98 protein-coding genes (2 of these 98 cut by a window edge) are annotated in these 115,343 nt (G+C 49.5%); 58 read left to right on the forward strand and 40 right to left on the reverse strand.

Translation table 11 applies throughout. The features are described from left to right. Positions 1–115 carry the final stretch of a hypothetical protein gene (locus tag L2713_RS09785; RefSeq protein ID WP_086903543.1) on the forward strand. It extends 221 nt beyond the left edge of the window, so 115 of the gene's 336 nt are visible here — the last part of the coding sequence; its start codon lies beyond the left edge, outside the window; it ends in the stop codon at positions 113–115. Positions 116–397: 282 nt separating this feature from the next. On the opposite strand, the gene L2713_RS09790 is transcribed toward L2713_RS09785, so the two are convergent. Together L2713_RS09790 and L2713_RS09795 are read right to left on the reverse strand one after the other, a co-directional pair. After that, positions 398–1,855: a DUF4145 domain-containing protein gene (locus L2713_RS09790; protein WP_248967747.1), complete on the reverse strand. Its 1,458-nt coding sequence runs from the start codon at positions 1,853–1,855 to the stop codon at positions 398–400. A gap of 36 nt (positions 1,856–1,891) precedes the next feature. Beyond that, positions 1,892–2,605, reverse strand: a complete 714-nt coding sequence (locus tag L2713_RS09795) for a hypothetical protein (protein ID WP_248967748.1) — start codon at positions 2,603–2,605, stop codon at positions 1,892–1,894. A 190-nt stretch (positions 2,606–2,795) separates the two neighbouring features. Between L2713_RS09795 and L2713_RS09800 the strand changes: the two genes are divergently transcribed. Further along, positions 2,796–3,323 carry a DUF2780 domain-containing protein gene (locus tag L2713_RS09800; protein WP_011624477.1) on the forward strand — a complete coding sequence of 176 codons (528 nt, stop codon included), beginning with the start codon at positions 2,796–2,798 and terminating at the stop codon, positions 3,321–3,323. 96 nt (positions 3,324–3,419) lie between these two features. Then, a complete protein-coding gene (locus L2713_RS09805; protein ID WP_248967749.1) occupies positions 3,420–3,881 on the forward strand; it encodes a tellurite resistance TerB family protein in 462 nt (153 codons plus the stop codon). Positions 3,882–3,970: 89 nt separating this feature from the next. On the opposite strand, the gene L2713_RS09810 is transcribed toward L2713_RS09805, so the two are convergent. After that, positions 3,971–4,795, reverse strand: coding sequence for an HDOD domain-containing protein (locus tag L2713_RS09810; protein ID WP_011624479.1), 825 nt, complete (start codon positions 4,793–4,795; stop codon positions 3,971–3,973). 294 nt (positions 4,796–5,089) lie between these two features. On the opposite strand from L2713_RS09810, the gene L2713_RS09815 reads away from it, so the two are divergent. Next, complete coding sequence (locus L2713_RS09815; RefSeq protein WP_248967750.1) at positions 5,090–5,701, forward strand: energy transducer TonB; 612 nt, start codon at positions 5,090–5,092, stop codon at positions 5,699–5,701. A 72-nt stretch (positions 5,702–5,773) separates the two neighbouring features. On the opposite strand, the gene yjeH is transcribed toward L2713_RS09815, so the two are convergent. Then, complete coding sequence (gene yjeH, locus L2713_RS09820; protein ID WP_248967751.1) at positions 5,774–7,042, reverse strand: L-methionine/branched-chain amino acid transporter; 1,269 nt, start codon at positions 7,040–7,042, stop codon at positions 5,774–5,776. Between the two features lie 227 nt (positions 7,043–7,269). Between yjeH and L2713_RS09825 the strand changes: the two genes are divergently transcribed. Next, complete coding sequence (locus L2713_RS09825) at positions 7,270–7,701, forward strand: Lrp/AsnC family transcriptional regulator (RefSeq protein WP_011624482.1); 432 nt, start codon at positions 7,270–7,272, stop codon at positions 7,699–7,701. Between the two features lie 264 nt (positions 7,702–7,965). Here the strand turns inward: L2713_RS09825 and nrfD are convergent, their stop codons facing one another. The 4 genes from nrfD to L2713_RS09845 form a co-directional block, all read right to left on the reverse strand. Next, positions 7,966–8,907, reverse strand: a complete 942-nt coding sequence (gene nrfD, locus L2713_RS09830) for a cytochrome c nitrite reductase subunit NrfD (protein WP_089068760.1) — start codon at positions 8,905–8,907, stop codon at positions 7,966–7,968. Next, entirely contained in the window at positions 8,904–9,590 is a 687-nt protein-coding gene (locus L2713_RS09835; RefSeq protein WP_248967752.1) for a 4Fe-4S dicluster domain-containing protein, read from the reverse strand. The genes nrfD and L2713_RS09835 overlap by 4 nt, the downstream gene beginning before the upstream one ends. Before the next feature lie 4 nt (positions 9,591–9,594). Next, entirely contained in the window at positions 9,595–10,059 is a 465-nt protein-coding gene (locus L2713_RS09840) for a nitrite reductase (protein ID WP_248967753.1), read from the reverse strand. 77 nt (positions 10,060–10,136) lie between these two features. Then, on the reverse strand, positions 10,137–10,610 hold the full coding sequence (locus L2713_RS09845) for a DUF2726 domain-containing protein (protein ID WP_011624486.1): 474 nt from the start codon (positions 10,608–10,610) through the stop codon (positions 10,137–10,139). Between the two features lie 414 nt (positions 10,611–11,024). Between L2713_RS09845 and L2713_RS09850 the strand changes: the two genes are divergently transcribed. The 5 genes from L2713_RS09850 to menE all read left to right on the forward strand — a co-directional run bounded on the left by L2713_RS09850 (position 11,025) and on the right by menE (position 17,246). After that, positions 11,025–11,993 (forward strand): LysR family transcriptional regulator, encoded by a 969-nt coding sequence (locus L2713_RS09850; RefSeq protein ID WP_011718683.1) that lies wholly within the window; start codon positions 11,025–11,027, stop codon positions 11,991–11,993. A 174-nt stretch (positions 11,994–12,167) separates the two neighbouring features. Next, positions 12,168–13,889 carry a 2-succinyl-5-enolpyruvyl-6-hydroxy-3-cyclohexene-1-carboxylic-acid synthase gene (gene menD, locus L2713_RS09855; protein ID WP_248967754.1) on the forward strand — a complete coding sequence of 574 codons (1,722 nt, stop codon included), beginning with the start codon at positions 12,168–12,170 and terminating at the stop codon, positions 13,887–13,889. After that, positions 13,889–14,692 carry a 2-succinyl-6-hydroxy-2,4-cyclohexadiene-1-carboxylate synthase gene (menH, locus tag L2713_RS09860; RefSeq protein WP_248967755.1) on the forward strand — a complete coding sequence of 268 codons (804 nt, stop codon included), beginning with the start codon at positions 13,889–13,891 and terminating at the stop codon, positions 14,690–14,692. Before menD ends, menH begins: the two co-directional genes overlap by 1 nt. A gap of 22 nt (positions 14,693–14,714) precedes the next feature. Next, on the forward strand, positions 14,715–15,764 hold the full coding sequence (gene menC, locus L2713_RS09865; protein ID WP_248967756.1) for an o-succinylbenzoate synthase: 1,050 nt from the start codon (positions 14,715–14,717) through the stop codon (positions 15,762–15,764). A gap of 6 nt (positions 15,765–15,770) precedes the next feature. Then, complete coding sequence (menE, locus tag L2713_RS09870) at positions 15,771–17,246, forward strand: o-succinylbenzoate--CoA ligase (RefSeq protein ID WP_248967757.1); 1,476 nt, start codon at positions 15,771–15,773, stop codon at positions 17,244–17,246. Positions 17,247–17,317: 71 nt separating this feature from the next. Here menE and rpoH read toward each other — a convergent pair whose 3' ends face one another. The 4 genes from rpoH to ftsY all read right to left on the reverse strand — a co-directional run bounded on the left by rpoH (position 17,318) and on the right by ftsY (position 21,797). Further along, on the reverse strand, positions 17,318–18,175 hold the full coding sequence (gene rpoH, locus L2713_RS09875) for an RNA polymerase sigma factor RpoH (protein WP_248967758.1): 858 nt from the start codon (positions 18,173–18,175) through the stop codon (positions 17,318–17,320). Between the two features lie 230 nt (positions 18,176–18,405). Further along, a complete protein-coding gene (gene ftsX, locus L2713_RS09880; protein WP_011624493.1) occupies positions 18,406–19,371 on the reverse strand; it encodes a permease-like cell division protein FtsX in 966 nt (321 codons plus the stop codon). Next, the gene (ftsE, locus tag L2713_RS09885) at positions 19,368–20,069 is read right to left on the reverse strand and encodes a cell division ATP-binding protein FtsE (RefSeq protein ID WP_011624494.1); all 702 of its coding nucleotides are present in this window, start codon (positions 20,067–20,069) and stop codon (positions 19,368–19,370) included. Before ftsE ends, ftsX begins: the two co-directional genes overlap by 4 nt. 3 nt (positions 20,070–20,072) lie before the next feature. Beyond that, positions 20,073–21,797 carry a signal recognition particle-docking protein FtsY gene (gene ftsY / locus L2713_RS09890; RefSeq protein WP_248967759.1) on the reverse strand — a complete coding sequence of 575 codons (1,725 nt, stop codon included), beginning with the start codon at positions 21,795–21,797 and terminating at the stop codon, positions 20,073–20,075. A gap of 213 nt (positions 21,798–22,010) precedes the next feature. On the opposite strand from ftsY, the gene rsmD reads away from it, so the two are divergent. Together rsmD and L2713_RS09900 are read left to right on the forward strand one after the other, a co-directional pair. Further along, complete coding sequence (gene rsmD / locus L2713_RS09895) at positions 22,011–22,658, forward strand: 16S rRNA (guanine(966)-N(2))-methyltransferase RsmD (RefSeq protein ID WP_089068778.1); 648 nt, start codon at positions 22,011–22,013, stop codon at positions 22,656–22,658. A gap of 1 nt (position 22,659) precedes the next feature. Further along, the gene (locus L2713_RS09900) at positions 22,660–22,935 is read left to right on the forward strand and encodes a DUF1145 domain-containing protein (RefSeq protein WP_109286735.1); all 276 of its coding nucleotides are present in this window, start codon (positions 22,660–22,662) and stop codon (positions 22,933–22,935) included. Between the two features lie 70 nt (positions 22,936–23,005). Here L2713_RS09900 and cymA read toward each other — a convergent pair whose 3' ends face one another. Beyond that, entirely contained in the window at positions 23,006–23,569 is a 564-nt protein-coding gene (gene cymA, locus L2713_RS09905; protein ID WP_086902435.1) for a NapC/NirT family cytochrome c CymA, read from the reverse strand. A gap of 413 nt (positions 23,570–23,982) precedes the next feature. Between cymA and L2713_RS09910 the strand changes: the two genes are divergently transcribed. The 8 genes from L2713_RS09910 to L2713_RS09945 all read left to right on the forward strand — a co-directional run bounded on the left by L2713_RS09910 (position 23,983) and on the right by L2713_RS09945 (position 34,133). After that, positions 23,983–24,345, forward strand: a complete 363-nt coding sequence (locus L2713_RS09910) for a hypothetical protein (RefSeq protein WP_248967760.1) — start codon at positions 23,983–23,985, stop codon at positions 24,343–24,345. Positions 24,346–24,447: 102 nt separating this feature from the next. After that, entirely contained in the window at positions 24,448–24,903 is a 456-nt protein-coding gene (locus tag L2713_RS09915; RefSeq protein ID WP_248967761.1) for a DUF2057 family protein, read from the forward strand. Between the two features lie 72 nt (positions 24,904–24,975). Further along, positions 24,976–25,452, forward strand: a complete 477-nt coding sequence (locus L2713_RS09920) for a hypothetical protein (protein ID WP_011624501.1) — start codon at positions 24,976–24,978, stop codon at positions 25,450–25,452. A gap of 219 nt (positions 25,453–25,671) precedes the next feature. Beyond that, positions 25,672–25,932, forward strand: a complete 261-nt coding sequence (locus L2713_RS09925) for a heavy metal-binding domain-containing protein (protein ID WP_023266436.1) — start codon at positions 25,672–25,674, stop codon at positions 25,930–25,932. 21 nt (positions 25,933–25,953) lie between these two features. Further along, entirely contained in the window at positions 25,954–27,462 is a 1,509-nt protein-coding gene (locus L2713_RS09930; protein ID WP_248967762.1) for an efflux RND transporter periplasmic adaptor subunit, read from the forward strand. Between the two features lie 9 nt (positions 27,463–27,471). Continuing rightward, positions 27,472–30,609, forward strand: coding sequence for an efflux RND transporter permease subunit (locus L2713_RS09935; protein WP_248967763.1), 3,138 nt, complete (start codon positions 27,472–27,474; stop codon positions 30,607–30,609). Positions 30,610–30,787: 178 nt separating this feature from the next. Further along, complete coding sequence (locus L2713_RS09940; protein WP_248967764.1) at positions 30,788–31,945, forward strand: ribonuclease T2; 1,158 nt, start codon at positions 30,788–30,790, stop codon at positions 31,943–31,945. A gap of 226 nt (positions 31,946–32,171) precedes the next feature. Beyond that, a complete protein-coding gene (locus tag L2713_RS09945; protein ID WP_248967765.1) occupies positions 32,172–34,133 on the forward strand; it encodes a methyl-accepting chemotaxis protein in 1,962 nt (653 codons plus the stop codon). A 112-nt stretch (positions 34,134–34,245) separates the two neighbouring features. On the opposite strand, the gene L2713_RS09950 is transcribed toward L2713_RS09945, so the two are convergent. The 3 genes from L2713_RS09950 to plsB all read right to left on the reverse strand — a co-directional run bounded on the left by L2713_RS09950 (position 34,246) and on the right by plsB (position 38,834). Further along, positions 34,246–35,022: a VOC family protein gene (locus tag L2713_RS09950; RefSeq protein ID WP_248967766.1), complete on the reverse strand. Its 777-nt coding sequence runs from the start codon at positions 35,020–35,022 to the stop codon at positions 34,246–34,248. A 132-nt stretch (positions 35,023–35,154) separates the two neighbouring features. Then, positions 35,155–36,411, reverse strand: coding sequence for a tryptophan permease (gene mtr, locus L2713_RS09955; RefSeq protein ID WP_248967767.1), 1,257 nt, complete (start codon positions 36,409–36,411; stop codon positions 35,155–35,157). Beyond that, a complete protein-coding gene (gene plsB, locus L2713_RS09960; protein ID WP_086902444.1) occupies positions 36,411–38,834 on the reverse strand; it encodes a glycerol-3-phosphate 1-O-acyltransferase PlsB in 2,424 nt (807 codons plus the stop codon). The genes mtr and plsB overlap by 1 nt, the downstream gene beginning before the upstream one ends. Positions 38,835–38,995: 161 nt before the next feature. Between plsB and lexA the strand changes: the two genes are divergently transcribed. From lexA to L2713_RS09990, 6 genes are all read left to right on the forward strand, one after another. Further along, positions 38,996–39,616 (forward strand): transcriptional repressor LexA, encoded by a 621-nt coding sequence (gene lexA / locus L2713_RS09965; protein ID WP_011624510.1) that lies wholly within the window; start codon positions 38,996–38,998, stop codon positions 39,614–39,616. Then, the gene (locus L2713_RS09970) at positions 39,613–40,125 is read left to right on the forward strand and encodes a cell division inhibitor SulA (protein ID WP_248967768.1); all 513 of its coding nucleotides are present in this window, start codon (positions 39,613–39,615) and stop codon (positions 40,123–40,125) included. Before lexA ends, L2713_RS09970 begins: the two co-directional genes overlap by 4 nt. A 406-nt stretch (positions 40,126–40,531) precedes the next feature. Continuing rightward, complete coding sequence (gene coxB / locus L2713_RS09975; protein WP_248967769.1) at positions 40,532–42,073, forward strand: cytochrome c oxidase subunit II; 1,542 nt, start codon at positions 40,532–40,534, stop codon at positions 42,071–42,073. A gap of 9 nt (positions 42,074–42,082) precedes the next feature. Beyond that, positions 42,083–43,675, forward strand: coding sequence for a cytochrome c oxidase subunit I (gene ctaD, locus L2713_RS09980; RefSeq protein WP_011624513.1), 1,593 nt, complete (start codon positions 42,083–42,085; stop codon positions 43,673–43,675). A gap of 1 nt (position 43,676) precedes the next feature. Beyond that, entirely contained in the window at positions 43,677–44,258 is a 582-nt protein-coding gene (locus L2713_RS09985; protein WP_011624514.1) for a cytochrome c oxidase assembly protein, read from the forward strand. After that, positions 44,255–45,130, forward strand: a complete 876-nt coding sequence (locus L2713_RS09990) for a cytochrome c oxidase subunit 3 (protein WP_248967770.1) — start codon at positions 44,255–44,257, stop codon at positions 45,128–45,130. The genes L2713_RS09985 and L2713_RS09990 overlap by 4 nt, the downstream gene beginning before the upstream one ends. A 28-nt stretch (positions 45,131–45,158) precedes the next feature. On the opposite strand, the gene L2713_RS09995 is transcribed toward L2713_RS09990, so the two are convergent. Next, positions 45,159–45,389, reverse strand: coding sequence for a DUF2909 family protein (locus L2713_RS09995; protein WP_041412864.1), 231 nt, complete (start codon positions 45,387–45,389; stop codon positions 45,159–45,161). Between L2713_RS09995 and L2713_RS10000 the strand changes: the two genes are divergently transcribed. The 5 genes from L2713_RS10000 to L2713_RS10020 all read left to right on the forward strand — a co-directional run bounded on the left by L2713_RS10000 (position 45,334) and on the right by L2713_RS10020 (position 49,508). Beyond that, on the forward strand, positions 45,334–46,245 hold the full coding sequence (locus L2713_RS10000) for an SURF1 family protein (RefSeq protein WP_248967771.1): 912 nt from the start codon (positions 45,334–45,336) through the stop codon (positions 46,243–46,245). The genes L2713_RS09995 and L2713_RS10000 overlap by 56 nt on opposite strands. Positions 46,246–46,312: 67 nt before the next feature. Further along, positions 46,313–46,858 carry a redox-active disulfide-containing membrane protein gene (locus tag L2713_RS10005; protein ID WP_089068793.1) on the forward strand — a complete coding sequence of 182 codons (546 nt, stop codon included), beginning with the start codon at positions 46,313–46,315 and terminating at the stop codon, positions 46,856–46,858. Beyond that, positions 46,858–47,904 (forward strand): COX15/CtaA family protein, encoded by a 1,047-nt coding sequence (locus L2713_RS10010; RefSeq protein WP_248967772.1) that lies wholly within the window; start codon positions 46,858–46,860, stop codon positions 47,902–47,904. Before L2713_RS10005 ends, L2713_RS10010 begins: the two co-directional genes overlap by 1 nt. 17 nt (positions 47,905–47,921) lie before the next feature. After that, positions 47,922–48,824: a heme o synthase gene (gene cyoE / locus L2713_RS10015; RefSeq protein ID WP_089068794.1), complete on the forward strand. Its 903-nt coding sequence runs from the start codon at positions 47,922–47,924 to the stop codon at positions 48,822–48,824. Between the two features lie 54 nt (positions 48,825–48,878). Continuing rightward, positions 48,879–49,508: an SCO family protein gene (locus L2713_RS10020; RefSeq protein ID WP_161629207.1), complete on the forward strand. Its 630-nt coding sequence runs from the start codon at positions 48,879–48,881 to the stop codon at positions 49,506–49,508. Between the two features lie 14 nt (positions 49,509–49,522). Here L2713_RS10020 and L2713_RS10025 read toward each other — a convergent pair whose 3' ends face one another. Then, entirely contained in the window at positions 49,523–50,569 is a 1,047-nt protein-coding gene (locus L2713_RS10025; protein WP_248967773.1) for a polysaccharide deacetylase family protein, read from the reverse strand. A 22-nt stretch (positions 50,570–50,591) separates the two neighbouring features. Here L2713_RS10025 and L2713_RS10030 point away from each other — a divergent pair, with 22 nt between their 5' ends. Both L2713_RS10030 and L2713_RS10035 read left to right on the forward strand, forming a co-directional pair. Beyond that, positions 50,592–51,959, forward strand: a complete 1,368-nt coding sequence (locus L2713_RS10030; protein WP_248967774.1) for an MATE family efflux transporter — start codon at positions 50,592–50,594, stop codon at positions 51,957–51,959. 77 nt (positions 51,960–52,036) lie between these two features. After that, complete coding sequence (locus tag L2713_RS10035) at positions 52,037–53,974, forward strand: alpha/beta hydrolase family protein (RefSeq protein WP_249556485.1); 1,938 nt, start codon at positions 52,037–52,039, stop codon at positions 53,972–53,974. A gap of 65 nt (positions 53,975–54,039) precedes the next feature. On the opposite strand, the gene nfuA is transcribed toward L2713_RS10035, so the two are convergent. Together nfuA and L2713_RS10045 are read right to left on the reverse strand one after the other, a co-directional pair. Continuing rightward, the gene (gene nfuA / locus L2713_RS10040; RefSeq protein WP_248967776.1) at positions 54,040–54,618 is read right to left on the reverse strand and encodes a Fe-S biogenesis protein NfuA; all 579 of its coding nucleotides are present in this window, start codon (positions 54,616–54,618) and stop codon (positions 54,040–54,042) included. Between the two features lie 156 nt (positions 54,619–54,774). After that, on the reverse strand, positions 54,775–55,581 hold the full coding sequence (locus L2713_RS10045) for a ComFC family protein (protein ID WP_248967777.1): 807 nt from the start codon (positions 55,579–55,581) through the stop codon (positions 54,775–54,777). Between the two features lie 25 nt (positions 55,582–55,606). Between L2713_RS10045 and bioH the strand changes: the two genes are divergently transcribed. Both bioH and L2713_RS10055 read left to right on the forward strand, forming a co-directional pair. Next, positions 55,607–56,401, forward strand: a complete 795-nt coding sequence (bioH, locus tag L2713_RS10050) for a pimeloyl-ACP methyl ester esterase BioH (protein WP_248967778.1) — start codon at positions 55,607–55,609, stop codon at positions 56,399–56,401. Positions 56,402–56,462: 61 nt separating this feature from the next. Beyond that, on the forward strand, positions 56,463–57,017 hold the full coding sequence (locus L2713_RS10055; protein ID WP_248967779.1) for a hypothetical protein: 555 nt from the start codon (positions 56,463–56,465) through the stop codon (positions 57,015–57,017). A 66-nt stretch (positions 57,018–57,083) separates the two neighbouring features. On the opposite strand, the gene L2713_RS10060 is transcribed toward L2713_RS10055, so the two are convergent. The 5 genes from L2713_RS10060 to L2713_RS10080 form a co-directional block, all read right to left on the reverse strand. After that, positions 57,084–59,048, reverse strand: coding sequence for an LTA synthase family protein (locus L2713_RS10060; RefSeq protein WP_248967780.1), 1,965 nt, complete (start codon positions 59,046–59,048; stop codon positions 57,084–57,086). Positions 59,049–59,265: 217 nt separating this feature from the next. Continuing rightward, positions 59,266–61,605, reverse strand: coding sequence for a Tex family protein (locus L2713_RS10065; protein ID WP_248967782.1), 2,340 nt, complete (start codon positions 61,603–61,605; stop codon positions 59,266–59,268). A 129-nt stretch (positions 61,606–61,734) separates the two neighbouring features. Beyond that, complete coding sequence (gene greB, locus L2713_RS10070; RefSeq protein ID WP_248967783.1) at positions 61,735–62,238, reverse strand: transcription elongation factor GreB; 504 nt, start codon at positions 62,236–62,238, stop codon at positions 61,735–61,737. Positions 62,239–62,296: 58 nt separating this feature from the next. Continuing rightward, positions 62,297–63,241: a diguanylate cyclase gene (locus L2713_RS10075; RefSeq protein WP_248967784.1), complete on the reverse strand. Its 945-nt coding sequence runs from the start codon at positions 63,239–63,241 to the stop codon at positions 62,297–62,299. Then, the gene (locus L2713_RS10080) at positions 63,241–68,124 is read right to left on the reverse strand and encodes a PAS domain S-box protein (protein WP_346347594.1); all 4,884 of its coding nucleotides are present in this window, start codon (positions 68,122–68,124) and stop codon (positions 63,241–63,243) included. The genes L2713_RS10075 and L2713_RS10080 overlap by 1 nt, the downstream gene beginning before the upstream one ends. Before the next feature lie 368 nt (positions 68,125–68,492). On the opposite strand from L2713_RS10080, the gene ompR reads away from it, so the two are divergent. From ompR to L2713_RS10095, 3 genes are all read left to right on the forward strand, one after another. Further along, a complete protein-coding gene (gene ompR / locus L2713_RS10085; RefSeq protein WP_011718733.1) occupies positions 68,493–69,218 on the forward strand; it encodes an osmolarity response regulator transcription factor OmpR in 726 nt (241 codons plus the stop codon). Positions 69,219–69,257: 39 nt separating this feature from the next. Continuing rightward, positions 69,258–70,574, forward strand: coding sequence for a two-component system sensor histidine kinase EnvZ (envZ, locus tag L2713_RS10090; protein ID WP_248967787.1), 1,317 nt, complete (start codon positions 69,258–69,260; stop codon positions 70,572–70,574). Positions 70,575–70,690: 116 nt separating this feature from the next. Beyond that, positions 70,691–72,667: a methyl-accepting chemotaxis protein gene (locus L2713_RS10095; RefSeq protein WP_248967788.1), complete on the forward strand. Its 1,977-nt coding sequence runs from the start codon at positions 70,691–70,693 to the stop codon at positions 72,665–72,667. 56 nt (positions 72,668–72,723) lie between these two features. Here the strand turns inward: L2713_RS10095 and L2713_RS10100 are convergent, their stop codons facing one another. After that, on the reverse strand, positions 72,724–73,197 hold the full coding sequence (locus tag L2713_RS10100) for a peroxiredoxin (RefSeq protein ID WP_011624535.1): 474 nt from the start codon (positions 73,195–73,197) through the stop codon (positions 72,724–72,726). Positions 73,198–73,458: 261 nt separating this feature from the next. Beyond that, entirely contained in the window at positions 73,459–74,391 is a 933-nt protein-coding gene (locus L2713_RS10105; RefSeq protein WP_248967789.1) for a choice-of-anchor H family protein, read from the reverse strand. A gap of 359 nt (positions 74,392–74,750) precedes the next feature. On the opposite strand from L2713_RS10105, the gene L2713_RS10110 reads away from it, so the two are divergent. The 4 genes from L2713_RS10110 to L2713_RS10125 all read left to right on the forward strand — a co-directional run bounded on the left by L2713_RS10110 (position 74,751) and on the right by L2713_RS10125 (position 79,030). Continuing rightward, the gene (locus L2713_RS10110) at positions 74,751–75,053 is read left to right on the forward strand and encodes a PepSY domain-containing protein (protein ID WP_011624537.1); all 303 of its coding nucleotides are present in this window, start codon (positions 74,751–74,753) and stop codon (positions 75,051–75,053) included. A 1-nt stretch (position 75,054) separates the two neighbouring features. Further along, positions 75,055–75,738, forward strand: coding sequence for a response regulator transcription factor (locus L2713_RS10115; RefSeq protein WP_011627620.1), 684 nt, complete (start codon positions 75,055–75,057; stop codon positions 75,736–75,738). Then, the gene (locus L2713_RS10120) at positions 75,731–77,095 is read left to right on the forward strand and encodes an ATP-binding protein (protein WP_248967790.1); all 1,365 of its coding nucleotides are present in this window, start codon (positions 75,731–75,733) and stop codon (positions 77,093–77,095) included. Before L2713_RS10115 ends, L2713_RS10120 begins: the two co-directional genes overlap by 8 nt. 429 nt (positions 77,096–77,524) lie before the next feature. Next, a complete protein-coding gene (locus L2713_RS10125; protein WP_248967791.1) occupies positions 77,525–79,030 on the forward strand; it encodes a DUF3300 domain-containing protein in 1,506 nt (501 codons plus the stop codon). A 55-nt stretch (positions 79,031–79,085) separates the two neighbouring features. Here the strand turns inward: L2713_RS10125 and L2713_RS10130 are convergent, their stop codons facing one another. Continuing rightward, complete coding sequence (locus tag L2713_RS10130) at positions 79,086–79,562, reverse strand: cytoplasmic protein (protein ID WP_248967792.1); 477 nt, start codon at positions 79,560–79,562, stop codon at positions 79,086–79,088. 75 nt (positions 79,563–79,637) lie between these two features. Next, a complete protein-coding gene (locus L2713_RS10135) occupies positions 79,638–83,267 on the reverse strand; it encodes an EAL domain-containing protein (protein WP_248967793.1) in 3,630 nt (1,209 codons plus the stop codon). Between the two features lie 632 nt (positions 83,268–83,899). Between L2713_RS10135 and L2713_RS10140 the strand changes: the two genes are divergently transcribed. The 7 genes from L2713_RS10140 (at position 83,900) to L2713_RS10170 (ending at position 91,339) form a co-directional block, all read left to right on the forward strand. Further along, positions 83,900–84,220, forward strand: a complete 321-nt coding sequence (locus L2713_RS10140) for a hypothetical protein (protein ID WP_109286705.1) — start codon at positions 83,900–83,902, stop codon at positions 84,218–84,220. A gap of 189 nt (positions 84,221–84,409) precedes the next feature. Then, entirely contained in the window at positions 84,410–85,447 is a 1,038-nt protein-coding gene (gene cyoA / locus L2713_RS10145) for a ubiquinol oxidase subunit II (RefSeq protein ID WP_248967796.1), read from the forward strand. Between the two features lie 2 nt (positions 85,448–85,449). Further along, complete coding sequence (gene cyoB, locus L2713_RS10150) at positions 85,450–87,429, forward strand: cytochrome o ubiquinol oxidase subunit I (protein ID WP_023266129.1); 1,980 nt, start codon at positions 85,450–85,452, stop codon at positions 87,427–87,429. A 1-nt stretch (position 87,430) separates the two neighbouring features. Next, a complete protein-coding gene (gene cyoC / locus L2713_RS10155; RefSeq protein ID WP_011718747.1) occupies positions 87,431–88,051 on the forward strand; it encodes a cytochrome o ubiquinol oxidase subunit III in 621 nt (206 codons plus the stop codon). After that, the gene (gene cyoD, locus L2713_RS10160) at positions 88,051–88,392 is read left to right on the forward strand and encodes a cytochrome o ubiquinol oxidase subunit IV (RefSeq protein ID WP_023266130.1); all 342 of its coding nucleotides are present in this window, start codon (positions 88,051–88,053) and stop codon (positions 88,390–88,392) included. The genes cyoC and cyoD overlap by 1 nt, the downstream gene beginning before the upstream one ends. A 13-nt stretch (positions 88,393–88,405) precedes the next feature. Beyond that, positions 88,406–89,338 (forward strand): heme o synthase, encoded by a 933-nt coding sequence (gene cyoE, locus L2713_RS10165; RefSeq protein ID WP_248967797.1) that lies wholly within the window; start codon positions 88,406–88,408, stop codon positions 89,336–89,338. Positions 89,339–89,533: 195 nt separating this feature from the next. Further along, positions 89,534–91,339: an amidohydrolase gene (locus L2713_RS10170; protein ID WP_248967798.1), complete on the forward strand. Its 1,806-nt coding sequence runs from the start codon at positions 89,534–89,536 to the stop codon at positions 91,337–91,339. Positions 91,340–91,428: 89 nt separating this feature from the next. On the opposite strand, the gene L2713_RS10175 is transcribed toward L2713_RS10170, so the two are convergent. Continuing rightward, entirely contained in the window at positions 91,429–92,175 is a 747-nt protein-coding gene (locus L2713_RS10175) for a class I SAM-dependent methyltransferase (RefSeq protein ID WP_248967799.1), read from the reverse strand. Positions 92,176–92,440: 265 nt separating this feature from the next. Between L2713_RS10175 and L2713_RS10180 the strand changes: the two genes are divergently transcribed. Beyond that, a complete protein-coding gene (locus L2713_RS10180) occupies positions 92,441–94,705 on the forward strand; it encodes an EAL domain-containing protein (RefSeq protein WP_248967800.1) in 2,265 nt (754 codons plus the stop codon). 92 nt (positions 94,706–94,797) lie between these two features. Beyond that, positions 94,798–95,643 (forward strand): 23S rRNA (adenine(2030)-N(6))-methyltransferase RlmJ, encoded by an 846-nt coding sequence (locus L2713_RS10185; protein ID WP_109286699.1) that lies wholly within the window; start codon positions 94,798–94,800, stop codon positions 95,641–95,643. A gap of 39 nt (positions 95,644–95,682) precedes the next feature. Here the strand turns inward: L2713_RS10185 and L2713_RS10190 are convergent, their stop codons facing one another. Genes L2713_RS10190 through L2713_RS10200 form a run of 3 tightly spaced genes read right to left on the reverse strand, consistent with a single transcriptional unit; the run spans position 95,683 to position 98,047 of the window. Further along, the gene (locus L2713_RS10190; RefSeq protein WP_248967801.1) at positions 95,683–96,402 is read right to left on the reverse strand and encodes a lytic transglycosylase domain-containing protein; all 720 of its coding nucleotides are present in this window, start codon (positions 96,400–96,402) and stop codon (positions 95,683–95,685) included. Continuing rightward, positions 96,402–97,430: a DUF3137 domain-containing protein gene (locus L2713_RS10195; protein ID WP_248967802.1), complete on the reverse strand. Its 1,029-nt coding sequence runs from the start codon at positions 97,428–97,430 to the stop codon at positions 96,402–96,404. The genes L2713_RS10190 and L2713_RS10195 overlap by 1 nt, the downstream gene beginning before the upstream one ends. 50 nt (positions 97,431–97,480) lie before the next feature. Beyond that, the gene (locus tag L2713_RS10200) at positions 97,481–98,047 is read right to left on the reverse strand and encodes a LemA family protein (RefSeq protein WP_011624553.1); all 567 of its coding nucleotides are present in this window, start codon (positions 98,045–98,047) and stop codon (positions 97,481–97,483) included. A gap of 466 nt (positions 98,048–98,513) precedes the next feature. Between L2713_RS10200 and L2713_RS10205 the strand changes: the two genes are divergently transcribed. Further along, positions 98,514–100,121: an AbgT family transporter gene (locus L2713_RS10205; protein ID WP_086902472.1), complete on the forward strand. Its 1,608-nt coding sequence runs from the start codon at positions 98,514–98,516 to the stop codon at positions 100,119–100,121. A gap of 92 nt (positions 100,122–100,213) precedes the next feature. On the opposite strand, the gene L2713_RS10210 is transcribed toward L2713_RS10205, so the two are convergent. From L2713_RS10210 to L2713_RS10225, 4 genes are all read right to left on the reverse strand, one after another. Further along, the gene (locus L2713_RS10210) at positions 100,214–100,513 is read right to left on the reverse strand and encodes a hypothetical protein (protein WP_086902473.1); all 300 of its coding nucleotides are present in this window, start codon (positions 100,511–100,513) and stop codon (positions 100,214–100,216) included. A 48-nt stretch (positions 100,514–100,561) separates the two neighbouring features. Beyond that, positions 100,562–100,858 (reverse strand): hypothetical protein, encoded by a 297-nt coding sequence (locus tag L2713_RS10215; RefSeq protein WP_248967804.1) that lies wholly within the window; start codon positions 100,856–100,858, stop codon positions 100,562–100,564. Positions 100,859–100,967: 109 nt separating this feature from the next. After that, positions 100,968–104,102 carry an efflux RND transporter permease subunit gene (locus tag L2713_RS10220; RefSeq protein ID WP_248967805.1) on the reverse strand — a complete coding sequence of 1,045 codons (3,135 nt, stop codon included), beginning with the start codon at positions 104,100–104,102 and terminating at the stop codon, positions 100,968–100,970. Between the two features lie 9 nt (positions 104,103–104,111). After that, entirely contained in the window at positions 104,112–105,260 is a 1,149-nt protein-coding gene (locus L2713_RS10225) for an efflux RND transporter periplasmic adaptor subunit (RefSeq protein WP_248967806.1), read from the reverse strand. An 822-nt stretch (positions 105,261–106,082) separates the two neighbouring features. Between L2713_RS10225 and L2713_RS10230 the strand changes: the two genes are divergently transcribed. Then, on the forward strand, positions 106,083–106,829 hold the full coding sequence (locus L2713_RS10230) for a TorF family putative porin (RefSeq protein ID WP_248967807.1): 747 nt from the start codon (positions 106,083–106,085) through the stop codon (positions 106,827–106,829). 102 nt (positions 106,830–106,931) lie between these two features. Here the strand turns inward: L2713_RS10230 and L2713_RS10235 are convergent, their stop codons facing one another. Beyond that, positions 106,932–107,621, reverse strand: a complete 690-nt coding sequence (locus L2713_RS10235) for a DNA-3-methyladenine glycosylase I (RefSeq protein ID WP_248967808.1) — start codon at positions 107,619–107,621, stop codon at positions 106,932–106,934. 204 nt (positions 107,622–107,825) lie between these two features. Between L2713_RS10235 and L2713_RS10240 the strand changes: the two genes are divergently transcribed. After that, the gene (locus L2713_RS10240) at positions 107,826–108,473 is read left to right on the forward strand and encodes a glutathione S-transferase family protein (protein WP_248967862.1); all 648 of its coding nucleotides are present in this window, start codon (positions 107,826–107,828) and stop codon (positions 108,471–108,473) included. Positions 108,474–108,485: 12 nt separating this feature from the next. Here the strand turns inward: L2713_RS10240 and L2713_RS10245 are convergent, their stop codons facing one another. Both L2713_RS10245 and prlC read right to left on the reverse strand, forming a co-directional pair. Further along, a complete protein-coding gene (locus L2713_RS10245; protein WP_248967809.1) occupies positions 108,486–109,016 on the reverse strand; it encodes a thioesterase family protein in 531 nt (176 codons plus the stop codon). Between the two features lie 128 nt (positions 109,017–109,144). Next, a complete protein-coding gene (gene prlC / locus L2713_RS10250) occupies positions 109,145–111,184 on the reverse strand; it encodes an oligopeptidase A (RefSeq protein ID WP_248967810.1) in 2,040 nt (679 codons plus the stop codon). 263 nt (positions 111,185–111,447) lie between these two features. On the opposite strand from prlC, the gene L2713_RS10255 reads away from it, so the two are divergent. From L2713_RS10255 to L2713_RS10270, 4 genes are all read left to right on the forward strand, one after another. After that, a complete protein-coding gene (locus tag L2713_RS10255) occupies positions 111,448–112,230 on the forward strand; it encodes a hypothetical protein (RefSeq protein ID WP_248967811.1) in 783 nt (260 codons plus the stop codon). 109 nt (positions 112,231–112,339) lie between these two features. Then, complete coding sequence (locus L2713_RS10260; RefSeq protein WP_248967812.1) at positions 112,340–112,870, forward strand: hypothetical protein; 531 nt, start codon at positions 112,340–112,342, stop codon at positions 112,868–112,870. 167 nt (positions 112,871–113,037) lie between these two features. Beyond that, positions 113,038–114,393 carry a glutathione-disulfide reductase gene (gene gorA / locus L2713_RS10265; protein WP_109286687.1) on the forward strand — a complete coding sequence of 452 codons (1,356 nt, stop codon included), beginning with the start codon at positions 113,038–113,040 and terminating at the stop codon, positions 114,391–114,393. 369 nt (positions 114,394–114,762) lie between these two features. Then, positions 114,763–115,343 carry the 5' portion of a hypothetical protein gene (locus L2713_RS10270; RefSeq protein ID WP_248967813.1) on the forward strand. 241 nt of this gene lie beyond the right edge of the window, so only the first 581 of its 822 coding nucleotides appear in the window; its start codon is at positions 114,763–114,765; its stop codon lies off the right edge, out of view.

Raw genomic sequence — 115,343 nt, forward strand, 5'->3', positions numbered from 1 at the left:
ACAGGAGGCGGCAAGCCAAGCATCGGACTTTTATCGCTCGGCGAATGTGGTACGTGAACCCCATGCAGAACATTATCGTGGCCGCACCTTCGAGCATCAACAGGATGAGAAATAATACTAGGGCGTGTTGACGTTTCAGGGTTATTTTGCAGCAATTTGGCTGGCTTTTATGCAAGGCAAAGTCCGTGCAGTGTAGTCATTCTACATAAACGGACGATAACGCAGCAGAAATGCCAGCCAAATGCTGCCCGAAGGGTTCGTCTAGCAAGCCCTTGCTCTTACTTTCTGCCATAAGAGCCGCTCGTCATTTGAGTAGAATAACTACACATCATTCCTCGTTTTGCGAGCACATACTTGTCAGAACGAACAAAATCTAATTTCGAAACGTCAACACGCCCTAGGCGCTTAGTAATGTCTTTGCGCGCTTAAGGGTTTGAATCTCGCCGGGATCTTGGGTCATCTCCAGCACAGTATCAATTTGCAGCACGAGTGATTGCCAGAGAGGCTCGATGATTTCGGCCTCTTTGGCATTAGCATGACGGCGCGCCAGGTTGAGCAGCGCCGCAGAGCCCACCACATCGATGCGCCCTAAAATACCGTCTGCGAGTGCCATGCTCAACTCAATCATGGCTGGCACGCTGTGACCGTATTTAATCACTTCACGCAGGTAACGCTCCGCCTGACTCACATCGCCACCCAAACCACTTTCATCGTTTAGCATGTGTTGTGCGCGGGTAAGCATGGCATCGAGTTGGCCCTGTTCCGCCGCTTCGGCCATCCAATATTCACTCACAATAGGATCGCGCTGACAACCATCGCCATTAGCGAGCATTAAGGCTAAATGGTACTGGGCATGGGGATAACCCGCTTGCGCCGCTTTATTAATAAAATGATAGGCTTGGGTCAGATCTTTCGCCTGATAGTAAAGCACGCCTAAATTCGCCATGGCTTCGGTCTGCTCGCCCTCGGCTGCCAATTGTAAATAGTGCTTCGCCTGCACTAAATCCGGCTTAAATGTCTCGCTGCCCACCAGATAAAAATACCCGAGTAACGCCATCGCATTGACGACACCCGCCTGAGCGGCCTTGGCAATTGCCGCTTCGCCCTGAATGGCATCAGCCTGGCCTTGATAGCCATGGATAAGCCCAACCCCATGTTCATAGAGAGCATCGGAATGTTTTGGCGCCGCAAGGGCAAACCAATAGGCAGCTTTGGCAAAGGTATCACTGGCTTTTTGCGCCACTTCCTTTACCGCTGGACCATTTTCATCTTCATTACCATAGGATTGGTCAGCCAAGGCAAGCTCTTGCTCTTTCAGCATTAATGCTTTGGTTTTAAAAGAAATCCCTACTAGATATTGGGCCTTAGGGTCGTCTTCCATCACCGCGCGGTAACAAAGATCTTTGATGGTAACTGTATCGCTTGCTTGGTAATGGTACGCGGGAGCAGCACGCCCAGTCACCTTAGGATACAAGTGCTCAATTAAGGCCAACACATCCTTGATGGCCTTTTGAGCCAAGGCGAGCAATTGTTCTTGGGTTAAATGGTATTTTTCAGGGTGGGCGCCACGGTTGCCATAGCCACGCAGGCGATGCAAGGCTCTGGTCGTCTTCACATCGATCAGCCGCTTTTGGTTTAACAGCTCGATACGATCATAGAGGTTGGGACTGGTGAAGGAGACGGCTTTATCCTGACCGAGTAGTTCGGTCAGCCTGTGGGTAAAACTGCGGATATGCAGCAGTGACTGAGTGGGCACATCCTGCACATAGTTTTTGGCGTTGAGGTAATCATCGAGGAGAGAGGCCGAAAACCCTTGGATAAATTCGCTATCCAGTAACTCAGCCCCTGTCCCCATAAATCCTTACCTCAGTTCAAATGTACTCAGTTGATATTATTCCGCGGTAGGCTTTTTCGTCACCATATACAGGCGGAACAGCGCTAAGTTCACGAATAGACCAATAAATGCCATCAAGGTATCCGCCAACATTTGCACTGGCAGGCCGCCAAGAGAAGCCGCACCAGAGAGCTGAGCCCCCACGACAGAAAGCGGCAAATAAAGCATCAATAAGGCGATGGTTTTCAGTACGATTGGACCGCTAAAGCTAAAGCTTGCCTTAATAGCTTCCAGCGGTGTGAGACGCTCAACCACCACCATAAAGTTCACATAGGCTAGGCGGGCAAACAGGTAAAAACTGATCACAAAACCAACTACAACCCCCAAAGGGCCTAAGATAGCGAATAAAATCATAAATGGAGCAAAAATCGCGAGTCCCGAAAATACCCCTGCCAGCAATAACGGTGGCACGAAAGCTAGGCTCGCCTTCAACACTAAACCAACTGAAGGGGTGTGGCCTTGAGAGCGCAGTTCGAGGTATAGCGTTAAAGCAGCGATTAATACCGAAACATTCAATAACATCAGCATAACAACGATCATATGCTGCATATCAAACTGTGGATTCTCCAGATCAATCTTACCAATCTCGGCTCCGAACCATAACTGAAGGCCAAACTGAATTAACAGCAATGGTACCGTCAGCATGGCAAGCTGAGTGAGATGATTACGGAAAAAGTTATAAGCTTCGGTCAAAATTGCGGATAGTGACATGCGCCTTTCCAAAATAATTGAAGTAAATTAACACCGTGAATTGCCGCTAAGGATACCCAAAATCCCACGCCAATGCACAACACAAATCACTTGAGTGAACCGTAAATCACAGAAAAGGACTGCAACAAAAGTCGCAAAGCCGTTACACTGTGGGCCTTTATTGCGCGCAAACCCTCAAAGGATGCCACTCATGAAACACACTCTCACTCTCTCAATCCTGATCAGCGCCACGCTTTTAGCGGCTCCCGCCAGTGCAGGCTGGTTAGATAACCTCGCAGGAACACAAGCAAAAACAGAAAAAGTAGCCACAGGTACCGCGACTCAATCCAACGAGTTAGTCGGTAGTGTGATGTCGCAACTCGGTTTAAGCCAAAACCAAGCAGAAGGCGGTTTAGGCAGCCTGTTAGGCCTAGCCCAGTCTAGCCTAGGTTCGAATGATTACACCAAATTAGCCGCCAGCATTCCTAATGCCGACAGCCTATTAGCCGCAGCGCCAAAGCTTGACGCTAACTCTGGCGTTTCAGGCCTTTTGTCTAAGGCGGGTAATATTGGATCTTCCCTCCAAGGTAGCGCAATGGTGTTAGATGCTTTTGAAAAATTAGGTATTTCTAAAGATCTCGCTATGCCGATGATCAATATCGCTAAGTCTTACCTTGAAACAAATGGCGCCGAAGGCAGCTCAGATCTTCTGATGAAGGGCCTAAACTCTCTGCTGTAATCTTCGCTTTCACCCTAAGCACACGGCTTAGGGTGAACTTTAGCGCCGTAAATCACTCTATTTAGTTATCCCTTCTTGCCAGAGCAGTGCCCTTTTATGATTGCTAAGCTGAAACGATTCCTTCAATCCCACACCCAGGCCATCTCCCCCGAGGAGAAAGCCCACCAGCTCAAGTTGGCGGCCGCGAGCATGTTGCTCGAAGTGGTATTTGCCGATGAAACCCTCGCGGCAGAAGAAATGGCATTACTGCCGACCTTGCTGACGGAAACATTGTCGATGCCAGCGCAGGAAGCCTATGAACTGATTGAAGAAGCGAAGAAAGCCCAAGGTAATGCTACCTCGCTGTTTGAGTTTACCAATACCATCAATGCCGAATTTAGCTTGGAGCAAAAACAACAATTGCTGTTAGCTATGTGGCAATTAGCCTATGCCGATGGACAACTCTCCCAATACGAAGATCAAATCATTCGCCGCACCGCCGATTTGCTGTACCTCAAACACAGTGAACTGATCCAGATGCGTAATCAGGCTATCGAAGCGACCCAAGCGGCACACTAAAAGCGCCCAATAAAAAAGCATGAATCGCAGTGCTGCCATTCATGCTTTGAGTTTAACGTTTTAAATTGCCGTTTGCGGGTCAAACAGTCTTAAGCAAGGGCCTTACCTATTTCAAATCCAGCGCCTCTCAGTTCTGTTAACTTGACTCGCAATCCCCCCATTTCCATCTTTAAGCCCTTCTTGGTCGCTAATTGCGATAACCAACTGGTTTTATCGTCATCATCTATGCTGTCCCACTCCTCCAGCACTTTATAGGCGAGGCACAACAAGGCGGCCAATTTAGAAAACGGATTCGAATCCTTGGGGTGATCCTGATACAGAATCCCCTGCACCAGCGCGGGGGTAAATTTCCAGTTTTGGGCCAACAAGGCGCCTATATCGGGCGAATCATAGCCGAGCAGCTCGCGCTCAAACGTATGCTTATCTTTGCCCTGAGCGACGGCTTCGGTAATCTTCTCGGCATCTTCGGGGGAAATCGCCGCAATCAGTAAGTCACCAATCCGGTGGAGGATCCCACAGGTAAAGGCCTCATCGGGCTGCACCCCACAACGTTTAGCCATCTCTTGGCAATAGAGTGCAATTTCAAAGGTCTGCCCCCAAAACTGCGCGAGATCGACCCCTTGGCATTTAGGCACTGATCCCATCACCGCCGACGCTAGGACTAACGTCCGCAGCGTCTGCATGCCAAGGCGCACAACGGCTTCGTCAATACTGCCCACCTCGCGGCTGTGACCATAGTGGGCGCAATTGGCCAGCCTCAGCACCTTAGCGCTGATCAAGGGATCGTGGGACACCTTAGTCGCAATATTTTTGACCGTGGCATTATCATCGTTAACTACTTCAAGCAGCTCACTAATGGCTTTAGGTAAACGGGGTAAGTCATCGACTCGACTCAGTAGCGCAGCAGAATCCATATTTATTCTCCTTCGACATGAATGATCAAAATATAGAACACAGAATTTAGCCTCGCTTGCAAAGATATCGCCGTATATCAATGGCGTCTGGTACTTTTGTCTTGCTTCAAACGATATTTAAAGCGGGCTGTAATTGCCACAAATCCGCTCGGCAAGCGCGATTGGCTCGTGCTTTATGCCATTCCAGCCCGTCAAAATCGCTCAACAATTATGCTTATTTGTAAATAAATGTTTCTACATTTTAGTGATGAGTGATATAGATTAAATCTTGTTCATCCATTGTAAGGAAACACTATGGGCCAAAATGCACTCGTTAATCGCACAGGTATTATCCTTGTTAGCGCACTGATCACCTTAGGTTTGTTCGTGTTTATGGCGCAACTTATCCATAATCCGCAGCCCTTGAGCGGACAAGCGAGCGATGCGCCGCAAATTAATATTTTGATGAGCGAGCGAACACCCATTCCGCCTAAGGAAAGCCGTAAACCCGAACCACCTAAACCTATTCCAGCGAGGGAGCGGGTGACGACTCCGGGTGAGAGCAATCAACTCGTCGATTTCAACACTCAGACTTTTACCCCCGAAATGCCAACCCAAACCACACTCTTTACCCAATCAGCAATGACGGCCGAAGCCTTACCTATGGTGCAAGTGTCACCTCGCTATCCCATTGATGCGGCGCAAAATGGCAAGGAAGGTTATGTGGTCGTGGGATTTGATATCACGGCGGACGGTAGTGTCAGCAATGTGCGCGTGCTCGATGCCAATCCGAAACGGGTGTTTGATAAGGCGGCACTGTCAGCGGTGCAAAACTGGAAATACAAACCTAAGTTTGATGCGGGCAAGGCCGTGCCACAGCTGAATCAACAGGTGCAGCTCGACTTTAAACTGGATCAGAAGATTTAAGACCAAGAGACCAGAACGCATGATGGTTGGCGTTCTGGTCCGTCATTCAGTGGTACCTCAGCACTTCGGCCACTAAGACGCTTTATTTACCGCTAAGCTCTGTTTGCGACTGATATGCGTCTTCTGCCACCACAGGAATGGTGCCACGAACAAAATCAACACCAACACGTAGGCCATGCTTGCACCAAGCGCGATACCTAAGGCCAAACAGAAGCCACAACCTAATACCACTAAGGGTAAGTTGCTGCGGGGCAATAGCTTAGCCGCGGCTAACATCGCCATTAAATAAATCACCACGAACACCCCATTACTCCATGCAATCAAATGTTCGAGCTCTTGGCCCGTGGTGTGGGTCAACACTATCACACTCGCCATCACGCTGAGTAACGCCGCCAAGGCGCGGATAGGCACTCCGTGACGATTTTTTACCGCAAAGCAGCGTGGCAAAATGCCTTCGTTACTAAAGCTCCAGATAAGGCGTGCGGCACTGGCGGCATACACGTTAACCGTAGCAAGACCACTGGCAATCCCCAATACACCTATCACTTGTGCGCCATAGCCACCCAAAAGCGCATCGAACACGCCAATCATGGCCACGCTTTTATCGGTCGGCACTAACAGTAAAATCAAGGTACAGGCCACATAAATAATGCCCACCAGCACAGTGCCCATCATCATCGCTGGGATCATATCCTGCTGCGGGCGGCGGAAATCATCGGCGAGGTGAGTCATGGCCTCAATCCCAAGGAAACTCCAAAAGGCGATACCTGCGGCAATCATAATAGTGGGGATTTCTGGCGTGCCATAGCTCGCTAATGAGGTTAAGTGCCCAGGTTGCACACTACTCGCCCCGAATAACAGCACCACAATCGCCACAATACAAAGAGTTAAGCCAAATTGCAGTTTGGCCGAGACTTGAATGCCACGCAGATTAAGTAGGAATAAGCCGAAAATCACTAATACCTCAGCGCCCACCTTAGACCAGCCATCGAGGGGGATGAGTGCATTAACAAATTGGAAGGTCATCAAAATCGCAGCTGGCGCGCCCATGGGCACCACCAGTAAAAAAATCAGCCCTATAGTACGGCCCGCAGTGCGGCCAAAGGCCTTTTCGACAAAATAAGCGGGACCCGCAGCATGGGGAAAGACACTCGCCAATCGACCAAAGATCAGTGCCACCGGAATAATGGCTAAGGTCAGGAGTGACCAAGCGATAAGCGCGCCAGCCTGGGCTTTGTCGATTGTCATTTGCGGGAGAATAAACACCCCTGTGCCCAGCAAAGTGGTGGCCATCAAGCCTGCGCCTTGCCAACGTCCTATAGTTCCGCTATGTGAGTTCATCTGTTAAAATTCAGTGGTTTTGAAGCCGTCAGTATAGTGAGATTTTACGCCGCAATCTGCCGTCAATCTCAGTGTTCTTCATGGCAAATACCGGCAAAATGACGGCAAAAATGCATATTTCCGGCAAAATGACGGCGCAGCCCCAGCGCAGGGTGCTTAACTGATATTAGCCTGCCTTGGCGATTTGCCTCGCGCTTTTTTACAACCCGTTTTTATCGGAGCTCAAGTTGGATAAGTTTGATACCGCCATCATCCACAGCCTACGCCAAGATGCTCGCCAGAGTGTCTCCAGTATCGCTGAGCAGGTTAACCTTTCCCGTAGTGCGGTTGCCGAGCGGATTAAAAAACTCGAGCAAACTGGGGTGATCCGCGGCTATCAGGTTTTGCTGAGCGAATCGCAAAAGGAAGGAGTGTCGGCCTATTTCGAAATCCAACATAAATGCCCGCGCTGCGCCGATGTGGTGCATGTGTTCCATGCCATCCCCGAGGTGATCACTTGCCGCGGTATCTCTGGCGATATGGATTTGTTGGTGTATGTGCACGCCCCGTCGATGCGCCGCTTGCACGAAATTCGTGAATATATCGATACCCACACGGACATCATCAAAATCAAAACCCATGTGGTGATGAGCGAGTGGATAAATAACGCGGGTGAATAGGCGTGCTTTGCCCCCAAACAAGAAACGCCACCCCTAAGGAATAAAGGTGGCGAGGCCCTTGTGGAGGCAGGGCAAACAATATCAAAAATATGGCTTCCCTTCCCAATAACCTCCCTGTGACAGCAAATCGCGACAAGGCAACCCACCTTTAACTACTTCAGCCAGTGTAATCAAAGGAGGTTAACTCACAGTGCATTCCTTAAGCACCGCTTCGCCATCCGCCGTTATTCCTTCTTATCTTTAACTTGGGCAAACCGTGCCCCATTAAACGACCGTCATTTGCCCCGTGTAGAGAATAAAGTTACGCAGCAGTAGTACACCAATAAGACTCAAACATGCGGTGCCTGCCACATAGGCCCACTTACGTTTGGAAGTAGCCGTCATAAACAGGTTCATCGCCAATGGTCCCGATAATCCCAGCCCAACTATGCCAATCCAGAAGACCCATCCCCAGAAGCCATAACCTATCGCATTGAAGGCGGCAAACTTACTCTGGCCTCCCGATAAGACGAGCCCCATAAAAAAGGTGAAAATCAGCACTATCTCCACCAAAATCAATGGGATCTCAACTTTATGGATAAAGTGTACTTCCTTGGCATTGGGGTTGGCGTTAAGCAACACGCCACCCAAGAGAGAAGATGCTGCGCCCGATGAAAGCCCCGAAGCCAAAAACAGCAGCGGCAACACGGGGTTTTTCAACATCGGATAGCCGGGTAAGGCCGACAGTAAAAAGCCGGTATAAGCCCCAAGCGCGAGGGAGAAGATCACCAACAAACCGGTAATTGTCGCCTCGAAGCGGCTCAGCCAGGCGGTGAACTTCAGCACCATGGGGAAGCGACTCTCACACCAAGCATCGATAGGTTTACGGAATAACAAGCCAATCCACATAAACATAAAGACTTGGTAAATCAGCAGAATCAACACCCCCATCGACATCACGGACTTGGGATTATAGAAGACTAAGATCTTCCAAAAATCGAAGGGCTTAGTTAAGTCCAAGACTAAGATGCCCAAACCCGCCATCACAGCCACGGGCGCCACAATACAGGCCGCTTGTACAAAGCCAGACTGGTAGGCGTTATGCTTTAACACAAAATGTTTGAGTAACACCGCAAAGAACATGGCGCCGGCCGATGCGCCCGCTAAAAACAGGTAAATCGCGATCGGCCAATGCCACACTAGCGTATCAAAATGTAGGGCGCTCATATTGCTACCTCCCCTGATTTGGCCACAATGCGGAACAGTTTTGGCCGCGTTCCTAGGTCAACCTTAGCCCTTTGGGTCGGGTTAGCCTTCAACACTTGTACCACCTGTGAACTCGGATCCTTTAAGTTGCCAAACACTAAGGCCTTAGTTGGACAAGCCACGACGCAGGCGGGCTGTTTACCTTGGGCCAGATTAGTCTCACGGCAAAAATCACATTTGTCCGCGGCATGGGTAACGGGATTGATAAAGCGAATTTTGTAGGGACAAGCCGCGATACAATACTGACAGCCCACACACTTCCACGCATCCACCGACACGATTCCCGTCTCTTTATCGATAAAAGCGGCACCAGTCGGGCAGACATTGACACAGGGCGCGTCTTCACAGTGCTGGCAAGACTTACGGCTAAAGTGATAAAACTGGTTTGGATATTCTCCGTAAGGTCCGGTTTGTTCTATCTTCAGCCGCGCCACGCCTTCGGGCACCTGGTTGGTTTCACGGCATGCAACCTCACAGGCCTTGCAACCTATGCACTTAGTCTCATCGTGGATCAGCGCATACTTCACGCTGGGTTCGGCCTTCGCCTCATTCGAAGCACTGACAGTCGCGAGTAGGGTCGCTCCCGAAGCGCCGGCCAACAGGGCGCATGTCCCTTTGAGAAATCTTCTTTTTGAATTTTCCATAACCTTACTCCTGCTGGCCTGTATGACAGTTACGGCACAGCTCACTGCGAACCTTAGGCGTCATGTCGGCCATAGGTTCAGTTGGGCTATGTAATTTATGGCAAGCGGCGCACGCCACTTTTTGCGCATGCACATTATGCGTCCACTCTTGGGAACTGAGTTTGGCGGGCCTGTGGCATTTTTGGCATGCCTGTAATTGCACAGTGGTTTCGGATGCCTCATTTAATCCAAAAACCACTAAATCATTTGGTTTTTTAGGGTGATCACCCTTTTCACCGTGACAACTGGAACAGGTCATTTTCATGGCATCCTGGCTGTGATGCCCTAACATTTGACCATTACGCTTATGACACTTCATGCAAGCATCACTGTTAATTTGCCTAGCAGGTTCAGCACTCATCGCAGAAAAACTGAGCAATACAGCAACGACACCCAAGCGTAATGACCACAGCCATTGTCGTGTAGACATAGCGAGTCCTCATATTGATAGATGGGGAAATACAGAGGAAGTCAGGGTTCGGAAGGCTCCGAACCCGACAGTCGTGGTCAGACGGCTAAAGCTTGCTTAAGGCTTTGGGTATCCCACTGTTTATGCTGGTTCATTTCAATAAAGCCAATATTGAATTTACTGAACAGCTTTTTCATGGGTGAGTTAATTTGCTTACCAGCGTCGCTGATCACCATTTTGACTTCAGAAGAGTCATGGTCAATCAACACATAGTCGAGACGGCATTCGTGATTTAAATCAGCATCATGCTGGTCCATATCAAATACAGTGTCTAACGGCACATTGCAGCAGACATCATATTTACCTTCTACGACAGTTTTGAGTGATTTAAAAAAGCTGAAGCTTTCTTCATCAAATAACACTGGTTTGAGTTTCATTTCATGATGAGCGTCATCAGGATCTGCTCTAAAAAACTTAATGCAAGTCATGACAAACATTACAAACACGAATGGAACTGCGACGAATAGTACAAAGTACATAAACGCATAGCTGAGAATGACTGAAGTGTTCATATACGCCTCCAATAACACAATTATATTTTTGTTTTCTCCTTTAAAGCAGCTTCAGTATTATTGTTAATCCCATTTATTTTTTTGACATAGATCACATTTAAAAATACAAAATTACACATAAACAACAAGTTAAGATACAGAACACATTACCGTTTAACGTAAATCTAAAATGCACATATTGATAATGATTAATTAATAAATTGAAATTCAAATAGTCAAATATCACAAACTAAAATTTCAAATTAAATTAAAGATGTTTTTTGAAAAATAAAAAATTCAAATCTAAATTTCCTGTTACACATAGATAGAAAAAAGGTGCTAGACTTGAGACTGGTTTCACATTAATTTTAATTACCAACACCATAATAATTCCTTGCTTATCTAGTGCTTGCCCAATATTAAGGAATATAAAAAATGCATATTAATAACATGGACAACCTCGATATTTTGAGTTTAAAAATATTGGTTTCATTATATGAGAACAAATCTGCAACCTATGTATCAAAGGCGTTAGATATCCCTGCCCCCAAAATAAGTCGCAGCCTAAAAAATCTGCGGGAAACATTTGGCGATGAACTTTTCATTCGTAAAAAATACGGTTTATTTCCAAATGAGTTTGTAACTCATTTATATCCTATTGCGAAACAAACCATAGAATGCTCGGATAAATTTCAAAAAGTGCGCGCGGCAAATGCAAGCCAAGTCAAAACCCATGTTGAAATTGCTGCGCCGGGCCTCATTGCCTATGCGTTTCCTAAAGCCTTAATGCAGGCCATTAAGGAAGAACAAAAGCCGATGCAGATTAATATCACCCCTTGGTCGCTGCACACGACACAGGACATCATCAATGGCGATGTGGCCTTAGGCATTTGCTGTAATAAGAGCACCGCCGATGTGGCGGCCTTTGGTGATAAGTTGCAAACCACGACGCTACAACGCATGGACAAGGTTTACCTCATCGCCAGCCGTAACCATCCGATTTTTAAACGCGAAATCACGCTTGAGAGCATCGCCGAGTATCCCTATGTCAATACAGATCTTGGCAATCCCAGCACTCGCCTCAGCCCATATCAGGAGTTCTGCATTAAAAATGGCATAAAACTCAATACTGAAATTACCATTACCAGTATTTCTAGCCTGTTTGAATATCTCGGCGAGAGCCAGACAATTTCATTACTGCCCTATCGAGTGGTTTACGAGATGGTGAGCGATATTCCCGAGTTACACACTTGTCAGCTGTCGCAACTGGAGGCCGAACGTTTGTACGCCCATACCGAAGCGCCAACGATTTTCCTCGTGCAAAAAAACCAACCGAATAAGGTGAATGAGGACTTGCTCTGGCTAAGCGGACAGATAAAGAAAATTGTCGACCATATTATTTAGCGGCTCCTTATCCTGTATTTTCATCTTGTAATACGAGGTGATAGGCATACTCTGCCTTAGCTTAGGCTCCACCTCATCCCCCACAGTGTCGACCCAAGTTTTGTTAAGCCAGGCATACATCTTGCCCGCCAAACACGTTACACTAAGCCCATCTTTATCCTGATAGATCTTGCTATGCGAACCGAAAACACAGCCACACTGAACCTGATGTGGGGCGCACTTATTCTGGAAGAATTAGCACGTCTTGGTGTGCAGCATGTCTGCATGGCGCCGGGCTCACGCTCGACACCGCTAACCTTAGCCGCGGCTCAGCAAACCAAGCTTAAACGTCACTTGCATTTCGATGAGCGTGGCTTAGGTTTTATGGCCCTCGGATTAGCCAAAGCCAGCTGCGCCCCCGTGGCGATTATCACCACCTCAGGCACGGCCGTCGCCAACCTTTATCCTGCGATAGTCGAAGCTTGGTTGACCCATGTGCCCTTGATTGTCTTAAGCGGTGACAGGCCGCCAGAATTACTCGGTTGCGGCGCCAACCAAGCCATAGTGCAACCAGCGATTTTTGCCAATTATGCCCAGCAGGTAAACCTGCCCACGCCAGATGCGCACATTGCGCCGCAGATGTTACTCACAACCCTCGATGAAGCGGTGGCAAACCAAACACGCCCAGTGCACATCAACTGCATGTACCGCGAACCCTTATATCCGAGTGAGATGAGTGGCACCATTCTCGATAGCGAATCGCCTTATCTGAAGCCACTGCAAACTTGGTTGCAACACGCCAGACCCTACACTCAATACGGTAAGAGTGAACAACTCAGCAGCCCGAGCGATGATGCCATTATGCGTTTCGTCCACGGTAAGGGCGTCATCATCGCCGGTACACTCACGCCGGAGCAAGATCCTGCGCAGCTTATCGCCCTCTCACAAAAAATTGGTTGGCCATTGCTGACCGATGCGCAGTCACAACTGCGGCAACATCCCGCGGCGATCGGCAATATTGACCAACTACTGCAACATCCAAAGGCGCGCAATCTGTTGCAAGAGGCGGACCGCGTGCTGGTGTTTGGTGGGCGCTTATTGTCTAAGCGTTTGATTGCTTACCTTGCCGAGCAAAACTGGCACAGTTACTGGCAAGTGCTGCCACAGCAAGACAGGCTCGACCCAAGCCATAATGCCAAACACATTTGGCACGCCAACGCCGCGCAATTTGCTCAGCTTAATTGGTATCGCTCCTCTTCGGCTAATTGGGCCAACACCTTAGTCACCTACAACGATGAATTACATAGTTTATTTGTACGTAATATCGATCAAGGTGAGTTTGGTGAAGCGCAGGTTATCCGCGCCATTGCCAATACGCGGCCGTTAGAGCAGCAATTGTTTATCGGCAATAGTCTGCCCGTGCGGTTATACGATATGTACGCCCCAGTGAGTTGTTGCACGGCCAGCACTTATACCAACCGCGGCGCATCGGGGATCGACGGCTTACTGGCCACCGCCTGCGGCATTGCCGCGCATCAAGGTAAACCCACGAGCTTGATTATTGGGGACTTATCCCAGCTGCATGATCTCAACTCTTTTGCCATTGCCCGCAGCTTAACCAGCCCGCTGGTGATCATTATTCTCAACAACGACGGCGGCAATATCTTTAATCTCTTGCCCGTTCCCAACGAGGAACTGCGCAGTGATTACTACCGCTTAAGCCATGGTTTAGAGTTTGGTTACGCCGCTGCCATGTTTAATCTGCCATATAATCAAGTGGATAATTTAGCCGACTTCCAAAGCTGTTATCACGAAGCGCTGGATTATCAGGGCGCCTCAGTGATCGAAGTCAGTGTAAGCCAACACCAAGCCAGCGAGCAGATCGCCGCGCTGAATTTATGGGTGAAACAAAGCTAATGCCAACCGTGGCCCGTTACGGGGAAGTCTCGCAGCCAAACTTAGTCCTGCTTCACGGCTTTTTAGGGACTAAGGCCGATTGGCTGCCGCTTATCCCCGAACTGAGCCAGCATTTTCATTGTATCTGCCTCGATTTACCCGGACACGGCGATAATCAGAACGAGCGGCCATCGACGCTCGCCAATGGTTTCGAGCATTGTGTTCAAGACATTATCAGCCGCCTCGATCGCCTTGATATTGAATCCTTTTATCTCTACGGTTATTCCCTCGGCGGCCGCATCGCCCTGCATCTTGCCAAGGCGTATCCGCAGCGCGTTTTGAGCTTATGGCTAGAGTCCTGTCATCCCGGGCTAACCGATACCGCAGAGCAAGCCGCACGCAGTAAAAACGACAACCTGTGGGCCAAACGCTTACTCAGCTTAAGCAGTCGGGATTTTTTACAGCTTTGGTATCAACAGGCAGTATTTGCCGATATGTCGGATAAAGCGCGGTATGCCTTGATTGCCAAGCGCGCGGCGCTGCTCGACCAACATCCCAAGCAGACACTAAAACAGATCTTTTTGGCCACATCGTTGGCTCGCCAAGCCTCTCTCTGGGATGTACCTGAAAGCCTTGGCTGTGAATGCCATTTTTTTGCGGGCAGCCAAGATGCGAAATTCACCGCAATAGCAAAAGCTTGGCAAGCACAACAGCCCATCATCTTGCATCAGATTGAACAGGCTGGGCATAACATACATCAGGCCAATCCCGCGGCATTAATCGCCCGCTTAAGCGCACTAAAGCTTAAAAAATCGATGACTTGATACAGATAAATTTAGGGAAAATATGATCTTAACTTCGCTCAGCTTGTACTTATATCGCCTGCCCTTAGACCGCTTTTTACCCGTGGGGAAACAACGCATCGACCACAGAACCGGCTTAGTGTTGCAGGCAAAGGCACAAACTGAGGGCGAAGAAAGTGAGCAACTGGTTGAAATCGCGCCACTCTCAGGGTTTGATATCGAGCAGCAGCCATTGTCCGGTTTTAGCCGCGAGAGCCTAGACGAAGTACAACAGGCCTTAGTGGCGCTATTGCCCGAGCTACAAAATCAGCCTATCGATTACTTGCTCGAGCAGGCCGAAGCGAGCTCTTATCCGTCCATTGCCTTTGGCTTGAGTCTATTGCATGCCAAACTCAGCGGAAAACTCAATACGCTGCGCCCAGTTACCGCCACTGTGCCGTTGATTTATCAGCCGGTGGATGCGCCCAAAACCGAATTGTTCGCTAACATTGCGAGTCTTGATAGCGGGGTGCACTCACTCAAAGTGAAGGTTGCGCAAACCTCAATGGAAGATGAATTGAGCTTGGTTTATGGCATCTTAGGCCAGAGACCTGCTCTAAAGCTGCGCTTAGATGCCAACCGTGGCTTTAGCTTAGAACAGGCCCTCGATTTTGCCGCCTGTTTACCGCTAGAGAGCATTGAATATATTGAGGAGCCTTGCCAACATCCGCAGGATAATCAAACCCTGTATCGCGCTATTCCTCTGCCCTACGCCTTAGATGAATCCCTCAATGACCCGGATTATCAATTTGTGATGCACGAGGGACTCACGGCACTCATCATCAAACCCATGCTACTTGGCAGTATTGAAAAACTTCAGCGCCTTATCGACGAGGCCCACAGCCATGGCGTGCGCTGTATCTTAAGCTCAAGCCTTGAGGCCAGCTTAGGTATCAATGACTTGGCCCATTTAGCCGCCATACTGACGCCCGATGAAATCCCAGGGCTCGATACGTTAGCCGCCTTTAGCCAAGACTTAATCGCGCCAAGCGGCAAGTCTCAATGCTTGAAGCTTCATCAACTTAAACTTGTCGCCAGTACGCAGCAGGATTAATCGCCAATGTCCGAATCTCAAACATTGGCACCATCCCAATCCATTGCACAGCAAGGTATCTCGCCATTACATAGCGCGGCGCTCACCTCACCCACACAAACGGCGGTTAAGTGTAATGGGCAAGACATCAGCTACACCCGCTTAAGCCATATGGTGCAGGCCTTGGGTGAACAGCTCACGCGCATCGGCGTAGGCCCAGGGCAACCACTGGCATGTATCAGCCGCAATAATCTAGAGATGATTTGCCTGTATTGGGCCTGTGTGGATATTGGCGCAATCTTCTTTCCTATCTCGCCACGTTTTCCGCTGGCGCAAGTTCAAGGGCTTATCGATAGCCACCACATTCCTTTTTATTGGAGCGAAGCGGCGCTGGCCTTGTCAGGCAGTCATCAACTCACGCTGGATTTTAGTCTCGATGCAGCACCTAGCGCCGACCTCGCCGCGACAGCTTTTGATATTTATCGTCCAAGTAATGTGATTTTAACCTCTGGCTCCAGCGGTTTTCCAAAGGCGGCCGTGCACAATCTTGCAAATCACATTGCCAATGCCGAGGGCGCTCGCAGTCTTATCCCGCTAGTCGCAGGTGATGCTTGGTTGTTGTCGTTACCCCTGTATCATATTGGCGGCCTCGCCATTCTCAACCGCTGCGCCCTAGTGGCGGCGACGGTAGTGCTGCCGGATCCGACTCTCCCGCTGCAGGCGCAAATCGAGCGCGATGGCTTAACCCATGCTTCCCTCGTGCCGACACAGTTATTCAATCTACTCGCCGATAAACAGGCTTCACTCAAGAGCATTAAAGCCCTGCTGCTCGGCGGCGGTGCAATTTCTATCGATTTGCTTAAACAGCTCGAACAGCGGCATATTGCCAGCTTTACCAGTTACGGCATGACTGAGATGGGCTCGCAAATCACCACAGGCCCAGCGCTAAGCGATGGCACCAGTGGTAAATTACTCCCAGGGCGTGAGCTCAAAATTGTCGATGGGGTGATTTGGGTGCGGGGAGATTGCTTGTTTATGGGCTATCTCACGGATAAGGGAATAGAAAAACCACTCGATGCCGAGGGTTGGTTTTATACCAAAGACAGGGGCGAATGGGATGCTAACGGCAATCTTAAGATCTTGGGCCGCGTCGATAATATGTTTATCAGTGGTGGCGAAAACATTCAGCCAGAGGAAATTGAAGCGGCGCTTAAACTGCATCCACTAATAGATGAGGCGATCGTCTTTCCTCAGCCTGACGTCACCTTCAGCCAACTCCCTGCCGCCATTATTCGTGGTGACATTGTCCGCAGCGGAACTGTCGGCAACAACACAAGCCAAGAAATGAGTAAAATAGAGGCTGAACTTGAAGTCTTTCTCGCCGACAAAATCGCTCGCTTTAAACGACCGCGCCGCTATTACCCTTGGCCAGAGCATGCCGAGCAAACCGGTTTAAAAGTGAATCGCAAGCAACTTATTGCCGCTATTCAATCCGAATCTTGATAACTCTTGATAAATTCAGCCACAAAAAAACCTGCCGTAGCAGGTTTTTTATGTTCTCACGCCGAGCCTAATTAGGCTTCCATACAAGCCTTAAGCTTGTTCATCGCGTTTTTCTCTAACTGGCGAATGCGCTCAGCCGAGACTTGATAGGTTTCTGCCAATTCCTGCAGTGTGGTTTTATCATCGTCTAACCAACGGGCACGCAGGATATGCTGGCTACGCTCGTCTAAGGTTTTGATGGCCGATAATAAACGACCTTGGGCATTGGATTCCCAGTTATCGTTTTCGATGTTTTCGGCTAAATCCGATGAATGATCTTCAAGATAATGTACAGGGGCAAAATCCTGCTCATCATCGTTATCACTGCTGAGGTCAAACGCAGGATCCTGCGCCGCCATACGTGATTCCATCTCAGTCACATCGGCCTTAGATACACCTAAGTTTTCTGCCACCATTGTGACTTCATCATCGCTAAACCAACCGAGGCGAGTTTTCGCTTTACGGATATTAAAGAACAACTTGCGTTGCGCTTTAGTGGTTGCGACTTTAACAATGCGCCAGTTTTTCAGCACATATTCATGAATTTCAGCTTTAATCCAATGCACAGCAAAAGACACTAGACGGACGCCCACATCGGGATCGAAGCGCTTAACCGCTTTCATCAGACCGATGTTGCCTTCTTGGATCAAATCCGCCTGTGGCAGACCGTAACCTGAGTAGCCCTTAGCAACGTGCACCACAAAACGTAAGTGCGACATAATCAGTTGCTTCGCCGCTTGCAGATCACCCGTTTCCTGCAAACGCTTGGCTAACTCATACTCAGTCTCAGCGTCTAACATTGTCATGCTAGTCACTGAATGGATATAAGCTTCTAAACTACTGCTGCCCTGAGGGACTGTTAGTGCCATTGATTGCGTTTGAAAGGTCATTCGCGCTCCTACTCTCTTACTACTTATCAAATATAAGTCGATTTCATCCTGTGGTTTAACTCAAAACACCTTGAGGATGAGCTGACGAACTATCGGCTAATTGACAGAGTATGTCAACCTTCGCTCGTCTGGGGTGTTACTTTTAACCCCGTTGAATAGACATTGCAAGTGAACAAAAGTTCATCGCTTGCCTTATCTACTCGTATTTTTAAACGATAAGCGATTGATCATTAAGAGGGTTCAATCGCTCTTAAATGTTGCCTTACCGAAAGGTAAGAACCCAGCCAACCTAAGAAGGAGGCTAAGCCCACTAATTGTAGCAGTTCGGTAAAGGTCAAAGACTTCATCTCTAACTGACTGCCGTACAAACCGAGCAGCTCAGCGAGGGCAGAATCTAGATACCAAACCAATAAGTTAATGATAAGCCAAGCCAATACACCGCCAATGACGCCGTACCAAATGCCCGTATAAAGGAAGGGGCGTTGAATAAAGGACTCAGTGGCGCCAACCAGCTTCATCACTTCAATTTCGGTGCGACGGTTCATAATCGCTAAGCGAATGGTGTTACCTATCACCAACACCACGGCGAGTACCAGTAGGGCTGCAATCGCCATCACGGTACGTTCGAGTAAGCGCACCACGGCTTGCAGACGCTCTAGCCATTCGATATCTAAGCGGCCAAAACTGATTTCAGGCTCGCGCTCCAGCTTAGACAACAACTCACGGGCACCCACTGGGGTGGAATAACGCTGAGTGGGCGTCACGGTAATCACCGCTGGCAGCGGGTTCTTATCGAGATAGGCTAACGCCTCACCAAACCCCGACAGGCGCTGAAACTCTTCGAGCGCTTGGTTGCGGTCAATATACTGCACCTTTTCCACTTCGGCATAGGCTCGGATGCGGGTCAGTAAACTTTGAATCGTCTGCTCGCTGCGATTTTCATCGATAAACAGTGAAATCTCCGCCGCGCTGTTCCAAGAGCTGGTAATGGTCTCGGCATTTTTCACTAACACTTGCAGCGCCGCAGGTAAGCTTAAACTCACTCCGAGAACCGCCATCGTCATCAGAGAAGAGACTGGGCTGCGCCACAACTCACCCATACTCGCCATGGCTTGCTGCACATGACGAATAAAAAACATCACGATACGCCCCGAAATGGGCAACTTGCTGCGCGTTAATTTAGCGTTGTCACTCATTGCGCATCACCTCGAGCAGTCGCGTGTCCATGGTGTAATTCCTGTGCGCCGAGCATACGCCCTTGTTTCAGGGTAAAAGTGCGGTACTTCATCCGCGCGATCAGTCCCAGATCGTGGGTAGCGATAAGCACGCTAGTGCCTGCATCGTTAAAGGTTTCGAATAAGCGCAAGATATCCATCGACAACTTAGGATCTAAGTTGCCCGTCGGTTCGTCGGCCAGCAATAGTGGCGGTTTATTCACAATGGCGCGGGCGATACCGACACGTTGCTGCTCACCACCGGATAACATGATGGGGTTATGGCGCTCTTTGCCATACAACCCCACCATATCCAACGCGCCAGCGACACGTTTGCGGATCTCACCGTGGGAGAAACCTTCAATCACTAACGGTAAGGCCACGTTGTCGAATACGCTTCTGTCCATCAATAGATGGTGGTTTTGAAAAATCATCCCAATATTGCGGCGCAAATAGGGCACGTGTTTAGGGCTGATTTTGGCAATATCGTGACCATTAATCGCCACCCGGCCGGTAGTTGCACGCTCGATCACTGTGATTAATTTCAACAGGGTACTCTTACCCGCGCCCGAATGGCCGGTTAAGAATGCCATTTCACCTTTTTGTAGATGAAAATTCACCTCTTCCAGTGCCATTTGGCCACCAGGATAAATCTTACTGACCTGCTGAAAATCAATCATAAATTAGCTATCCGCTTTCTCTTGAGTGAACAAGGCATCAATAAATTCTTTAGAATTAAAGGTACGCAAATCATCAATTTGCTCACCCACGCCAATATAACGTAGCGGGATTTTAAATTTGTCGGCAATCGCAAATACCACGCCGCCCTTGGCGGTACCGTCGAGCTTGCTGATGGTCATGCCGGTGACGCCTACAGCCTCTTGAAATAGCTGCGCTTGGCTAATGGCATTTTGGCCCGTGTTCGCATCTAAGGTCAGCATCACTTCGTGTGGCGCCTCTGGATCGAGCTTCTTCATCACCCGCACCACTTTCTTTAACTCTTCCATCAGATGCGACTTGTTTTGCAGACGACCCGCGGTGTCGGCAATCAAGATATCAATCTTACGGGCCTTAGCCGCTTGCAGCGCATCGAAGAGTACCGAGGCACTGTCTGCGCCCGTATGCTGAGCCACCACGGGAATATTATTACGTTGACCCCAAACCTGTAATTGCTCAACCGCTGCAGCGCGGAAGGTATCGCCCGCCGCTAACATCACAGACTTGCCCTGACGCTGATATTGCTTCGCCAGTTTACCGATAGTGGTGGTTTTACCCACACCGTTAACGCCAACCATTAGAATCACATAGGGACCGTTAGCATTTTCAGGTACCAAAGGGATAGCGACAGGATCGAGCGTCTTCTGCATTTCATCACGCAGCAAATCATAGAGTGCTTCGGCATCCTTTAGTTGCTTGCGAGACGCATGTTCAGTCAGGCTCTGGATAAGGCGTGAAGTGGTTTCGACACCCACGTCGGCGATTAATAGCTGTTCTTCCAGCTCTTCAAACAGATCATCATCAATTTTTTTACCACGGAATAACCCGATGAAACCGCTACCAATATTTTCGCTAGTGCGCATCAAGCCGCGTTTTAGTCGCGCGAAAAAGCTTTCTTTGGCGGGTTTTGCTTGAGGTTCGGGTTGTTGTTCAAGGGGTTGTTCAGCTTGGATCTGTGCAGCGGCAACTCGCTCTGCTTCTGCTTGGGCTTGGGCTTGGGCTTGGGCTTCTGCAGCCTGCTGCGCAGCGACTCTTTCCGCTTCTGCTTTTTCTGCGGCTAACAGCTCAGCTTGCTCTTCGGCAATGCGCTGGGCTTCCGCTTCTGCTTGAGCTTTTGCAACTTGTTCTGCGGCAACTCTTTCCGCTTGCGCTTGGGCTTGCTCAGCGGCTAACTGCTCAGCCTGCGCTTGCTCCGCCGCTAGGCGAGCGGCTTCGGCCGCCTGTTGTTCGGCTAAACGTGCAGCTTGTTCTTCGGCAACACGCTGGGCTTCCGCTTCTGCTTGAGCTTTTGCGGCTTGTTCTGCTGCAACTTTTTCCGCTTGGGCATTTTCAGCGGCTAACTGCTCTGCCTGCGCTTGCTCCGCTGCTAAGCGCGCGGCTTCAGCCGCCTGTTGTTCGGCTAAACGTGCAGCTTGCTCTTCGGCAATGCGCAGGGCTTCCGCTTCTGCTTGAGCTTTTGCTGCTTGTTCTGCTGCAACTCTTTCCGCTTCTGCTTTTTCGGCTGCTAATTTGTCGGCTAGAGCCTGTTCGGCGGCTGCCTGTTCAGCCGCGAGACGGGCTTCTTCAGCTTGCTGCTTTGCTAATGCTTCGGCTTGCTCGGTTTGCGATGGAGTAGAGACTGGGGTTTGCTCGACAACCTCATCTTGTGATTTATCTTTACGAAACCAGGAGAAAAAACCTTTCTTTGCCATGTGTAATTCCAGCGCTCTACTTCAGTGTTGAATTTAAAATAAGACCCTGCCGTTATACCAGATTACCGCGGCAATTACGCCCAAAAAGTCGGCAATTAGTTCTGCTCTATCAGCCTTCTCACCTTTTACTAGGAGTTTGATATAAAATAGTGGCCTTTATAAAGGTGGCATAGTCTACCACTTTCTTTCTTCAGGCAAAATCACGGGGGCACTTTGGCTAATAATCGTGCAAACAACAAGCAAGTGACCAAGAGTCAAACGGCCAACAAGAAAGCCGGTAGTGGGCAAGTGCGGATCATTGCCGGGCAATGGCGTTCGCGCAAACTGCCCATCCATGATTTAGACGGCCTGCGGCCGACCACAGATAGAGTCCGCGAAACCCTCTTTAACTGGCTTGCCAATGATATTGCCCACGCAAGGGTGCTCGATTGCTTTGGTGGCAGCGGCGCCTTGGCGCTTGAGTCTCTCTCACGCTATGCCAGTTACGCCAAGATTATCGAGTTGCAACGTCCTGCCGCCATGCAACTTAAAGCGAATCTCAATACCCTCAAGTGCGACAATGCCGAGGTACTCAACGCCGATACTTTAGTCGTGCTGCAAAATGGCTGCGAGCAAGGGTTTGACGTGGTGTTTATCGATCCGCCTTTCCGCAAAGGCTTGGCAGAAAAAACCATTCAACTATTGGACAGCCAAGGTTGGCTTAATGATGGCGCGCTAATTTATGTGGAGATTGAGTCGGAATTAACTCAAATGGCAGTCCCTGCAACTTGGCAACCGCTCAAGGATAAGACCGCAGGACAAGTCAGCTATCGCTTATATCAATACCAAGCCGAAGACTCTCAGGCTAACACCGAGGAATAGCATGTCGTTTCTGATCAATATGGGCAAAGCCATTACCTTAATCGCGTGGCTGATGATGGCTTATAACCTTGTTATGCCTTTTGCAGGCAATATCGGCATTATTCTCAATATCTTGCTCGGCATTACTTGCTTGATGCATTGCTTCCAAGTTGCCATCTTCCATATGCTGTTTAAAAACCTGCTGACGCTACGCAAGCAAGATTATCTGCAAGTATTTATCTTCGGCGTATTTAGCCTTTTGGCTTTTCGCAAACAGGTTTTATCCCAATCCAATTAATGCTCGGCAAGCAAAAAGCCCTCTTTCGAGGGCTTTTAATTTTCATATCAAGCTATTGAAGCGCTAAACCTTATCCTTTTGGATAGGGGTGAGCGACACCTTTGTGACAATCCACACAGGTCTTTCTTGCTTCAGGATCTTTCTTGAAGTTGTTGCTGTGCATTCTCACAGCCATTGGCTTCATAGTGTCAGGCTGGTTCTCATAAATACGAGTATGGCAGTGTTGGCAGTTTGCAGAGTCATTACCACGGAAGTAAGCCAATGCTTTGTCTGCTTGCTCTTTGCGGTTTTCATCTAACCAAGCTTGAGTGTTAAAGCCATCGATCGTTAAGAAACCGTATAAGTCTTTAGATACGATGATCTTCTTAATTAAGTAATCCACTGGACCGTGTGGTAAGTGGCAGTCTTGACACTGTACTGTCACACCCGCACGACCACCGCCGTGGGCAGAAGCTAACACTTCATCTTTCAATGAGTGGTTGCTATGGCAGCTCATACAGAATGCGTCTTCGCTTGTCGCATGTAAGGTTTGCTGGGTTGCAAAGTAGCCCACAACACCGACAACAATACCGACGACGATCAGCGCCAGGATGGAATATTTTGCGCTTGGTTTAAATAGTGCACGCCAGTTCATCACTCTATCTCCAAAAAATATTGTCAAAATTAGTTTTTATAAGACTATTTTATATTTTTTCATTTATTAGAAATTTGATTTTAAGCCTAAAAATGCCCATTAATTTAAACTTAAAAGTGCAAAATGAGACTTAGGTCTAACTCTTAATACATAACTCACTCAACCCAGCTTAGCAGAGCTTGAGGGTACTTCAACTCACGCTAATACATTAATCATTATGCTAAGCGACCAATGATTAAGTACTACCTTATGAAGCTAAGGCAATGAAATCATTTTTAGAATACAAAAATGTGATCAAGACGACATTTAACCTGCGAAGCCACAGTGTGATACATAAAAAAACAAAATGAGTACGAAACTTTTCACCAACTTTAAAGGTCATTAGAGGTAGACATTATTTTATGTGAGTTTTTATGGCTAAGTTTTGGATCACCATAGCACTGTTATTTTCACTTATCGCCCAATCGGCGATGGTGAATGCTATGCCAACTTCAGCGATGAATGACTCCCACGATACGCCCAGCATGCAAATGGTCGATGGCAAGATGAAGTGTACTATGCCCGATTGTCCTTCGGACGAATGCATGCTGCATTGCCAAGACTCCCTCACCAACCACTGTAAAACCCATTGTCTCGCACAACTTTATCTCTCTACGTCACAACCCCAAATCGCACTGATGAATCATGCGAGTAAGCGTATTGCAGTCCAAAGCTGGGCGATTCAAACGGCCGATCTCGGGTTAACCACACCCCCTCCCAACTCCAATTTGCTGTAACCGATCTGTTTTAAGTTTTAGCAATTAAATCGATTCAATATTTCGCGATGATGACGCCACGATTGCGCACTCACGCGATATAGCAAATTTTTGGAGTTTATTATGAAAACCACTTTAATCAACAAAACCTTAGTTGGCGCGACTTTAATCATGAGCTCTCTGGCGATTAGCATGACGGCTAACGCAGCAACCCTAAAAGGTACAGAAACACTCAATGTTGTCAGCATTAATGGTCAAGCCACTAAAGCGTTTAAACCCGTTGAACTGCCCGAAGGTAAAGTACTGGTTGAAGTTAAATATCAAGATGTATTCAACTACCGTGCGGACGACAGCGGCACTTGGGTGAAGTCGGAACCTTTATTCTTTACCTTAGATGTTGCATCTCAGTCTAATTACCAAATTAGCACGCCTAAATTAATCAGTGAGGCGGATGCGAGACGTTTTATTAAAAATCCCAGCATTCAATTAAGTGTGGATGATGCGTCACCACAGCCACAGCCATTGCAAAACCACAGCCAATTAATGGCGGATATGTTGGAAAACCATCCCTCAAAATAATTAAACCGTAGGAGTTTATAAACAGGGGCATTAACTGAAATGTGAGTTAACTCATTGCAGGATAATGCCTCTATGCTAAAATCGAGCCGTTCATTATTTGGAATATTTATGCATCACACACTAGGTCGTTCACTATTAGTCATATTCACTTTACTCGCACTCGTCGGGCAAAGTGTTGCGTCTAATGGTCACGCGATGGTGATGCGCTCTATGGAAATGAGCGCTATGGTTCATAACCCTTCCAGCCAAGGAATGGACCATGCCGCCATGATGCAGATGAACACAGAGAACCGAGCTGATTCAGGTGCAATGGCCAGTACAGATTGCTGTAACGATCAAATGCTTCCCGGCGCGAAGCAGCACTGCTGTGATGGCACCACATCTTGTCTTAATGACTGTGGACATTGTTTAACGATTTCAGTTGCCGGCACTCTTTTCAGCCCACACCTTTGGCCCAGTGTTGGACTGAGTGATACCCCAGTGGCCACTCCTATGCCTCATTTCCACTCTATCTCCCTGTCTTCGGCCTTTAAACCGCCGATAGCCTAGCCTCATTGTGCCCTTTTTTCAGGGCGAACAACGCTAACAATTTATTTCGCCGTTTATTGTGGTGCACTAATAACTCAGCACCCAGAGTAAAGCAAAAGCGTAGTACTGATCCCGCTGACCGCTATGGCAGCCCTATTCGCGCAGGTTATCGGCGCAGAATAATGCCAGTCACGTTTTATGCACTCATATTCGGCTACCAAACCCGATGGAGTGAACAATATGAAAACCTTAACTAATCTTGCCTTAGTTGCATTTTTAATGACCAGCACCAGTGTGTTTGCTACGGCAACGCCCCATGAGCACCACCATGACAATGCCGCGCCACAGGAACAAGCTCAAACCTATGTTTGCCCTATGCACCCAGAAGTGACAGGTAACAAAGGTGACACTTGCCCTAAATGTGGCATGAATTTAGAGCCAAAAGCGACTGAAGAGAAAATGGCTGACGGTGCAATGCACAAAGACCACGCGCACCACTAAGCTAGGCTGGAGATGAGGCATATGAAGCAATTTAATAAAGTAAAAAAGCCGGGCCCTAAGGCTGTATTGATACTCAGCAGCCTACTGATGGGGACGCCTTGGTTAACCCAAGCGCAGCTCGTTAATGCCGCAACACAAGCTGAAGCGGGCCACGAACATGCGCACGATACTAATAGCGTAAATCAAGTCAAAACCTACACTTGCCCAATGCACCCCGAGGTCGAAAGTCACGAACCCGGCCGTTGCCCTAAGTGCAATATGTTCCTCGTTGAGAAGGAAGAAGAGGAAGAGGCAAGCACTGCTGGCCAACATGCGGATCATCAAGCCAGTGGCGCAAGCCAAAATGCGGCGCAAGTCTTTGATACGCCAATGCCTAAAGCCAATAGCTTAGTCAAGAATCAAAGTTCAGGGGCAACCATTAAATACGTCTGCCCTATGCACGCCCACATTATTAGTGATGTGCCAGGCACTTGCCCTATCTGCGGCATGAATTTAGAAAAGGTTGAAACTGGCGGTAATACCCAAGAAATCAACCTCAATGTCTCGGGCAGCATGCAGCAAGCACTCGCCCTGAAAGTGGCCGAGGTTAAACGCGATACCCTATGGAAATTTGTCGAAACAGTGGGCCAAATTGACTACGACGAGAGCCAAATCAACCATGTGCACGCCCGTGTTACTGGCTGGATTGAGACGTTGATGATCAAATCCGTTGGCGACTCAGTCAAAAAAGGCCAGCTGTTATACGAGATCTATTCACCCGATCTGATTAACGCCCAGGATGACTATCTGTTAGCGCTCGATACCGCCAAGTCTGCGGGTAATGGTAGCCGTTATCAGGATTTGGTCCGTAAAGCGGGATTACGCTTGTCACTACTTGGGATGAATGAAAAGCAAATTCAACAACTTGCAGACTCACGTCAGACCCAGTACCGCGTGCCTTTCTATGCCCTGCAAGATGGCATTGTCAAAGCACTCGATGTACGCGATGGCATGTATATCCAACCGTCTACTGAGGTGATGTCGGTTGTCGACCTTTCCAAAGTGTGGGTGATCGCCGATGTGTTTGAAAACGAACAAAGCTGGATTGCCCTAGGGCAAAAAGCCGAAGTCTCTGTTCCCGCCATGAATATCAGCGGTATCGAAGGCACCATTGACTATATCTACCCAGAACTTGACCCCATCACCCGCAGCTTAAGAGTGCGTGTGGTGCTGAATAATACCGATGTCTCCCTCAGACCTAAGACGCTTGCCAAGGTCTCGCTCTTCGGCGGGCCCAATAAAGATGTGTTAGTGATCCCGCAGGAAGCCCTGATCCAAACGGGTAAAGAAAACCGCGTGATAGTGAAACAGGCCGATGACAGCTTTACCGCTAAGGCCGTGACGGTCGGCATGATGAGCCAAGGTAAGGCCGAGATTGTCTCGGGTCTCAGTGAAGGTGAACGCGTGGTGACATCGGGACAATTCCTACTCGACTCCGAGGCCAGCCTCAAGGGCAGCTTAATGCGTTTAAGCAGCGGCCATCAGCACTAGGAGCGGATTATGTTGAAATATATTATCGAGTCCTCGATCAGACAAAGGCTCATGGTGTTGATTATCGCCATGATGATCACTGTCTGGGGGATACAGGAGCTGCGTAAAACGCCGCTCGATGCCCTGCCGGACTTATCCGATGTGCAGGTGATTATTAAGACTCCTTATCCGGGCCAAGCGCCAAAATTGGTTGAAGAACAAGTAACTTACCCTCTCTCAACCGCCATGTTAGCCGTGCCCGGTGCAAAAACCGTGCGGGGTTTTTCGATGTTTGGTGACTCTTATGTGTATGTGATCTTCGAAGATGGCACTGACATCTATTGGGCGCGCTCGCGGGTGTTGGAGTATTTAAGCCAGATCAGCAGTCGCTTACCTCAAGGGGTACAACCCTCACTCGGCCCCGATGCCTCAGGCGTGGGTTGGGTATTTGAGTACGCACTGGTCGATCGCTCCGGCAACTTAGACCTGTCTCAGCTCAAGAGCTTGCAAGATTGGTATCTCAAACTCGAGCTACAAAGTGTTGCCGGCGTCTCCGAAGTTGCGACCGTCGGCGGCATGGAACAAACCTATCAGATAGTGCTTGAGCCGGACAAAATGGCGATTTACAAGCTCGATATCGCCGCCGTTAAGCAAGCGATCGATAAAGCCAACAGCGAGGCAGGTGGTTCTGTGGTCGAAATGGCCGAAGCCGAATACATGGTGCGCGCTAAGGGTTATCGCCAAACCTTAGAGGATTTCCGTGAAATTCCTTTAGGGATCACTAGCCCATCCGGCACAGGCTTGTTGCTTAAGGATGTTGCGACCGTCCGTAAAGGCCCTGCTTCTCGCCGTGGTATTGCCGAGCTAGATGGTGAAGGCGAAGTCGTAGGCGGCATTGTGGTCATGCGTTACGGTGAAAACGCCCTCGCAACTATCGATGCGGTCAAAGCTAAACTTGAAGAGTTAAAAACCGGTCTGCCTGACGGCGTGGAAATCATTCCAACCTATGACCGTTCGCAACTGATCCAAAAGTCCGTCGACAACCTGTTCAGCAAAGTAGTCGAAGAAATGCTGGTCGTAGGCTTAGTGTGTCTGCTGTTTTTGCTGCATGCGCGCTCAACCTTAGTGGCTGTGATCACCTTGCCGCTGTCGATTCTCATCGCCTTTATCGTGATGAACAAAATGGGCGTGAATGCCAACATCATGAGTCTTGGCGGTATCGCTATTGCTATCGGTGCGGTCGTTGACGGTGCCATCGTTATGATCGAAAACCTGCACAAACATTTGGAGCATTTTAAAGCCGAGCACGACCGTGAACCTTCGGTAAAAGAGCACTGGCGCATTGTGACCGAGGCTTCGATTGAAGTCGGCCCAGCGCTATTTTTCTCGCTGATTATCATCACCTTAAGCTTTGTGCCCGTCTTCGCGCTAGAGGCGCAGGAAGGACGCTTATTCGCACCGCTCGCCTACACCAAAACCTTTGCTATGGCCGCGGCCGCATTTTTATCTATTACCTTAGTGCCGATTCTCATGGGTTACTTTATCCGTGGGAAAATCCCAAGCGAGCGCAGTAACCCCATCAGTCGCGTGCTGATTGCCCTGTATCAACCGGCATTAAAACTGGTGCTTAAGTTCCCTAAAATCACCATAGTGCTTGCCTTAGTGGCATTGGCGAGCGCTTGGTATCCTATGACGCGTATGGGCAGTGAATTTATGCCCGCCCTCGAAGAGGGGGATTTACTCTATATGCCAACGGCACTACCAGGGATCAGCGCCAGTAAAGCCGCCGAAGTGCTGCAACAGACCGACCGTTTGATTAAAACCGTCCCTGAAGTGGCCCGCGTATTCGGTAAAGTCGGCCGCGCCGAAACTGCAACCGATCCCGCGCCGCTGACCATGCTCGAAACCACGATTATGCTCAACCCCCATGATGAATGGCGTGAGGGCATGACCTTAGACGGCATCATTAATCAGTTGCAGCAAACGGTGAAAGTGCCCGGGCTAACCAACGCTTGGGTGCAACCAATTAAAACCCGTATCGATATGCTGTCGACGGGGATTAAAACCCCCGTGGGGATTAAGATCACTGGCGCCGATGTCAATGAGCTACAAACCCTAGGCGCTAAGATTGAGGCTATCTTAAGTAAAGTGCCGCACACCAAATCGGCCTACGCCGAACGCAGTGGTGGCGGTCGCTATATTGATATCAGCCCCAAACTCGATGTAGCCGCCCGCTATGGCATGACACTACAGGATATCCAAGATGTAGTACGTTACGCGATTGGCGGTATGGATATTGGTGAGTCGGTGCAGGGCTCAGAGCGCTACCCCATCAACCTGCGTTACCCACGCGAACTGCGTGACAATATCGAGAAACTGCGCGAACTGCCGGTGATCACTAAATCGGGTCATTATTTGCCACTGCGTAATTTGGCCGATATCGAAATTACCGATGGCGCGCCTATGCTTAAGAGTGAAAACGGCCGGTTAATTTCGTGGGTGTTTATCGATATCGAAGGCACTTCGATTGGTGAATATATCGCGGCCGCCAAAACAGCCTTGGATGAGGAACTCGTGGTCCCAGCTCGTTACAGCTACAGCTTTGCGGGTCAGTACGAGTACATGCAGCGGGTCGACGCTAAACTCAAGCAAGTGATCCCTATGGCACTCGGGGTAATCTTTATCCTACTGATGATGACCTTTGGCTCGACCATGCAGGCCAGCATTATTATGCTCAGCCTTCCCTTCGCCCTCGTGGGTAGCACTTGGTTGTTGTATCTGCTCGACTACAACATCTCGGTCGCCGTCGCCGTGGGGATGATCGCCCTTGCGGGGGTCGCCGCCGAATTCGGGGTGGTGATGTTGGTGTACCTCAATAACGCCATTAAACATCGGCAGGAGAAAAACACCTACCACACCGTCGAGGACTTAAAAGAAGCCTTGATTGAAGGTGCGGTCATGCGTATTCGACCTAAAGCAATGACGGTAGCAACCATCTTCTTCGGCCTCTTGCCCATCATGTGGGGCGCAGGTTCGGGTAACGATGTGATGCAAAAAATCGCCGCTCCTATGGTCGGCGGTATGGTCACGGCACCGATATTGTCGCTGTTTGTTCTGCCTGCACTGTATCTGTTGATCTACGCTCGCCAAATCAATAAAGCAGAATAACCCTTTGCTTTAACTGACCATAACCCCTAGCGAGATTAACGCTAGGGGTTATGTTTTTTGAATTCGAAGTAGCTTTTCAGTCCATATCCTATTCGCGTATTCGGTAATTTCACTGCACAATAGCAGCTTGCAACATCATGTGTTTGTACCACCGCCTTAGCAGAAAGGACGCCAGCGAATGACAGCTTTATTTTCTCTTCCCATCCACAACCGCGCAGGTATTTATCGCCATAGCTTTGGCTTGCTGGGGCTGTTGTTGATAGGTTTTACGCCCATCGCACTTCAGGCGGCCCCTGCCTCGGGAGAGTTTGTCGCCAACAAGCGCTGTGAACTGTTTCAGTCTAAAAATAAACAAACCAATCCCGATGATTGGCAGAGCAATATTGGCGAGCGTTATCCCGTTGCCGAAATTTTAGGCAATAGCAGTAATCCCGATTGGCTTAGGGTGCGAACTAATGCCAACAGCTCGCCACTGCGTTGGATAAAAGGTGATTGCGGACAATACAATGCCGCAGCTACAGCGCCCGCCGAATCCATAGCGACCGCTCAACCAGCCGCTAATGTCGAGCCCGCGCAAACAAACCTCACTAGCGAGAGCATGGCGGTTAAGAGTGAAAACCCGCAAGAACGTGGCACGCCAGAGAAGCGCCAAGGCAATGTGTGTCAAATCGAAGATAACTACGACTCCAATGTGCTCGCCCTGAGTTGGCAGAGCACCTTTTGCGAACTCTATGGCAGCCGTAAACCTGAGTGCCGCGCCTTAAGCCAGAACAGTGATGCGCCTCAGTGGCAACACTTTAGCCTGCATGGCCTCTGGCCGAATCGCCAGCAATGTGGCACCCGTTACGGCTTTTGCAGCAGCGTGAAACAACAACCGAGTGATTTTTGTGATTATCCCGAGGTGACGCTCAATGCCTCCGTCCAAAAAAATCTCGAGGAAGTGATGCCAAGCGCCCGCTACGGCAGCTGTTTAGAGCGTCATGAATGGTGGAAACATGGCACCTGTCGCAACCAAGACCCTAATGACTACTTCTTACTGGCGACTCAGCTGACACAGGAAGTGAATGCCTCTGCATGGGTACAACAATTTATCCATGAAAGAATCGGTAAAAAAGTGACTCAACAGGAGCTAAATCAGAGCTTTGATGCCAGCTTTGGCCAAGGTGCGCACACTAAAGTCACCCTAGACTGCGCCAAAGGACTCTTGAGTGAAATTCGCATTAACCTGCCTCAAGTCATCAACAACTCCGACTCTTTGCCGAGTCTGCTCGCTAAGGCGCCGAAGGCGAAAAAAACCAATTGCCCGGCCACACTGTTTATCGACAATCCAAACTAACCGCATACAGCCAGTGGCGAGGTATATCGCCACTGGCAACCGCTTATAAACCAAGAGGCTAAAAACGGTTATCCCTCCCAAACGCCCTCGCCCAATATTAACGAAACTTCATTTAAGCTGTCCCTTTACCTCAGGATATGTCTCCTATACTCAAACAAGCCGTGCCTAGTACAGGAGCTAGCGCTTTAATCCAAGCCATGGAAGACAAGTTTATTCTGAGGTAACTATGTTTTCTATCAATCAGTTAACGCTCACTAAAAAGCTTGCTATCGTTCCTGTCTTTCTCGTTGCCATGCTTATCACTTTAGGGGTATTAAGCTACTTTGCCCTGACCGACATTGATAATCGGATGCGCGCTGTTACTGAAGATCTTGCCCCAGAAAGCGATCTCACCAGTAGCCTGCTACAGGAAATTTATCGCCTGCGCCTCACGGTAAAAACCTATGTCAAAACCGGCTCCAGCGAGACGGCAGCCGAATTTAGCGCCCAAGACAGCAAAACCCGTGACATATTGGCAAAGGCCAAAGCCCATATAGATAATCCTGAACGAACTCAAATGCTTGAGCAGATCATTGCCCATGAAAAAGAGTATGTGGATATTTTTAATCGCCATGTCGTGACTAATCAGCAGCAAAGGGCCAAGCTAGTCACCGGCATACTCGATGTCAAAGGGCCCGAAATCGAGAAAATTATCTCCCAGATCATGCAGTCTTCTTTTACCGATGGCGATGTTCAGGGCGCCTTCTTCGCCGGTAAAAATCTGCGTGAACTGCTGTTGGCTTGCCTCTATGTCAGCAAGTTTCTCCTCGATAACCAAGCCGATCAGGCGCAGCGTTTTCGGGACGAAATCGTCAACACTCATACCACTATGGATGAGCTTGCCGCCGCGCTCGATAATTTGAGCTATCAATCACAAGTCAAGCAAGCCGCCGGACTACTTAGTGAATATGAACAAGCGGCCAACGGGGTCTTTGAGGCGATTAACAACCGCAATCAAGCCATAGTGCAGCTCGATAATATCGGCATCGAAATGGCGCAGATAACCTCAGATCTGCAAGACAATACCATGAAGTCTCTCTCCGAAGCGGGCGATATCGCCGCCAAGGAAGTCAGCCAAAAAATCATCTTTATCAACATTATCCTGCTGATCGCGATTCTGCTTTCCGCCTTTATTACCGTGATAGTGACCCAAAGCCTGCTGCGCACCATACGTGAAGTGGTGGCGCTACTGAATGAAATCGCCGATGGCGAGGCCGATCTCACCCAGCGCCTCCCCGTAAACGGCCATGACGAACTGACCCAGCTGGCCAAAAACTTTAACCGCTTTGTGCTGCGGATCCAGCAGTTAGTGGCCGAAGTCAAAGACACGACTGTTCAAATGGTTAGCGCATCAACCCAGTTAAACAGTGTGACTCACAGTGCAACTCAAGACATGAGTTCACAGCAGAATGAAACCCAACTCGTCGCCTCGGCCATCACCGAAATGGCCGCCAGTGCCGTCGAAGTCGCAGCCAGTGCCGATACTGCCAATAAGCTCTCAGAAGATGCCAAAGCACAAGCCCTCCTCGGCCGCGAGACAGTCACCCGCGCCACCCATTCGATGAGGGAACTGGCGAGCAAAGTCGAAGCCTCGGCCACCACCATAGAGCAGTTACGTAACGACAGCGATAAGATTGGTGCCGTGTTAGATGTGATCCGCGCCATTGCCGAGCAAACCAATCTGTTGGCGCTCAACGCGGCCATCGAAGCGGCGCGGGCAGGCGAGCAAGGACGAGGCTTTGCCGTGGTGGCCGATGAAGTACGTTCACTTGCCAGCAGAACGCAAGAATCGACCAAGCAAATCCAGCAAATCATCCAAACACTGCAGGATAGATCGGGCTCAGCGGCGACCATGATGGGACAAAGCCGAGAAGCCACCAACAGCACGGTCGAGCAAGTAACCCAAGTGGAATCAGCCCTCTCGACTATCACCGAAATGGTCATGTCGATCACCCACTCGGTCTCGCAAATGGCCCACGCTGCCGAGCAGCAGTCGACCGTGGTGGAAGAAATTAATATGTCGATCAACAGCGTGAATGACAGCGCCAACCGTACTCTGACGGGGGTTAAACAGGCTGCCAGCTCTGCCAATGGCTTGCTGGGGATAGGTCAACAGCTGGATGGTTTAGTGAGTGAGTTTAAGGTGTAGCCAGTAGCGGATAAAGGAATAAGCGCATCGACATAAGACCATATAAAACCTAGGTATGACTCAATAAACCTAGGTTTTATTGTCGTTTATGCTGAAATCTCTCCTCGCCAGCTTAAGATAGCGCATTTAACTTGATGACCGCAAAAGTTGCCCCTTGCGCGTCGGCAATCACCGCAAAACGTCCCACATCGGGGATATCGCTTGGCGGCACGCATAGCTGTGCGCCCAGCCCCTGCGCCTTAGCGGCAAAAGCATCACAATCCGCCACCACAAAATAAGGCATCCAATGGGCGGGGATCTCGCCCCATTCTGGCATCATTTTCATCATGCCCCCCATAGACTGACCGTCGATTTGCCACTCGGTGTAATCGATGCCGGGCACATGGCTAGGAAGTGCGGTCCAAGGATACACTTGAGTGTAAAAACTGGCTTCGGCGCTAGGTTCGCGGCAGGCCAGCTCCACCCAACATAGAGTATTTTCTTCACCTTGGCGACGCGAGCCAGAGTGATTTTTCGCTTGCCACAGGGCAAAACGTGCGCCTTCGGGGTCGCTCACCTGCGCCATCACGCCCGCATCCCCCACCACGTGCGGTCCCATGTGTAATTGCCCACCCGCAGCTAGGATGGCGGCAACCGTTGCTTCGATATCCTTAACCGCAAAATAGATCCGCCAATGGCTAGGGATCTGTGGTTCCGACTCAGGGATTTGATACATGGCCCCTAAATCGTCTCCCTCCAGATTGAACAGCGAGAAATGACCATTAGGAATCGCCATTTCCACCGCATTCCAACCAAACAGTGCATGGTAAAACGCCTGTGCGCCCTGCCAGTCATGGCTCGCCAGTTCGACCCAACAGGCCTGTCCCTGTGCATACTGAGTAATCCTCATTGCAGACTCCAATCAAACAGATAATGTGTTCGAGTTAAGCTGGAGTTTGTGCAACTGTCCAGTTTTGGCGATAAAAAGATGAATATAAAGAAAAAGCCCTCAATTTGAGGGCTTGATTCGTAGGCGAAATACTTAGGAGAACTGCGGCAATAAATTCGCCATCGCGAGTAGATGACAAGCCCCTGTCACCACGCCATATAGCACCACAAGGATAATTAACGGCGTGCCACCAAAGACTCTAAAACCTTGATGGTTAGGGAACTGCTGTCTCGATTTATAGGCCATCAGTGCTGGCACTATGACGGCCCAAACGGTTGCCGCTAAGGCTGCGAAACCAATGGCAACCAAAAAGCCATCGGGGAACAGCAAACCTAATATGGTCGGCGGCACAAAGGTGACGATTGCCGTTTTCATCCGCCCCGAGCGCGTATCGTCGAACCCAAATAAATCGGCCAAATAATCGAATAAGCCTAAGGTCACGCCAAGGAAAGAAGACGCCACAGCCAAGTTAGCAAACAGGGTTAACATGCTGTTTAACCAGCTACTTTCCATCACTTTCGACAAGGCGCCGACTAACACACCCATATTACCACCCTGGGCAATAATCTCACTAAATTGGCTGCGGGGAATGTTGCCCATAGTGGCGACTAACCAGCAGGCATAAATGATCAGTGCGATGAAAGTGCCGACGAAAATCGCTTTGATGATGGTCGATGAATCTTTGCCATAGTACTTCACCAGACTCGGCACGTTGCCATGGTAGCCAAAACTTGCCAAGCCAAAAGGCAAAGCAGCCCACAGATAAGGCATATAGCTTTGATTGCCATCCGGTTCGAGCAACTTAGTCACATCAATCTCGATCAGTAAATTACCAATCGCGAGGAAGAAAGTGATGATCATCCCGCCGAGCATTATGGTCGTAATACGGTCCACCGCCTTGGTGCTGATCAACACGATACAGGCCAGCACAACCGCAAATACTAATCCAGCAACACTTTGGGGTAACTCAATACCCATACCCTGTAGGCTATGGTTAACAATCGAGCCGCCGCCACTGATGTAGGCGTAGGTTAAGATGTAAAGCACGAAGGCAATCGATACCCCATTCACGATCCGCCAAAACTGGCCTAGGGTTTCCTTGGTCAGGGTATCGAAACTCGCTCCCGGCTCGAAATGCAAGTTGGTTTCGAGCAGTAACAATCCCGACATCAACATGCAGAACCAAATACCGAGTAACATTAGTACCGAGTAGCCAAACCACATGCCAGCGCCCACAACGGGCAAAGAAAACATCCCCGCCCCGACTGTGGTGCCGGCAATAATCATGGCACCACCGAGCAAAGACTTGCCCACCGGCTTATTCTTCGCCGCATTCATATGGTTAGCCATTAAACGATATGCTCCGCGGTCACGCTCGCAACTATGGTTTGTCTCACTGAGGCTCTGAGTAAGCTATTGGCTTGATCGCGAATGCGCTCAACGTCGGATTTATCTTCCTTCTCGGAGAAATAACCCAACTCTTTAAGCTTAACACTCAAGGTGTTATAGAGTTTCTTGTCGTAGAATTCTGGCGCGGTAATTCCATGCAGCGCCCCTAAACGTTGGGCCAGCAGATGGCTTTCAGACTCCAGCTCCGAACGCTCCATCTTAGGTCTGTGGGCCAGCAGATTGAAGATAATCGCATAGCGTTGCAAGGTTTCGCTAACGCTTCCGGCCAGCAACAACATTTGACTGGTGTGCTCGGTCACCACCGACAGCGTATCGCTTTCCTGCACCAGCCCCTGCTCAATAAACAGATCCAGCACTTGATTCACATAACTTGGGAGGTCCTTGATACCCATGAATAACTCCGCCTTCAGTAGCGGATAGAAGTCACTCACAATCCCTAGAATATGGGCTCGTGAAATCTGCTTATTGTTGGTTAAGCAGCTGGCAATCAACGACGGGATGATAAATAAGTGGATGATATTGTTACGATAGTAAGTCATTGAAATCGCTTGATTCGCGTCAATAGATACTATCTCACCCAGAGGATCGGCATTGATGGAGAACTTATTCAGCTCTAATCCTTGTTGCACTAAGTGCTTGCCATCACCTTCGGCCACCGACGTAAACGAAGTGTAAGGCACACGCTTAAGCAGTGTCAGGTACAAATCTAACTGACGCTCGAGCAAGCAACGCTCTAGGGCATTTTGCTCCGACGCCAACAGCACTAAGCTGGTCAAGGTGATAGAACTGGCCGCGGCAGCATCGTTAATGCGGGTCATTACACGATTCGCTAACACGTTGACCGCTGGGGTTAACCAAGTCGGTTTTTGCTCGGGATCGTCGGCCACTTCAGTTCGCCAGTTAGGCGCAGTTTCATTCAAGAAGTTTTGCAGTGTAATCGGCTCACCAAAGTTGACATAACCTTGGCCAAAATTACCTAATTTACGAATAGCACCAAAGACTTGCCATACAGATTCTTTCTGTTTTTTCTTACCGCTCAGCTCTTTATGATAAGTCGCCACTTCCATCACGTGATCGTAGCCTAAATACACAGGCACTAAGGTGACAGGGCGTTCGATACCACGCAGCACACTGTTGATCGTCATGGCGATCATGCCCGTTTTCGGCGCCAATAGACGACCGGTGCGAGAACGGCCACCCTCAGAGAAATACTCAACCGAATATCCCTTAGCAAACAGCTGATCGAGGTATTCACGGAACACGGCAGTATAGAGTTTATTGCCGTTAAAACTACGGCGAATAAAGAAAGCGCCGCCACGGCGGAATAGCGGCCCCGCAGGCCAGAAGTTTAGGTTAATCCCCGCCGCAATATGCGGTGGCACCATGCCTTGGTAATACAGAATGTAGGATAACAGCAGGTAATCCATATGGCTGCGATGGCAAGGTACATAAACAATTTCGTGACCATCATGGTGCAGTTGACGGATTTGCTCGGCACCTTTGATATTGATACCGCTGTAGAGCTTGTTCCATAACCAAGTTAAGAAACGCTCGGCAATACGCACTAGGCTGTCGGAATAATTCGCTGCAATTTCATCAAGATATTCAATTGCAGTTTCACGGGCTTGGGTTTCAGAAATCTTCTTACTCGCCGCCTCTTCCTGAATCGCCTTGCGTAAGGATTCGGATTTCAGCAGGGAGTGGAACATTGCCTGACGATTCGGCAGCACAGGCCCTGTCATCACTTTACGTTGGCGGCGGAAATGCACTCTGGCCACCCGCGCCAGTTTATGGGCAATCCCCATATCGGTGCCGTGTTCGTCGGCCATGTAACGCAGCGATACCGCATTCGAAAACTGCACAAAGTTGTGACGGCCCAAAAAGAGGATCATCAAGCACTTACGTAACCAAGTTGGATTCTCGCGCTCAAGCACAGCCGCCTTCATGGTGTCGTCTTCTTTACCCGGAGTACGGCCCCAATACAGACTCACAGGCACCAGCTGAATATCTAACTCTGGCTTTTCCTTATGGACGGCCAACAGGCGCATAAAACATTCTAGGAATGGCTCATTACTGGCACGCTCGCCAAACAAAGGCTTACGGCCTTCGAGGCAAACGACGCGGGGCGCGACAACGCCATTTACCACAAGCGGCTCGTAGGGGCTTGGCAAACCCAGCTTAGTGGTGATCTCGCTTAACGCAGCAATATCACTCAGGGATTCTGTTTTCATTACATAAGCAAGCGGTCTGGACGCGTCCAGATTCAGATCGGCAAAAGGATCCTGCGGCACAACAATAGTGTGCACTAAGTGTTTTTGGATCCAGCGTAATGATTTCAACCAAAGAGAGTCTTGTTTAGGCATTATTCTTATGCAATGTAAGTACGTTCATTAGCCCCATAGAATACCAGATTCTAGGGAATATTCGCTAATACTCTCCAATCGCGTTAAAAAGTGGTTAATACTTGCACTACGAATAATACTGTATATACTAACAGTAACTGTATAGAAAAACAGGAAAGAACATGAGACCGTTGACGCCACGCCAAGCCGAAATTTTAGAGCTGATTAAACGTAATATTGCCGAGACTGGCATGCCACCCACCCGGGCCGAAATCGCCACCCGTTTGGGTTTTAAAAGTGCAAATGCCGCCGAGGAACACCTTAAGGCATTGGCAAAAAAAGGCTGCATCGAGATCATGCCTGGCACTTCCCGCGGGATCCGCCTCCCAGTTGAGGAAGAAGATAACAGCGAATCTGGCTTACCACTGATTGGTCAAGTGGCTGCGGGCGAACCTATCCTCGCCCAAGAGCATGTCGAACAGTATTACCAAGTCGACCCCAGCATGTTCCACCCAGCCGCCGATTTCTTGCTGCGCGTCAGAGGCGACAGTATGAAGAACATCGGTATCCTCGAGGGAGATCTGCTCGCCGTTCATAAAGTACAGCAAGCGCGCAATGGCCAAGTAGTTGTTGCTCGCGTTGATGATGATGTAACAGTTAAACGCTTTGAAAAGAAAGGGAATCTTGTTTATCTACATGCTGAAAATGAAGATTACTCCCCGATTAAAGTCGATTTAAGTTTCCAAAGTCTAACAATTGAAGGGCTCGCCGTAGGGGTGATCCGCAATGGAGATTGGCTATGAACAAACTACTAGGTAATGCCCCGCGTCACCCCGGTTTATGGCTTGATGCGGTACGCGAAACCGATACAGACTGGCAGCATACGCCTATCATTACTATGCCCACCGAGAGCCAAGGGCGCCAAGAGCTAATGCAGCTTAGTAAGCAATTGGCACAACTGAGCCAACAAGGCCGCTGGGTCGTGCTCATCAATCCACCCAGTATCGGCTACAAGCAGTTACTGGCCAACGCTGGCGTGCGTATGGATCGTGTACTCTTAGTCCATGCGAAAGATGAAGTCGAAACACTTTGGGCCATGGAAAAAGCGTTAACCAGTGGCACTTCCAGCGCAGTAATTACTTGGATCCACTCACTCGATGCCCGCGACAATCGTCGTTTGCAAATTGTGGCCAAGAGCGCCCGCGCCATGGGAATCGTGCTCGAAGGTGTCGTAAATCACTCACCTACAGACGCGACACTCAAGCAACCAGCTCACTTTGCCCAAGGTAGTTTTTTTAGCTCTGTTCATTAAAATTTTTGCACTGCGTATTTAGCCTTGAAAGCCGCCTCACCTGTGAATGTGGGGCTTTTTTTTGGCAATTTTTCAGACAATTAGAAAAAGAAGTGATCTTGATCAATTTTTAAACAGCAAGTATGTTTGATTCAGGCGAGCATAATATATCGCCCGTTTAGGCAAAAAATATCGACGATTTATCGAATATCTCTTGCCCACAAAAATCGAGAATAATGGGTTTATTCAGCAGTATGTGCCAGTGTGGCTAATACCAGCAGTAACAATACTTAATCAAAAGTAAGCCGCCAACGCACGTTGAAGTCAGAGAAGCTTTTTTGGGAACTGAAGAGTTTGCATAGAGTTGAGACTTACTGTGTTGCTCTTCTTTGTAGTTGCTATTCGCAATTGGCAGAGGAGAAGTCTTGTGAAGCAATGGTTGTATTGTTTACTCGTGGTGCTATTCGCCCCACCGTTGGCCGCAGCGGACATGCGGTTCAACATGACCCCCGGCGTAACAGAAATCAGTGGCAAGGTTTATCACTTACACATGACGATTCTGTATATCTGCTGCGCAATAGGCCTAGTGGTTTTTGGCGTTATGATTTATGCCATGATCAACCACAGAAAATCCAAGGGCGCGGTCGCGTCTCACTTCCATGAGAGCACAAAAGTCGAAATCGCGTGGACGATTATTCCTTTTGTCATTCTGATCTTAATGGCGATTCCCGCCACGAAAACTCTGATTGCCATGGAAGATCCCAGCAATGCCGATCTCACGGTAAAAGTAACAGGTTCTCAATGGAAATGGCATTATAGCTACTTCGATCAAGATATTGATTTTTACAGCATTCTAGCAACACCAAGACCTCAAATCGAAGGTAGTGAAGCCAAGGGTGAGCACTACTTACTCGAGGTAGATAAACCCCTAGTATTACCCATCAATCGTAAAATCCGCTTCTTGATGACCTCAGAGGATGTCATTCACTCATGGTGGATGCCCGCCTTTGCGGTTAAAAAAGACGCTAATCCAGGTTTTATTAACGAGGCATGGACCCGTATCGACAAACCCGGCATTTACCGTGGCCAATGTGCCGAGCTTTGCGGTAAAGACCATGGCTTTATGCCGATAGTGGTACAGGCATTGCCCGAAGCCGAGTTCGATGCTTGGGTTGTAGAACAAAAACAAGCCGCCAATGCCACAGCGCAAGCCGCACAAGCCGCGTTATCGCAAACACTGACTAAAGAAGAGCTGATGGCTCAGGGTGAGCAAGTTTACCTCGGTCACTGCGCGGCCTGTCACCAACCAAATGGTGAAGGGCTACAGGGGGTATTCCCGCACCTCAAAGGCAGCCCCATTGCGACCGGACCATTAAGTGGCCATCTTGAAATCGTGCTCAATGGTAAAGCAGGTACGGCCATGCAAGCCTTTGGCAAACAATTAACGACCCAAGAGATTGCTGCAGTGATTACCTATGAGCGTAATGCGTGGGGCAATAACACGGGGGATGCGGTGCAAGCCAAAGACGTTGATGCCCATAAATCCGGTGGCACCAATAGCGAACCAGTAGCAACGACTCCGCCCCCAGCAACCACCGATGCGCCAAAGCCTGCGACAGAACCCGCCGCCAGTGTCGACCCCGCGACTCTTCCTACGCTTAGCCATGATGAACTGATGGCCGAAGGGGAAAAGACCTATGCCACGATTTGCGCCGCCTGCCACCAGCTAACGGGTGCAGGTATGCCACCTGCCTTCCCCGCCCTTGCTGGCAGCGCTATTGCTACGGGTCCAGTCGCCAATCACATCGACATTGTGATGCACGGTAAACCGGGCACGGCGATGCAGGCATTTGGCACACAACTCACGCCACAACAGCTTGCCGCCATCATTACCTATGAGCGCAATGCATGGGGCAACAATACTGGCGATACAGTGCAACCCGCTGATATTGCTCGCCATGGACAGTAGGGGATTAAGATGAGCACACTGACTCAAGATCAAATTGCCGCCCATGATGAACACCATCACGGTGCACCTAAAGGCATCATGCGCTGGTTACTCACCACTAACCACAAGGACATTGGCACCCTGTACCTATGGTTTAGTTTCATTATGTTTTTAACCGGTGGTGCGATGGCCATGGTGATCCGCGCCGAACTCTTTCAGCCCGGATTACAACTCGTTGAGCCTAACTTCTTTAACCAGATGACCACAGTTCATGGGTTAATCATGGTATTCGGCGCCGTGATGCCGGCCTTTACAGGGCTGGCTAACTGGCTGATCCCGATGATGATTGGTGCGCCAGATATGGCACTTCCTCGGATGAACAACTGGAGTTTTTGGATCCTGCCCTTCGCCTTTACTATTTTACTGAGCTCACTGTTTATGGAAGGCGGCGGCCCTAATTTCGGTTGGACCTTCTACGCACCACTCTCGACCACTTATAGCCCTGACAGCACAGCATTATTTGTTTTCTCTATTCATATCATGGGGATAAGTTCGATCATGGGCGCCATCAACGTGATCGTCACCATAGTCAACCTACGCGCTCCCGGCATGACCTGGATGAAGTTACCGTTGTTTGTCTGGACTTGGCTGATTACCGCCTTCTTGCTGATCGCCGTGATGCCCGTACTCGCGGGCGCCGTTACTATGGTGTTAACCGATAAGTTTTTCGGTACTAGCTTCTTCGAGGCTGCAGGTGGTGGTGATCCTGTGATGTTCCAGCATATCTTCTGGTTCTTCGGTCACCCCGAAGTCTACATCATGATTCTGCCTTCCTTCGGCATTATCTCCGCCATAGTTCCAGCTTTCAGCCGTAAACCATTATTCGGCTATTCATCCATGGTGTATGCCACGGCGAGTATTGCGATTTTGTCCTTCCTCGTGTGGGCGCACCATATGTTCACCACCGGTATGCCTGTGTTTGCTGAGTTGTTTTTTATGTACTGCACTATGCTGATTGCTGTGCCTACTGGGGTAAAAGTGTTTAACTGGGTAGCGACCATGTGGCGCGGCTCATTGAGTTTTGAAACCCCAATGTTGTTCGCGGTGGCCTTTATTATCCTGTTCACTATTGGCGGCTTCTCTGGCCTGATGCTCGCCATCACGCCAGCCGACTTCCAATACCACGATACTTACTTTGTGGTGGCTCACTTTCACTATGTGTTAGTCACCGGTGCGATTTTCTCCATCATGGCGGCGGCCTATTACTGGTTGCCAAAATGGACCGGCCATATGTACAGCGAAAAGCTCGGCCAGTGGCATTTTTGGTGCTCGGTGATTTCGGTCAACGTGTTGTTTTTCCCGATGCATTTCTTAGGTCTTGCGGGTATGCCAAGGCGTATCCCCGATTACTCGATTCAATTTGCCGATGTAAACCAAATCGTGTCGATTGGGGGTTTTGCCTTTGGTCTTTCTCAGCTGATTTTCCTCGTGCTGGTGATTAAGTGCATTCGGGGCGGTGAAAAGGCGCCCGCCAAACCTTGGGAAGGCAGCGAAGGCTTAGAGTGGACCCTACCCAGCCCTGCCCCCTACCACTCTTTCACCACTCCACCCGAGGTGAAATAACATGCAAGGCCAACCCCATCAGCCCAACATCAAGTCCAACCGTAAGCTCATCAGCCTGCTGGTGCTGGGCTGCCTTGGGATGTTTGGCTTTGGGTTCGCCTTAGTGCCGCTCTACGATGTGTTGTGCGAAAAACTGGGGATTAATGGCAAAACCTCTAATACTGCCAGCAGTTATCAAGCGATCACTGTGGACAAGAACCGGGTGGTAACGGTGGAGTTTATCTCGCAGGTGCAGACGGGCATGCCCTGGAAATTTGAGCCACAAACGAAACGGCTCGAAGTGCATCCAGGAGAACTTATTCACACGGCATTTCTGGCGCAAAATGTCTCTAACAGAGCGATCGTGGGCCAGGCGATTCCCTCTATTTCGCCCGGACAAGGCGCGGCTTATTTCAATAAAACCGAATGTTTTTGTTTTAACCAACAACACTTAGCCGCCGCGAGTCGCGCCGAGCTGCCGTTGATCTTCTTCGTGGATCCTCAATTACCCGAGTCTATCCACACCTTAACCCTCTCTTACACCCTCTACGACATTACCGACAAGCAGTTAGCGTCTGCCATAGAGCAAGGAGCTGCAAAATGACCACTAAACATGAGACTTACTACGTCCCCGCCCAGAGTGCTTGGCCGATTATTGGTGCTATCGGCTTGTTTTTAATTGCCTTTGGGGCAGGACATTTTGTACATCAACTCAAATCTGGCACTTCGGGTGGCGGCTATATCCTTCTGGCAGGCATAGCCGTCATCCTGTTTATGCTGGTTGGTTGGTTTAGAACCGTGATCAAAGAATCGATGACAGGCCTCTATTCCCATCAAATGGATAGATCGTTTCGCCAAGGCATGAGCTGGTTTATCTTCTCCGAGGTGATGTTCTTTGCCGCCTTCTTCGGCGCCTTATTTTACGCCCGCATGGTCGCAGTGCCTTGGCTCGGCGGTGCATCCAACAATGCCATGACCCACGAAGTCCTGTGGCCACACTTCGAAGCCGTTTGGCCACTCGTCACCACGCCTGATGGCACCAAAACCGAAGCCATGCCATGGAATGGACTACCGCTAGTCAACACCATAGTGCTGCTAACCTCCTCAGTCACGTTGCATTTTGCCCATATCAGCTTAGAAAAAGGTAAGCGTTCGGCCATCACCCTCTGGCTTGGGCTCACGATTTTGTTGGGGATTAGCTTCCTTGCTTTGCAGGCGGAGGAATATAGCCATGCCTACCATGAGATGGGACTAACGCTCACCTCGGGCGTGTATGGCAACACCTTTTTCCTGCTGACGGGTTTCCACGGCATGCATGTCACCTTGGGCACTATCTTTCTATTAGTCTTGTTTTTCAGAGTGTTAAAAGGCCACTTTAGTGCGGATAAGCATTTTGCCTTCCAAGCGGGCAGTTGGTACTGGCACTTTGTCGACGTAGTTTGGCTCTGCCTGTTTATCTTTGTTTATGTGCTTTAAATATTCATCGAAACAATATGTTGAAAGCTTAAGGCGTGGGATTGAGACCAAGCAGTCCAGTCCCTAAAGCCACCAGCAAGAGCAGGATCACTAGTACAGAAAACATCACCCTCCGGCCCAAATAGCGACTCATAGGCACAGGGTGATCAGCGGTTTGATCGTCACCTTTAACCATAATGATTAAGGCTCTGCCTAGGTTAAAAATGATAAACAGTAACAGCAGTACTAAAACACACTTAAAAATGAACGGGATGTTCATACGCTATCCTTATGTTTTGCTGACCAAATTAATGAGGTTGCCAAGATATATTTGGCTGCATAGGGCAATGTTGTTACTGCTGATATTGACTGTGGTGGTATTCGTGATTTTGGTCAAGCTGGGTTTGTGGCAAATGGATAGGGCTGCGGAAAAAACCGAACTACTCGCACAAATGGAGGCCAGACAATCCGCTGCCGCACTCAATCCTGAGCAGCTCATCGCTGAATTGGCTAAAGGTAGCGTTACAGGCTATCGCCTTGAGGTTCAAGCCAGCCCCGTTAATCCACAAATCTGGTTACTCGACAATCAGGTCTATCAAGGGCAAGTGGGTTATCTCGCCTTTCAATTACTGCAAATAGCGTCAGAAAATCATACAAATCATCGCGAGCAACCTTGGCTGTTACTCGAACTCGGCTTTATCGCCGCTAAACCCCACCGAGATGCCTTGCCCGAAGTCAGCCCCATAGTCGGTGAACTGGCTCTTACAGGCCGCCTCTATCAAAAACAGATTAATCCCTTAAGCCATCACTTATTGGCAGAACCCTTCACCACGGAACAAGGTGAACGGATTCGGTTTCAAAATCTTAATCTACCCGAGATGGCTCAAATGTTAGGACATCCTACCCTGCCCGCGGTGTTACAACCCGATGCCTTGCCCCAATTACAACCCGCGCAGGCCTTGCCTCACCCTTGGCAGCCTTTCCCGCTCTCGGCCCAAAAGCATTGGGGTTATGCATTGCAATGGTTTGCCATGGCAACTGTGTTTGCGGGGCTGATGGGTTGGCAAGCAATGAAATACCTCAAAAAATCACGACAACGGCATCAAGCCGATAAGGAAGTGACTAAGACCGAGTAACAGATACCTAAAAATTATTAAAAGAACACAATAAAACAAAGCATTAGGGACAATAAGAGGAGCAAATATGGACTCCCAACAAACAGCCAAATACCGCGCATTGGGGTTATTGCTACTGGCCTTTATCGCGCCTGTGGTCATCGCTAAGTTAGTGCTGAGCATGCATTGGTATCAAGGCGGCTCCACCAACCACGGTGAGCTCATCAGCCCAGAAACCAGTTATACCAGTCTTGGCCTTAACAATCCTCAGCCTAAGGAATGGCAACTGTTGTATTTATTGCCCGCAAAGTGCGATGAAGCTTGCCGCGAGCGCTTATATATCCTGCGTCAGAGCCATACCGCCTTAGGGCCAGATCAGGCTCGTGTCGAACCGCTTATTCTTGTGAATCCAGACAGTGACTTAAGTGCATTAAGCAGCTTTAACTTCAACACTCAGCCCGCCAGTCAAAGCCTAAGCCAATGGCTTGACCAACAGCAGTTGATTATTGTCGATCCACTCGGCGCACTCGTGCTGCGTTACCCCCAAGTGCAAGGCAAGGCGGCACATTTAGCTCAGGGTAAGGCCTTGGTCGCGGATCTGCGTAAGTTATTGAAACTATCGAGGGTAGACTAATGCAACTGACTTGGCTCCTACGCGTCACCATAGTCTTTACCCTGTTAGTGATTTTAATGGGGGCTTACACTCGGCTCTCGGACGCAGGACTTGGCTGCCCTGATTGGCCCGGTTGCTACGGCCATATCAAAGTGCCCACCCACGACCATGAGATCTCCCATGCCCAAACCCTATTTCCTGACCACGATATCCATCCCGAAAAAGCTTGGCTCGAGATGATCCACAGGTATATCGCGGGTGCCTTGGGCATACTAGTGTTACTGATTTTGATCCTTTGCTTAAAAACATCCCAAGCCCCCAAGAAACTGCCCTTTGCCATAGTGCTACTCATCATCTTTCAGGCGGCGTTGGGGATGTGGACTGTGACGATGAAACTAATGCCGATTGTCGTGATGTCCCATTTAATTGGCGGCTTTAGCTTGCTCTCGCTCCTACTCTTACTTTATCTGCGAACACGTCCGAGGCGAATTTTCGAAACCGCTGATATTCACAGTCAGCGTGGTGCGAATGGCGCCCATGGTTCGCGGATTGGCACGAGCCTTAAATTTCTAGGCCAGAGTAAACACCTGCCGAAGCTGGCGCTGCTGAGTCTGCTGGTGCTAATAGGTCAGATCATGCTCGGCGCCTGGACCTCCTCCAACTATGCAGCACTCGCTTGCACGGCTTTGCCGATTTGTGAAGGTAATTGGATGGATAATCTCGCCATTGCCGATGCGTTTTCCCCTTTCCAAGGGCAACATCCAAGCTTTGAATTTGGCGTATTGGATTACCATGCCCGCATGACCATTCATATCGCCCACCGCGTTGGCGCCATCATTACCGCCAGTCTATTGTTGTTGCTCGCCTATCGGTTATTTTTCAGCACCCAGCTCAAGGCACTAAGCCTATTGCTGGTCGCCTTAGTGATACTGCAGGTCAGTTTAGGGATTTCAAACGTGGTGATGCATTTACCACTGGGGATTGCCGTTTCCCACAATGGCGGCGCGGCGCTGTTACTACTCACCTTAGTCGCGATTAACTATTTCCTTTGGCGCAGGGCACCTTAATCATCGGGGGATTTATCATGGCAAAACCACTCTCTATCAGCAGTCACCCCAGTGTCCATTTGGCTTGGCGTGCCTATTTCGAGATGACCAAACCTAAGGTTGTGGCTTTAATGCTGCTCACCGTCTTAGTCGGCATGTGTTTAGCCATGCCCACCATACTGCCAGTCAAACCCTTAGTGGCAGGCTTGCTCGGCATCGCCATGATGGCGGGGTCGGCCGCCGCCTTAAACCATCTGATTGATAGGCGAATCGACGGCATGATGGCACGCACTTATAACCGTCCGCTGCCCAAGGGCCGAGTCTCAGCAACGAGGGCATTGTTGTTCGCGGCACTCTTAGGCAGTCTAGGTTTTGTGATCCTCTATGTTTTTACTAATCCGCTCACCGCTTGGCTGACCTTTGCCAGCTTGATTGGTTATGCCTTGATTTATACCGCCTATTTAAAACGGGCCACACCACAAAACATTGTCATTGGCGGTTTAGCGGGCGCGATGCCGCCGCTCTTGGGCTGGACGGCGGTAACGAATCAATTCCATGGTCATGCGCTATTGCTCGTCATCATCATATTCCTGTGGACGCCGCCGCATTTTTGGGCACTGGCGATTCACAGACGCGCAGAATATGCCAAAGTGGATATTCCCATGCTGCCCGTGACCCATGGGGTAGAATTTACTAAGACCTGTATCTTGCTCTACACGATTTTGCTGGCGATAGCTTGTCTATTGCCCGTGTTAGTCGGGATGAGTGGACCGCTCTACTTTGTGTGCTCAAGTTTGCTCAGCACGGGATTTATTTATAAAGCGTGGCAGTTAAAGTATCAGGATTGCGAAGGGCTGGCGATGCAGGTGTTTCGTTTTTCGATTTATCATTTAATGTTGTTATTCATGGCATTACTGCTCGACCACTATCTTTGGGCTTAATGTGCAACGAGCAATAGGGCGAGCATGGTCAAAGGACAAAATATGCAAGCAAGAATCTCCAACAAGATCTTAGTGATAGCGATTCTGTTAATAGGATTGGGTGGACTATTTGCAGTGAAGTTCAATCCACCTAAGCCCGTTGAATTAGAGAGTGGTTTTTTGTTTCCCGAGGCGTTCGAGCTAGCGCCCTTTGAGCTTGTAGATCAACAGCAGAAACCCTTTACTAATGCCAATTTGAAGGATCAATGGAGCCTATTCTTTATCGGCTTTACCTATTGTCCCGATGTCTGTCCGACCACCTTAAACAAGCTCGCCGCCGCCTATCCTGAGCTGAAAAAAATTGCCCCCATTCAAATCGTGTTTTTATCCGTAGATCCGAAGCGGGACACCCCAGAGAAACTCCTCACCTATGTGAATTTCTTTAATCCTGAGTTTAAGGCGGTGACGGGTGAGCAAACCCAAATATTCCCCCTCACCCGCAGCCTAGGGCTCACCTATGCCATGGTCGGCGAAGGGGATAATTATCAAGTCGATCATAGTGCTGGCTATGTACTGGTTTCTCCCCAAGGCACGCGGGTCGCGGTGTTTAAACCCACGGCAGCCTTAGGTAAAGCCCCTCAAGTACTCAACCAGGCCTTGATTAGCGACTTCGATAAAATCGTTAAAAGCTACAAACCTAAATAGCCGCCGCTGACGTGTTACTCTTTAACCCAAGTGCCGTCGTCTTTGGGTCTCACCCATGCCTGCGAAAACCAGTAATAGCCGTTGCGCGTCTTGCTTGGCGCCGTGCAATTGTAGCGCGAGCGACCCGCTGGCAGGGCTAAATCGGCTTGAATGCTAAATTCATTGTCACTGATCCAAGTTGGTGTTTTAGCGCCTTGCCCTTGGATATAACACATGACTTGCTTGGCCGAAATATCGCTCATATCCAGCTTAACCTTAAGCTCTGGGCGCCAATGCCCGCCCTTCAGCTCAGGATCGCTAGGCGTTTGCTCAAGCACTGGCATATTGAGGCTGTATAACTTGGCTTTTAGGCTCTTTAGATCCGCATATTGCCCCGCTACAGGGAAGCGCGGCAGCGCCGTGAGTGGCGAGTACGGCCCCGCCGCCCCTGACTGCTGGCCAAAGGCAACGAAGCCATTTTCGGTCAACATATCTTGAATCGCCTGATTGTATTCGCCATAGGGATAGGCCAGCATTTTAAAGTTCTGCCCCGTCGCCTCACGAATCGCGTTTTCGGTGTCCTGAATATTGGCTTTAATTCGTGCCAGCCATTGGCTTTGGGATTCATTGTCAAGTTTACGGATCAAATGCTCATGGGCCCAACTGTGGTTCGCAATGTCGGCCCCTTCCTTGGAGAGCTTAATCAGATCTTCCCAGGTCATCATCTCGGTAAACTTTTGTTTAATCGGCTCAATTGCCACAAATAGGGTGTAGGGGAAACCAAATTCCTTTAGGATAGGATGCGCTGTGGTCGCAATGCTGCGATAACCATCATCGAAGGTGATCGCCACCGTTTTGGCGGGTAAATCTTGCTTGTTTTTGATCGCCTCAACCACTTGGGATAAGGGAATAACCTTAAAACCATCGTCCGCCAGAAACTGCATTTGCTCACGAAATTGTGCAGGCGTGACGCTCGTCGCCGCCGGCGTGGTTTCTGACACATGGTGATACTGTAAAATGACCACAGCATGGGCCGAGAAAGTCATCAGCCCTAAGAGTGCCCATAACGCACGTTTAACCATAATGTGAATACCTCTGAAATCAATGACTACCGCAAAATCCACCGCACTCGCGCTCCTGTTGAATGGCACCAAGAATCGCCAGCTGCTCGCGCTTGCCCTGCCGATGATCCTCTCCAATATCACGGTTCCGCTGTTGGGATTGGTCGATACGGCCGTCATCGGGCATTTAAGTGACGCCTATTATTTAGGGGGCGTCGCACTCGGGTCAACGATTATCACATTAATCATTTGGTTATTAGGCTTTTTACGGATGGCGACCACGGGATTAGTCGCACAGGCCTATGGCGCAAACGATACCGCGCGCCAATTAAAGTTGCTGGTCCAAGGCGCCATACTGGCGACTGGGCTGGGTATCGCGGTGATCCTATTACAGATCCCGATACTGAATTTAGCGCTCGGCCTCTCCGAGGCGAGTGTGGAAGTGGAGCGTTATTGCCGAGAATATTTTCAAGTCCGAGTCTGGTCGACACCATTCGCCCTGCTCAATTTAGTGATGCTCGGCTGGCTCCTTGGCAGACAACAACCCAAGGCGGCCATGTGGCAGCTCATCTTCGCCAACTTAGCCAATATTATCCTCGATGTGTTGTTCGTCTTAGGTTTAGGCTGGGGAGTCAAAGGAGCAGCACTTGCCTCAGTATGTGCGGATATCACCGCCTTTAGCGTTGCGCTCTACATGGTATTACAACAGCTTAAGTTAATACCTCGATTCCAATTTGCCGACATTAGAGTTCACCTGAACTTGTCGGGTTACGGCCAGCTGCTAAGGCTCAATACCGATATTTTTATCCGCAGCCTATGCCTGCAAGCCGCCTTCGCCTTTATGACTTTTCACGGTGCAGGCCTTGGGGATAATACGGTCGCAGCCAATGCTGTCTTGTTGAATTTACTGTTATTAATCGCTTACGCCCTCGATGGTATTGCCTATTATGCCGAGGCGGAAGTGGGCAAAGCCTACGGACAAAAACGCACACAGCCACTGCGTGAAGCAGTGCTCCTCGCTTGGTGTTGGTCAGCCATTACAGCCCTAGGTTTTAGCCTGCTATTTTATCTTTTTGGAGACCATATCATCGGGCTGCTAACCAATATTGATGAGGTGAGAACCACAGCGCAAATTTATCTGCCTTGGCTGATATTGCTGCCGCTTTGGTCTTTTAGTTCCTATCTGTTTGATGGGGTTTATATTGGCGCCGCTAAGGGCAAAGTCATGCGTAATAGCATGATTATCGCCACTTTTGGCGCCTTCTTCCCAACATGGTATTTGCTGCAATCGCTGTTGCCTTCCGAACAGGCTAACCATGCACTGTGGGCGGCCATGACGGCCTTTATGCTAACGCGCAGCCTCACCCTAGCGGCACATTACCGCTTTAGCAAGGCATTTATTCTTAATTAGTTCTGTAAAGACAGTAGCTTACTTAAGGTTATCCCATTAAGATACGCGGCATTATTGTAATGAAATTGTGATGCGCCATGAAAAGGATTTTACCTTTGTTACTTCTGTGGCTAAGTCTGCCACTGCTTGCCCAAACGGTACCACAGCTTCCGGTCGAGGCCTTTGCCAGTATTCCCGATGTCAGCTCAGTCCAACTGTCGCCCGATGGCAAAAAAATTGCCTCTATCGTTCGAGTCGATCAGCCCAAACTTAAGGGCACTGTGGTCAGTATTCTCGATTTAGAAACGGGCAACAAAGACTACGCGATTCACACCGATAACCAGAAGTTTGTCCTGCTGTCATTACAGTGGGCAAATGACACCACCTTGCTGATCAGCGCTAAGTTTCCGGCAAACCGCTACGGTACACCGACCACCGAAACTCGCTTGGTGAAGTACGATTTAACTACGCGAAAAACCACGAGCGTACTCGCCCGTAGCGTCATCGACCGACTCAGTTGGATCCCCCAACATCAGGGACAGATTATCGATATGATGCCGGATGACCCCGATAATATCTTGCTCTCCCTCGATGGTATGGGCGAAGAAGTGGGCGAAGACAGCGTGCTGAGAGTCAATCTCTCGCAGGGAAAATCCGCATTTATTCAAAACTCTAAACGTAAAATCATCGGCTGGATTACCGACAGGCAACATAAGGTCCGTATCTCCATCTATAACGATGACACTGAATATAGGATCTACGAGCAACCAGAACAAAAGGCAGAGCCACGCTTACTCTGGACCTTTAAAGCCTTCTCCGACGAGAGCGTCTGGCCACTGGGCTTCGATGCCGACCCCAACATCTTATTCGTACGCGCCTACCACCAAGGCTTTGAAGCTATCTTCAAGGTGAATTTAACCGATCCTAAGCTCACCAAGGAGCTGGTGTACGCCAACGAAGATACCGATGTTGAAGGCAATCTCATCTATTCAGAACTCAAGAAAAAAGTCATTGGGATCAGTGAGGGCGACGGCGAAGAATATACCTTCTGGGATCCTGAGTATGCGGGTCTGCAAAATGGGTTGAAAGCAGTATTGCCCAATGCCCATAACTACATCACCCAATTTAGCGCGGATGAACGCCGCTATATCGTCTACTCCACCAGTTCGACTCAACCTGGCACCTATTACTTCGGCGATAGGGATGAAAAGGCACTGTTTCCGATTGCCGATAGATATAGCCAGCTAAGCAGCGAGCAACTCGCCGACACTCAATATCTGAGCTACGAAGCGCGGGATAAACTTAAAATCGATGCTTACCTGACAGTGCCAAAGGGCCTCGAAGCCAAGCAACTCCCCACCATTATCTTCCCCCACGGCGGGCCGATTAGTTACGACAGTAACGACTTCGATTATTGGTCGCAGTTTTTCGCCAACCGTGGTTACGCGGTATTTCGAATGAACTTTAGGGGCTCGGCGGGCTACGGCTATGAGTTTATGAAGGCCGGCCTCAAAAGCTGGGGACTCGAAATGCAAAACGATGTGGAAGATGGTACACGTTACTTAATCAATCAAGGGATTAGCGATCCACAGCGTATCTGTATCGTCGGCGCGAGTTATGGTGGTTATGCCGCCTTAATGGGCGCGGCGATGACACCTGATCTGTACCGCTGCGCGGTCAGTGTGGCTGGTGTAACAGATGTGGCTTACCTAGTAAAATCCAGTCGCCGTTTCACCAATTATGAAGTTGTTAAAGAACAAATTGGTGATGATTTTAGCGCCCTCTATGAACGCTCACCCGTTAGTAAAGCCGATAAGATCACTATCCCGGTATTACTACTGCATGGCGATAAGGATCGAGTGGTTAAGGTGCAACATAGTCGCGAAATGTTCGACGAACTGAAATCACGTAAGAAAAACGTCGAATATATTGAGCTCGAAAATGGTGACCATTATTTAAGTAACAATGACCATAGGCTAACCACCTTTAAGGCGCTCGATAAGTTTTTAGCCGACAATCTGAAAACCCAGCTATAGCCACAAAACGCCATAAAAAAACGCGACTCACAGGTCGCGTTTTTTTTATTCAGTTCAACACCAGCTTAAGCGTAAGAATGCGCGCCGTGTTGGTGATCGGTCACATCGCTCACACCAGAGAGTTCACCTGGGAACATATCGAGTAGTTGCTTCTCGATACCATCTTTTAGAGTGATATCAACTTGCGAACAACCGTTACAACCACCACCGAACTGCAGTACTGCTACGCCTTCTAGGGTGATTTCAACCAACATGATGTTACCACCATGGCTTGCCAGTTGTGGGTTGATTTCAGATTGGATCACATACTCAACACGCTCGGCTAAAGGCGCATCTGAAGCCACTTTACGCATTTTTGCGTTAGGGGCTTTAAGGGTTAATTGCGATCCTAATTGATCGGTCACGAAGTCGATTGAGGCTTCTTCTAAGAAAGGCGCACTCTTCTCGTCAACCATAGCGCTAAAGCCATTGAATTCTAATTCAATATCATCGCTTTCAACGGCGTCAGGCGGGCAGTAAGACACGCCACACTCGGCTTGTGCGGTACCTGGACTGATCACAAATACGCGAATATGAGTGCCTTCAGGTTGATCGGCTAACAACTTTACAAAATGGGCCTGAGCCGCATCGGAAATAGTAATCATGGAAACCAGCTCCGTCAGGGGATACCTGAGTGTTTTAGTAAGAATTAGGCGTATGATACTCCTACTCACTCACGCTTTGTAGCCCCTAGGGTAGCAAGTTCTGGAATTTTGCAAAATCCATCACGCTTTAAATGCAGCAACTTAACCAGTAAACCACTAATCAAAACCCGAGTTTTCACTTGCAATATCATCCAACAACCCCGGTGCTTCGGCTCTGGCGAGGCACCATATTTGCACTTGTATATATCGCGCCTCGAACAAGCGGGCAATTTCTGCCACTGTAGTCCCCGTGGTGACCACATCGTCCACCAGCGCTATCCGTTGATAGGCAAAATCGGCATTTAACTCAAAAGCATCCTGTAGATTTCGCCGTCGCTGTGCGCCATTGAGTCCGGCTTGTGGGCGGGTATCCTGCCGCCGAATTAATCCGTCACTGACCAGTGGCAGCGAGAGCTGCTTCGATAATTCATGGGCAATTAACCATGCTTGATTAAATCCACGTTGGCGCAGCCGATTGGGATGTAAAGGGACTGGCACTATGGCCTGCGGTAGAGTGATTAAGTCTTGCTGTTCGAGCTGACCAATGCGCGCCACTAAGGCTTGGCACAATATGGGTAACGCGGCGAGTTGCCCCTGATATTTAATGGCCGCTATCCAAGGACCAAAGCCTTGATGATAACTGCAAGGTGCGATGACTTTTCGCGGTTGATGCCGTAGGCACTCACCGCAATATTCGAGTTCAAGCGGCATGGACTTTCCACAACCTAAACAAATTGGGCTGTGATATAAGCCCGTTTGCAGGCATACCTGGCAAAATCCGGCTTCCCTTACATTGAGGGATTGGTGGCACAGTAAGCAGCGGTTAGGTAAACTGCCCGCCAAGTAACGCTGCCCCAAATGCGAAACTATGCGTAACAGCTTCGCCCCCTGTTGCGACCAAGTCCATTTGCTATCGCCCGACATACAACTTCCTATTAGAGGTATTTTAGTGAACTCTGCGACGCCAGCCCATCATCCGCAACTGCATATCGACACCCGAGGCCAAGGGCCAGATCTGGTCATGCTTCACGGTTGGGGCGTTAATAGCGCCGTCTTCACGCCGCTCCATGAGCAGCTTTCTGAGTATAGAGTCCACTATGTCGATCTGCCGGGCTTTGGCTTAAGTCAGCCAATCGCGGGCGATTTATCGACTTGGGTGGATGCGCTAATTCATACCTTACCCGCCAATGCGATTTGGGCCGGCTGGTCACTGGGTGGCTTAGTGGCAACTCAAGCTGCCATAAGCTACCCATCCCATGTCAGAGGATTAATAACTATCGCCTCCTCGCCCTGTTTTATGGCAAGAGAGGAAGAAGCATGGCCCGGCATTCCACCGCAGGTGCTCAGCATGTTTGGCGAGCAGCTTGGGCAAAATTTACCAAAAACGATTGAGCGCTTTTTAGCGATTCAGGCCATGGGCAGCGAAACCGCCAAAGACGATATTAAGCAGCTGCGGGATTTAGTCTTAGCACGCCCGCTACCCGATGCAGCGGCCTTAACTCAAGGTTTGGATATGTTGAATCAAATCGATCTTAGGCCACATCTCTCGGCGATACAGCAACCTTGGCTGCGGATCTGGGGCCGACTCGATGGACTCGTGCCCAAACGCGTTCAACCTCAAATGCCCACCGCCAGTCATATCACTGATCTCATGCTTGCCAAGGCATCCCACGCACCGTTTGTGTCTCACAGGGAAGAATTCTTGCAGGCAATCACACCTTGGCTGGCGCAATTCAAGGACTAGTGCTTTATCTTTGTGCAATAAGTGGCTAGTATTTGACCATTAAGGCCACAAGGAATTTTTCATGCTGCTTGTCAGTAACTACCCCCAAGTTCCGATAGCGACGACCAATGTCGCGACGGACTCGGCTCGGGTCGACAATCAGCTCAAGCCCGTCGTTATTCCGCCACAGGCCGCGACTAAGGGCCATGAAGAACGCGCCTTTAATCCGCAAAATGAGCGTACCGCCGATCAAACTCAGCAACAGGCACGTTTGCTCGAGCAAAATCAGCAACAAGTTCAAGACAAACAGCAACAGCAGCAGTCTTCACAGCAGCAGAGCCAGCAACAGCAAGAGAAACAAGCGCCCATAGTTGCTGCCGATCGTGCACTCCATAAAACCCTTAAAGTGCCAGTGCGCGGCCCAGCGGCGCTGCAGCGTAAGGATATTCGGTTAAAGGTCGGCCAAAATACTCCCCGCCCCGCCAATACCACGGCGAAAACCACGACTGCGGCAGCGCGTCAGCCGATGCAAGGGGAATCTCCTCAGTTTTATCAACAGGTTGGCCAGCGTATTGGGCAATATTATGCGCAGCAAACTCAGCCCGAAGCCGAACCTGCTATGTCTGCTTGGATTTAAAATCTGCTGGTTTAAAGATAAGTTTCAAAATAAAAATGCCGCTAATCAGCGGCATTTTTCATTCGGTTATTTACCCGAGCGATACAGCTCTTGCTGGTAGGCTAGGCTGCCCCACAGCGCCCAACCTAAGGCCTTTTTCTCCAACGCCTGTGCAGCAGGGGCATAAGGCGTTAAGTGCTCGGTCTTTTCATCGTACTGGAAGCCCTGCGCCGCTTTCTCTGGCTGCAGGATAACCACATCTTTACCTTCCATCAGGGCAAAGTTTTTATCGTATTGCATTAGCGCACGTCCCGGCCAATCATCGCTGACCTGAGTTAAGTCACGACCAAGCATAGGATAAGAGTCTGAAATACCAATCAAAGATAACAAGGTTGGCGGCAAGTCGATTTGACTCACAATACGGTGATCGCGTTTTGGCGCAACATTATCCCCAATAATTAACCCCGGAATACGGAAGCGCGATACCGGCACCAAATCGGCCCCACCAACGCGGCTATCGTGGTCGGCGACCACGATAAAAATAGTGTCCTTCCAGTAGTCGGCATTTTTTGCCAGTTTAAAGAACTCACCAATTGCATAATCGGCATATTTCGCCGCGTTATTGCGAGTTTGCTTAGGTTGTTCATACAGCTCAATACGGCCATCGGGGAATTCGAATGGGTCGTGGTTACTCGAGCTAAACACCAAGCTAAAGAATGGCTTACCCTCACTGTGAAGACGCTCGAACTCACTATTCGCCTTACGCATTAAATCTTCGTCGGATGCGCCCCACGAGCCAACAAAGGCCGGAGACTTATAATCCTTCTGGTCGATAATGTCGCTAAATCCATTACCGAGGAAGAAACTGCGCATATTGTCGAAATGGCTCTCACCACCGTAGATAAATTGGGTGGTGTAACCGTGGTTTTTCAGCAATTCGGCGAGGGTGAAAAAGCCCGTCTGGCTCTTACCGAGTTTTACCACGGCGCGGGCCGGTGTTGGGGTAAAACCTGTGGTGACCGCTTCGATTCCGCGCACTGAACGTGTCCCAGTGGCGTAAAGATTATCGAAATACCAGCCTTCCTGTGAGAGCGCATCGATATTCGGCGTTAAGGGCATACCGCCTAAGCTCCCCACAAAACGGGCACCTAAGCTTTCCTGTAACAGGATGACTAAGTTTTTCGGTTTACCGCTGTAGCTGGCTTGGTTAAAGCTCAATGAAGGGATGTCACTCGAGGTAAAGGCACTCTCGGGGCGGCCACTCTCTTGTCTGATGGTCTTGATGATCTCATCTCTATCTAATGAGCCATACACCTTAGAGGCGTCTTCTTCGCTGCCCATTTGCTTGATTGCAAACACTAACGAATAAGCAGAGTTAATCACGAGGGAGTTCACTAATGGATCGTCGGCAAATGCCACCATCGCCGGGTTGATTGGACGATGGCCTAAGGTTGAGCGCGCGCCCAATAGGGTCACGACTATTACCATGACAGCTAGCACAGGACGCCAATACCAACGGGGGAAACGCAGATTTTTAGTTAACTTACCACTGAGTTTCCAACCGCCCCACAGCGTCGCTAGGGTGAGCAGCACAGAGAAAATCAGCTCCAGCTTGCGTCCCGCCCACAGCATCGACAGCACTTCTTTAGGGTAAATCAAATACTCCACATACAAGCGGTTCGGGCGAATGCCGTATTCCTCAATAAAGGCTGGCGTTGAAACCTCAAGAAATACAATGGTCCACAGACCTAAGGTTAGCCATAGGCGCAGCACCCATTGCCAAATGCGGCCAAGCAGGTGTTCTCCCGAAAACAACGCCGTACCTAAGGCGGCGACACCCCATAACCAACACAGGGTAGCGATATCAACACGAATACCTTGTAGTAGCAGATGCGACCAACCGTCAACGGCAGCCACACGTTCGCCCTGCCACAGACCTAAGCCGATGCGGCTTGCCGTAGCAATAGCGAGTACTAACAGACTGAAAACAAGAATGACGCGAAATGGCCCATGGGCGGACTGGCGTCCACGAGCGGATGAACCTGACTGCATGTATAACCCCAAAACATTAAACTTCCACTCAGCTTTGGAGTGTCAATTTGAAAAAAATCGGTGAAAAACTTGTGGTATGACAACCGATTTTGCTTAACGTTGCATTAAATGCCGACTTTATATTACCTAGGACAGCATATATGCAACAATTTTGTGGCTAACAAGTAAAAAATGTCGACTCGAACACAGGTGTGTATCCGAGCCGACCTGAGTCAGATTACTTTTTCAGCTTTGCGAAGGCGTCGGCAAAGGCATTGCCCATGGCCGCGTTGACAGGTGCCGCTTTTGGCGCAGGGCGCGAAGACTTATGCTGGGCATTGCCCTTATGAGCCTGTGGCTTACCTTGAGATGGGCCGCGTGTTTGAGCCTTGCTCTGATCGATAACCTCATCCAGACGCATACTCAAACCGATACGACGACGCTCGACATCGACCTCCATCACCTTCACTTTCACTACATCACCCGCTTTCACTACTGTATGGGGATCGGTAATAAATTTGTCGGTTAATGACGAGATATGCACTAAACCATCTTGATGCACACCGATATCCACAAAGGCGCCAAAGTTAGTTACGTTGGTGACAACGCCCTCGAGGATCATCTCAGGTTTCAGATCCTTAAGCTCCTCAACCCCATCCTTAAACTTGGCGGTTTTAAACTCACCACGGGGGTCACGACCCGGTTTATCCAGCTCGCTGAGGATGTCGGTGACTGTCGGTAAACCAAACTCAGGGGTCGTAAACTCCTGCGGCTTGATATTGCGTAGCAGCTCAGAATTACCGATAAGGCTCGCCAACTCTACTTGCTTAGTCTTAGCAATGGTTTCGACCAGCGCATAGGCTTCGGGGTGAACCGCCGACATATCCAATGGATTGTCGCCATCACGGATCCGCAAAAAACCCGCGGCTTGTTCAAAGGCTTTAGGGCCTAAGCGTGGCACTTTCAACAGTTCTTTACGGTTTTTGAAGGCGCCATTGGCATCGCGGTAGTCGACCAGGTTTTTCGCTAAGGTTTTGTTTAACCCCGCCACCTGCGACAGCAAAGGCACTGACGCCATGTTTAAATCCACGCCCACACCGTTTACGCAGTCTTCGACCACGGCTTCGAGCGAGCTAGACAGCTGGCTTTGGCTTACATCGTGCTGGTATTGACCCACACCGATGGATTTAGGCTCAATCTTCACCAGTTCCGCTAAGGGATCCTGTAGACGGCGAGCAATCGAAACGGCGCCACGAATAGACACGTCCAGCTCTGGGAACTCCAGCGCGGCGAGTTCTGAGGCGGAATACACGGAAGCACCCGCTTCACTCACCATCACCTTGGTCAGTTGCGGTTGGCTATCCTTAAGGCTGGCAATCAACTCACCCGCTAACTTGTCAGTTTCGCGTGATGCAGTGCCGTTACCAATCGCGATTAATTCCACCTTATGCATTTGCGCTAAGTTGGCTAAGGTACGAATCGACTTATCCCACAAATTCTGTGGCGCATGGGGGAAGATAGTTGTGTGTGCGACCAGCTTACCCGTGTTATCTACCACGGCCACTTTAACGCCCGTGCGTAGTCCCGGGTCTAGACCCATAGTCGCCTTAGCGCCCGCTGGTGCGGCCATAAGTAAGTCGCCTAAGTTGCGGGCAAACACTTTAATGGCTTCTGCTTCGGCGCGCTCACGCATTTGCGAGATAAACTCGGTTTCCATCTGCAGGGCAATTTTAATCCGCCATGTGGCGGTCACAACGGTCTTAAGCCATTGATCGACACTGCTCTCGCCGAGTTTTAGCCCTAAGTGCTCGCTAATGATCACTTCACAGTAACTGCCCTGACCCGCTTCGGCAGCAGGATCGGCATTCATGGATAGAGATAAGAAGCCCTCATTGCGGCCACGCAACATCGCCAAGGCGCGGTGTGACGGCACTTTCGCCAGAGGCTCGCTGTGCTCAAAATAGTCGCGGAACTTAGCGCCTTCCTTCTCTTTGCCAGCGATAACGCGGCTCTCTAACACACTGTTTTGGCTCAGGTGTTCACGAACTTTACGCAGTAATTCCGCATCTTCGGCGTAACGTTCCATCAGAATATAACGGGCGCCTTCCAGTACGGCTTTGGTATCGGCAAAGCCCACTTCGAGATTCAGATAACCCGCAGCTAATGCCTCGATATCGGCATTACGGTCCGCCAGTAAAGCTTCAACAAGCGGCTCTAATCCCGCTTCAATCGCAATTTGGCCCTTAGTACGGCGCTTAGGCTTGAAGGGAAGGTACAGATCTTCGAGACGGGTCTTGCTGTCCGCGCCTTCAATTTCCCGTTGCAATTCAGGTGTTAACTTACCTTGTGTTTGAATGCTGGATAAAATGACCTGACGTCTGTCATTCAGCTCGCGCAAATAACCTAAACGAGTGTGCAGCGTACGTAACTGGGTGTCATCTAAGCCCCCAGTCGCTTCTTTACGGTAACGGGCAACGAAGGGAACGGTAGCACCATTGTCGAGCAAATCTATGGTGGCAGTGACTTGATGCTCCTGAACATTCAGTTCCTGAGCAATAATTTGGGCAATAGTCTGCATAAATAAAGTATCGTGCCTAACGGTTTGATTGATCCTAATTGCGCCCAAGATACCACAGGCGCAGTCGTTATTTCATATGATGCTCTCGATTTCAGCATGAAAATCGACGAGAGTTTGATCTACTAAAGGTTATTCTGGCTCGCCCTCGAGCGGCGTCTCGAATGGGGTATAGCGGATGTCGTTGATATACCATTCCTTTGGACCCGAAGGGGTTTGCACGACCACTTCATCATCGACCTGTTTGCCGATCAGTGCCCGCGCCATGGGAGAGTCTATGGTGATATAACCCAGTTTAGTATCGAGCTCATCCTTGCCGACGATACGATAACGCACGCGCTCGCCCGCTTCGTTTTCAAGCTCGAACCAAGCGCCAAAGTAAATTTTGCCTTCTTGCAGGGGAGAATAATCGACGATTTTAAGTTCTTCGAGGCGTTTGACTAAGTATCTGACACGGCTATCGATTTGGCGTAAAAGCCTTTTGTTGTAAGTATAATCCGCGTTTTCACTTCGGTCGCCCTGGGCGGCGGCCTCTTGCACTTTGAGCGTGATCTGCGGACGATATTCCTTCCACAGGTATTTTAATTCTTTATCTAAGGTCATCCAGCCTTGGCGGGTGATCAAATGCGCTTTCATAACTCACTATCCACGGGTTTAACCATGCCGAGTAGCCTTACTCGACACACAAACTAGACTATTGCGCCGGTTCGATATCGACACCAACCACTTGATTACGGCCATGATGCTTCGCCAGATAGAGTTGTTGATCCGCTACTTCGACGAGCGACTCCCAACTTAAATCGGCTAAGGGTTGAATCGTCGCAATACCAGCACTCACAGTGACTTCGCCAAAATCTGACCCCAAGTTCTCTATGTGTAAGGCCTGCACCGCATCCACCATCGCCTGCGCGAGGCGCATGGCCCCAGACAACTTGGCCTCAGGCAGGATACAGATAAACTCCTCGCCACCATAGCGCGCGATAAGATCGTTGGGGCGTTTTAACATGCCCTTAGCGGCATCGGCAACCAGTCGTAAACATTGGTCACCTTCTTGATGACCATAGCGGTCGTTATAACGCTTAAAAAAGTCCACATCCAGCATGATAACGGATAAGTAGGCTTGATTCCGACAGCAAAAGCGCCAGATTTCGGGTAAGCGCTGCTCAAACTGACGGCGGTTAGCGACCCCAGTCAAACTGTCGAGTAAGGCGATGGAGTGCAATACATCGGATTGGCGCTTCAGCTGATATTGGTTCTTGACCCGCGCGCTGGTGATGATGGGGTTAATCGGTTTGTGAATAAAATCCACCGCGCCGAGTTGGAAACCCTTCACCTCTTCCATCTCATCAAAATGGGCGGTAATAAAGATCACCCCGATATTAGCGGTGGTGGGTTCGGCCTTCAGTTGTTGGCAAACCTCGTAACCCGACATTCCGGGCATTTCGATGTCTAACAACACCAGATCGGGCTGCATCTTTTGGCATACCTGCAGAGCCTGCTCACCGCTCGTCGCCATGAACATTTCATATTCTTCATGGAAGAGTTGGTGCAAGATTTTGATATTCAAAGGCTGATCATCCACGATCAAAATCTTGCCCTTTGCGGCCTGCTGGGTCGCCATGAGTTCACTTATATACACTACGCATCCTCCAACATCATCGCCCGCAAAGTCTCCAAAGCCTGTGTAAATGCGAGTGATTGAACCAGTCCATTGAGTTCAGCCCATTGCGGGTGCTGTGATAGCGGTTTTGCGAGTTTGTCGACTAAATTCACGGCTTCTAAATTATTTTCCTGTAAGAGAGCAGCCAAGGTATCCAGCTCGGGGCGCATACTCTGCATATCCACGGCGGTACCGTTTACAGGCTCAATCGATTGAGGCTGTTTGAGCTGCCCCTTAGGTAAAAAGCCTGCAAGCTGTTCAATACTTTGGTGTATTAAGGACTCCAGTGTATCCGTCCAGCGTTTTATTTCCAGCAGCTCGAGGCCTTCTTGTTTAAATTGTTTTTCTAAAAACGCCGCATGAACGGCTAAACGCCGCGCGCCAAAGTTGCTGGCAATGCCTTTAATCGCATGGCTGATCGCAGCTGTAGTGGCGTAATCAAAGGTTTTGGTCGATTGCTTGAACAAGCTTAGCTGCTTGGTCATTTCGGGGGCAAAACTGCTCGCCATTTTTTCGAAAAACACTTGGTTGCCGCCAAAACGACGCAAAATCAAACGAATATCGTCGAGCAGGGTTTCGCCCTCGAGATTGTGTTGTGAGTCGAGATGCGCAGACTCATGCTGCTCGAGGGATGTCACATCACGCCCCACTAGACGCAGAATATTCGGTAACAGCAGCTGCATATCGATAGGCTTACCGACGTGGGCATTCATCCCCGCCTCGAGGCATTCTTGCTTATCGGTTTGCGAGGCATTGGCCGTCATCGCAAGGATTGGCAACTGGGCGAATCGACCATCGGCACGGATCCGCCGCGTCGCCTCTAACCCATCGATGTCGGGCATTTGCACATCCATAATCACGGCATCGTATAAATCACCGCTTTCGAGTACCTGTGCCACCCCTTCCACACCGCCACCTGCGAGCACAACGGTGGCGCCTTCATAACTCAGCAGCTCCTCAATCACCTCACGGTTTAATTGATTGTCTTCAACCACTAACAGAGTCAGCCCCGCTAACAGACGCTGTGAGCGCGGCTTAGGATTCGCGTCCATGGTCTTGCCTTCGATAGCATTGAGCACGGCTTCAACCAACACTTGCGAGGTGACAGGCTTAGTTAAGAAGTTGACGAAGGGAACGTTATTAATGTGCTGACTCTCGGCAATCACTTCATGGCCGTAGGCCGTCAACATCACCACCAGCGGGGTATAACTGCCGGTTCCGGCATTTTTCAACATTTCCGCGGTTTGTAGACCGTCGATATCCGGCATACGCCAATCCATTAGCACCACATCAAACTGCTGTCCGGCTGCATTGGCCTGTTTTACCTTTTCAATGGCCTGATAACCGCCAGAAGCGGTTTCAACCAGACAGCCGTAGTCGCTGAGGATTTTCGATAAGATCTCGGTCGTGATTTGATTATCGTCGACCACCAGAATGCGATATTGGCTCAAATCGGCGCGGGCGCGGGCTTCGACCTCCATCACTTGGAAGGTCAAATCGAACCAGAAGCGACTGCCAACCCCGACTTTACTGGTGACTTGCAGTTGTCCGCCCATTAACTCAACGAGACGTTTACTGATAGCCAGTCCAAGTCCCGTGCCCCCAAAACGGCGGGAGGTTGACGATTCGGCCTGCTCAAACCCAGTGAAAATCCGCTCAATTTGCTCTTCGCTGATGCCGATACCACTATCGACAATCGAAAACTGCACAGTGACGGTATCGGCCTCATGGCGAATACATTCTAGGCCGACAATCACTTGCCCGTGGGGGGTAAACTTGAGTGCGTTGCCCGCGAGGTTGATCAGAATTTGCTGCAGCCTTAATTGATCGGCCAGCAGCCAAGGAGGCAGCGCCGAGTCGAGATCGAACATCACTTCCACATCGGTATTGCTGTGGCTCGCCGATAACACCACAGCCAGATCCCGCATCAATAACTCAATCGAGCAAGGGTGTGGATCGAGTTTTAATTTGCCGGCATCGATTTTTGAGAAGTCTAAAATATCGTTAAGCAGTCCTAACAATGACTTAGCCGCCGTTTGCGCCTTGTTCACATAGCCCTGCTGCTGCACCGAGAGCGAGGTATATTGCATCAACTGCAACATCCCCAACACCGCATTCATGGGGGTACGGATTTCGTGGCTCATATTGGCAAGGAACGCCGACTTAGCGGCATTGGCGTTATCCGCCTCCAGCTTAGCACTCCTTAAAGTCGCCTCAATCTGCCGCTGGGCGGTAATATCGATGTTGATCCCAATCAATCGGATCACATTCCCTTGACGGTCGCGCTCTACTTGTGCACCCGCCTGCACATAGCGCACCGCACCATCGGTGGTTAACACGCGGAAAATTGGATCATAGGGTTCATCATACTCAACCGCACGGTTAAGCTTTTCTTCGGCCTCTTCTACATCATCGGGATGGACACGCATCCGCCAATGCTCATAGCTAAGACCTTGCTGTTTAAGGCTTTCTGGCTGGTCATACATGGCAAACATGCGGTCGTTCCACTGCAACGAGTTATCGAGCAGATTCCAGGTCCAAATCCCCAGCTTAGCCACTTCCGCCGCCTTACTGAGGTGATTACTCGCCGTGAGTAAGGCCTCTTGCTGGGCGACAATTTGCGAAATATCCACGCCAATCCCAAGGTAACCCAAAACTTCACCATCATTACCACGCAATGCTGTCACCGAGAGCGAGACTTGAAATTGACTGCCATCCTTACGCACATAGGTCCAAGTGCGAGTCTCGGAGCCCTCTTCCCGCGCCTTGTGGACAAACGTCTCAAAACCTTGAATTTTTTCACCGTACCCCGTAGATAGCTCAGCGGCACGGGCGGCGACTTCCTCGGCAAGATGCAAAGGTGCAGGGGTGGTTTTGCCAACCATATCCTCGGCGGAATATCCCAACATGCGCTCGGCACCGCGGTTGAAGATAGTGATAATGCCCTGTGGATCGGTGGCAATGATGGTCATTTCGGAGGCCGCATCCAGCACATTGGTCAGCAGAGTCGCAATCCGATTTTTTTCGAGCTGGGCTAATTTACGTTCGGTAATATCGGTTTGCAGCGCGACAAAACGCTCCACTTTGCCATGCTCATCGAAGACCGGACCAATCACAGTATCGAACCATTTCAGCTGCTGATCTTTCCCTTGATTACAGATTTCCCCATGCCATGATTTACCAGCCTTAATCTGCTCCCACATCCGCTGCCAAAATGCGGCATCGTGCTCGCCAGATTTCAGCACTGAGTGGGTTTGACCTATTAACTCCTCCCGCGCGTAGCCACTGATCAAACAGAGGTGCTCATTCACCTCTAAAATCACCCCATCTAAATCGGTGACCGAATAATGTAGCTGCTGGTTGATGGTATCGAGTAGTGCCTGATTCTCGAGTAAGGCCTGCTGCAAAGCATGGGTACGTTTGGTTACCTGTCGTTCGAGGCTAGCGTTGAGGTTGAGAATATGTCGCTCGGCATCCTGCTGGGCCGTGATATCCCGAATGGTTTGACTCAAACCCACTATGTCGCCATGCTCGTCGTAAATCGGCAAGGCAGTGGTCGAGGTCGACAGGTTACTACCATCGGCACGTTGATGGCGCGATACTCGATTGAGTACCGTCTTGCCGGTCAACACATCGGCCATGAGAGCCTGTTCTTCCAGCACTATGCTGGGCGGAATAATCAATTCGCTACTGGGTAAGCCCAGCGCCTGCTGCTCAGTGTAACCAAAGAGTCGCTCAGCACCTTGGTTCCAACTGGTTATATTGCCAGCGAGGTCATAACTGATAATGCCGTCGAGGGAATGCTCCAACATGCTAGCGCGGCGCGCTTGCTCGGCTAACACTTGCTGTTTACGTTGCAAGGTTAAGGACCACATAGCGATCAACGCCGCCAGCAACACACTAAACAAACTGCCACTGAGCAACACTAAGCTGGGCTTATTGAGATGTAATGACTTGATAAAACCTGGATAGGCCATTACCTCAAACTGCCAATGCCTACCAAAAATCGTCTTATTTAACTTGTAGCTGTAATCCGATAGCGGGCTTAAATCATTGGCGTGGGTTTCGAAGAAATTGATCGGCTGCTTATCGTCCGTCACGTCGCTTAACATCAGCTTGGTCATTTTCTGATTCAGCGATAATCCCGTTAAAATCTCGGTCGTCACCAGCGGCGCATAACTCCAACCAAACCCTTGAGCCAGTCGTTCTTCTGGCGTCGCGGGAACCACATTGGTACGGTAAACGGGTAACAGAATTAAGAAGGATTGCAGCGGCTTACCCGTGGCCTGCACTAAGGTAATCGGCGCGGAAATTTGCACTTCTCCCGACAGCATGGCGCGATCGGCAGCTTCTTTTCTGTGGGTCTCAGAGGCGATATCTAAACCAACCGCCGCCTTATTGCGCTCGAGCGGTTCAATATATTCAATCAGATACTTTTCCCCCTCGTTGGGGTTGAGCTGACGAATATGGTAGTCAGGCCAATCGACCGCCTTTACCCGCGCTAAAAACTGCGCTTCGTTTTCTTTGGAGACCCGCCGAATAAAGCCAAATCCGCGTGCGCCGGGAAACTCCCCATCCACATCCCGCGTCAGACTATAGTTTTGAAATATGGGGCGGCTGATATGGTCTTCACCCGCCGTGAGAATCATGCCTCGGGCGCCCCTCAAGCCATATTGGTAGAGGGCAATCCTATTGGTGACATTCTCACTGATCTGCTGCGCGCTCGCTTCGAGCGCCAAAGAAATGGTTTGCGAATTGATACGACTCACCTGCCAAGCGAGCACGGCACTAAAAAAAAGTCCCACGAGCAAGACGAAAAATCCCCACTTGGAGGCTTGCTTGTAACTCATCGACAGGGTCATATACACCTAATAATTGATAATCATAGAGTTATGATTCTGGACTAATCAAAATACTTTTGCCATAAAGCTGATAAGTTAACTCAACAAATGCATCAAAAGTAGCTAATGCCAATTTAGTTACAATTTCAGTTACATACTAGATAAATGTGACGATTCCCATGCAATTTCATTTGCTTAGTATTAACATGAGTTGGCAATTAGCCGTATTCGGTCGACATTGACTCACATCATGAGCTAGTCGCTCAGATTGAATCCAGCTATATTAAGCACATTCTTGGCAGATTCGTTTTCAATTTCAGCCAGTTAATCTTTGTTGTATGACGGCATAAAGAATAAAAGCAATAATCCGAGCAATTTAAGGACATCCCATGGGACAAGAAACCTCGAAAATCCTCGTCGTCGATGATGATATGCGCCTACGAGCACTACTCGAGCGTTACCTGATGGAGCAAGGCTATCAGGTGCGCAGTGCGGCCAATGCTGAGCAGATGGACCGTTTATTGGAGCGTGAAAACTTCCACCTAATAGTGCTCGATTTGATGTTGCCCGGTGAAGATGGCTTATCCATCTGCCGTCGTCTGCGCCAACAGGGCAGTACGATTCCGATTGTGATGCTCACCGCCAAGGGCGATGAGGTCGACCGGATTATCGGTTTAGAACTCGGTGCCGACGATTATTTGCCAAAACCCTTTAACCCGAGGGAGTTATTGGCGCGGATCAAAGCGGTAATGCGTCGCCAAATTCAAGATGTCCCCGGCGCGCCCGCGCAGCAAGAGGCTGAAATTAGCTTTGGCGAGTTCTCCCTCGACTTAGCCACCCGCGAGATGTACCACGGTAATGAGGCTATCGCACTCACCAGTGGCGAGTTCGCCGTATTAAAAGTGTTAGTCACCCATCCACGCGAACCCTTGTCGCGGGATAAACTGATGAACCTCGCCCGTGGCCGTGATTATTCGGCGCTGGAGCGCTCGATTGACGTACAGGTTTCGCGCCTGCGCCGTTTAATTGAGAAGGATCCCGCTAACCCAAGGTATATCCAAACCGTGTGGGGCCTAGGTTATGTGTTTGTGCCCGATGGCGCCGCCCGTCGATGAGCCACTCTTGCCTGAAGTCGTCAGTGCGTTGGCATCAAGATGAAATCTAAGTTTTGGTGGCGCTTTCTTCCCCGCAGCGCCTTTAGCCAAACCGTTATGCTGATTGGTTGTCTACTGTTGATCAATCAGCTGGTTTCCTATGTCACTGTGGCTGTGTATGTATTAAAGCCCAGTTACCAGCAAATCAACCAGTTAATTGCTCGTCAAATCAATCTGTTATTTGTCGATGGTGTCGATATTGGCCGTGAACACTTAACCATAGTCGATGCGCTCAATGCCAAAGTCCGTGACGATGGCATGAAGGTCTACAACCAACAACAGGCCCGCGAGGCGGGAATCGAGCAGGCCACCTACTACGGTTTTTGGTCATCGCAGATGTCGGAATACCTAGGTGGCGATGCTGAAGTTCGCGTCACCCACGGCACAGTATTACAAATTTGGATCCGCCCGCCGCAGGCGCCATCAGTATGGATTAAAGTGCCGCTCATCGGGCAAAACGTTTCCGATTTGTCGCCACTCACCTTGTACTTAATGGTGATCGGCGCGCTCAGTGTCGCCGGTGGATGGTGGTTTGCCCGCCAGCAGAATAGGCCGCTTAGACGTTTACAAAAAGCCGCGATCTCGGTCTCACGCGGCGAGTTTCCCGATCCTCTGCCGCTAAAAGGCTCCAGTGAATTGGTGGAAGTGACCAATGCCTTCAACCAAATGTCCCACAGCATGAAACAGCTCGAACAGGACAGAGCCCTGTTGATGGCGGGGATTTCCCATGATTTACGCACGCCACTGACGAGGATTCGTCTCGCCTCCGAGATGATGGTCGAGGAAGATCAATATCTTAAAGATGGCATCGTCAACGATATCGAAGATATGGACGCCATTATCAGCCAGTTTATTGCCTACATTCGCCAAGATCAGGAGGCGAGCCGCGAGCTAGGGCAAATTAATAAACTCATTCAAGATATTGCGCAGGCCGAAGCCAACCGCGACGGTGAAATTGAAGTCGTACTGAGCGACTGCCCCGAGGCCTTGTTCCAAGGGCTGGCAATTAAGCGAGTGCTCAGTAATCTGGTCGAAAATGCCTTCCGTTATGGTTCGGGCTGGGTGCGGATAAGCTCGCAATTTGATGGTAAGCGTATCGGCTTTAGCGTTGAGGATAATGGCCCTGGGATTGATGAGTCGCAAATTCCCAAACTGTTTCAACCTTTTACCCAAGGCGATATTGCGCGCGGCAGTGTTGGCTCGGGCCTTGGGCTCGCCATCATCAAACGGATTATCGACCGTCACCAAGGCCAAGTGACCTTATCTAATCGCACTGAGGGCGGCTTAAAAGCCCAAGTCTGGCTCCCCTTGGAGTAAATCCAAGATTCAGCATGACAACGCTGACATTCAACTTGTGTTGTCATATTTATGTCACGCGAAATTCATAAACTCTAGGCAGTTAACTTCCTAAAGTTTCCAATGAAGATTGCATCATGAAGATTTCAACGCTGTCACTCTCAGCTTCGGCGCTGTTGTTATTGCTTGCTGGACTATTAGCAGCCGTGGTGCTGTGGAGCAGTGATCAAAGACAACAGATTGAGCAACAAACCCAAGTGCTGCAAGGCCTACAACAGGATTTTCTCGTGGGGGTGCGCCGCGATCTCGATGGCTATTTAGCCAGTGGCAACGCGACCCAACTCGAAGAAGCCAAAGCCAAACTAAGCAAGATTAAAACCAAGCTCAGCGAGCTCAACCTCGCCGCAGCGGGCAGTGCCGATGAGGAATTACAAACTGGCCTTAGCCAATTCATTCAAGACTTAGACACTAAATACCGCGCCGCAGGCAAACTCGCGGGCAACCCAAGACAACTGCTGGCCCACGCCGAATCTGAAATGCTCGACTATAACCGCAGACTCGGCAGTTACGCTGACAAAGGTTTAGCGATTAATGCCACTGTGGCCGAACAATATCTGCAATTAAGTCGCGACTTACCCAGCATTGTTTATCAATTATCGCAGCTTACCGATGGCTATCTCATCGATAAAAATCAGCAACTTAAAAATATTCTCGACAGCACCAGCAAGGAGCTGAACCAGTGGCGTGACCGACTGAACGCCCTGCCGTTAATCGGCGTGTACGAGCAGCAGGAAGCCGATGAATTTGCCCTAGGCGCGAGTGAGCCAGAACAAATTGAAGTGGGCGAAAATGATCGCAGCGAGCTGTTAAGCCTTGCCAACCGCTACAATAAAGAAGTCGCCAACACCCACCAACTGCTGCAAGCCAATCAGGAGATGCAAGAGCAGTTAATTCAAGCCATTAGCAGAGTTGAACAGCAGCTCATCGCCCTCGGCGAGGCACAGGCCGCCAAAAACCAACAGCTCAAATATGAGTTACAAGTCATTCTTTATGCGATGGTTTCGATTATGGCGCTGTTTGCTATCGGCTACTTAATCCTGCAACAGAACCGTGTGGTTAAGCCCCTTAAACGCCTCAATCAAGCCTTTATGCAATTAAGCGAGTCCAACAGTCGTGAACGCTTGGATATCAATCGCCGCTGTGAAACCGGCCAAATTGCAGGCCATTTCAACCAATTACTGCACAGATTCGAGCAAGAAGACGAACTCCAGCGCCAACAAATGACTAAGGTTTCTCAATCCTTGAGTCAGTTGGTCGCGCGCATTACTCAACTGTCGCAGCACACCGAACACACTCAGACCATAGTTGCCGACACTCAGTCGCAAACCGAGCATATCCGCAGCCTCGCCAATGAGGTCAGCCACACTTCGGCCCTTGTTGAACAAAGCGCGGCCGAAACCATGCGCCAAATGCAGTCGAGCCAAACCGAGGCAGAAGCCGTGCTGAGTGCCACAGAACAAACCCAGACGGCGGTTGGCCTTTGCCATGCCTCGCTCGAAAGCCTAAATAACTCGGTGGCAGATGTCGCTAAAATCATTGATGTAATTGGCAATATTGCCGAGCAAACCAATCTGTTGGCGCTTAATGCCGCCATCGAAGCCGCCCGAGCGGGCGAGCAAGGTCGCGGTTTTGCCGTGGTCGCCGATGAGGTTCGAAGCCTGAGTCAACGCACTCAGGTGTCGTTAAATGAAATCGTGAAGATCCTGCATCAACTCACCCAATCTAACCTCGCACTCGGCGAGAGTGTCGATGGCATTGCCCAAGCGACCGATAGCCAAAAACAGCGGGCACAGAGCCTATGGCATGTGGCGCAAACCGTACAAAATCAAGCGAGTGAAATGGCCAATACCGCCAAGCAGGGTTCGCTTAACGCCAAGGAACAGGTCGATTACCTCGATGAATTTGTCCGCAGCATGGATAACCTAAAAGACCAAGCGCAAACCAGTTCGCAGCAGAGCGAAGTGATTGCCCAAGAAGTACAGCAAAGCGTGGAAGATATTGAGACCAGCCTAGGCATAGCCGACACCAACACAGTATCTGCCCGAGCGGCTTAAGCTTGATGCCAATAAAAATGGGAGCCTAGGCTCCCATTTTGTTTTTTAATCAGGCATTAAAGTGCCGCTAATACCACTTCGGCTTTGCTCACTTCAAATGACTTAGGTGCTTCTACATTCAGTAAAGTCACCACGCCGTTATCGATGATCATCGCATATCGTTGTGAACGTACCCCACCAAAGCCAGCGGTATCCATCTCTAACCCGAGCGCCTTAGTAAAGCTGGCATCGCCATCGGCAAGCATCAGTAGCTCAGACGCATTTTGCGCTTCGCCCCACGCTTTCATCACAAAGGCATCATTTACCGATACACAGGCAATTAAATCAACGCCTTTGGCTTTAAATTGATCGGCCAGCACCACATAACCTGGCAAATGCGCTTCAGAACAGGTTGGTGTGAAAGCACCAGGCACTGCAAATAACACCACTTTTTTACCCGCGAACAGCTCGGTAACTTGATGATTTACCATGCCATCTTTAGTCAGTTGGCTTAGCGTCGCCGCTGGTAATGTTTGACCTTGAGCAATCATGTCTCTCTTCCTTTAGTTAACGTAACTTGCCCATACTAGCCCGAATCGGAAATGATAAACACAGAGAGAAAAAGGGGATTTGTAGCAGAGGAGGGCAAATTGCCGATAAATCGCAAGGTTGCTTTTGTTACCCGCATTGCGAAATAAAAAAGCAGCGCATCGATGGATACGCTGCCTTTAGTATTAGCCACGCTGTTTACTCTAAATAGGCGCTGACTTGGTAAAACCCTGATGGCTTACAAAAGAGTTTATTTCAGGGTATTAAACCCATTTTTCACGCTTGCGTAGTGCAGCGAACAACCCAAGGCCAAGCAAGGCAAAGATAGACAATGCACCGCCGCTTTCTTCCACCACAATCACTTCGTCAACACGGTCACGGTCGCTACTTTCCAGCGGCAAGGCATATAAGCCATCGGTGTCATCGGCGCTAATGGTGGCGACAATATCGCTATAACCTACTTCATAAACATCGATTAATACATCGTAGTGATCCGTTGGATAACCAGTGTAGAGGGTGGTCAGTACTTCGTAATCATCCTGCGTTGAGTCACCGTAAATGGTAAACACGTCCGTGGTGTAGTAATGCACCCAAGGGCCACCGTTACGGCTGAGGTACAACTCGGCAAACAGGTCGGCGCGCTCATTAAGATATGAGCCAAACACATCCACATCGAAGGTCACGCTGAAGGTTTGATAAAAGCCATCGTAATCAAAGTCTTCAAACAAACGGCTGCTGGCATCAAAAATCCCAAAGCTGTGATACACGGGTGCGCGATAGGGATCTTCACTGGTCGCACTCGAGCTTGGAATAGGCTGACTCGTGTGCTTAGCAATCACTTGTTCGCGGGTCATGGGGGTAGCGCCCATCAATTGCACGCGATGAGCACTCGGACTCTTTGGCGACAACGACGGCGCTAAAGATTTAACAGCGGCTGCAGCGGCTTCACCCACGCTTTGAGCGGGCGCCGACTGCTGCAATAGGCTTAGGGCTTGTTTTTCTTGCTCTGCGGCCTGCTCGGCATCGGCTTTTTTTGCCATCCCAATACTGGCCGCGCTAAAGGGGGCCAAGTTTGACTCGTCGAAGGACTCTGCGCTCACCATGGTCGGCGCCAGTAATGCACCTGCCAATGCGATTGCCTTGATAAAGGTAGAGTGAGTTGTGCCTACGATACCTGATTGATTGAGTGTGCTCATCTTGAATACCCCATTGGATAATCCGTTCAAATTGGTGACATTAGAGGGCACTCAAGGTGAACATAAGCTGAACATTAAAAACCGTGATTTTTTGGGATAAAAAGCCGTTCAGCCTCAATTCATCTGTTTTGGTTAACACTGCTAATATGTCACAGGATATGACTCCTGTTCTGTAAAGAGGTTCGATGGGGATTAACTCGATAAAATCCCACGAATCGCAGTGAATTTTAAAGGAATTGTGTTTACCAATTGGCTGATCTCTATGTGTTTGTTATGGTGATAAGGTATTCTTAGTCGACTCGATAAGCTATCCACCTAGCTACTCACTTAAGATCGCCGAACATGCGCGGGTAACAGATATGAAACTTGGTTTGACACTGACCCTAGTCGCTTGCTTATGCACCTCCTTTGGCAGCATGGCGGGCAATGATAAACACGATGATCGTAATCAATCGCGCGGCCAAGGTGTGAAGAATGAGCAGCGCCGCCTTGTGGTCAACAGTCCAGATCAGGCCGTGGCGATGGCGCAACGTCAATATCGAGGAAAAGTGCTCAGCGTGCAGTCGAGTGGCTCGGGCTATAGAGTCAAAATCCTCAATAACGATGGCCAAGTTTTTTCTGTTTCGGTGGATGCCGCCACTGGGCGTGTTTCGAGGAATTAATATGCGACTCTTACTCGTTGAAGACGATTTAGCGCTTCAAGCCAACTTAAAACAGCACTTGCTCGATGCTCACTACAGCATAGATGTCGCCAGCGACGGTGAAGAAGGTCTGTATCAAGCCATTGAATATAATTATGATGCCGCGATTATCGATGTCGGTTTACCTAAACTCGACGGCATAAGCCTTATTCGCCGCGTGCGCCAAAAAGAGCGCGCGTTCCCTATCCTGATTTTAACCGCGCGAGATAGCTGGCAGGATAAAGTCGAGGGCCTCGATGCTGGTGCCGACGACTATCTCACTAAGCCCTTCCATCCCGAAGAATTAGTGGCTCGGCTCAAAGCCTTGATCCGCCGCTCGGCCGGTAAAGCCAGCCCAGTGATTACTAACGGCCCCTTTAGCTTAAATACTAGTAGCTTAGAAGTGCGCAAAGGGGATGAACTCGTCACCCTAAGCGGCTCTGAATACAAACTATTTGAGATTTTTATGCTGCATCAGGGCGAAGTGAAATCGAAAACTGCGCTCACCGAACATATCTACGATCAGGATTTTGACCTCGACTCCAACGTTATCGAAGTCTTTATCCGCCGTTTACGCAAAAAACTCGACCCAGATAACCAATATAATCTGATCGAAACCCTGCGCGGCCAAGGCTATCGTTTAAGAGTCATCTCCCCAGATGAGTAAGCGTGCGCTTGCCTGGCAGTTATTAAACTCCCTCAAAACTCGGCTCGTCCTCAGTGCGCTGCTGTTTATTTTGGTGCTGCTGCCGCTGATTGGGGTCGCCCTCAATGACGCCTTTGCCGAGCAAGTAAAAAGCGCCGCTAAAAACGAGCTAAGTGCCTATGTGTATTCGGTGTTAGCGGTGACTGAGGTTGAAAACAAACGGATTTTTATCCCCGAATTAGTGCTCGAAAACCGCTTTAACCTCATTCAATCAGGCCTCTATGCCATTGCCACCACAGAGAATGCCGAGCATCAGCAGAGCATAGTCTGGCATTCGCAGTCTTTTATGGGCATCACGCCGCCGGCGCAGTTCACGATTCCACCGACGGGCAAAAGTGCCTTCGATCAAATCGACCTCGCTGGCGCGCCGCACCTTATCTACAGCTTTAGCGTCAGCTTTGCCAGCCTGAATGAAAACGTGCCAGTAACTATCCATATCATTAAGGATGAATTGGAGTTTCAACAGCAAATCTCCCAATTTAATCAACAGCTTTGGACTTGGTTGCTGATATTGATCTTAGTGATGCTGGTGTTTCAGTTAAGTTGGTTGATTTGGACCATTAGGCCGCTGGCGCGCTTTACCCAAGAACTGCACGATGTAGAACAGGGTAAATCGACCCAGCTCAGTAGCCAGTATCCGAGTGAGCTACAGGAAGTCGCGCGGCAATTGAATATCCTGCTCAATACCGAGCAGACCCAGCGCAAACGCTATCGCAATGCCCTTGCGGATTTGGCCCATAGCCTGAAAACCCCGCTGGCGGTGATTAAGAGTCAAGCGGACTTAAGCGAAGCCTCGAGCGAGCAAGTGTCGAATATCAGTCGTATCATCAGCCACCAGCTTAAACGCGCCCAAACGGCGGCGGCCGCTTCCTGGCATTTAGGCATTAAGGTGGAGGATGTCGCCGCCAAATTGCTGCGAACCTTGGCCAAGATTTATCGAGAGCCGCAGATTGATCTCAGCGGCGACCTGACACCACATGCCGTATTTAAGGGCGATGAGGCCGATCTGACCGAAATTTTAGGTAACTTGCTCGATAACGCCTGCAAGGCCGCCAAGTCACAGGTCAAATTAACCGTCACAGGCGATGCCTATCAGCTCCAACTTTGTATTGAAGACGACGGCCCTGGGATCAGCGAAGCCCTGCAAACTCAAATATTTGAGCGTGGGATCCGCGCCGACTCTTATCACCAAGGCAACGGCATAGGTTTAGCCATAGTGCGCGATTTAGTGGATAGCTATAATGGCCGCATTTCCGTATCCCGTTCAGAAAACTTAGGCGGTGCCAAGTTTACGGTTAACTTCACCCACTCGGCTTAAGCGTTTGTTTCATCAAGATAACTAGGGCGTGTTGACGTTTCGAGATTAAATTTTGTTCGTTATGGCAAGCACGTGCTCGCGAAACGAGGAATGATGTGTAGTTATTCTACTCAAATGACGAGCGGCTCTTATGACAGAAAGTAAGAGCAAGGGCTTGCCAGACGAACCCTTCGGGCAGCATTTGGCTGGCTTTTCTGCCGCGTTATCGTCCGTTTATGTAGAATAACTACACTGCACGGACTTTGCCTTGCATTAAAGCCAGCCAAATTGCTGCAAAAATAACCCTGAAACGTCAACACGCCCTAATGAGTTAGCTAAAATTTGTGCTGCTTTAGGCATTTTTACCACACAAAATACTTTCAGCTTATGTTCATATTCACGCGCCTATGATGCCAATAACATCCTCAAATAGGATTATTGGAGCGAACCATGAACAGATTACATCGATGGAAATGGCTGGTGTTATCGGCGGCATTAGTTGCCCTGCCGTTCACTGCGCCAACTCAAGCCGCAGGCGTATCAGTCAGCCAAGGTTCAAGTGCTTCACTGAGCCAAGCCGAACTCGAACAGATGCTTGCGCCCATTGCACTCTACCCCGATAGTTTATTGAGCCATATTTTGATCGCCTCCACCTATCCACTCGAAGTGGTACAGGCGCAGCGTTGGTTAGAGGATAACCCTAAGTTATCGACCGACGAGGTGATGTCTCGCACCGAAGACAAGGACTGGGATCCGAGTGTTAAAGCCCTTATGGCTTTCCCTAACGTCTTAGAAAAAATGAGCGAAGACTTAGATTGGACCCAGAAACTCGGCGAAGCCTTTTTAGCCGACGAAGGCCAAGTGATGGATGGCATTCAATCGCTTAGACAACAAGCGGATAAAGCCAACAGTTTGGCCAATATGGACAACATGGCGGTGACCCGTGCGAACAACCAGATCATCATAGAACCCGCAAGGCGCGAAGTAGTGTATGTGCCCTACTATGATCCCCGCGTGGTTTATGGCACTTGGCGCTGGGGCGTGGCCTATCCCCCTGTTTATTGGGAGTTTGGTGGCTATGTGGGCTACCCTTACCACCCAAGTCATAGTTACTTTTACTGGTCACCCGGGATCCATATTTCCTTTAACTACTTCTTTAGCTCGTTCCATTGGCACAGCCACAGAGTCGTCGTTGTCGATCACCGTCACTCCCACCATTATCGCCCAAGGGAGCGATACTCAGTCAGCTACGGCGCTCAACCTTGGAAACATAAACCCGAGCATAGACGCGGCGTGGTTTACCACAATCCTGTGGTGAAAGAGCGCTACTACGGCGATAGTAAGTTCCGTGGCCGTGATTCCCACTCCAGTGGCAGTGGTCAGCACTTTACCAGCCAGTATGCCAAATCGAGGGAACACCAAGACGCACGTAATAACCGCGACAACAAGGGCTATGACAAGCGCCAAGATAAGGACAGAGGTAACAACCTAAGCCGCGACAATCACTATAGCCGCGAGCGTGCGCCTAGCTTCCAAAATACTCAGGCCGAGTTAAAAGAGCGCCGCGTGGCACCGACAAACTCGGCGCAAACCAAAAGAGAAGGTTACCAGAAAGAGCGCAACGACAATTTCCGTCAGGATAATCAAGTAAGACAAGCGCAGGCAAAAGCGACGAGGGAGCAAACCAAGGACAGTCCACAGCGCCAGTATCAGACTCGAGAGCAGCAACCGCGCAGCTTTGAGCCTCGCACTCAGCCGCAGAGACCGGAAGCTCGCCCTGAAGTGAGACGCGCCGAACCGCAACGTATGGAGCAGCCTCGCCAAGCGCCGCCAAGACAGCGGGAAGAGAATCGAGTCAGGCAGAATGATTCACGCCAAAATATGCAGATGGCCCGCAGCCCTGAGCATAACCAAGGCAGATCGGCACAGAGCCAAGAGCGCCGCCACAGGGAATAATCTCAACCAATAAAAAGAGCGCGAATATTCGCGCTCTTTCTTTATGTTCAAATAGCTAAAACTTGAGGGTCAAGGACTGGCCTTCACCCATGCCCTGCCATTCGAGGGTCAGCTCCATTATCTCATTGATAATATGTTCAAAGTCCGCTTGAGATACCTCTGGCAGCGCCAGTTTACGGTTGCTACAGCTTTGCTCTAGCAGGTATAAAAACCCGGCATAGGTCGGCGTATCGGCTGACCACAGCAAAGATTGTAGGGCTTCGACAATCGACTCGGTTTGCCAAATTAAGGTTTTATCCGCGACGGCTAAGGAGGCTTCGTTGTGCTCAAGGGAAAAGCTGATATCGGCGCCTGCGCGCACTTGGGCGAAAAATGCGCCCTGAATATGCAGTCGTTTTTCAACGACATAATGGATCATGTCATGGGGAGCTATGCCCTGCTCGGGCATTTGTGTTTGGGTTGCACTGCCATCCATGCGCACGCAACGTAATTGACCATAACGCTTCGAACCTTTGGTGAAGATAACTTGCATAAAGCCGTCCTTAGTTTATCCATCTTTCCATCGCCGGATTTAGCCAAGTATAGTTCTAAATGGATAAAAAACGGCTTAAAAATTGCGCTCGATAAAACGCGAACACTCTTCGGCCGCCAAGGGTTTACTGAAGTAATAACCCTGCACTAAATCGCAGCCCATGCCCGATAGCAGCACCAGTTGCGCCTCATTCTCGACCCCTTCGGCCACGACGGTCAGCCCCAACTCATGTGCCATTGAAATCGTTGCCGCGCTGATGGCGGCATCGTTCGGATCACTTTCGATATCCTTCACAAAAGAGCGGTCTAACTTGAGTCTGTCTAAGGGCAATAACTTCAAGTAAGAGAGTGACGAGTAGCCCGTGCCAAAGTCATCAATCGCCAATTCGATCCCATGTTGACGCAACTCGGCCAGTAACTTGGCATTTTGCTCGGGATACTGCATGGCCACGCTCTCGGTGATTTCAAGCTCGAGCGCCCCTTTGGGCAACTTATGCTTGGCAAGCACGTTGATGATATCGACAACGATAGTGTCCTTACGCAATTGATGGGCCGAGAGATTGACCGCCATCCGAAGCCGTTTGGCGCCCTTCTCACGCCACTCGGCTAGCTGCGCCAACGCCTGCTCTAACACCCATTGGCCGATGGGAATAATCATATCGATCTCTTCGGCGATAGGGATAAAGCGATCGGGAGCCACCAGGCCCAATTCGGGGTGTTGCCAACGGATCAGCGCCTCGACGCCGACCATTTGCCCGGTATTGATATCGATTTGCGGCTGATAGTGCAGCCGCAGCTCATCACGGGCAATGGCCTGCCTGAGTCCGGTTTCGATTTGTTGGCGCTCGGTCACTAAGGTGTTCATGGCGGCGGTGAAAAACTGATAGTTGTTGCGCCCCGCCGCTTTGGCACGGTACATGGCCATATCAGCATTTTTCATGAGCGCCTCAACACTGTCACCATCGGTTGGGAACAGGCTAATGCCTATGCTGGGTGATGAATGCAGCGGCTTGTTATCTATGGTATAGGTTTGATTCAAACCACTGCGTAGGGCTTCTGCCACCTTAGCCACCTCGTCATGGTCCGTATCGGACAACACCACCACGAACTCATCGCCGCCCAAGCGCGCGACAATATCATCGCTGCTCACAATACTCTTCAGCCGCCGCGCCACTTCGAGCAGCAGCATATCGCCGACATGGTGTCCCAAGGTGTCGTTGATATTTTTGAAGTGATCCATATCGATAAACATCACGGCAATCTGGGTCTGACTGACAAAGGCTTCTTTGAAAACTGTCTCTAACCGCGATTGCAGACTCAAGCGATTCGGCAGCAGAGTCAAGGAATCGTGGTGCGCGAGGAAGTGAATGCGCTCCTCGTTGACTTTGCGTTCGCTGATATCGGTAAAACTACCGATATAATGGCTGACAGACCCCGTCTCATCCCGCACGACAGACATCATCAACCATTTAGGGAAATCAAATCCCTCTTTGTGTCTGTCCCACACCTCACCCTGCCAGAATCCGGTCTGTTCGAGGGCGGCTCGCACTCTAGCATCATTGCTACGGTCGGTCCGCTCGGCCTCGAGGAAGCGGCAGTTTTTGCCGATGATCTCATCTCGGGTGTAACCAGTAATTTGGGTAAAAGCACTATTCACATCCACGATAATGTCATTCGCGTCCATGATGGTGATGCCTTCACCGCTTTGCTGGAATACCTGAGCCAGCAGGTTAACCCTAGCCACGGTGCGCTCCTGCTCGGTAATGTCCTCCACAATAAACAGGATAAGTTGCTCGCCGTTAGCTGCGGTAACCAAGGAGCCATTTAACCTCACGGCCACCATTTGCCCCCCCTTATGGCGATAATGCTTCTGGTAGGGGCCGTAACGGCGAGTCTGCTTGAGGCGCTCGAGCTGCTCGGTTTCACTCACCCGATAACGGATGGGCGTAAGCTCCCAAGGATCGAGTGTCTGCAACTCTTCGAGGGTATAACCGGTAATATCCATAAAGGCTTGGTTGATGGCGACAAACTGCCCGTCCTCTAGCCGTTTTAACGCGTGGCCCACAGGCGCCTTATCGAACAGGGTGCGATACCTTTGCTCACTCTCGATCAAGGTCGCTTGGAAGGTTTGGCTACGGGCGATCTCCTTCGAGAGTGCCATGGTTTTTTCCGCCACCTTTTCGGCGATGCGGTGCCGCTCCCCAGAAGACACTAAGGTCATACCGCCGACAACCGCGCAGGTGATAAACGCCAGCAGTAGCATCAGCAGCGACAGGCTAAAGGTTTCGCCCATCAGCTCGGAATAAGACTCGTAGATAACGATATGCCAATGCCTATCGGCCAGCATTAAGTTGGCCTGATAATACTGGCCCATCTTGTCGCTTTGTATGTTCCCCTGAAACTGGGGGAAGGTCTTCTGGCTATTGGCGTAGAGTAAGGCTCCGCCAGCACTCATGTCCGTTAGTCGCCAGTGCAAGCCTTTGACCTGCTCCACCGCATTGATAATCGATTGCAGGTCGATCACCGCCGAGCAAAAGCCCTCGATATTGCCTAAACGGTCGAAGACGGGGGCAATAAACAGCGTCCCGCCCGGCCCATTTGGATCCTCCGCCAGTTGAATTTTTCCGGTCATGACAGGTGACAGTGTGGCGCGGACTTTGGCAATCGCCGCCGCACGTGTCGGTTCGCCATTAAGGTCAATACCCAAGGCGGCACGGCTAGTGTTTATCGGTTGCACAAACTTAATCGGCACTAACCAACCGTCGGGATTGGGTCGCCCATTGGCTAAGTATCGAATGCGGTATGATTCGCCAATCTCGACGCGGGTGGCGGCCTCGAAACTGTCTTTATCGGTCGCGGCAATCAGTGGTGACCAAGCCCAAGCCCGAAACCCATCTAATTGCAGTTGGTTGCGCTTACCAAACTGGATAAATTCATCCTGAGACACCTGCTCGCTATTATCGAATAAACTCGCGAGCGCAATCACTTGCTGAAGATTCGACACCTGAAAACTTTCAACATTGCTAATAATGGCATTGGACTGAATTTGAAATTTATCCTGCAGCTGCTGCCGCTGGTTCATATCCGAGTAGTAATAAATGCCGACACAGAATAAAAAGCCGACAAACAGTGGCAACCCTGTCTGAATCCGCCTTGAGCGCCAAATGGAGCGCTGATCGAAGAGCAACATCGTCAGCGGAATGAAGATCACCGCTCCGAGTAAGTCCCCAAGCCACCAATTGATCGTACTGCCAAAGACATCCTTTATGGGAATGGTGCCATGGGCGGCCAGGGCGGCATTACCAAAGAGGGTGGCAATCATGCAGGTTAACGAGAGGCTGAGGCAGGACTTAATGACAGTGTTGGGTCTATCTAAGGTCACTAAGGGGTCGATACGGCGGATCACATTGGCAGAAACATAGGCCTGTAAACTCGATGCCGCAGCAATCACTAAGGGCAGCCAACCGAGATGGATCTCACCACCGATATTGATGTTAATCAGCCAAGAGCCGACCAAGATACCAAACCAGGGCGAATACTTGCTCCATATCAGGCAGGAGGCAATGGCAATACCCGCCGCAGGCCAAATGGCAGCCGAATAACCGGGAGGTAAGGCAATCAACAAACCGATTTTGCCAACGACAAAGTAAGCCAAGGCAACGAGTAGATTGACCTTAAGGTAGTGAGCAAATGCTTTGATATCCAATCCCTTTTTATTACTAAGCCGCAACTCAGATAGGTCACATAATGCCTTAATCTACAAATCAATCTCAAGCTTAGTAAAAGCTAATCATCAATTCTGTTATCGGTCGCCAGCGTAAACGCTTCATTAACGGTCGGTTTGCTATAGCGAAATCTGCTAGACTCACGCCAAATCTTAAGCGCAGCCAAAGGATGGGCATTAACGAGTGAGGAGGTTATCCCGCATCAATGCGATAAAGATAATTCCGTGAAAAGGGGCGAAAGCGCAGCGAGTTTAGGTGATTTTTCCAGCTCAAATTGTTTACATTTAACCCAAGGCGTTTTCTGACACAGCTCACATTAACCCTATTTTTTGCGAGTGTAATGAGTATAAATTCAGTTAATTTTGTTAATTATTTGTTTTATTATGGTTTTAATTAAGGTTTTTTTAATGCAAAAGCCGTTTTGAGCCTGGGATCCACTTTCAATCAATCCCCGCTTCTTGTTATCCTCCCGCCCGCACAAAAAAGTTGCAGCTTGAATTTTTATTCAGCCAACAATTTCCTCTCGTTCAGCCGGACCTGTTAATTGAAATTCGCACTCAGCCAATTTATCGCTGAAGGATTGAATCTCGTAGCGAGGTTCTCCCACTTCAGTATGACAAACTTAGCCCTGCTTTTTGGGTTACTGTTTGTGCTGCCCGCTGCTGACTTAGTGTCGGTGATGGTCGGCGGCTGCATCGACATAGGTGAGTTAATCACCCTGAGCGATGGATTTTTAATCGAGTTTTTCAGCGCCACGCTGCTGAGCATTTTGCTGCTCAATCCCCAGATTATTAAGCAATTGTGGAATCTGTTCGACAATGGCTTCAAGTGTTTCAACAGCTTAGATTTAACTAATGCTGCCCAGTTTTTAGCACCCCCAAGGCTAAAATCCCTCGAGCACCTTGCGCACGGTTGTCGCGCCCCACCATTGTAACTCTCTGTTTTAAAATTCAAATTTAGCATTAAGCGCTGAAAGTCGATCCTCAATCTTGCATTGGGGTGGCAGGCATTTTTTGTGCCGCGCTCGAGCCACTTTCGGATTTGCCTTCGGATAACGCCGCTCAATGCTACTGCCAATCTCTCTGGGCAGAGTTGTAAACCTTAGGGTTAGAGGAATCTTCCTTTGTTAATTCGAAATTTAAGTAAAGTAGCATTCGCGGCGATAGCCCTGATGCTCGCAGGCTGTGATGGCGGCGTATTGGATCCCAAGGGCCAGATCGGTGTCGATGAAAAGCACCTGATCATCATCGCTACCCTACTCATGCTGATTGTGGTTATTCCCGTGATCTTCATGACTTTGTTCTTCGCATGGAAATACCGCGATGGCCGAGATCATGAGGTTTACGCCCCAAAATGGTCCCATTCAAGCGCGATTGAAACCGTGGTTTGGATTGTGCCTATTGTGATCGTTGTGATTTTGGGCGTGATTACCTGGGGTTCAACCCATGATCTCGACCCTTATAAACCACTCGAACACGAGGCCAAGCCAATTACGGTTGAAGTGGTTTCTATGGACTGGAAATGGTTGTTTATCTATCCAGAACAAGGTGTTGCATCGGTAAACGAACTGGCTTTCCCTGCGAACGTACCAGTGAACTTTAAGATCACCTCTGATACCGCAATGAACTCTTTCTTTATCCCGCAGTTAGGTAGCCAAATCTACTCAATGGCTGGGATGACGACTAAGTTGCACCTGATTGCCAACGAACCCGGTACCTATGACGGTATTTCCGCTAACTATAGCGGCGCAGGTTTTGCGGGCATGAAGTTTAAAGCCATTGCCACGCCAACGGCGGCCGACTTCGATGCTTGGGTAGCCAAGGCAAAACAACAGGCGACTAAGACCTTAGACTCTGCGACTTACCAAGCCTTAGCACAGAAGAGTGAAAACAATCCTGTGGAATACTTTGGCTCAGTTAGTCACGGCATGTTCGATCAAATCGTTATGCAATACATGCACATGGACTCAAATGAGAACATGGCAGGCCATGAAGGTATGGAACACATGAGTGCCGACCACAATATGGCTGGCATGCACCACGATATGGCGCATATGGCGCATATGGCGAGCGAACAGAAGATGGCCGACATGGAAAGCTCAACCCATTCTGACACTTCATCAACAGAACACTCATCCACTCACCAAGTGGAGGCGGAGTAATCATGTCTTTTCTCGGTAAATTAAGCTTAGATGCGATCCCGTATCATGAGCCTATCATCATGGTGACCCTTGCGGTTGTTGCCGTGATAGGCCTGTACGTCGCAGCCTTGATCACTAAACACAAAAAATGGGGCGTGCTTTGGCACGACTGGTTAACTTCGGTTGACCATAAACGCCTCGGTATCATGTACATAGTGCTTGCCTTCATCATGCTGATCCGCGGTTTTTCCGACGCTATCATGATGCGTACTCAACAGGCACTGGCCACCAATGGCGCCGCAGGTTATCTGCCGCCTGAACATTACGACCAAATCTTCACTGCCCACGGCGTGATCATGATTATCTTTATGGCGATGCCATTTATGATCGGTCTAATGAACTTAGTGCTGCCACTGCAAATCGGTGCCCGCGACGTTGCCTTCCCCTTCTTGAACAACCTCAGCTTCTGGTTAACCGCGTCTGGTGCCGTGCTGATCAATATTTCATTAGGTTTAGGTGAATTCGCCCGTACCGGTTGGGTGGCTTACCCGCCGTTGTCTGAGCTGGCTTACAGTCCGGGCGTCGGGGTCGATTACTATATCTGGGCGCTGCAGATTTCGGGGATAGGGACAACCTTAACTGGGGTCAACTTTATCGCGACTGTGCTTAAGATGCGCGCTCCAGGCATGAAGCTGATGCAAATGCCTATCTTCACTTGGACTTGTACTTGGGCCAACATCCTGATCGTGGCGTCGTTCCCGATCCTGACCGCGGTTTTAGCGCTGTTAACACTCGATCGCTACATGGGTTTCCACTTCTTCACCAATGATGGTGGTGGTAACGCCATGATGTATATCAACCTGTTCTGGGCTTGGGGTCACCCTGAAGTGTACATCCTGATTTTACCTGCGTTCGGTATCTTCTCGGATGTGATTTCAACCTTTACCTCTAAGCGTCTGTTCGGCTATTCCTCAATGGTATGGGCCAGTGGCGCGATTTCGATCCTCGGTTTTATCGTGTGGTTACACCACTTCTTTACCATGGGCTCTAGCGCCAACGTCAACGCCTTCTTCGGCGTGATGACCATGGTGATTGCGGTCCCGACTGGGGTAAAACTGTTTAACTGGTTGTTCACCATTTACCGCGGTCGCCTGCGCTTAACAGTGCCAGTGCTGTGGACCTTAGGCTTTATGGTGACTTTCACCATTGGTGGTATGACGGGCGTATTATTGGCCGTACCTGGCGCCGACTACGTACTGCACAACAGCTTGTTCCTGATCGCTCACTTCCATAACACCATTATCGGTGGTGCCGTGTTCGGTTACTTAGCCGGTTTTGCTTACTGGTTCCCGAAAGCGACGGGTTTCCACTTAAATGAGCGTTTAGGTAAAGCGTCATTCTGGTGCTGGCAGATTGGTTTCTATGTGGCCTTTATGCCGCTGTATGTACTCGGTTTTATGGGTATGACTCGCCGTATAAACCACATTGATAACCCAGCATGGAACATGTGGATCTATATCGCTGCCGTGGGTGCTTGCATCATCATGGTCGGTATCATTCTGCAATTCGTGCAACTGTACGTGAGTATCCGTGACCGCGACCAAAACCGTGACACCACGGGCGACCCATGGAATGGCCACACGCTGGAATGGTCAACCGCATCACCACCACAGTTCTACAACTTTGCTAAGTTGCCACAAGTGTCTGATATTGATGCCTTTACCGATGCCAAAGAAAAAGGCACAGCGTATCAACGCCTCAAACACTATCAACCAATCCATATGCCGAAAAATACCCCGAGCGGTATCTTAATGGCGCTGGGCATTACTGCCGCTGGTTTTGCTGCGATTTGGCACATTCTGTGGCTCGCGATTGTGGGCATGGTGGGCGCGTTTATCGTGTTCTTATTCCGTGCTTATAACAACGATGTCGACTATTACGTTCAACCCGATGAAGTGGCACGCATTGAAAATGCTCACTTAAACAATGTAGTAAGGGGCTGATATGAGTGTTGCAATCCCAGCTGATTTAGAAGTTGCTCACGCCGAGGAGCACCACGAGCACCATGACACGGGTGGCAACACCCTGTTTGGTTTTTGGCTCTACCTGATGACCGACTGCATCCTGTTTGCTTCGGTATTCGCCACCTACGCCGTGCTCTATATGAACACCGACGGCGGTGTCTCGGGTAAAGACATTTTCGAACTGGACTTTGTGCTGATCGAAACCGCAGCCCTGCTGCTCAGTAGTATTACCTATGGCTTTGCCTTGATTTTCGCTAAGCGCCACAACAAGGCAGCAACCCTCACTTGGTTAGCCATTACCTTTGCACTGGGCTGTGTGTTTATCGGCATGGAAGTCTATGAGTTCCATCATCTGATCGAACATGGCAACGGTCCACAACGCAGCGCCTTCCTGTCATCTTTCTTCACCTTAGTGGGCATGCACGGCTTGCACGTGACCGCAGGGTTAATTTGGATGGCAATCATGATGATTGAAGTCGCCAAAACGGGCTTAGGCAACCGCAGCATCACTCGCCTGAGCTGCTTAAGCTTGTTCTGGCATTTCCTCGACATCGTGTGGATTTGCGTATTCACCGTTGTGTACTTATTGGGAGCATTGTAATGGGCGCACATACTCATTCGCATGATCATAGCCATGGCGCAGACGATCTGGCCGCCAGCATCAAGTCCTACTTAGTCGGTTTTGTGCTGTCAGTGGTGTTAACTGCCATCCCATTCTGGGCGGTAATGACCCATCACTTCGAGCAATCGACGACGCTTGCCATCGTCGTTGTTACGGCACTGGTGCAGATTTTGGTACACCTTAAGTACTTCCTGCACTTGGACTTCTCTAAGGAAGGCAAGATCAACACCTTCTCCTTCCTATTTACCGCGCTGATCATCGTGATGGTGGTTGGCTTGTCGGTATGGATCATTCTCGAAGCTAACGCTTTGATGATGTAACGAGACACAGCAAATGAACACACAAGCTAGATTGACATCGACGCAATGGAAAGCACGCTTCAAAGGGTATGTACAGGTAACTAAGCCTGGCATCATTTTCGGGAATCTGATTTCCGTTGCTGGCGGTTTCCTATTGGCCGCTAAGGGCGATGTGGATCTGGTCTTGATGCTGGCAAGCTTAGTGGGATTATCCTTAGTCGTCGCCTCAGGCTGTGCGATTAATAACTGTATTGACCGTGACATTGACGCCAAAATGCAGCGCACCTGCAAACGCGTCACCGTCACGGGCGAAATTCCCCTAAGCCATGTATTGCTGTTTGGCATCGCCTTAGGCGTACTTGGATTTGGCACCTTAGCCTTGTTCACCAATGCCTTAGCTCTGCTGTTTGCCGCTATTGGCTATGTCGTTTATGTCGGGATTTATAGCCTCTATATGAAGCGAAACTCGGTTTACGGCACCTTAGTCGGCAGCTTTTCGGGCGCTGTACCGCCCGTGGTGGGCTATTGCAGCGTAACGGGGCAAATGGATATGGGCGCAGTGATTTTATTGCTGATGTTCAGCCTCTGGCAGATGCCACACTCCTACGCCATCGCGATTTTCCGCTTTAATGACTATGCAGCCGCGAAGATCCCCGTGCTGCCAGTCGCCGAAGGGATGGCCAAGGCGAAGCACCATATAGTGCTCTATATCGCAGTGTTCGCCTTGGTCAGCACCATGCTGCCACTCGCAGGTTACACAGGCACCGCCTTTATGGCCGTGACCTGTGCCACCAGCCTCTGGTGGCTAACAATGGCCCTCAAAGGTTATCGTCAAGATGTGGATATGCCACGTTGGGCCAGACAAGTGTTTGGTTTTTCAATTATTACCATCACAGCACTCAGTGTAACCATGGCGCTGGATTTTCAAGCGGTCAGTCAAACCCCACTGTTTACCTTAGTGCGATAAACATAACCTTTATTCAAAAACAAAAGCGCTAACCTAGGTTAGCGCTTTTTTATTGGCGTAAGACTAGCGTCAGGTTTACAAGCTTCGCAATACTTTAGTACCGTTTAATGACGACAATCTCAGCCATCGAAGTTTATTGGACTACAATATCAAACGCCTATAAACGTTTATGTGCACTATTACAGGGAGTATTCGATGAAATTGATATCATCAGCCATAGTCTGTTTAAGCTTGAGCTCATTCGTACAAGCATCGAGTCCACCAAAACCCAATGCCGAAACAATTTATATGGGCGGCAACATAATAACAGTGAATGACTCTGCCCCAACAGCAGAGGCATTAGCGGTAAAGAATGGGCGCATTCTTGCCGTTGGCAAAGCATCGGAACTGTTAAAACTCAAAGACAATAACACTCAAGTGATCAATCTCAATGGTAAAACGCTGATCCCAGGTTTTATCGACGGTCATGGCCATGTCTTCAATACAGGGATCCAAGCGCTATCGGCAAATCTGCTCGCAGCCCCGGATGGAAATGTTGATAGCATTGCATCGCTACAGCAAATGCTAATCTCTTGGGCGAAGAAACCCGAAAATGCTCAGCACGGTATCATCCTCGGATTTGGTTATGACGATTCACAATTGGCTGAACAAAGACATCCAACCCGCCAAGAACTGGATCAAGTCTCTAAAGACATACCCGTACTCATCATTCATCAATCAGGTCATTTAGCCACCTTAAACAGCAAGGGATTAGCACTCGCGGGGTTTAATCCTGACAGTAAAGATCCTGAAGGGGGCAAAATTCGCCGCGAAGCAGACGGGAAAACACCCAATGGAGTATTAGAGGAAACCGCTTTCTTTGGCACACTGCTACCACTGTTTGCCAAACTAAATGAACAAGAAAATGAAGCCATCTTTAACGCTGGAATGAAACTCTACGCCAGCTTTGGCTATACCACAGCTCAAGAAGGACGCGCCTCTAGCTCCGCAGTTAAAACCATGTATAACCTCGCGCAACAACGCAAACTGCCTATTGATGTCGCCGCGTATCCCGATATTCAAACCGCGCAGGATGTCATTGTTCCCCCCTATTACTCAGCAGAATACAGTAATGGCTTTAGAGTCGCCGGAGCCAAATTAAACCTTGATGGTTCTCCTCAAGGAAAAACCGCATGGTTAACAAAGCCATACTTGATACCACCCATTGGGCAAGCACAGGGATATAAAGGCTATCCTAGTATGACCGATGAAAAGGCCGCCGAATATATTGCACTAGCCCAGAGCAAAGGTTGGCAATTGCTGACCCATGTCAATGGAGATGCAGCTATCGATCAACTGCTCAAAGGAGTTGAAGCAAGCGAGAGCAAACAAGGCAAACCCGATAGAGGCTTTATCGCTATCCATGCGCAAACCGCTCGCAAAGATCAGGTAGAGAGCTTCAAGCGCCTTGGCATATTTCCCTCTTTCTTCCCAATGCACACCTTTTATTGGGGTGATTGGCATATGGACTCAGTATTAGGCAAAGAGCGAGCACAAGACATCTCACCTACGGGCTGGGCGCGAGAAATCGGGATGATATACACCTCTCACCACGACTCCCCCGTAGCATTACCAAACTCGATGCGGGTTTACTCAGCAACGGTTAACCGTACTAGCAGAACAGGTCGAGTGTTAGGCCCAGCACAAAAAGCATCACTATTGGAAGGCCTAAAATCCCAAACTATTTGGGCCGCAACTCAGTATAAAGAGGAAAAAAATAAAGGCTCAATTGAGATTGGTAAACTTGCTGACTTCGTAATTTTGTCTGACAACCCACTACAAATTACGCCAGAAGCCTTAGCTGATATTCAGGTACTAGAAACGATTAAAGAAGGAAAAACAGTCTATAAGCTTGACGGTCAGAACAGCGCTAATATTGGAAGTTGCATTGAATCGGCTCGTTGCCAAACCATTGCTACCACAGCCATGGTCACGACAGGTCTATTGCATCACTCCCATTAAGCTATCAAGTAAAAATGTAGGTAGGAGAACTTCACTCCTATCTACACCTCTCATTTAATAAATTACCAAAACCATGACTCACCAAATAGTTACTTCATTGCCGATTTTACATAGACATCGAAGCGGTTTTTCTTCGTTTCGATAACCATGCTGGGCTTAACGCCGGCGAGGTCTTCGGCATAATCGGGGCGCTTCACCACTACACGCTTACTGGCTAGGGCCATGGCTGGGGCGAGCAAACCATCGGCGTCGAGATCCGCGCCGACTAAGGTTTGGAATATTCGCATTTCCTTTTTTACTAAGGCCGATTTGTCGCGGTGGGGGTACATAGGGTCGAGGTAGACCACATCAACCTCTTGCTCCAATTTGGCGAGTGCTTCGAGGCTAGAACCATGGAAAAGCTGCATACGTTCACGCATCCAGTCGCCGATTTCGGCATCTTGATAGGCGCGGCGCAGGCCGTCTTCTAATAATGCGGCCACCACAGGATGGCGCTCTACCATAGTAACGGTGCAGCCTAAGCTTGCCAGCACAAAAGCATCGCGACCGAGGCCCGCAGTACCATCGACCACTTTTGGGGTAACGCCCTGCTTTAACCCAACAGCCTTAGCAATCGACTGCCCACGACCGCCACCAAACTTGCGTCTATGGGCAACCGCGCCAGTCACAAAATCCACTACTATGCCATCGAGCTTAGGCTCATCGCGCTTATGTAGCGTCAAGGTGTCTGATTCAAAACGCAATTCAAACGGCGCATCGGCATCAAAAATCAGTTGCCAACGGGCACAAATGTCCACAAGAGTTGGAAATTGCTGATTAAAAAAAATCGGAGTCACAGGCTATCTTCAAAGCAACAAAATGATGGCTATTATGCCTAAAAATCTGCTTCGTGAATATGTAACTCGGTCAATCATCTTGTTAATGCTCATTATTCTATGAGTCAATTTGTCTAAGCCACCTTAGGGAAACTCAAACATGAGTCACAGTGTAATTAACTGATTGATAAAGGCAAAAATCTATTTATATAACAGTTTAGCGATTTGTGTTATATGTTTTGTTCCTAGCCAACCTTGCGACTTCCATACGGAATAAGGACATTTTTTGCTTAACTGGCTGAAAGGTTTTTTGTTTATCAGGGAGCAAGACTTTTTAAACCCCGATAGAACCATATTAAAAACCAGTTTATTGCGGATTATTTTGCTAAGTGGTGCCATTCTGACCACCAGCATAGTGCTGCACAGCTCATTGATCGCATATGAGCTCAACCTCAGCTTTATTATTGGCATTACGGTCAGTTTTTTAACCGTCTTATTTCTCGCATTATGGTTTACCCGTCGGTATTTGCTGGCGAGCTCAATCAGCTTGCTGGCCATGGTGGTCGCGGCCTGCTTGGCAATACTGTTGTTTATTCCAGATTTTACCTTGTCGCAGGCGGGCATTACCTTCCTGTATACGCTGCCGCTGATGGCGCTTTTCCTGTTTGGTAGAAAAGTCGCCTTCTGGATGATGTGCTTCAATGTGCTGCCTTTCTTATTGCTACTGCGTAACCAGAATCTCCCGCCTATTGTCGATGTAGATATTAGCCTGCCAGCGACCCACGCTTACCTCAACGGGCTGTTGTTTATGTTTTTCAATATTTGTATCCCGTTGTCGGCCATGCGGTTGTTAAAAACCCAGAAAGTCCATGCGCAGCAAATGATCCAGCATCAACACGCGCTGCAACGCTCTTTAGATCAATATGCTGAAATCTTTGATAATAATGGCACGGCCTCCTTCTTCTGTAATGAAGATGGAGTGATCCTCAACTTGAATAATGCGGCAAAACAAATCGCAGGAGATGTCACACTTAATCGCACTCGCCTGTGTGATATTTTTGAAGTGGACCAAGATACCAGTACGAATTTGTTGGCCGCCTCATTCCATACCCGTTTAAGGCACAACAGCGGCAGCCGGTATCTACTGCAAAAAGCCTCATTAGAGCACCATGATACCTTGCTGTTTCACTGCCACGATATCACGGCACAAGCCAATCATGAGCTCGAACTCAATCGGCTCAAAAAGCACCATATCAGTACCCATTTTTACGATTTAGTTACGGGCTTACCCAACGAGAACCACTGGTATAACCCGACACCAAGTACCGCCCACCAGGAAATGACAGTCGCCCTAGTTAAGATCGATAATCTAAGCCAAATTAATGCCGCCTTTGGCATCAGCGTGGGAGATGCCATCCTCAAAGCTTTTGCCTTAGAGCTTAAAGAGCGCTTCGGCCATCAGGCCAAAATATATCGTTTTAGAGGTGCATCCTTTGCCCTGGAATTTACCGAACTGCCACTCATCTCGCCAGAGACGCTTGCACCACAATTACGTCTTCGCATTCCGACAAGTTTAAAACTTAAGCAAGAACAACAGATTGAATACCATTTAGAGTGCCGCATTGGCTGTAGTTCTGGCCATAAATCCGCTCCGCAGCAAGCCGCCGAGCAATGCTTGATTGCCATTAAACAAACCACCCAAGCCAACCCAGTTATGGTGTATTACGTCGGCTTGATTAACAATTTACTTGAAGCATCCTCGCAAGAAAGCAAAATCCGCGACGCGCTAAAACACAACCGACTGGAAATGTGGCTGCAACCAAAAGTGTTGGCAGATGGGCATATTATTAGCTTTGAAGCGCTCGCCAGAATGTTCGACAAAGACGGCAGTATGATCATGCCCAGCACCTTTATCCCCATCATAGAGTCATCGCAGTTGCAGGCGATTTTCGCCATTAAAGTGTTTAGGCAATTACTTCAATTGATCCGTGCTTGGCCCAAAAATGTCCCTATGACTAAGATTGCCTTCAACCTATCGGGACAAGATATTTTGTCGGATCGATTCTTCAAGGTACTGATCCAGACATATATTAACCATCCAGAACTCATTCCAATTTTAGAAATTGAAATCACCGAAACCTCAGTGTTTTCCACCCACAAAGAAACTGGCAGACGCTTAAACACACTCGCGAGAATGGGCGTTTCCATTGCGATCGACGATTTCGGCACAGGCCATGCTTCCTTGAGCCAGCTGATTGACATAAGCGCCGATACAATAAAAATTGATCGCTACTTTGTCAGCCAGCTCGGCATTAGCGAGCGCCACACGCAAATTGTCAACGCGGCAATTCTGTTGGCAAAGAGTTTAAAACTGCATGTTATTGCCGAGGGGATTGAAACTGAAACCCAATTGATACAGCTCACAGCACTGGGGTGTGAACAATTCCAAGGCTACTTATTTGGCAAACCTGCACCAGCCTCGTTGTGGCTAAAAACCTATCAAATGCAAACCCCAACCCACTGGTTAGCACAGAAAAAAACGGCTAACTGAGGCATTCGTTTTACGCTTTAAGGCATCCTAGGTATAATTGCCCACATGCGTTTGCCTCCCTTTGCATTGTTTGCAAATAACTAGGATCCTCCATGTTAAGTTACCGCCACGGTTATCACGCCGGCAATTATGCCGATGTGCTGAAACACGCTATTTTGCTGCAAACTTTGCAGTTAATGCATAAGAAAGACAAACCCTTGGTCTATATCGATACCCATGCGGGTGCCGGCGGTTATGCGTTAACGGATGAGTTTGCTCAGAAGACGGGTGAATACCTCGAAGGCGTAGCTAAGCTTTGGAATAAAACCGATCTGCCAAAATCCCTGCAGGATTATGTAGATGCGGTGCGTCACTTTAACGAAGACAATCCAGAAGAACTCAACTTTTACCCAGGTTCTCCCGCCATTATCGATATGGAGCTGGGGCCAAAGGATCGTATGCTGCTGCACGAGCTGCACGGTACCGATCATCTGCTGCTGGATGAGTATTTCGAGCAGGATAAGCAAGTAAAAGTCATCAAGGGCGATGGCCTTAAAGGATTGATTGCTGCGGTACCGCCACTAGAGCGCCGCGCACTGGTACTTGTCGACCCCAGTTATGAGATTAAGACCGACTATCAAACGGTCGCCGAGACCTTAATCAAGGCGCACAAACGCTTTGCCACGGGCGTATTTATGCTCTGGTATCCCGTAGTCAACCGCGCGCAGACGGAAGAAATGCTTTCCCGCTTAGCAGGTAGCGGTATTAAGCGCCAGCTACGTATCGAGCAGGCAATCAAGCCGGACTCCAATGAATTTGGCATGACAGCCGCAGGACTATGGGTGATTAACCCACCTTGGCAACTGGATGAAATCGCGACTGAGATGCTCGATTACCTCGGCAAAAACTTAGGCCAAGCCGATGGCAATGTCATCGTTAAATGGGAAGTCGGCGAATAAGCCAATCCTATTGCGTCATCACCGCATGCAGCAGAGCAGCTAGACTTTGGCGCTGCGGTAACGTTTTAGCAGAATTTGCACCCGTTCCACATAGGCTTGGGTTTCTGGATAGGGAGGAATACCGTTGTATTGGGTCACTGTGGTTGGCCCCGCATTGTAGGCTGCGCAGGCCAATGCAATATCACCATTGAACTGTTTTAGCATTTGCGCCAAATACTTACTGCCGCCGAGAATATTCTCCTCCGGCAAAAAGGCATTGGTCACGCCCATCTCTTTGGCGGTTTCGGGCATCAATTGCATCAGGCCCATTGCACCAGTACGCGACAAGGCTCTGGCATTAAAGGCCGATTCAGCGTGGATCACGGCGCGGATAAGTGCAGGGTCTAATTGATGTTTATGAGCCGCACGGCTGATCAAGCTATCGTAATTGCGGGTAAACAGCCGAATACCATTCCAGTCAATTTTGGAGTCAGGACGACAGGCAAAGCAGTCATAGAGCAGGATTTGATACTCATTGGTGGTCGGCGCTTTATCGGTAAAAGCCGTCACACCATTGGCCTGTAGATATTGATAAACTTTGACTTTTTCTTGCCCAGTGTTACTCACAATACCGCTTTCAGAATAACGGGCCACAATACGGGGCTTAGGCTTGGCTTCATCGGCAAACGCGGCCGCAACACTTCCCCAAGCCAACCACAAACCAAGGCTCATGATGGCTATCGACTTAAGGCAAAGTGGCGAAGAATGCGTTGCTGGCATCAAAGTCCCGTGTGTTCGTTTAGTTTAAGTACTTCAATAATAGCAAAGAGTTGCTTCATCTCACGGTTTAACTGGCTAAATTCGGCCGAAAAGTTAGCACTGTCGAAGATAGATTGCATCTGGAAACGACTACGGCGATTAGGCAAAAACAAGATCAAACGATTGCGAAAGAAGGCGCATTGAATATCCCCATCGAAGGATTTTGCCAATTGCTGCAAGCGCTCCATAAAGGCGGTATTGAGCAAATAGCGCGACTCGATTTGATCCGTGGAAAACACATCAAACTCTTTTTCGAACAGGGGATCTTCAAGCTTCACCCTTTGCAGCCCTGAGTGGCTGTCGGATAAGAAATTTGCCAGCCCGCCGCGATCCTTTAATACCACGGTATGGCCAACAAATTGCTTATGGCTACTTAGCTCAACCACAGTGCCGCGAAAACGGGTCTCGGTGCGGGTCACGGTTCGGCGTTTATTGCCGTCCCACTCCTCCACCCGCACGTCTTTGGTCAAGGTTAACTCATTGACGACTAACTCTATGCCCTTGTATTGGCCTTGAATATAATCACCAAAGCTCGCCTTATCGTGATTGGGTAGCACCTTAGCCGCACTGAGGCGATTCATGTCGAGGCGCATCTCGCGGTTGTAGATAAAATCCTCACCAAAGTACTTAAACATGATGGGATAAATTTCTTGCTGTACTTGCCGCTTAAACTGCCGAGTCGGTGTAAAACTCCAAAAACCTAATCCCAATACTGCGACCAACGGCAGCGGAAACAGCATGAGTCCACGGCTATGCCCCAATAGCGCTAACAACACGAGACCTGCGACTATCGCCAAACTAAGATATAAACGTTTACGTGTCGCCTTAAGGCTGTTGACGCGCTTAGTTTCATAGCGGGCGGCGAGCGGCGCCAGTTGGGTATCGTAGTACTCCTGCAGCGACGCCCTATCCGAAGCGTCGGCCGACAATCTTGCCGCCTGCCGCTGAGCCTTGATGGGACTACCTAAGATAAAGGTGAGTATATTCATTCAGTTAATATGTTTGCGGAGCCTATCTTGGCCCCGCAAATATCGAAGGATTACAGATAATCCGCCGCGTCTATCGGCGCTTTAGAGGCTTCATTCACCTCGTAGAATGGCATCACCTTAATGTTTGCCATCGACGCAATAATCGACCCAGGGAAAATCTCAACGGCAGTATTTAACTCAGACACCGCCGAGTTATAGAAACGGCGGGCAGCGGAGATATGGGCTTCGACCTCGTTATAGGTCTGCATCGCCTCGAGCATAGTATTGTCCGACTTCAGCTCGGGATAGCTTTCAACGCTCACCATCAAGGCACCCATTTTATCGTTCAGCTTCTCGGCTTGCGCGATATGCTCTTTCACCGCATTCGGATCTGTCTTGTTGTAATTGCGGGTTAATTGCGTGCGTAGCTCAGTGATTTCAGTGAGTAATGACTTTTCATGATCCATAAATCGCTTGGCGATTTTGAGGATATTGGGCACAAGATCGGCACGCTTGGCTAACTGCACATCGATTCCCGACAGGGCTTCGAGGGCGGTATTGCGCTTTTTGACTAGGCTGACGTACCAAAGGTAGGTGACGATAAAAATCAGCGCTAATCCTAATAACAGTTTGTCCATCTTCCATCCTTAGGGTTTGTTCTTAGTCTCAACGGGTACAGCTAAACATAAATGGCCAAGAATTTCATCTAAAGCGATAGCTAACGCAATGAAATATTAGCTTTAGCTACTCTGGTCAGAGCATTAAGCAACAAAATGACCAGCGAGATTATTCAGCTTGGATACAGAAAAACTAGGCTATAGTGTATATGCACAACGTTAAGAGCAACCTTTTTGCTCGTGAATACTGGACTCCTAGTGAGTCCATTTTTTTACCCCGCATTTCCCCCATAATCCGCCGCACAACCACAGTTGCAACATTTAAGTTTCAATTAAAGCTTAAGCATCATACTTTTCGGCCAATTTTTTAACTTTCACCTTAGCGTTAATCCAACCACTTGGGCCAGACATAGCTCTGCCAAGTACGCCGCATCGATTCTGCTCCCGGGTAAAGAATGCGCTAGCAAAGGTCGACAGAGGCAAGAGAATGAGCTCGAAATCCAACGATATTCCCGTCAATTCACCACAGGCCGACGACATGAGTTCTCGCGGCTGGTTTGTCCGTTTTCTTAATATTGTCGAACGCTTAGGGAACCTACTCCCCCATCCTATTACCTTGTTCGCCCTGTTCTGTGTCGCCGTGATATTGGTATCAGGCATTGCGGGTTACTTTGGATTAACGGTCACCGATCCGCGCCCCGAGGGCGCCCACGGCCGAGGTGCCGATGGACTTATCCATGTGGTCAGCCTGATGAATGCCGAAGGCTTGCGGATGATAGTGTCCAACTTAGTCACTAACTTCACTGGCTTTACGCCCTTAGGCACTGTGTTGGTCGCCCTACTGGGTGTGGGTATCGCCGAGCGTTCGGGACTGTTATCCGCGGCGATGCGTGCACTCGTTATGGGCGCGTCGAAGCGTTTGGTGACGTTAACTATCGTATTTGCCGGCATTATGTCGAACACGGCGGCAGAGCTTGGGTATGTGGTATTAATCCCCATGGCGGCGATGATCTTCCACTCCTTAGGTCGTCACCCACTGGCGGGGCTTGCCGCAGCATTTGCAGGGGTATCAGGGGGATACAGCGCTAACCTATTGCTTGGTACTGTCGATCCGTTGTTATCGGGTATCACTGAGGCGGCGGCGCGGATGATCGATCCCGACTACAACGTCGGCCCCGAGGTTAACTGGTACTTTATGTTTGTCTCGACCTTTGTGATCACTTTCCTCGGCGCCTTTGTGACCGAGAAAATTGTCGAGCCGAAACTGGGCAAGTATCAAGGCGATGATGCCGATGAAACCGTGCACCAATCCATGGGCAATGTCACCGAGCTGGAAAAACGTGGCCTCAAGTGGGCGGGATTATCTATGCTGGTGCTAGCGGTAATCCTTGCGCTGTCAGTCGTGCCAGAGGGTGCGCCACTGCGCGATCCTAAAACCGGCCTGGTCTCGGGTTCGCCCTTCCTCAAAGGCATCGTCGCCTTTATCTTTATCTGTTTTGCTATCCCGGGTTTTGTCTACGGCAAGGTCGTTGGCAGCATTAAAAACGATAAAGACGTTATCAATGCCATGTCGCACAGCATGAGCACTATGGGGCTGTATATCGTGCTGGTATTCTTTGCGGCGCAATTTGTGGCCTTTTTTAACTGGAGTAATCTCGGCGCCGTGTTAGCCGTGCTGGGTGCCGATGCCCTGCAATCCATTGGCTTAACTGGGCCAATCCTGTTCCTGTTTTTTATTATGATCTGTGGCTTTATCAACTTGATGCTGGGTAGCGCCTCGGCTCAGTGGGCCATTACCGCCCCCATTTTTGTGCCCATGCTGATGTTAGTCGGCTATGCGCCCGAAACCATTCAAGCGGCCTACCGTATTGGCGACTCAGTGACTAACTTAGTCACGCCTATGATGAGTTATTTCGGGCTGATTTTGGCCGTGGCTTGCCGTTACCAGAAAAACCTTGGCATAGGCACGCTTATCGCCACTATGCTGCCGTACACCTTAGTGTTTTTCGTTGGCTGGACGGCGTTCTTCTTCCTGTGGGTGTTTGGCTTTGGTCTGCCAGTGGGGCCAGGCGCAGCCACTTACTACACACCTTAAGCCGAGGCTTGCCTCCATCTCTAACAAAAAGGGCGTCGAAGCTAAGCTCGACGCCATTTTTGATGTCTGAATTCTTGGGTGGATTAACGACTTCAGTCGTATAACCATTCCATTAAAAAACTACAGATCAGCAAGAAAACCCCCAGATTAAATACCACAGTCTGTAACTTTGCCTTAGGTGATTTATCCTCGGCCTGACTCATCACTTGGTTGAGGGGAGTAAAAAACATATTAGGGTCGAGCCCCATGCCAATAAAAAATACTGCGACGGCAAAGAGGCGAGTCAGCTCAGGAACGGCCAGTTGCTCAAGATAAAACTCATAGGCGCCATAGGCGACCATGCCCACGGCGATACAATGGCAAACGACTGCCATGATAAGCTGCTTAGTCATAAAACCTCTCACCGATGACACGACTTTGCTCCTAAAGCCAACACACTGTTACTCATTATGCGGCTGATAATATTCGGCGCGCAGTCTATCTCTTTTACGTTGTAGCCGCACCCAGTCAAACCAACCAAATAAAATACCTGCCGCAGGATAAATACAGAGTGCCCGAGCTAACTCGCCCCAAAAGGATGTATCTGAGGTGAAATAATGGATAGTGGCGACTAAGAGGGAGGTCATGCCTCCCCAAAACAACACGCCAACCACTAGGATAAAAAACCACTTTCCCTTGGCTATTGCTTTATCCAGCGCTGCAAGTTCCTGTGACGACATACCAAGGCTCCTATCCATTATGATTCCGCCAATATGCCCGAATTGGCTAATGCTGGCTATCCATCCTTATAACGATACGCTAACAAAAAGCCCTGCATGTGCAGGGCTTTAATAATGTTAGGTTAGATTACTCCGCCGAGGTCGGCTTTTCTTCTTTACCTTTCTTCTCGCGCTTACTGAAGATACGTTCCACAATCACGAAGAACAACGGCACGAAGAAGATACCGAGGAAGGTCGAACTCATCATACCGCCGAGTACACCGGTACCGATGGCGTTCTGGCTACCAGAACCCACCCCTGTACTCACGGCCAGAGGCACTACACCTAGACCGAAGGCGAGTGACGTCATCAGAATTGGACGCAAACGCACACGTACCGCATGTAAGGTCGCCTCGATAAGTCCCGCACCTTTCTCATAGAATTCTTTGGCGAATTCCACAATCAAGATGGCGTTCTTCGTCGCCAAACCGACCGTCGTCAACAGACCCACCTGGAAGAACACGTCGTTTGGCAAGCCACGACCATTCATCGCCAGCAGGGCACCGATAATCCCCAGCGGAACCACTAGGATTACGGCGAACGGTACAGACCAGCTCTCATAAAGTGCTGCCAGTACGAGGAATACCACCAGAATCGACAGCGCATACAGCGCAGGCGCTTGGTTACCCGATAAACGTTCCTCATAGGATAAGCCGTTCCACTCGATACCAAAGCCTGGTGGCAACTGCTTCACCATGTCTTCCATGATATTCATCGCCGCACCGGTACTGAAACCAGCAGCCGTTGCGCCTTGAATGTTCATGGCAGGTAGACCGTTGAAACGCTCTAGACGAGGTGAACCATATTCCCAAGCGCCTGTTGCGAAGGCCGAGAATGGCACCATGTCGCCCTTGTTGTTACGCACGTACCAAGTGTCTAAGTCTTCAGGTTGCATACGGTATTGCGCATCACCCTGTACGTAAACTTTCTTCACACGACCACGGTCGATAAAGTCGTTAACATAAGAGCCACCCCATGCGGTTGCGAGTACGCTGTTCACGTTCGCAATCTCAATGCCTAAGGCACTCAGTTTGGCGTGGTCAATATGCAACTGATAGATTGGCGCATCTTCCTGACCGTTTGGACGAACGCCCACGAGGTTTGGATTCTGTGCCGCCATACCTAACAATTGGTTGCGCGCTGCGACTAACTTATCGTGCCCTTGGCCATTCTTATCTTGCAGGTACATATCGAAACCGTTAGCCGTACCCAGCTCGATTACCGCAGGCGGAACGAAGGCGAATACGAAGGCTTCTTTCATTTGGCTGAATACGCCCATCGCGCGACCCGCAATGGATTGCACATCCATACCTGGCGCTTCACGCTCTGACCAATCCTTCAAGCCAACGAAGGCAATACCCATGTTCTGGCCTTGACCCGCGAAACTGAAGCCCGCCACGCTGAATACCGATCTCACGCCCTCTTCTGCCAGATAGTGATCAGAGACTTTCTCTAACACTTTCATGGTGCTTTCTTGGGTAGAGTTGGTTGGCAAAATTGCCTGCGTAAACAAGATACCTTGGTCTTCGTCAGGTAAGAATGCTGTTGGCATGCGCATGAAAATCCAGCCCACTGCCACGACTAGCGCAGCGTAAATCATCATGACTCTGAAACTACGCTTCACAATGCCAGCCACGCTCGATTCGTAACGGTTCGTTAAGCGATCGAAGCCACGGTTAAACCAGCCAAAGAAACCGGTTTCGATATGGCCATGGCCTTTCTTCAATGGTTTTAACATGGTCGCACAGAGTGCAGGCGTTAATATCAAGGCCACTAGCACAGACAGCGCCATCGCAGAAACGATAGTGATCGAGAACTGACGGTAAATAACCCCAGTCGAACCCGACATAAACGCCATAGGTACGAATACCGCCGACAAGGTCAGACCGATACCGACTAACGCGCCAGTAATCTGATCCATCGACTTACGGGTTGCCTCGAGTGGGCTTAAGCCCTCTTCGGCCATTACCCGCTCAACGTTTTCCACCACCACAATCGCGTCGTCCACGAGCAGACCAATCGCCAGCACCATAGCGAACATGGTGAGGGTGTTGATGGAGAAGCCCGTTGCCGACAGAATCGCAAAGGTACCTAGCAATACGACAGGTACGGCGATCGTTGGAATTAAGGTCGCACGGAAGTTCTGCAGGAAGAGGTACATGATGACGAACACCAGTACGATCGCTTCCAGCAGAGTGTGTACTACGCCTTCAATCGATTTCTCAACGAATGGTGTTGTATCGTAGGGGTAAACCACATCTAACCCAGCAGGGAAGAAGGGGCGTAACTCTTCAACTTTAGCGCGAACCGCTTCCGCCGTATCAAGGGCGTTAGCGCCGGTTGCCAGCTTAATCGCGATACCCGAAGCTGGTTTGCCGTTATACAGAGACTCTACTGCATAGCTTTCTGAACCCAGCTCTACACGCGCCACATCACCCAAGAATACGTTCGCACCCGAAGTATCGGATTTAAGAATGATCTTGCGGAATTGTTCAGGCGTTTGCAGACGGCTCTGTGCCGATACAGTCGCGTTTAGCTCTTGTCCAGGCAGTGATGGTGTACCACCGAGTTGACCCGCAGATACCTGCGCGTTTTGCGCACGGATAGCACTCACCACATCTAAGCTGGTGAGGTTGTATTGGGTCAGTTTCAGTGGGTCTAACCATATACGCATCGCGTATTGGGCACCGAAAATCTGAATTTCGCCCACGCCCGGTACACGGCTCATAGGATCTTGGATGTTAGCGCCCACATAGTCGGCGATGTCACCCTTATCTAAAGAACCGTCGGTCGAAACGAAGCCCAGTACCATCAGGAAGCCAGAGCTTGACTTGTTAACGTTAACCCCTTGAGATTGCACCTCTTGTGGTAACAAAGTCATTGCGCCCTGTAACTTGTTCTGTACCTGAACCTGCGCGATATCCGGATCGGCTTCCGCGTTAAAGGTCAGGGTAATAGAAGCGTTACCAAAGCTATCACTGGTTGAGGCGATATAACGTAGGTGGTCGATACCCTTCATACGTTGCTCAATCACCTGAGTCACTGAGTCTTCTACGATTTTGGCCGATGCACCTGGGTAGTTCGCACTGATCACCACTGTCGGTGGCGCAATACTAGGGTACTGCGAGACTGGCAGGGATCGAATAGACAATACCCCCGCCAACATAATGATTAACGCGATCACCCACGCAAAGATGGGGCGATCAATAAAAAAACGTGCCATAGCTATGCCCTATTGTGCTTGGGTTTCAGAAATAACTTTGGGAGTGACTGGTGCACCTGGACGGATCTTTTGTAATCCTTCCACAATCAACTTATCGCCCGCTTCCAAACCGGCAGTAATACGCCATTGATTGTCGATAACTTCAGCTGTGGTAACAATTTTTGCTTCCACTACGCCTTGATCGTTCACCACCATAGCCACGGCTTGACCCTTAGCGTTACGGCTAATGGCTTTTTGTGGCACTAGGATGGCTTGAGGATCGGTACCGGTATTCAATACGGCGCGAACATACATGCCAGGCAGTAAGATGCCATCGGGGTTCGGGAACTCTGCACGCAGGATCACTGAGCCAGTGTTTTCATCCACACTCACTTCAGCAAATTGCAGCTTACCGCTGTGGCCATAAATCGTGCCGTCTTCTAAGACTAACTGCACGTCAGCGTTATCAGCCGCCTGCAGCTTACCTTGCTGCAGCTTGGCTTTTAGACGTAACAGCTGAGCACTCGACTGCGCGATATCCACATTGATAGGATCGAGCTGTTGAATGGTCGCCAACGTTTGGCTTTGGTTAGCAGTCACCAGCGCACCAGCAGTTACACTCGATTTACCGATACGACCAGAAATAGGCGCTAACACTTCGGTGTATTCGAGGTTAATTTTGGCAGTGTTGATTGCCGCTTCAGCCACAGTCACACTCGCCAGCGCTTCTTTGTAAGCCGCTTCAGCTTCGTCGAAATCCTGCTTACTGATGGCGTTAGTCTTCACTAACTGCTGATAACGGGCAGCTTTAGCCTTAGCCGATGCAAGACTCGCATTCGCTCTAGCTAAATCGGCATTTGCACTTACCAATGCCGCTTTATAAGGCGCAGAATCGATTTGATAGAGGGACTCGCCCTGCTTCACGTGGCCGCCTTCAACAAAGCTACGCTTGGTAATAATACCATTCACTTGAGGACGCACTTCGGCTTCGAGGAACGCCTTGCTACGGCCCGGTAATTCGACTTGGATAACCTGAGGCTTGGTCGCCACATTAATGACCCCCACCTCCATGCTCTGCGGCCCAGCGCCAGCAGGACCAGCCTTCTCTTCTTGAGGGCTACAAGCTGCCATCCACAACGCCACGCTAATTACTGAGGCAAGTTTAATTGTCTGCCGCATGAGAACTCCTTTAAATATTAACGCTACCGTTTTGCCACGCTGCAATGGTGAACTCACGGCCGTAATTATAACTAAAATCAAATCTGCTACTTATCGCATACCCTATAAGGATGAACAAGAAAGATAAACCAACTAAAATGTAAACTAATGAAAATATTCACACCCTAGCGAATACCTTATTCATTAAATTGTTACCCTATTTAATGAATATGCTAATAGTGGATAAGGTTGTTAGCGTTATACGATACAAAGCACTTATCCAGCCTACTCTATATCAAAAATGTTGCAAACATGTTTGGCAACACAGCTTTAGTCACCATAAATGCTGAACACAGTTAATCGATAACGATGCGATATATTCGCTAGCGCCTCTCGTTAATAAGATTTTACGCATATAACATCCCCCAAATAACGGCAGATGCTTGATAAACAAGGATGGTTCATATCGCCTTGTTATCCAACTAAAGCGTTGAAAAATCGTAGGCGAAAAATACTCTTGATACCGTGAAATAATATATGGCTTATGTAAATTCTTTTTAAATCTACATCTTGGAAATGAGAGACGCCCAAAACCTTGGACGCGACATTTTATGACCAAGTCTAATTGAGGGCAAACCCGAAATGGCGATTTACACCCCATTAAATGAAACTCTGCTTCCCAAAAAACGCATTTAAAAAATAAACGCTGCTCGCAATCGCGCTATTTCGCTGCTTGTTCACATTCATTCATATCTTTTCGTCATTGGTTCATCCCAAGCTACAGCGCTATTCACAACTTATTTTTACGATAAAGGTGCGCTAACAATTCCCAATGACTTTGAGATGATGATTATGAAGACTCGTACTAAATTTCTGCTAAGTGGGGCGTTACTTTCACTGGCGGCCAGCTCCCATGGTGCCGAAGACAACCAGCTTTTTGTTGGCACCATTAACGGCAATGTTAACTTTGCCTCGGATTATGTGTTCCGCGGTGAATCAGAGACCTTAGACGGTGATATTCCCGTGGTACAAGGTACGCTGAGTTGGAATCACAACCAAGGTTGGTATGCGGGCGTATTTAGCTCCAACATCAAATTTGCCGACCCTAACCTAGAAATCGTTACCGCACCTTTTATTGGTAAAGCGGGTGAGTTTGGCGATTCCGGTTTTACCTATGATGTGATGTTGTTTTCATACCTCTATCCGGGTGCTTCTTACTCTAACTACACCGAATTATGGTTAAAAGTAGGCAAACAATTCGGCCGTGCGAATTTGCAACTCGAAGTCACCCCAACGGTTGATGATTGGTTTGGTGTCGATGGCTGGCACGGGGTTAACTATGCCTTGCACCCAAGCTATAGCTTTGACAATGGCGTAAAAATTTCGGCATCCGTGGGTTATCAAGACCTCACGGGTGATGGCGCCGAAGGTTGGGGCCACTGGAACATCGGCTTGAGCAAAGCTTATTACGGCCTCAACTTCGATTTACGCTACCACGGCAGCACTGTCGACAGTGACCATAAAGTCTATGGCACACAGACTGAAATCTTCGATGACAGAGTCGTCATTGGGATCAGTAAGAGTTTCTAATCCTGTTTTTTGCTTATACGTTCATCCCGCTGCTTCCCTGCAGTACTCCAATTGCTTGAAATATCGAGCCTTGACCAGCCAATTTGGCTGGTCCTTTTTTATCTAAATACGATTATCGCCCACACTACAGGCTAAGACGCGGCTGATATCCGCAAGACAGCGACCCGATTCTTGTTGCCATTGGTTGAAGGCGGCCTGCACCTGTTTTAACGCCGTTTGCGAGCTAAAACCGGCATCCACCAGCTTATGCGCTTTAAAATAGCCTTGCACATCATCGGTTAACAAAAAGGTATCCTTACCAATACCGCGCAGGAAATACGGCCCCGTATTGCCACCGAGGCGAGCGCCTCGTTTCTTTAAGAGTGCCCAAAGCCCGACTATATCTTCGGTCGGCCAGTCGGCAATCAGCTTAGCCAAGCTACCATGTTCGCGGGCAATATCATGGATCATCAAGGCATTATCATAAATTGCTTGGGTTTTCTTTAAATGGCGGATCAGAGTCGCATCCGCGGCGCGCGTTTGGATCTGCTCTGGTGACAGCATCAATACCTTTTCAGGTACAAAATGAAAGAAAGATTGCTCATAAGCAGGCCACTTATTATCGACCACACGCCAGACAAAGCCACTCTGAAACACCTGTCGGCTCATGGCAGAGAGCAGCGTAGCATCATCATACTGGCGAATTTCGGCACTCGTTAGGCAGCCAGGCAGTAATGCTTCGAGCCCCTTTTTACCGCCCTTGCGCTCACTCGCTCTGGCATAGATGGATGAGAAACTTTCTAACTGGCTCATACTGTTACCTTTGGTTATCTCTATTTCACTGCGATTTTAAAGCTAATAGTACCGAATTTTTGCGCGAGTGGATCATTCCGCATGGCAACCCACTTTTACGCAACTGACGCCAATCTGCAGAAAAAATCCCACAGCAAGCGCCTTGATAACGACTAAAGTTAAGGCGTAGAGTCAAAAAATGCAGGGGTTGTGGGGTCGACACCTATGGAGCTGTTCTATCATCCGTTATCACGTTATTCACAGAAGGTGTTGATTGCTCTCTATGAAAAACAAGCTAACTTTTACCCGCGGATCACCGATTTGCGCGACCCGCTAGCACGTCAAACATTCCAGCAATTTTACCCTCCCGGCAAACTCCCATTACTTAAAACCCACGAAGGTCAACTGCTCCCCGAGTCCAGCATTATTATTGAATACCTAGACAGGCATTTTCAAAACAGTACCGAGTTACTGCCCGCCGACCCCGAACGCAATCTTGCGGTGCGCTTATTCGATCGCATCATAGATAACGATATTAATAACCCGTTATTTCAATTGGAAAAATTAAAGCATGCCCCCGAAGGGCACGAATTTGAGATCAAGCAGATAGAAAAACAGATGTTTATCCAGTTTCAGCGTTTGGATGCCCATCTCACGCAGAATCACTGGGTGTGCGGCGATAGTTTTACCTTGGCCGACTGCGCGCTTATCCCCTGTTTAAGCTACAGTTTTTCCCACTTAAATCTGCTGGATTTAGATGAACTCGTGCGTTACTGGCAACAGGCGCAGCTACGCGGCGCCTGGATGCTGGTGCTTGAAGAGGTGCTACTCGCCGAAATGGAGGAAGACACTGGGATTAGGAGTATTCCCTAGTACCAGCGCGTCCTAAAGATTACGCTCTTTCTTTAATTGTAAAAACGCTTTCCATTTAATGACTTCTGGCGGCAACTCAGGAGCAGGATAGGTATAACCCGCCTCTTTGACTAACACATCCAAGGGAACTTGCTTACCTTTACAGACAAACACACCACGCACATGCACTATGCAGTGCAGGCCACGCTCACTCACAAAGCGTTGTTCAATATAGAAATATTTCTCGTCCCAGCCCACGACTTTGGTTTCAATCTCAAACTTTTTTAAGGGTTTGATATCGCGGATATAGGTAAATTCGGCGGCGTTAACAATCGGCATCCACTTCAATTTGAGGAAACGCTTCAACAGTCCCATTTCGGCCAGCATATAGGTGCGCGCCAGATCCATAAACGCCGGATAACGGGAGTTGGTCAGGTGGAAGTTGATATCGCAATCGCTAGGTAATGCACGGTAAGTAATGCGGCTCGTGCCTAAAAAATCAATCTTACGGCAGTGACGCGTGCGCCAAAACAACAACCAAAACAAACGGAAATACAGATTCATATGCAGTCGCCCTAAAAAGAAGAGCCACAGGCTAACAGAGGTCATACCAGAGGGCAAGCGAGATCTAGCTCACAAAAAAGGCGCCAAATGGCGCCTTTTTATGCTCAAGCTTTCCTATTTAGTGTGGCTTAAGCCGCAATCCCAGAGTGGCGCAGCAGCGCATCGATACTCGGCTCGCGTCCCATAAACTGTTTGAACAAGTCCATCGGCTCAGCAGAACCACCCATTTCGAGGATGTTGTGCAGGAAGCTACGGCCAGTGTCAGGATTGAAGATGCCTTCCTCTTCGAAGCGAGAAAACGCATCCGCTGAAAGCACTTCGGCCCACTTGTAGCTGTAGTAACCTGCGGCATAACCGCCCGCAAAAATATGCGCAAAACCATGTTGGAAACGGTTAAATGAAGGCGGAATTAACACGGCCACCTGACGACGCACTTCGTCCAAGGTCTCTTGAATACGCGCCCCTTTGGCGGGGTCATATTCGTGGTGCAATCTAAAATCGAACAGTGAAAACTCAAGCTGGCGCAACATCATCATGCCAGATTGGAAGTTTTTCGCCGCTAACATCTTGTCTAGCATGGCTTTTGGCAAAGGTTCACCGGTTTCGTAGTGACCGGAGATTTCAGCTAAGGCTTCTTCTTGCCAGCACCAGTTTTCCATAAACTGGCTAGGCAATTCGACCGCATCCCAAGGCACACCGTTGATACCCGATACGCCTGCCACATCGATTTTGGTCAGCATATGGTGAATGCCATGGCCAAACTCATGGAACAGCGTCGTCACTTCATCGTGGGTAAAGAGTGCTGGTTTGCCATCAACTGGACCATTGAAGTTGCACGTGAGATAAGCCACGGGCTTTTGTAGACCATGGGGCGTATTACGACGCACGCGGCAATCATCCATCCAAGCGCCGCCGCGTTTTCCTGTGCGGGCGTATAAGTCTAAATAGAAGCTGCCTCTGTGCTCACCCGTTTCGTCGAAAATATCGAAGAAACGCACGTCTTTATGCCAGCGGTCGAACTCAGTTTGCTCAACAATTTTTAAGCCAAATAGGCGCGAGACGGTGTAAAACAAGCCAGATAGCACTTTATCTTCAGGGAAGTACGGGCGCAGTAACTCTTGAGAAATCTCATATTTATGTTGCTGTAACTTCTCGGCATAGAAACTCAAATCCCAAGACGCCATTTCGCTCACGCCATACTGCTCCAGTGCAAAGGCTTTAAGCTCGGCTAATTCGGCCTTGGCTTGATCCTTAGAGCGCAGCGCTAATTCGTTTAAGAAGGCCATTACTTGAGCTGGGGTTTCGGCCATTTTCGTCGCGAGGGATTTTTCGGCAAAACTATCAAAGCCTAGCAACTGTGCCAGCTCGTGGCGCAGCGCAAGGATTTCATCCATTAAGGGACCATTATCGAATTCGCCCGCATTCGTGCCTTGATCCGAGGCGCGAGTCACGAAGGCGCGATAACACTCTTCACGTAGGCTACGGTTTTCGCTGTAGGTCATCACGGGTAAATAGGAAGGGAAATCTAAGGTAAATAACCAACCTTCTTGTTCGCGAGCCTCGGCCATCGCTTTTGCGGCCGCCTTAGCTGAATCGGGTAAACCGGCTAATTCTGCCTCGTCGGTAATTAACTTAGTCCAAGCTTGGGTCGCATCGAGCAGTTGATTCGAAAAGCCGCTCGTCAGCTCGGATAGGCGTTTAACGATTTCGCCATAACGCACTTTTTGCCCATCATCTAAGCCGATACCCGAAAGCTCGAAGTCCCGTAAGCTGTGCTCAATCACCATCTGTTGCGCTTGACTTAATTGGTCAAACTCTGGCGATGCACGCAGCGATTTATAGGCCTGATACAGCCCTTGGTGTTGGCCCACATAGGTGCCGTATTCAGATAACAGTGGCAAACAAGCATCATGGGCGGCGCGCCATTCATCAGTGCTCACCACTGAGTTCATATGGGACACGGGCGACCAAATCTGGCTTAACTCGTCGTCCACTTGCTCCAACGGGGCGACTAAGTTATCCCACGTAAACGGCCCTGAGTTTTGCAGCACTTCATCAATCTTGGCACGACACTGAGCAATGGCCTGCTCAACGGCAACTTGAATATGTTCAGGTTTAATCTGGGAAAAAAGCGGTAATTTTGCGCCGTTAAGCAAAGGGTTGCTCATAATGGTTCCTCAACAATCTGTGTAGCTAATAAATAAGGGCTTATCTACTATTTATCAAGGCAAGAAAACCGATTGCAACCTTCGTCTATGTCACTAACGCCATTAGACGAAGAAAAAAGCGAGCCAGCTCACAATTAAGATTTACACCAAATTTACTTCTTCAATCTTGACGAGTTGATCGCAAATCAAATCCATTCTCATTAACGATCATATTCCGCTGTATTAAAATCTAGTTATAGTTCGCATCTAGATTAGATTTCGTTATGGCCGTTTTAAAACACTTCATCCTCAGTACCTTGGGCATCCTTAGCTTAGCCTGTGCAAACAACGGCTGGGGCAACGAGAGCCTCGCACAAGCCGAAGGAAACAGCAGCGGCATATTGCCCGTATCGACATCAGACTGGGCCGTTAATCTCGACCTAGGTTGGGACAGCAAATACATCTCCCAAGGCCGCAACAACCTCAAGCATGGCGGTATCTATTGGATGAACGCCAGCGTTGAATACGGCAACCTGACAACCTACGCCCTTGTCGGGCGCGGTGATAGTCAAGCTTATACCGAGTGGAACATTGGCCTCGAATACGCATTACACTTCAGTGAAGATGTTGAAGCACATGTGGGCTATCAACGGATTGAAGGCTATAGCAGCAGTCGCTGTCAGGATAACGAACTGTTCGCAGAATTAGCCTACACCGCCGCCCCTTGGTTAGTCCCCTCGGTAAATTATGTGTATTCCACCGAGGCTGCAGGCTATTTTGTCGAATTGAGTCTACACAGTTATTGGCAACTGAGTGAACGTTTCACTCTCGCCCCTTATATTACCCAAGGGCTTGATTTTAAATATCGCACTGAAGACCACAACGGCCAAAATCATCTGCAATTTGGGGTAGAGGCGAATTATGATCTGGCCGACAATATGAGTCTCAGTGGCCATATTAGCCACAGCATAGCTCAAAATGACATTGAGCAAGAAGCGGCCGCCAATGGTGACTTTAGCTCGCTGGATCAAACCTATGCGGGTATCCATTTCAATATCAGCTTCTAAGGGTGACACGGCCACTGGCCACTTTTATTCTTCCGTTTGGCAAACCTATCCCGCGCTAACTACACTCAAGGTGTCGAAGGAACGACCTTAACGTGCCGAGGAACAGGGAATGTTAACTCACCATGCCAAGATGTTATCTCACACCTTTATCCTATTAGTATTTTGCAGTTTGTCCTCTATCTGCGCCGCCCGCGAGCCCGTGTTGGTGCCCGAACATGGATTAGAAAACCTCTCCAAAAACACGCCTAGCGAACCTCTGCCCTTAGGCACACTGCTCGACAGCGAGGGAAAACCGCTTGCCATCCCAGCAGAACAAAGCGCCTTGGAGTATTCGTCGCCTACAGTCAATGTGGATGAGGCAAAGACCAAGCAAGCGACCAAATCGACCACCGCGAAAAAGAAAAAGCCGAGCCGCAAACAACAACTCGCCAGTCGAGATAGAGTCGCTAACGACCCAAGTTGCCGCTGGCTCAATGCCCGCATGTCGCAACTCGAAACCCAGATTGGCAGTCGACCCGACAGAGCGGCGAGCTATCACACCGATGAGCTCAGTGCCCGTCAGCAGGAGTGGCAATGCCTCAAATGCGGCGCCGAAGGACCAAACCAAGACGATCACTATCGCTGCCAATATCGCCGTTAAGCTTGAGCTAACCGCCCATAGTTAAAGTGAGTGCTTTGCTGAGATTTTTTGCAGCAAAACAAGGTCTATACCAAAGCAACCTAATGGGCTGGTCTGCAAACCCATTCCAACCTACAATGACCTTCTGCTATTAAGCACCTCATTCTTAGAGTTAGACGGAGAAACTCATGGCTCAACATTTTGACTATATCTGCCTAGGCGCAGGCAGCGGCGGTATCGCCTCAGCTAACCGAGCTGCCATGCGTGGCGCTAAAGTTCTACTCATCGAAGCGAAACATGTTGGCGGCACCTGCGTAAACGTGGGCTGCGTACCTAAAAAAGTCATGTGGTATGGCGCGCATATCGCCGAAGCCATGAACCTCTACGCCAAAGATTATGGATTTGATGTTTCAGTCAACAAATTCGACTGGAACACCTTAGTGAACAGCCGCGAAGCCTATATCGGTCGTATCCACGAGGCCTACGGTCGCGGTTTTACCAATAACAAAGTCACCCTGCTCAATGGTTATGGCCGCTTCGTTAATGGCAACACCATTGAAGTGAATGGCGAGCACTATACGGCTGACCATATCCTGATCGCTACCGGCGGCGCACCAACTATCCCAAACATTCCTGGTGCGGAATACGGTATTGATTCCGATGGTTTCTTCGCCCTGCGCGAACAACCTAAACGTGTCGCTGTCGTCGGCGCTGGCTATATCGCCGTCGAAGTCGCGGGCGTGTTACACGCGCTTGGCAGCGAGACTCACCTGTTTGTGCGTAAACATGCGCCGCTGCGTAACTTCGATCCTATGCTGATCGACGCCCTAGTCGATGCCATGAAGACCGAAGGCCCAACCCTGCACACCAACAGTGTTCCTCAATCTGTGGTCAAAAATGCCGACGACAGCCTGACTCTGCACCTCGAAAATGGCGAAAGCGTGACCGTAGATTGCCTGATTTGGGCCATTGGCCGCTCACCCGCGACGGGCAATATCGGTTTAGAAAACACCGACGTGCAATTGGATAGCAAAGGCTATGTGATTACCGACGCGCAGCAAAACACCACCCACAAAGGCATTTATTGCGTGGGCGATATTATGGCGGGCGGCGTGGAGCTGACTCCCGTTGCGGTTAAAGCGGGTCGTTTACTCTCTGAGCGCCTATTTAACGGCATGAGCGATGCCAAAATGGATTACAGCCAAATCCCAACCGTGGTCTTCAGCCATCCTCCGATTGGCACTATGGGATTAACCGAGCCAGAAGCCCGCGCGCAATATGGTGATGATAATGTGAAGGTTTACACCTCAGGCTTTACCTCCATGTATACCGCCGTCACTAGCCATCGCCAGGCCTGTAAGATGAAGCTAGTCTGCGCCGGTAAAGAAGAGAAAGTCGTTGGTATTCATGGCATTGGTTTTGGTATGGACGAAATTCTCCAAGGTTTTGGTGTCGCAATGAAAATGGGCGCCACCAAAGCTGATTTCGATGCCGTTGTTGCCATCCACCCCACTGGGGCTGAGGAATTTGTTACGATGCGATAAATCTCGCAAATTCAGAAACTTAAAGGCCAGAATAGTCTGGCCTTTTTTATTACTCAGTCGTTTAAGCTTCAATAGAAGTCGCTGCCAGACAACCTCTCACAAACACCATCACACCGCAAGTCAGCCGCCTAAGTAAATACTTTTGCCACAACCCCATGCTTAGGGTAGTTTAGCTAATGGTGATTTTTGTCTCATAAGGGCAGACATTCTCTGCTAAGTGACGGGACTTAAAAACCTATTGGACCCCACATTGCATAGGATGACGCAAATGACACAATCTCGGCCGCGAATCAAAACCCCAGTATTTATCTCATGCCTCACCTCTTGCCCATCCTTAGCCATTAACTCAAATAAAATCGAGAGGTTAATATGAGAGCATGTTATTCATTTATCGCAGGTATCGCCCTGCTGCCCCTATACACAGTGCACGCGGCCGACAGTAACATAACACCTGTCGTAAAAACTGAAAAACAGCCGCAGGATATGTCCGATCCGCTGGCGATTTATACTCAAGCGGGCTTTGGCGTAACAGATAAAGGCCTCAACCTGAAAATAGGCCAAGCCTATGATACGGGCGAAGAAAATAAAGCTGGGATGAATGTCATCGAAGTGAAGGGGATCTTTGGCGATACTCTAGGCTGGCGAGGCGAAGGCGCCGCCTCTGACTCTGTCGACTCATTCCGCTTTCGTAACTTTACCGCCAATGTCACCAACGGCCGAGCCGCGCAAATTGATATCAGCTATAACCTTAATCCTAACTTAGTCGCTCAAGAGAGTGCCGATCTGTCCTATAGCTTTATCCAAGCCTTACCGCCGATGGGGCGATTCAGCCTCTATCCACTGGTTGGCGCTGGTGTGTCTATTGGTAACGACGCCCTCGAAGATGATGGTTCCATCGACAGTGGTTACTCCATCATGGGCGTTTACGGCCTAGTGGGAATGTATAGCAA

The organism is Shewanella seohaensis, assembly GCF_023283775.1.
GTDB classification, from domain to species: Bacteria; Pseudomonadota; Gammaproteobacteria; order Enterobacterales; family Shewanellaceae; genus Shewanella; species Shewanella seohaensis.

Excerpts from the sequence above, each read along its gene's own strand:
- L2713_RS09790 (WP_248967747.1), bottom strand. The coding sequence starts at position 1,855 with ATGGGGACAGGGGCTGAGTTACTGGATAGCGAATTTATCCAAGGGTTT.
- L2713_RS09795 (WP_248967748.1), bottom strand. The coding sequence starts at position 2,605 with ATGTCACTATCCGCAATTTTGACCGAAGCTTATAACTTTTTCCGTAAT.
- L2713_RS09800 (WP_011624477.1), top strand. The coding sequence starts at position 2,796 with ATGAAACACACTCTCACTCTCTCAATCCTGATCAGCGCCACGCTTTTA.
- L2713_RS09805 (WP_248967749.1), top strand. The coding sequence starts at position 3,420 with ATGATTGCTAAGCTGAAACGATTCCTTCAATCCCACACCCAGGCCATC.
- L2713_RS09810 (WP_011624479.1), bottom strand. The coding sequence starts at position 4,795 with ATGGATTCTGCTGCGCTACTGAGTCGAGTCGATGACTTACCCCGTTTA.
- L2713_RS09815 (WP_248967750.1), top strand. The coding sequence starts at position 5,090 with ATGGGCCAAAATGCACTCGTTAATCGCACAGGTATTATCCTTGTTAGC.
- yjeH (WP_248967751.1), bottom strand. The coding sequence starts at position 7,042 with ATGAACTCACATAGCGGAACTATAGGACGTTGGCAAGGCGCAGGCTTG.
- nrfD (WP_089068760.1), bottom strand. The coding sequence starts at position 8,907 with ATGAGCGCCCTACATTTTGATACGCTAGTGTGGCATTGGCCGATCGCG.
- L2713_RS09835 (WP_248967752.1), bottom strand. The coding sequence starts at position 9,590 with ATGGAAAATTCAAAAAGAAGATTTCTCAAAGGGACATGCGCCCTGTTG.
- L2713_RS09840 (WP_248967753.1), bottom strand. The coding sequence starts at position 10,059 with ATGTCTACACGACAATGGCTGTGGTCATTACGCTTGGGTGTCGTTGCT.
- L2713_RS09845 (WP_011624486.1), bottom strand. The coding sequence starts at position 10,610 with ATGAACACTTCAGTCATTCTCAGCTATGCGTTTATGTACTTTGTACTA.
- L2713_RS09850 (WP_011718683.1), top strand. The coding sequence starts at position 11,025 with ATGCATATTAATAACATGGACAACCTCGATATTTTGAGTTTAAAAATA.
- menD (WP_248967754.1), top strand. The coding sequence starts at position 12,168 with ATGCGAACCGAAAACACAGCCACACTGAACCTGATGTGGGGCGCACTT.
- menH (WP_248967755.1), top strand. The coding sequence starts at position 13,889 with ATGCCAACCGTGGCCCGTTACGGGGAAGTCTCGCAGCCAAACTTAGTC.
- menC (WP_248967756.1), top strand. The coding sequence starts at position 14,715 with ATGATCTTAACTTCGCTCAGCTTGTACTTATATCGCCTGCCCTTAGAC.
- menE (WP_248967757.1), top strand. The coding sequence starts at position 15,771 with ATGTCCGAATCTCAAACATTGGCACCATCCCAATCCATTGCACAGCAA.
- rpoH (WP_248967758.1), bottom strand. The coding sequence starts at position 18,175 with ATGACCTTTCAAACGCAATCAATGGCACTAACAGTCCCTCAGGGCAGC.
- ftsX (WP_011624493.1), bottom strand. The coding sequence starts at position 19,371 with ATGAGTGACAACGCTAAATTAACGCGCAGCAAGTTGCCCATTTCGGGG.
- ftsE (WP_011624494.1), bottom strand. The coding sequence starts at position 20,069 with ATGATTGATTTTCAGCAGGTCAGTAAGATTTATCCTGGTGGCCAAATG.
- ftsY (WP_248967759.1), bottom strand. The coding sequence starts at position 21,797 with ATGGCAAAGAAAGGTTTTTTCTCCTGGTTTCGTAAAGATAAATCACAA.
- L2713_RS09900 (WP_109286735.1), top strand. The coding sequence starts at position 22,660 with ATGTCGTTTCTGATCAATATGGGCAAAGCCATTACCTTAATCGCGTGG.
- cymA (WP_086902435.1), bottom strand. The coding sequence starts at position 23,569 with ATGAACTGGCGTGCACTATTTAAACCAAGCGCAAAATATTCCATCCTG.
- L2713_RS09910 (WP_248967760.1), top strand. The coding sequence starts at position 23,983 with ATGGCTAAGTTTTGGATCACCATAGCACTGTTATTTTCACTTATCGCC.
- L2713_RS09915 (WP_248967761.1), top strand. The coding sequence starts at position 24,448 with ATGAAAACCACTTTAATCAACAAAACCTTAGTTGGCGCGACTTTAATC.
- L2713_RS09920 (WP_011624501.1), top strand. The coding sequence starts at position 24,976 with ATGCTAAAATCGAGCCGTTCATTATTTGGAATATTTATGCATCACACA.
- L2713_RS09925 (WP_023266436.1), top strand. The coding sequence starts at position 25,672 with ATGAAAACCTTAACTAATCTTGCCTTAGTTGCATTTTTAATGACCAGC.
- L2713_RS09930 (WP_248967762.1), top strand. The coding sequence starts at position 25,954 with ATGAAGCAATTTAATAAAGTAAAAAAGCCGGGCCCTAAGGCTGTATTG.
- L2713_RS09935 (WP_248967763.1), top strand. The coding sequence starts at position 27,472 with ATGTTGAAATATATTATCGAGTCCTCGATCAGACAAAGGCTCATGGTG.
- L2713_RS09940 (WP_248967764.1), top strand. The coding sequence starts at position 30,788 with ATGACAGCTTTATTTTCTCTTCCCATCCACAACCGCGCAGGTATTTAT.
- L2713_RS09945 (WP_248967765.1), top strand. The coding sequence starts at position 32,172 with ATGTTTTCTATCAATCAGTTAACGCTCACTAAAAAGCTTGCTATCGTT.
- L2713_RS09950 (WP_248967766.1), bottom strand. The coding sequence starts at position 35,022 with ATGAGGATTACTCAGTATGCACAGGGACAGGCCTGTTGGGTCGAACTG.
- mtr (WP_248967767.1), bottom strand. The coding sequence starts at position 36,411 with ATGGCTAACCATATGAATGCGGCGAAGAATAAGCCGGTGGGCAAGTCT.
- plsB (WP_086902444.1), bottom strand. The coding sequence starts at position 38,834 with ATGCCTAAACAAGACTCTCTTTGGTTGAAATCATTACGCTGGATCCAA.
- lexA (WP_011624510.1), top strand. The coding sequence starts at position 38,996 with ATGAGACCGTTGACGCCACGCCAAGCCGAAATTTTAGAGCTGATTAAA.
- L2713_RS09970 (WP_248967768.1), top strand. The coding sequence starts at position 39,613 with ATGAACAAACTACTAGGTAATGCCCCGCGTCACCCCGGTTTATGGCTT.
- ctaD (WP_011624513.1), top strand. The coding sequence starts at position 42,083 with ATGAGCACACTGACTCAAGATCAAATTGCCGCCCATGATGAACACCAT.
- L2713_RS09985 (WP_011624514.1), top strand. The coding sequence starts at position 43,677 with ATGCAAGGCCAACCCCATCAGCCCAACATCAAGTCCAACCGTAAGCTC.
- L2713_RS09990 (WP_248967770.1), top strand. The coding sequence starts at position 44,255 with ATGACCACTAAACATGAGACTTACTACGTCCCCGCCCAGAGTGCTTGG.
- L2713_RS10000 (WP_248967771.1), top strand. The coding sequence starts at position 45,334 with ATGATAAACAGTAACAGCAGTACTAAAACACACTTAAAAATGAACGGG.
- L2713_RS09995 (WP_041412864.1), bottom strand. The coding sequence starts at position 45,389 with ATGAACATCCCGTTCATTTTTAAGTGTGTTTTAGTACTGCTGTTACTG.
- L2713_RS10005 (WP_089068793.1), top strand. The coding sequence starts at position 46,313 with ATGGACTCCCAACAAACAGCCAAATACCGCGCATTGGGGTTATTGCTA.
- L2713_RS10010 (WP_248967772.1), top strand. The coding sequence starts at position 46,858 with ATGCAACTGACTTGGCTCCTACGCGTCACCATAGTCTTTACCCTGTTA.
- cyoE (WP_089068794.1), top strand. The coding sequence starts at position 47,922 with ATGGCAAAACCACTCTCTATCAGCAGTCACCCCAGTGTCCATTTGGCT.
- L2713_RS10025 (WP_248967773.1), bottom strand. The coding sequence starts at position 50,569 with ATGGTTAAACGTGCGTTATGGGCACTCTTAGGGCTGATGACTTTCTCG.
- L2713_RS10030 (WP_248967774.1), top strand. The coding sequence starts at position 50,592 with ATGACTACCGCAAAATCCACCGCACTCGCGCTCCTGTTGAATGGCACC.
- L2713_RS10035 (WP_249556485.1), top strand. The coding sequence starts at position 52,037 with ATGAAAAGGATTTTACCTTTGTTACTTCTGTGGCTAAGTCTGCCACTG.
- nfuA (WP_248967776.1), bottom strand. The coding sequence starts at position 54,618 with ATGATTACTATTTCCGATGCGGCTCAGGCCCATTTTGTAAAGTTGTTA.
- L2713_RS10045 (WP_248967777.1), bottom strand. The coding sequence starts at position 55,581 with ATGTCGGGCGATAGCAAATGGACTTGGTCGCAACAGGGGGCGAAGCTG.
- L2713_RS10055 (WP_248967779.1), top strand. The coding sequence starts at position 56,463 with ATGCTGCTTGTCAGTAACTACCCCCAAGTTCCGATAGCGACGACCAAT.
- L2713_RS10060 (WP_248967780.1), bottom strand. The coding sequence starts at position 59,048 with ATGCAGTCAGGTTCATCCGCTCGTGGACGCCAGTCCGCCCATGGGCCA.
- L2713_RS10065 (WP_248967782.1), bottom strand. The coding sequence starts at position 61,605 with ATGCAGACTATTGCCCAAATTATTGCTCAGGAACTGAATGTTCAGGAG.
- greB (WP_248967783.1), bottom strand. The coding sequence starts at position 62,238 with ATGAAAGCGCATTTGATCACCCGCCAAGGCTGGATGACCTTAGATAAA.
- L2713_RS10080 (WP_346347594.1), bottom strand. The coding sequence starts at position 68,124 with ATGACCCTGTCGATGAGTTACAAGCAAGCCTCCAAGTGGGGATTTTTC.
- ompR (WP_011718733.1), top strand. The coding sequence starts at position 68,493 with ATGGGACAAGAAACCTCGAAAATCCTCGTCGTCGATGATGATATGCGC.
- envZ (WP_248967787.1), top strand. The coding sequence starts at position 69,258 with ATGAAATCTAAGTTTTGGTGGCGCTTTCTTCCCCGCAGCGCCTTTAGC.
- L2713_RS10095 (WP_248967788.1), top strand. The coding sequence starts at position 70,691 with ATGAAGATTTCAACGCTGTCACTCTCAGCTTCGGCGCTGTTGTTATTG.
- L2713_RS10100 (WP_011624535.1), bottom strand. The coding sequence starts at position 73,197 with ATGATTGCTCAAGGTCAAACATTACCAGCGGCGACGCTAAGCCAACTG.
- L2713_RS10105 (WP_248967789.1), bottom strand. The coding sequence starts at position 74,391 with ATGAGCACACTCAATCAATCAGGTATCGTAGGCACAACTCACTCTACC.
- L2713_RS10110 (WP_011624537.1), top strand. The coding sequence starts at position 74,751 with ATGAAACTTGGTTTGACACTGACCCTAGTCGCTTGCTTATGCACCTCC.
- L2713_RS10115 (WP_011627620.1), top strand. The coding sequence starts at position 75,055 with ATGCGACTCTTACTCGTTGAAGACGATTTAGCGCTTCAAGCCAACTTA.
- L2713_RS10120 (WP_248967790.1), top strand. The coding sequence starts at position 75,731 with ATGAGTAAGCGTGCGCTTGCCTGGCAGTTATTAAACTCCCTCAAAACT.
- L2713_RS10125 (WP_248967791.1), top strand. The coding sequence starts at position 77,525 with ATGAACAGATTACATCGATGGAAATGGCTGGTGTTATCGGCGGCATTA.
- L2713_RS10130 (WP_248967792.1), bottom strand. The coding sequence starts at position 79,562 with ATGCAAGTTATCTTCACCAAAGGTTCGAAGCGTTATGGTCAATTACGT.
- L2713_RS10140 (WP_109286705.1), top strand. The coding sequence starts at position 83,900 with ATGACAAACTTAGCCCTGCTTTTTGGGTTACTGTTTGTGCTGCCCGCT.
- cyoB (WP_023266129.1), top strand. The coding sequence starts at position 85,450 with ATGTCTTTTCTCGGTAAATTAAGCTTAGATGCGATCCCGTATCATGAG.
- cyoC (WP_011718747.1), top strand. The coding sequence starts at position 87,431 with ATGAGTGTTGCAATCCCAGCTGATTTAGAAGTTGCTCACGCCGAGGAG.
- cyoD (WP_023266130.1), top strand. The coding sequence starts at position 88,051 with ATGGGCGCACATACTCATTCGCATGATCATAGCCATGGCGCAGACGAT.
- cyoE (WP_248967797.1), top strand. The coding sequence starts at position 88,406 with ATGAACACACAAGCTAGATTGACATCGACGCAATGGAAAGCACGCTTC.
- L2713_RS10170 (WP_248967798.1), top strand. The coding sequence starts at position 89,534 with ATGAAATTGATATCATCAGCCATAGTCTGTTTAAGCTTGAGCTCATTC.
- L2713_RS10185 (WP_109286699.1), top strand. The coding sequence starts at position 94,798 with ATGTTAAGTTACCGCCACGGTTATCACGCCGGCAATTATGCCGATGTG.
- L2713_RS10190 (WP_248967801.1), bottom strand. The coding sequence starts at position 96,402 with ATGCCAGCAACGCATTCTTCGCCACTTTGCCTTAAGTCGATAGCCATC.
- L2713_RS10195 (WP_248967802.1), bottom strand. The coding sequence starts at position 97,430 with ATGAATATACTCACCTTTATCTTAGGTAGTCCCATCAAGGCTCAGCGG.
- L2713_RS10200 (WP_011624553.1), bottom strand. The coding sequence starts at position 98,047 with ATGGACAAACTGTTATTAGGATTAGCGCTGATTTTTATCGTCACCTAC.
- L2713_RS10205 (WP_086902472.1), top strand. The coding sequence starts at position 98,514 with ATGAGCTCGAAATCCAACGATATTCCCGTCAATTCACCACAGGCCGAC.
- L2713_RS10210 (WP_086902473.1), bottom strand. The coding sequence starts at position 100,513 with ATGACTAAGCAGCTTATCATGGCAGTCGTTTGCCATTGTATCGCCGTG.
- L2713_RS10215 (WP_248967804.1), bottom strand. The coding sequence starts at position 100,858 with ATGGATAGGAGCCTTGGTATGTCGTCACAGGAACTTGCAGCGCTGGAT.
- L2713_RS10220 (WP_248967805.1), bottom strand. The coding sequence starts at position 104,102 with ATGGCACGTTTTTTTATTGATCGCCCCATCTTTGCGTGGGTGATCGCG.
- L2713_RS10225 (WP_248967806.1), bottom strand. The coding sequence starts at position 105,260 with ATGCGGCAGACAATTAAACTTGCCTCAGTAATTAGCGTGGCGTTGTGG.
- L2713_RS10230 (WP_248967807.1), top strand. The coding sequence starts at position 106,083 with ATGATGATTATGAAGACTCGTACTAAATTTCTGCTAAGTGGGGCGTTA.
- L2713_RS10235 (WP_248967808.1), bottom strand. The coding sequence starts at position 107,621 with ATGAGCCAGTTAGAAAGTTTCTCATCCATCTATGCCAGAGCGAGTGAG.
- L2713_RS10240 (WP_248967862.1), top strand. The coding sequence starts at position 107,826 with ATGGAGCTGTTCTATCATCCGTTATCACGTTATTCACAGAAGGTGTTG.
- L2713_RS10245 (WP_248967809.1), bottom strand. The coding sequence starts at position 109,016 with ATGAATCTGTATTTCCGTTTGTTTTGGTTGTTGTTTTGGCGCACGCGT.
- prlC (WP_248967810.1), bottom strand. The coding sequence starts at position 111,184 with ATGAGCAACCCTTTGCTTAACGGCGCAAAATTACCGCTTTTTTCCCAG.
- L2713_RS10255 (WP_248967811.1), top strand. The coding sequence starts at position 111,448 with ATGGCCGTTTTAAAACACTTCATCCTCAGTACCTTGGGCATCCTTAGC.
- L2713_RS10260 (WP_248967812.1), top strand. The coding sequence starts at position 112,340 with ATGTTAACTCACCATGCCAAGATGTTATCTCACACCTTTATCCTATTA.
- gorA (WP_109286687.1), top strand. The coding sequence starts at position 113,038 with ATGGCTCAACATTTTGACTATATCTGCCTAGGCGCAGGCAGCGGCGGT.